Here is a 112515-nt window from a genome sequence, read left to right on the forward strand (position 1 = left end):
CGCGCGAACATCACCAAGCCACAAGGCGGCGGGATCGCGATCATGGTCGCGCTTTCGCTCGCAGTGTTGGTGGGCTTTGCCGGCCTGGTGCTGGATCTGGGGCGGCTGTATGTGAACCGGAGCGAGTTGCAGACTTCTGCCGATGCCTGCGCGCTGGCGGCGGCGGCCGAGCTGGTGTGCGATCCGGCCCTGGCTGGAGCTTGCACCGCGGGCATTCTGCTCGATGCCGAGAATGCCGGCGTGCTGGCTGCGGCGCGCAATAACCGGGACTTCCAGGCTACGGCTGCTGTGGTGACCACGGCCGACGTTCGATTTTCGATGAACTTCGTGCCCAACGGTGCCTATCTCACCCGGGCGACGGCAAATCCCGCATCGAAATTTGTGATGTGTATCGCCAGGGCGGATGGCATCGTGCCGCGCTTCATGCGGGCACTGAACGCGAATATCGGTCCTGCTTCACTGACGGCGACCGCTGTTGCCACGCAGTCTCCGTCCCAGAATTCCTGCGAAGTCATTCCATTGGGCGTGTGCAGCAAGTCCGGGGGCTACACGGTCGGAGCGTGGCTGCATTCAAATTTCACCTCTGCGGGTAATAACGATGATCTGGACGGCAGTTTCCGCTGGGTGGATTTCACGCCGAATGCCGGCGGCAATAGCGAAATCCGCGATCAGCTGGCCGGTGTCAATCAGGTCTGTGATCTGCAGATTGGCAGCCCGGTGCAGCAGCCGGGGCAGCAGCAAGGAGCCAAGAGTGCCTACAACACGCACTTCGGCATTTATCCGAATGGCGCGAACGCCTATTCGCCAGATCCTGCCTCCCCGAACTATGTGCAGCCGGCTGACACGGGTTATGCCTATCCGAACAAGTCGCCAGCCACGACGATCATTGCTATCGATACTTCGGCCTATGCCGATTTTGTGACACGGGCTGGAAGAAATGATCCATTTATTCCCGGTGAGTATGGCGTTAGCGGGCCGGGTGGCAATATTTCTGGTAACCCACAAGATAGTTCTGTACTCAGTCTGGGAAATAGATCCCGCCGTCTGGTGACGGTCCCGATGATTAATTGTGCTGGGGGCCGAGACGTGACGATCGATGCCTGGGCTTGCGTCTTGATGCTCAATCCGATGTCCAATGGCGCGAGCGGAACCTTGTATCTCGAGTACAGGGGGCTGGCGACTGATGCTGACAGCCCATGCACGACCTCAGGCACGCCTGGGGGTTTCGGCCCGCTGGTGCCGGTGCTGGTGCAGTAGGAGGCCATGATGAGCAGACGCGTTCAAGGTGGCGCCATGGTGGTCGAGTTCGCGATCCTGTTGCCGGTGATGGTGTTGCTGGCAGTCGGCATCATGGAGTATGGACGGGCGGTGTATCAGTACGACACCCTGACCAAATCGGCACGTAGTGCGGCGCGCTATCTGAGCCAGCATGCGGCAGGGAATGCCACGGCGATTGACATAGCTCGCAACCTGGCCGTCTGCGGGCAGCGCGACTGTTCCGGACAGCAGCCCCTGCTGCCGGGGCTGACGGTGGCCAATGTGGCGGTGTGCGACGCCAGCAACTGCGCCGGGACGCATCTTGGGCAGGCGACCGGGTCGGGCTCCCTCAATCTCGTGACGGTCACGATTACTGGCTATGTCTTCGATGCCATCGTGCCGGCCATGGTGCCGGATATCACTTTCGGCCCGATTCACGCCAGCATGAGGCAGGGATCATGAAACGCCATCTTTCTTCTTTCCAGACGGGCGCCGCTGCTGTCGAGATGGCGATCCTGTTCGGGGTGTTCGCTATGCTTTTGCTGGGGACCATGGAAATGGGCCGGGTGATGTTTTACTGGAACACGGCCACCGAGCTGACCCGCATGGGCGCCCGCATGGCCGCCGTGTGCAATGTCGGTGAGCCGGTCGTTGCCCAGCAGATTGCCGCGTTCTATCCCCTGATCCCTGCCAACAAGGTTCTGCTCGAATACACGCCGTCCGGCTGCACGGCCGCGAACTGCACCGAAGTGACGGTCAGGGTGGAAGCCGGCCTGACGATCAATACCTATATCCCCTTCGTACCACTGGGGCTGACCCTGCCTGAATTTCGTACCACTCTGCCGCGTGAGAGCCTGGCCAGTTCGCTGCCGGGCGTGCAGGGCGGTGCCAATCCGGTGTGCGCAGCCCCCTGAAACACAATCATGGATGCCCGCCATGCAAATCAAGGTGCTCTGCCGCGAAGCTGCCCGTTTCAATGAGATCCGCCGCGCCGCGATCGACAAGGATCCGGAAGCCGAGGTGTCGGGTGGGGTATGGCGCGTCGAGGATTTGCCCACCTTCATCGATGGCGTCGGCCCTGATGTGTTGATCGTGGATCCGGCTACGTCCGATTCCTTGCACCCGATCGAGACCCTGACCCAGCGCCGGCCCGATATCGAGATTCTGCTGGTGAGCCAGGATACGTCGGCGCAGTTCCTGATGCAGGCGATGCGTGCCGGTGTGCGCGAAGTGCTGCCGGCACCGGCCGATGATGCGGCACTGAAGAATGTGCTGGGGCGCATTCTGCTCAAGCGCAACCAGCTCGCCGGCCGGCGCGGTGATGGCAAGGTGCTGGCCTTCATCTCCTGCAAGGGGGGGGCTGGCGCGACTTTCCTGGCCTCGAATCTGGCTTATGCCCTGACTAGCGAACGTGGTAGCCGCGTGGCGCTGATCGATCTGAATCTGCAGTTCGGTGATGCGGTGATGTTCGTCAGCGATCAGCGGCCACCGAGCAATCTGGCCGAGGTGGCGCGCGAGATCCATCGCCTGGATGCATCGCTGCTGTCTGCGGCGATGCTCGAGGTGAGGCCGAATTTCCATGTTCTGGCCTCACCGGAGGATCCGGCTCATGCACCGGATGTGCGGCGCGAGCATGTCGAGGCGATCCTGCGCCTGGCCCGCCGCAACTACGATTTTGTGGTGGTGGATGTGGCGCGCAGCCTGGATGTGCTGACCCTGCAGGCACTGGACATGGCGGACCTGATTTTCCCGGTAGTGCAACTGACCCTGCCTTTCGTGAGGGACAGCAAGCGCCTGGCGGATGCCTTCCGCTCGCTCGACTATCCCGCCGAGCGCATTCGCATGATCGTGAATCGTTTCAGCAAGGGCGGTGAAATTACGGTGGCCGATGTGGAGCGGGCTGCCGGGCAGCGGGTGTATTGGAGCGTGCCGAACAGCTACATGGCTGCCGCGTCTTCGGTGAATCTTGGCGTGCCCATCGTGCAGGGGCAGCCCAGCGACGCGATCAGTCGTGAGCTGCGCGCGATGGCCGCCGATCTGGCGCCGGAGATGGGGCAGGCCGCGCATAGCACAGGCTGGTTGAGCAAGGTATTCGGCAATCGGAAGCATTGAGGGCGTCGCGCCGCAGGGCCGGGCGTGAGGCTGCGAGGAGAGAAACGTGTCGCTGAGAGAACGTCTTGAAGCAGTCAGCACGAGCACCGTCAGTGCCCTGCCTGCGGAGCAGGCTACGCCGCGCGGAACTTCCGGGCGCAGCAGCCAGGCCTACCAGGAGCTCAAGAGTCACCTCCACAAGGTGATGCTGGAGCGGCTTGATCTGGAGGCGATGGAGAGCCTGACGCCGGATCGCTTGCAGGTCGAGTTGCGCACCATGGTCGAAGGGCTTCTGCAGGAAGAGAACATCGTCATCAATGATCAGGAGCGTCGCAGCCTGGTGCGTGATGTTCAGTACGAGATGGTGGGGCTGGGGCCATTGGAGCCGCTGCTGGCAGACCCGACGATTTCCGACATCCTGGTCAATAACGCCAGCCAGGTGTACGTGGAGCGTAGCGGGCGTATCGAGCAGAGCGAGGTGAGCTTCGTCAATGACGCGCATCTGATGAAAATCATCGACAAGATCGTGTCACGCGTCGGGCGCCGTATCGATGAATCGAGCCCGATGGTGGATGCACGCCTGCCCGATGGCTCGCGCGTGAATGCCATCGTGCCGCCACTGTCGCTCGATGGGCCGGTGCTGTCGATCCGTCGTTTCGCAGCCATTCCGCTGACCATGGACAGGCTGATCAGCTTGCACACCCTGGTGCCGGAAATGGCCGAACTGCTCGCCGGCCTGATCCGTGCCAAGTTGAATGTGCTGATCTCGGGGGGTACCGGCAGCGGCAAGACGACGCTGCTGAACATCCTCTCCAGCTACATCCCGGGTGATGAACGCATCATCACCATCGAGGATGCGGCCGAGCTTCAGCTGCAGCAGCCACACGTGGTGCGCCTGGAAACCCGCCCGGCCAATATCGAGGGGCGCGGTGAAGTCACCCAGCGCGCGCTGGTACGCAATGCCTTGCGCATGCGCCCGGATCGAATCATCCTCGGTGAGGTACGCGGGGCCGAGGCCTTCGACATGTTGCAGGCCATGAACACCGGCCATGAAGGCTCGATGAGCACGGTGCATGCGAACTCACCGCGGGACGCTCTGATGCGTCTGGAGAACATGCTTGGCATGGCCGGCGTGAGTTCCCAGCCGCGCGTGATGCGCAGCCAGATTGCTTCGGCGATCAACGTGGTGGTGCAGGTGCAGCGCCTGCGCGATGGCAAACGCAAACTCATCAGCCTGCAGGAAGTGACCGGCATGGAAGGGGATGTCATCACCATGCAGGAGATCTTCAGCTTCCGCCAGACCGGCATGACGGAAGCTGGCGAAGTGCAGGGCTTTTTCTCGGCCAGTGGCGTGCGTCCCAAGTTCAGCGAGCGCTTGCGCGCCTACGGCATCACCTTGGCCGATTCGCTGTTTGATCCGGGCAAGCGCTTCGATTGAGGCGCGGGCAGAGGAAGGAAGAATCATGGACACCCTGTTTCTGTTCTTCGGCATCGCGGTATTCGTGGCTGTCGTGCTGGGTCTCGAAAGCGGCTTCATCTGGTGGAACACCACCCGTGGCCCTGAGGCCAAGCGCATCGAGCGCCGCTTGCGCGCAGCTTCGGCCGGTGCGCATAACCAGAGCCAGCTCACCATCCTGAAACAACGCGCCTTGAGCGAGTCCAGCGGGCTGGAGCGCATGCTGCTGTTGCTGCCGCGGGTGCACCAGCTGGACCGCACCTTGCTGCAATCGGGCGCCACGCTCTCGGTGGCCGATTTCGTGGGCCTTACCGCGCTGATGGCTGCGCTCGGTTTCTTCGGAACCCTGCTGCTGGCACGTAACTTCCCGCTGGCACTGCTGCTGGCCGTGGTATGTGCCGTATTGCCCTCCCTGCATGTGATCCAGTTGCGTGCCAAGCGCCTGGTAAAGATCGAGGCGCAACTGCCCGATGCCATCGATCTGATGGCCCGTGCGATGCGCGCCGGGCATGCCTTTCCGACTGCGCTGCAGATGGTGGGAGATGAGATGAGCGAACCGGTGGGGGCCGAATTCCGGGTGCTCTTCGATGAGATCAATTACGGCGTGGATCTGCGCGATGCGCTGCTCAATCTGCTCTCGCGGGTGCCCAGCACCGATCTGCGCTACTTCGTGGTGGCGGTGCTGATCCAGCGCGAAACCGGCGGTAATCTGGCCGAACTGCTCGACAGCATCAGCGCCATCGTACGCGAGCGTCTCAAGCTAATGGGCGAAGTCCGCACCCTCTCGGCCGAGGGACGCATGTCGGCATGGATTCTGGGCATGCTGCCGTTTGCCGTGGGGCTGGCGATCCAGATCTCGAACCCGAGTTTCCTGAGCGTGCTGTGGACCGATCCCTTCGGCCTCAAGCTTGTCTATGGTGCCGCATGCATGATGCTCTTCGGCGCCTGGTGGATGCGCCGGATCATCCGCATCCGGGTCTAGGAGGCACGATCATGACCCTCGTCCAGATAGCCTTTCTTGCCCTGATCTTCCTCGCCGTGAGTGGCCTGGTAGCCTTCATGCTCAGTGGCTTGCTGCCCAGTGCGGTGCGTGATCGCCTGCGGACCCTGGGCCCGGCCAGCGCCCCCAGTGAAGCCCGGGGCGGCGGGGCGGACTGGTTCTCGCGCATGGCGAGCCTGGTCCATCCGCTGGAGCGGCTTTCTCTGCCCGAAGAGGGTTGGGAAAAATCCGGCATTCGCACGCGTTTTCTCAACGCTGGTATCCGCTCCTCTTCTGCCCCCACGCTCTACTTCAGCGCCAAGACGCTGCTCGCCCTGAGCTTTCCGCTGATTGCCTATATCGGCCTCTCGCTCAGTTCCAGCCGCATGCAGCTCAATGGCGTGTTGCTGATCCTGCTGCTGACCGCGAGCTTCGGCTACTACCTGCCCAATCTGGTGCTGGCCCATCTGGTGGCGAAACGGAAGCTGGACATCTTCGAGAACTTCCCGGATGCGCTGGATCTCATGACGGTGTGCGTGGAAGCCGGGCTGGGCGTGGATGCCGCGCTGGGGCGCGTAGCGGCCGATATCGAAACCAAGAGCGAGGTGCTCAGCGAAGAGTTGCGCCTGGTAGGCCTGGAGTTGCGGGCCGGCAGCGATCGCGAGCGGGCCCTGCGCAATCTGGCCGCGCGCACCGGCGTGGAAGAGGTGGATGGCTGGGTTTCGATGCTGGTGCAGGCGGACCGCTTCGGTACCAGCATCGCCGCTACGCTGCGCATCCAGTCCGACATGCTGCGGGTGAAGCGCCGCCAGCGCGCCGAGGAAGCCGCGGCCAAGATCGCCCTGAAACTGCTCTTCCCGCTGATCTTCTGCATCTTCCCCTCGCTGATGCTGGTCCTGCTCGGGCCGGCCCTGATCCAGATCTACCGCGTGCTCCTGCCGACGCTGGGAGGTGGTCAATGAAAACCGATGCCCTGAAATGCGCAGCGCCAAAGCTGCTCCTGATCGCCCTGATGCTGGCGCTGCCAGGCTGTTTCACGCCGTCCCCCAAAACCAAGGCGTCCGGCCCGACCTGGAAGATCGAGCCGGTGATGCGGGCCGGCAACTCGCCCGACGCGCTGCGCTATGGCGAGAGTCTCTATCGCCTGGGTCGCTATCAGGATCTGCAGGCACGTGTGGCTGTCGCGGAGAGTTACTACCGCAAGGCGATTGCGGCGGATCCGCTGCATGCCGAGGCGCATGATGCGCTGGGGGTGCTGCTGGCTCGCAGCGAGCGCCTCGAAGAGGCCCTGATCCTGCTCGATCGTGCGGTGCAGCTGGCGCCCAACAAGGCCGGCCTGCGCAACAATCTGGGCTACGCGCAGTTTCTCGCCGGGCAGCTCGGGCCGGCGAATGCCCAGTTCCGTGAGGCCTTGCGTCTGGAGCCGGGTAATCCGCGGGCGGCCTACAATCTGCAGCTCGCGGCGCTGCCGGCACAGCCGCAAGTGGCGTCTGCGCAGCCGGTGGCGGATCTGCGCAGTGCGCCGAGTCTCGTGTTGAATGAGTCTGGTCCGCAGCGCATCGAGATGCGCTTTGCCAGTCAGCCGGCAGCCGCGGCAACGCCCTTGGCCGAGGCGATGGTGACGCCGGCCATATCACCCATCTCGCCTGCGCCAGCTCTTGCAATGGAGGCCTTCACTCTCGTCGCCGCGCCTGACAGCACGATAGCGGCGAATGATCTGGCTGATTGGCGCCTTGCCCTGTCACCGATGTTGTTCAGTGTGGCGGGTGTGGCGCACGCGCCTGCTTACCGGCTTGAGATATCCAATGCCATGGGCATGCGTGGGGCCGCGCGCCGGGTGAAGGCCTTGCTCATGCGTGAGGGGGTTCCCGTCGCCAGGCTCAATGACCAGCGTCCCTTTACCCAGCAACAGACCCTTGTGCACTATGCCCGCGGCTATCAGGCCGAGGCTGAGCAGCTGGCCCGGCGCATCGGTGCCGAGACCGCAGCGGGAGACGATTTGCTGAGCAAGCGTGCGGTGCATCTGCGCATCGTGCTCGGCAAGGATGTGCGTCCGCTGGTAGCGAGCCTGCCGGAGGACGATCAGCCGCCGCAATTGGCTGCCTGGGCGCCGCCCGCACAGGCGTCGAGCCGTGCGTCTTCCTGGCTGGCACTACTGGGGCTCTGAGCGGGAGCCGTATTGGGCAGGCTTGGTTTGGTCGGGCCGGCTTCAGCCGGCGGGGCTTGGGCTTGTTCAGGCGCTCTGCAACTGGCGATTGCCGGCTTCGGCCCGACGCAGTTCGGCCAGCCGGATCAGGCGCTGATTGGCCGAGCCGCGCCAGGGCAGGGTGGTGGGCTGGTCCTGCAGATAGGGTCCGTCGATCAGCACATCGACATCCTGCAGCAGTGCCAGATGCTGAATGTCTTCATACAGGTAGCCGGTCCACAGCCAGATGTCCTTGTGTGGATAGCGCTGCTTGAAGGCGCGGCACAGCGCAGCGATGGCTTCGCGGTTGGCCGGCAGCAGCGGGTCGCCGCCGGAGAGGCTCAGGCCATCGTGATCGGCGCACAACTCCAGAATCCGCTCGCGGACTTCAGCCGTGAAGGGCTGGCCTGAGAGCCGGTTCCAGGTGCTGCGGTTGTAGCAGCCGGGGCAGGCATGCGCGCAGCCGGTGACGAACAGGGTCAGGCGCAGGCCTTCACCATTGACCACGTCACAGGCGTAATAGCGCTCGTAATTCATGCCATCAGGGCTTCGCTCTGCGCGGCTTGAACCGGCATGGCTTCCGGTGTCTGGGTGGCCAGATGCTTGACGCGGCGCATCACCTCTTTCTGCTTGCCGGCATTGAAGGGGCGTGCGTTCGGGCTGCCGAGGTAGCCGCAGACGCGGCGCGTGACCGAGAGACTGGCGCCATCGTGGTTGCCGCATTCGGGGCAGGTGAAGCCCTCGGCGGTGGCCAGTGCTTCGCCCATGAAGCCGCACTTGCCGCAGGAGTCCACCGGGGTATTGGTGCCGAAGTAGGGCACGCTTTCCACCGCGTGATCCCAGATGCGCTCCAGGGCCTTCAGGTTGTGGCGCATGTTGGGCAACTCCACATAGGTGATGTGGCCGCCCGAGGCGGAGTCGGCGAAGCCCTTTTCGTACTGGATCTTCTCGAAGGGTGAGACCTTGCGCGCCACGTCGAGGTGGAAGGAGTTGGTGTAATAGCCCTTGTCAGTCACGCCAGGCAGCTCGCCGTAGCGCGCCACATCCAGCTTGCAGAAGCGGTGGCAGAGGGATTCGCTGGGCGTTGAGTAGAGCGAAAAGCCCCAGCCGGAATCGGCTTTCCAGCGTTGCACGGTGTCACCCAGATAGGCCACCACCCGGCGCAGGAAGGCTTGCAGGGCTTCATTGTCGAAGGGGTGTTCGCCGCCCGACATCAGTAGTGCAACTTCGTGCAGGCCGATGTAGCCCAGCGAGATCGAGGCACGGCCATTCTTGAACATCGGCAGGATTTCCTCATCCGGTTTCAGGCGCATGCCGAAAGCGCCTTCGGTGTAGAGGATCGGCGCAATGTTGGCCTTCACGCCTTCGAGGCGATCGATGCGTGTCATCAAGGCCTTGTGCGCCAGGGCCAGGCGTTCGTCGAGAATCTCGAAGAAGCGCGTCTGGTTCTGCTGCGCTTCGATGGCGATGCGCGGCAGATTGATGCTGACCACGCCGAGGTTGTTGCGACCGGCCAGAACCTCTTGCCCGTTCTCATTGCGCCACACAGACAGGAAGCTGCGGCAGCCCATCGGCGAAACCGGCACGCTGGAGCCGGTGAGCTCGCGATTGAGTCTGGCGGAAATGATGTCCGGGTACATGCGCTTGGAGGCGCACTCGAGGGCGAGCTGCTTGATGTCGTAGTTCGGATCTTGCGGCTTGAGGTTGAGCCCTTCCTCGATGAAGAACACCAGCTTGGGGAATACCGGCGTGATGCCTTCCTTGCCCATGCCCTTGATGCGTACCTGCAGGATGGCGCGTTGCACGGCGCGCTCCTGCCAGCCGCGGCCCATGCCGAAGGAGAAGGTCACAAAGGGCTGCTGGCCGTTGGAGGAAAACAGCGTGTTGATTTCGTACTCGCAGGCCTGGATGCCGTCGTAGGTTTCCTTCTCGGTGCGCTCGCGGGCATAGCGTTCCGGCTCGGCAATGGCGTACTGGCGCGCCACTTCCAGGTTCTTTTCGTAGCTCTTCTGGACGTAGGGTGCGAGGGTCTCGTCAATGTTCGGAATGGTCGTGCCGCCGTACTGATGGCTGGCGACCTGGGCAATGATCTGGGCGGTGACCGCGCAGGCTACGCCGACCGACTTGGGGCTCTCGATGCCGGCATTGCCAAGGTGAAAACCGTTGGCCAGCATGCCTTGCAGATCCACCAGGCAGCAGTTGGTGAAGGGCAGGAAGGGGGAGTAGTCGAGGTCGTGGTAATGCAGGTCGCCACTGTTGTGGGCCTGCATCACATCCTTGGCGAGAAAATTGCCGGCGAACTGCTTGGAGACGATGCCGGCCATCAGATCGCGCATCACCGGGAAGACGTTGGCATCCTTGTTGGCATTCTCGGTCACCGCATCCTGATCGGTTTTGTCCACCAGGCCCATCAGTTGCGCATGCAGCCGGGAGCCGCGCACGCGGATGCTGTCGCGATCATGGCGGTATTCGATGTAGAGGCGCGCAACTTCCGGATGCGACTGCATCAACGCGTCTTCCACATACTGCTGGATGGTCGGGATATCGAGCGAGCCGGCCGGGTGCTCGCGGCACTGGGCTTCCACCGCGGAAGCCACCGTCAGTGCCACCGCATTCGGGTTGGGCAATTCGGCTGCCATGGCGGCCTTCTGGCAGGCCACGGCAATCTTCATGATGTCGAAAGGCGCAGAGGTGCCGTCCCGCTTGAGAACTCGCAGCATGGAGATATCCAGGAAAGTAAGAGGTGGTGAGGCCCGGAGGATTGGCCGATGGACTACATATAGTGGCGCTGACGATATTACGCACTACCTATAGTTGGATTGATTCAGGTCAACTTCCGCCACCCCTCCCGCCTCGGCCCACCGGCGCCTGCCTCAATGGGCAGGCGCTCCGGTCTGCAACGCCGGTTTTCAGGTCTGCCCGGGCTTGATGGCGGGAGCCAGGATTGCCGCCGGGATGGCCAGCGCAGCCATGGCCAGTACGATCAGTGGCCCGCTGGGCAGATCGAACAAGGCCGAGAGGGTCAGGCCCAGCCCATAGGCCAGTGCGCCCATGCCCCAGGCCACGGCCAAGGCTCGCTGGCCCCAGTGGCGGGTGGCCAGTGCCGGGATGATCAGGCTGGCGAATACCAGATACACGCCGACCAGTTGCACTGAGGCCGTCACGGCCAGGGCGAAGAGCAGGTAGAAGCCGACGCGCCCGAGGTGCTCGCCACTGGCAAACCAGGCGCACAGCACGGCAAAGCTCAGTGCGCCGGTGATGACCAGCTGGGGGGTATCGACCCACAGGATCTGGCCGACCAGCATGTCCTTCAGATGCTCACCACCTTGCGGGTTGCCAGCTAGCAGTAGCAGCGCGATACAGGAGGCGAGCACGAAGAGCACGCCGATCAGGGCTTCCTGGATCTCCGGCCAGCGCGCTTCGCTCCAGGTCAGCAGCAGGGCGCCGAGGCCGGCCGCTACGAGGGCGGCAAACTGCACCGCGAGCGTCGAGTCGGCTAAGCCCAGGCTGCCGGCGATGATCACGCCGAGCCCGGCAATCTGCGCGATGGCCAGATCAATGAACACGATGCCGCGCGCCAGCACTCGCTGGCCGAGCGGCACATGGGTGGCGAGCACCAGCAGCCCGGCCACGAAGGCCGGGCCGAGGATGCTGAGTTCGAGCCCGGCGCTGTTCATCGTGCAGCTTTCAGGAGCTGCGCGAGGGTCTCGTCGAAGAGGCTGAAGAGATCCTTGGCGCGCTCATTGCCACCCACCGTGAAAGGCAGTACCACGACCGGAATTTTCGCGCGGCTGGCAAACCACTCGGCGGCCCGGCCATCGTTATAGGCCGCGCGCAGTACCATGCGGGCCGGGTTCTGCTGCTGGCGCTCCAGCAGGGTGGCGAGATGGCCGCTGCCCGGCTCGATCCCCGGCTTGGGCTCGAGTGTGGCGACTTCACGCAGGCCCAGCCAGTCCTGCAGGTAGGGGAAGGCCTTGTGCTGAACGACGATGGGCAGGCCGCGCAGCGGTGCGGCTGCGGCTTCCCAGCGCTGGATCGCGGCTTGCCAGCGGGCACTGAAGTCCGCCAGGCGACGGGCATAGTCCGGGCTGCCGGCCGGGTCCAGCTGGCTCAGGCGCTGGCTCAGCGCTGTGGCCACGCGGGCGATATTGCGCGGATCGGTCTGGATGTGCGGATTGCCGGCGGCATGCACATCGCCATCGGCACGGTCGGCCTTTGTCGGCACTTCGAGCATGCGCACCGCACTGGCGGCCTCGAAGTAGCCGGGCTGGCCCACCTGTACCGCGGCATTGCCGGACTGGCGCTGCAATACCGGCAGCCAGCCGGTTTCCAGCTCGGCACCGGTGCATACCAGCAGGTCTGCCGTACGCACGGCGGCAATCAGGCTCGGGCGGGCCTGGATGTGGTGTACGTCCTGCAGCGCGGTGGTGGCGGTGTAGAGGCTGGTGCGGGGGCCGGCCAGTTCCTGGACCAGTGCGCCCCATTCAGGTTCGCAGGCCACCACCTTGAGGCTGGCATGGGCCAGGTTGGCGGCCAGCAGGCCGGCTACGAGGGCAAGGAGTTTGAGTCGTTTCATGTGGGCCTCCTCAGTAGCTGTGGGCGCCGTGGGCGCCGAGGCTCATCTGGTACTGGAGGAAGAACTGATCGTCCTTCACGCCTTCGCGGGATTTGTCCAGCGCGTACTGCAAGCGGATGCGCGAGAACTCGGTGGGGGACCAGTCCAGCATGGTGCTGGTGCGCTTGGGCTTGTAATCGCTGTTGGCGAGGAAGGCATTGTTGCTGGCGTAATCGACTGTGCCCGAATCGAGCTGGTCGTAACGCAGGCCCACACGCCAGCGCGGCATGAACTGGAATACGCTTTGCGCATACCAGCCCGATTGTGCCGAGCGGTAGGCGTCGCTGAGATTCTGGTTGGCTGTGTCGTAAGCGAGCTCGCCCGTTTCGCGGCGACGGAAGTACTCGCCCTGCAGCTTCAGGTTCATGCGCTCGGCGTTGCCGGCCGGCGCCCACTTCCAGACGCCGTCCAGCACCCATAGCTGGCTGCGGCCGGAGAAGCTGTTGCTGACTTCGGTGCCGGTGAGATCGCTGCTGTCATAGCTGCGCTCGCGCGGGGCCGCCCGCAGCCAGCCCGCGCCGAGCTGCCAGCTGTGGCTGTCGCCCACATCGCCGCCCAGTTTGGCGAAGAGACTGGTGCTGCCGGCGCCATTCTGCTTGCGCTCTGCGCCGGGGAAGTTTTCGCCTGCGCCGAGTTCGCCGCCGAACTCGATGTAAGTGCTGGAGGGGGCCAGCCAGCGGAACTGCAGACCGTCCTGGCCATACTGGCCGCCGAGGAAGGCCTGGTAGGCCAGCGGCGCATCAACGAAATCCCAGGTGTGGGCATGCTGGCCGTTCAGGTAGCCGATGCCGGAGAAGAAGCGGCCGGCCTTGAGCTGGGTGCCGGCGGGCAGCGCGCGGGTCTGCACGAAGGCTTCCTCCACGCCGACTTCATTGTCTGCCGAGAGTGCCAGGGTGGCCTGGCCGTAGAAGTAGGGGTCGATGTTGGCGCGCAAACCCAGTTCGGTCTCGCCCAGGCTGAAGCCTTTCTTGCCCGGACCGGTCTCGTCACCGGAAGGCACGAAGTTGCTCATCTGCCAGCTGGCCGGATCGCGCGAGAGATTGGCGTAGGTGCCGGAGAGGATCAGCGAGATTTCCGGGTTGAAGGCATTGGCGGAGGCGGGTGTTGCGGGCGTCGCGGCTGCGGCGGCGACTTTTTCGGCGCTGGCCTGGGCACTCTGGCTGGCTTGCTCGGCGGTGCCCTGAACCTTCTGGAGGCGGGCTTCAAGCTCGCGGATGCGCGCTTCGTAGCCCTGGCGCAGGGCGTCGATCTCCTGGCGGATCTGGTTCAGATCGGTGGCGTTGGTGGGCGTGGCGGAATAGGCGGGGGCGGCGCTCAGGGCGAGCACGGCCAGGGCAATCGAGTTGCGGCGGAACATGGGGAATCCTCGTGAAATACGCTGTGGCGCCCGGTATCGGACGCGGGGGGCCGAACCGTGCAAAGGCGGGCTCGGCTGGCAAAGCGGATCAGGCGAGAAGGGCGGGGGGTGCGCGCGAGCGATAGTGCGGCAGCGTGCTGTGCGCGAGGTGCTGAGCGGGAGCGATGAAGCTGATGTGGGTAACGGGCTGGAGGAGCCCGAAGCTTGCCTGGCCGGGCGCAGCCGCGTCGAAAACGGCGAAGGCCAGGCAGAGGGTGCAGGCTTGTTCGCCAGCCGGGTGTTTCCCCCCTTGAGGCAGGTGCTGCACCGTGCTGAGTGCTTCTTCGGCATGCCCCAGTGCATGCAGCAGGCTGCCCTGCAGCGAGAGCAGGAGGGCGCAGGTGAGCAGCAGGGACAGGAGGGGCCGGAGCGGGCGACGCAGCATGGCCGGCAGGATACGGGGAAGCTGATTTACATGCAACGTTGTTGCATGTGTGGTTTTGCGGGGCCGAATGCGCCTGAAGTGCTGCTCAGCATGCCTGCCAGGCAGGTGAACGCTCGATCAGCGCATCGGCATAGTCGTTGCAGCGGCGCAGCGTTGAACTCTCCAGCTCGCGCAGCCAGCGCTCCGGCAGGCCGGCCTCGCCCACCAGTGCGCCCATCACCATGCCCGCTATCGCGCCGGTGGTGTCGGCATCGCCGCCGCAATTGACCACGTGCACCAGGGCGGACTCAAAGTTGTCGTTGAAGGCGATTCCGCGCAGCACCACGCGCATGCTGTCCACAATGTAGCCGCTGGGGTTCTCGGCGGGTTTGGTGCGGAACTGGAAGAGCGGGAATTCGCGTACTAGCAGATTGGCCTGGGCCATCACGGCGCGCAGGCCACCGCCGCCAGCCTTGCCGACGATGCCGGCCTGCACCATGTTGACCACTGCCAGGGTGGCAGCGTCGGTGAGGATGTTGTGATGGGTGACGCGGGCCTGGGCCAGGGTGGCACGGCCGACCGTATCGGCCGGCGCGCCGAGCAGCGCGATGGCCGTGGGGGCGCAGCGCATGGTGGCACCATTACCGGCGTCCTCCGAATACGGCGTGCAGGCCAGACCGGTGTTGCGGAAGCGGGCGATGCCGCGGCGCACGGTGTGGCCGATGTCCACCGGTTTGGCGCGCATCCAGGCATCGAAGGCGCGGGCGTAGTCCTCGGCAGACGGTGCGTGATGATGGGTGAGCCAGGCTTCAGCGAGGGCGAAGGCCATGGTGGTGTCATCCGTGACCTGGCCCGGTGCGAGGCGCAGCCAGCCGCCGCCGCGAATACGATCGTGGCGCCCATACTGGCTGCGGATCTCGCGTGGCGTCATGAACTCCACCGTGGCGCCGAGCGCATCACCCAGCGCCAGGCCCAGCATGGCGCCACGGGCGTGGCTGCGCAGGCGCAGGCGTTCCGGATGGCTGCTGATGCCACGCAGGCTCAGCGCGATGGACTGGAACAGGGGCAGGGTGGCGAGCATGGCGGCGTGGCTCAGCCGCCGCAGGTTGCTTCAACGGCGCTGCAGGATTCGCCCACAGCCTTTACGCCCAGGCCGATCAGGGCATCAAGGCGCTCGGTATCGAAACCGGCGACGCAGGTCGTGCCAATCTGAAGCAGCGGGCGGCGGATCAGCAGGGGCTCGGCGATCATTGCGCGCAGGGCCGAGCTGGTATCAAACATGCCCGGGATCACTTCGCCAGATTTCACGCGTGGGGCGTTGTGGTTGAACCAGTCGCGTACCGGCAGATCGATGAAGAAATCCAGCAGGCGCTGGGCACTCCAGGGTTCGCGCAGCAGGTCGTGGACGATGAGCTCATGGCCGGCGGCCAGCAGCGCGACCTTTTGCCGGGCATTGGTGCGGCAGCCCGGTTTCTCCCAGAAGTGAACGGTGGCCATCTCATGCTCCTTTCCGTATTTCGGGTGCTGCCAGCGCAGCGATGCAAGCCGTGAGCGAGCCGGGCGGATTCAGTGCGACCCCCAGCTCGTCGAGGATCACGCCTTCAACCGGACAGATTGCCGCGCACTGCGGTGTGGCATACGCCTCCACACATTCGGTGCATAAAGCGCCATCGATCAGGAAATGCGGACTGGCCTCAAGGATGGCCTCATTCGGGCACACGGGCAGGCAAGCCCAGCAATTGACGCAACCTTCAACGATTTCGAGTGCCATGCATGGACCTCTTGCTGGCTTGGCTCAAGCCATTCATTGCAGGTTTCATGCCCGCATCTGTTCCGCGAACGGAGCCCGCTCGAGCTTGCCCGCAGCCAGCATCTCCTGCCAGACACTCATCACCGCAGCCTCGATCCCTTCCATGGCGTGCTCGCCATTGGGCTGGATGCCTGCCGCTTCGAGCTTGCTCCAGGGCTCGAAGCCGATGCGCGAGCACAGCACCACTTCGCAGTCCGCCAGGGTGGCGATGGTGCGGGCCAAGGTGTTTTCGGCTTCGCCGCACTCGCTCTCGCCGCCGCAGTATTGCGCGGCGCGGCGCGAGCCCAGAAAGCGCACGCCGGCACTGCTGGCCTCGTAGATCAGGAATTCGCGCGCATGGCCGAAGTGCTGATTGACCAGATCCTGCCCGCTGCTGGCAACCGCCATCTGCACCGGGCGTCCGCGGCTCGGCGCCTTGATCTGCACCACCGGCGCAGCTTGGCGGGCGGCTCGTTTCGCTTCCAGCTCGGCATTGATCGAAGCGCGCAGGGCCACGCGGCGCGCCATTGCGGCCACTTCATCGATCTCCATGGCCTCGATCTTGTCGAGCGTGAATTCAGCGCCGCGATCCTCGCCGAGCATGCCTACCGCATCGGCGCGGCACTGGCGGCAGTGGCGCATCATGTTCATGTCGCCTGCGCAGGCGTCCTGCAGGGCCTGCAGCTCGGCCGGGGTCGGGCCGCGCTGGCCGCTGAGACCGAAGTGGGTGCCGTGCTCGGCCTCCGAGATCAGCGGCATCACGTTGTGCAGGAAAGCACCTTTGGCGCGCACCACACGCGAGACTTCCTTCAGATGCTCATCGTTGATGCCGGGGATCATCACCGAATTGACCTTCACCAGGATGCCGCGCGCCACCAGCATCTCGAGGCCCTTCTGCTGCTGGGCGATGAGGATCTCGGCGGCCTCGCGGCCGGTGACGCGGCGATGCTCCCAGAAGATCCACGGATAGATCTGTGCGCCCACGTCCGGATCGATGCAGTTGATCGTGATGGTGACGTGATCCACATTGGCGGCAGCGATCTGATCCACGTACTGCGGCAGCATCAGGCCGTTGGTGGAGAGGCAGAGCTTGATGTCCGGTGCGCGCTGCTGCAACTCGCGGAACACTTCAAAGGTTCTGGCCGGATTGGCCAGGGCGTCGCCCGGCCCGGCGATGCCCAGCACGCTCATCTGCGGGATCGCCGCGGCGACAGCCAGGGTTTTCTTGATTGCCTGAGCAGGGCTCAGCACTTCGGATACCACTCCCGGGCGCGATTCATTGCTGCAGTCGTACTTGCGATTGCAGTAGTTGCACTGGATGTTGCAGGCGGGTGCCACCGCCACATGCATGCGGGCAAAGTGATGATGGGCTTCCTCGGAGTAGCAGGGGTGATCCTGCACCTTCTTATGGATGTCGGCGGTGAGGCCGGCCATCTGGGAGGGCTTGCTGCCACAACTGCCGGCGCTGCAACCGGAATGGGCGGGCGGCGCGCTGAGCGGAGTGCCGAGAATCTGGGAAAGGCTGGGGGCGGACATGCTGGACTCCCGATGTGCTGTTTGCGAAGAGTTCAGCAAATGCCGTGCCCATGAGCAGAAGCCTTTACGGATCAACGGCTTGTCGGCGAGGTGGAGGCTTTGTGTCGGCTTGGTGACAGAGCTGTTTGTGGGGAAGGGCACAGCGGCCCGGCGCGCGCTTGCCTGCGCGGCAGACCATCCGGTCTGACAGGCTTGTCACGTATGATGCGTGCCCGCTGTCTTTGAGCCAGACCCCAACATGAGATTCGACCTGAAGGTTCCCTTTGCGGAAAAGGATGCTGCCAAGAAACTGGGCGCCCGCTGGGACGCGGCCAACAAACTCTGGTACGTGATGGACAAGGAAGACATGGCGCCCTTCGCGAAGTGGTCGCCCAGCCCGCGCGATGCAGCGAGTGCCACCGCCCCGCAAAGTCGTGCGCCGGCAAAATCCCAGATGGAAACCAGCGGCAAACTGCATGTGGGCAGCCAGTACGTGGAGCGGCCGCGTGTGTGCGAATGCCTGCCCTGGGAAGACTGTGCCACTTGCCGCGCGCTGAACTGATCGCGGCAGGCGGGGTTCAGTACCGCTCCGTCGGGCGTCTGGTGTCTACTGCCTGGGCGTCGAGGGGGAGTATGGAGGGTTTCAGATCCATCCCGAGCCGGCGCAGAAGAGCCTGGGTGAGCCAGACACATACGGCACCGAGGACCATGCCGCCAGCCCCGTCGAGAATGTAGTGCCAGCCCAGTACAACCGTCGATGACCAGACGAGGATTACCCAAGGAATCGTGATCCATGCCGTCCAGCGTGCGCCGCGGGCCAGCCACCAGGCGGTCACCGAGACCATAGCAACATGCAGGCTTGGCATGGCGGAAACCCCTCCGAGCAGGACTCCGCCGGCGTGCATGGCCTGCTCTGGCGGCAAGGCCATGATTCCCGAGACCAAGCGCATGGCTTCGGCGCTCACCGAGCCCGCAAGATAGCCGAAGAGTCCGGGCTTGAAGAAGGCCGGCCCCATCACCGGATTCAGGACCCCCAGCAAGCGTCCGATGTAGAACAGTGTGATCATCGTGACGCAGTAATGCAGCATGATGCGCGGCCCGCGCGCGATCACGATCAGCGCGAAAGCAGCAGTGATTTCGATGCCCCAGGCACTGTGGTAGAGCCGATCCCATGCAACAGGATTGATCTGCAGGGCCGTGATCCGTTCAAGTACACCACCTTCGAGCTGCCACAAAAAAGCATCGCGCCAGTGTGAGCTTTGCGCGAGCAACTCCATATTGAGCAGGGTGACGTTCGAGGTGCCCAGGATCGCAACCGCTGTTGCGAGCAGCAACCCGACAGGGATCAAGCCGCAATTGAAAAACCGCTTCGGGCGCACAGCTTCCACGCTGACGGGTGCGGCCCCGGGCCTGCCCGTGATTCGCCAGACAGCTTCCGCGAGCAGGCCGAGCGCGATCAGGGAACCATCCCATACGATGCCCAGGAGCAGCAGCATGACCAGTAGCAGGAACAGCAGTATGGGCGTGTCGGGGAACCAGAGCACGAATGGCGCGCCTGCTGTGCTGGCCAGCAGCAGCGTCAGAAGTGAAAAGACAGCATGCAACGCACCGATGACCGCAAAAGCCCGCAGGGGCACGGTGTCTGTCATATCTTCGGGCCTTTCCGGATGACGAGACGCGTGAGGGTCACCACGGTCATCGCAAGCAGGCTGCCGGCAAGAACGTCTGCCGGGTAATGCGCACCGACCCAGATGCGGGACACACATACCAGCAGGGCGAAGGTCACCAGGCTTGCCTGGGCTGCGCGCGTGATGCCGGGAATCAACGCAACTGCTAGCAGAACGGCGAAGGCCGCGTGTCCGGATGGAAAGGATTGCTGCGTGTCCGGTGTGCCCAGCAGATTCACCGCCGCATTCCCCAGGACCTGGGCGGGACGTGGGAAGTCGAAGCCGCTCTTCAGTGCCGGGACCAGAAGCATCGAGACCAGGACATAGCTGAGCGCGAATATCGCCACGTTTCTGAGCGGTAGTGAGGCAGGCCGCGCATGGCTCCAGACGAGAGCGACGGCGAGGTAGAAGGGGTAGAGGGCAGGGTGGCCCAGATTTGTGATCCCGAGCATCAGAGCGTCCAGTGCCGGTGCGTGGTATCCGTTGATGAGCAGGAAGCACTGGGTATTGAGGCCGGACCAGTCATACCAGATGTCGTGCGGAGACAAGGTGAGCTCGCGGTCGGGAAGTCAGGGTGATTTCAATATATTTGTTGCGGTGGGAAATGCACTGCGACCTGACCGCGAGTCAGGGGCTCTCTGCGCCTGCGACCTGCTGCCGAACCGCTGCGCTTGCAGCGCCTAACCCGGGTCAGACGGGGCATGCCTATGTGCTGGACAGCACTGGCGCGATGTGGCCCGCCTGGGCTGGCAGCTATTTTTCGAGAATGAAGGGCAGGGGCCTGAGTCGGGCGCTGCGATGTGCGTCGTGAACCGGCAGATACAGTTCGAAGCGGCTCTCCAGTACTGAAGGCAGGTACTGTGCATTCCGGCAACGGCGCAGCCACGCTCCGTCCGCCAGCATCCAGCCGGTCTCCTGTTCGATGCGTTGCTCTAGCGCCTGTCGGGTGGGCAGCGGAATGCCGGTCTGAAAACTGAATACGGCATATGTCGTTGCGCTCAGGTTCCCGCTGTCCAGCCCCGGGATGCGGGCTTCAAGCGGTTTGCTCAGCAGGCTTGCCTGGACATTTACCCGGTGGCTTTCGCGGGGGGCGTAGAGCTTGGCCTCGACATCGACCAGCCAGCCAAAGCGTTTGTGCCGGGCGATGCCTGTATGCATCGCCCGCGCGCGTAATTCGTTCGAGGCGTGCTGCAACTCGGCGGCTGCGCCGGCATAGGGAATGAACTGGATCGGCATGGCGGGCAGGGCCTCAATGCGCAGGGGAGCCCGGGTCGGGCGTTGAAGGTCGCGGCAGGTCGAAGGGGCTTGCCCGTGCACACGCTGGAAGGCCCGGCTAAAAGCCTGGGCCGATCCGTAGCCGGCATCCAGGGCGACGTCCAGCAAGGGGCGCTGGGCCTGCGCCATGATCTGCTGCTTTGCCCGCAACAGGCGCAGGCGCCAGACGCGACTCATCGGCGTTTCCTGCGCATAGGCCTGAAAGCTGCTGTCGAGCCGGTGCCGGCTCATGCAGGCGAGCTCTGCGAGTTCCGCAAGTGTCAGTGCATCATCCAGATGCATATCGATGTGACGGGCCAGCGCTCCGAAACGTGAGATCTGGCGTAGTTGCGGGCCTATGTCCATGCGTTTTTCATCCTGGGGGGAACTGGATCCGGGCAATTCCGGTTAAAGACGACTGGCGTAGTGATGATACTTTTTCGGCATGCCCATCGATACCCACCTGCCATCCATACCGAGCCGGAATCCCTTCCGCTTTGTCGCCGATTCGATGTTGTTTTTTCTTGCCGAGGATCGCCGGAGCTACTTGACTCACATGCCGCTGGTGCTGGTGACGGAAACGGGCGAGTTGCTGCAGCCCTTCCTAAATGGTGTACTGATCAGCTGGCTGATGGCCCATCAGCCGGGTGAGAGTCTTCTTCCCCTGAGCTTGCTGATTCTCGCGCTGGCCTCTTCTCGCGGCGTGATTGCCTGGTTCCGGCTGCGCAGCAAGCGCATCCTGGGGCAGCTCGCCCTCAACTGCCGTTACCGCGCGCGGGTCTGGGGTTTTGAGCGGCTGGTGGGCTTCTCGATGCACTGGCATCACCAGGAATCGTCTGGCAACAAGGTGCAGCGCTTGATCACCGGGGCTGACGCCGTACGTGACTGGGGAAACTTTCACAATGAAATCGCTGCGCCCCTCTCATCGATGCTGGGGGTGGTGGTGGCGTGTGCCTTCATCAGTCCGTATTTCATTCTCTTCGTCGCGTATTTCGTCGCCGGCATGTTTCTGATTGAGCATGTGTATGACAAAAAAATTGCCCGCCTCAGCCACCAGATCAACAGCGGGCATGAACATGCCTGTGCGGCCCTGGTGGAGGGGGCAAGCAGCATGCTGACCATCAAGGCGAGCGGCGCCGGCGATATGGTGAATCAGGTTCTGGCTGGCAAGGAGGCGCGCGCCAGAAGCCTGGGGCATCAGCGGGTGGCCTTGAATGCGAGCAAGGCCATGAGTTTTCACGTGCATACCGGCCTGGCCTTCGGGGTATTCCTTACCGCCCTGTCGTGGGCCGCGCTCAGGGAGGTGATCGCGATCGGGTTCATCGTGACCTACATCCAGTATTTCAACAGCCTGCGTGCTAGCACCAATGCCTTTACCGATCGCTTCCAGGCCATGCTGGAACGCTATGCCGAACTGACACGACTGATGCCCCTGTTCGCTTCTCAGCGCGCGGAGCCCGCCCGTCTGGCGCTTTTCCCGGCTGACTGGCAGCAACTTGAGGTGTGCCAGCTCAGCTATTGCTGGGGAGACAAGCCGGCGCTGCGCGATATCAGCTTCACCCTGGCGCGCGGAGAGCGCATCGGTATCACGGGCGCCTCTGGCAGCGGCAAGTCTTCGCTTATCAAGCTTATCCTCGGCTTGTACGAGCCGGCCTCGGGCAGCATCGAACTGGATGCATTGCCGCTGGCGGCAATCTGTCAGGATGAGCTGGAACAATACGTCGCCGTGGTGCTGCAGGATGTTGAACTCTTCAACGTTTCGCTGCGTGACAACATCACCCTGCTGCGCGAACCGGACCCAGCGTTGCTGGCACGGGTCTGCGCAGCGGCGGATCTCGGTGGCCTGCTCTCGCGCTTGCCGCAGGCCTGGGATACGCCGCTTGGTGAGCGGGGCCACACACTGTCTGGCGGCGAGCGTCAGCGCGTCGGGATAGCTCGGGCGCTTTATCGCCAACCCGCCATCCTGATCCTGGATGAGGCCACTTCTGCGCTGGATGACGCGACTGAAGACCGGGTGATGCGCGGCATCCTGGCCAGCCTGCCCGCCGAGGCCAGCCTGCTGGCCATTGCTCACCGCACGCGCTCGCTGCGCGGGATGGCGCGCATCCTTCACTTGGAACACGGTGCGCTGATGAGTGACGAACGTCGCCCGTTTGGCGCTGCAGTTTCCGAGGCGGGCTCGAAGCTCACTGCGCAGACTTTGCCGGGCTGAATCCGTCTCTGGCGGAGGTGTGCCGGGATCGGCGCGGCAGAGTGGTTTTTTCATCTTTTTTACACCTGCGGCGCTAAGCTGCGGACATGTCTGGTTTCACCCACATCCGCGCCTCGTTTGCCCATCCGTTTGCCGGCTATGCCGTAGCCAGCCTCGGGGTGATCCTGCTGACGGCCATCACCTTGCCGTTGAGCCAGGCCATCGAGCCGACCAATCTGGTCATGCTCTACCTCTTGCTGGTTGTTGGCATTGCCTTGCGTTTTTCGCAGGGGCCGGCGGCCTGGTGTGCGATCAGCGGCGTGCTGGCCTTCGATTTCTTCCATATCCCGCCGCGTCTGTCGCTCGCCGTCGGGGATGTGCAATACCTGCTGACCTTTGCCGTGATGCTGCTGGTGGGCCTGCTGCTGGCGCACCTCACGGCCCGTCTGCGCGAGCAGGCGGTGTTGGCGGAGGCCGGCGAGCGTAGCGCGCAGCGTCAGTACGCGCTGGCACGTGAGCTGGCCGGCTGCATCGATCAGGCCCAGGTGCCGCCGCTGGTGGCGGCCTTCATGGCGCGTGAGCTGCAGGCACGCGCCGAGTTGTGGTGGTTGCGCAGCGATGAACGCCTGGTGTGTCTGAATGCCGGTGCGAACTCGCCTGAGGTACTACGGGCGGTGGTGGAAACCGTGCTGCGCGACGGCCAGCTGCATGAGCAGGCCGACCTCTTCGATGCCGCGCGGCGCCTCGTGCTGCTGCCGCTGGATGCGCCGATGCGCCGGCGTGGCGTGCTGCTGGTGTCGCTGCCGCAGACGCGTCTGGCGCGCCCGCAGCGCCAGATGCTGGAAGCGGTGGCCGTGCTGGTGGCGATTGCGCTGGAGCGCCTGCACTACGTGAAAGTGGCCCAGGCCGCCACCCTCGACATGGAGCGTGAGCGTCTGCGCAGCACCATTCTTTCGGCACTTTCGCACGATGTACGCACGCCGCTCACGATCATGGTCGGGCAGGCGGATGCACTGTGCGAGGCCGAGGGGGCGCCTGCCCGTGCGCTGGCGCTGGCCTTGCGCGAGCAGGCCATGCGCATGAGCGAGCTGGTCAACAATCTGCTCGATATGGCGCGCCTGCAGTCCGGCGGCATGGTGATGCGGCGCGACTGGCAATCGCTGGAGGAAATCATCGGCGCAGCTACTGCGCATCTCGGTGATCGTCTGAGCACTCACAGACTGGAAATCGCGCTTCCGCCGCAACTGCCGCTGCTGGAGTTCGATGCCGTATTGATCGAGCGCGTGCTGTGCAATCTGCTTGAGAACGCAGCCAAGTTTAGTCCCGCGGGCTGCACCCTCCGGATGGCCGCGGAGTTGCAGGCCGATGCCGTGCGGGTCAGCGTGGAAGATGAAGGCCCCGGCTTGCCGGCGGGGCAGCTGGCACGCCTGTTTGAGCCCTTCGTGCGCGGCGAGGGCGTGGCGCATGTGGCCGGCCTGGGGCTGGGTCTGTCGATTTGCCGGGTCATCGTCGAGGCCCATGGTGGACGCCTGACGGCGGCCAATCGCGAGGCGGGAGGGGCTTGTTTCGCCTTCACCCTGCCGCGCAGTGAGCCGCCGCCGCTGGCGGAAGAAGTGGAGCTTCCGGATGCTTGAAACGCCGCTGGCCCTGGTGCTGGAGGATGAGCCGCAGATCCGCAGCCTGCTCTGCGATGCGCTCGCCAGCTTGCCGCTGCGCTGTGTGGCGGCAGGTTCGATGGAGGCTGCGCGCGAAGCGCTGGCGAGCGCAATGCCGCAGATCGTGGTGCTCGATCTGGGCCTGCCGGATGGCGATGGCAAGACCTTCATCGGTGAGCTGCGCGCCTGGAGCTCGATGCCGGTGCTGGTGCTCTCCGCGCGCAGTCAGGAGCGCGACAAAATTGAGGCGCTGGATGCCGGTGCCGATGATTACCTGATCAAGCCCTTCTCGCGCGGCGAGCTGCTGGCCCGGGTGCGTGCCCTGCTGCGCCGCGCCGGGCGCAGCGAGGCGCCGCGCCTGGCCTTCGGCGAGATCGAGGTGGATTTCGTTCTGCGCCAGGTACAGCGCGCAGGTGAGGCGGTACATCTCACGCCGATCGAATACCGCCTGCTGTGCGCGCTGATCGCCGGGCAGGGCAAGGTGCTGACCCACCGCCAGCTTTTGCGCGAGGTATGGGGGCCGAGCTTGGTCGACAGCGCCCACTACCTGCGCATCTATCTGGGCCACTTGCGCCACAAGCTGGAGGCCGACCCGGCCCGGCCGCGCCACTTTCTGACGGAGACCGGTACGGGTTACCGCTTCGTTCTCTGATCCTGTTTCCCCTGATTTTTTCCGTGGAGTTCTCTTCATGAGCAGTTCCCATGGCGCTTCGGCGCAATCAATGCCCAAGCTGATGCTGGCCGCGCTGGGCGTGGTCTACGGCGATATCGGCACCAGTCCCCTGTATGCCTTGAAGGAAGCTTTTCTGCCCGGCGGAGCGCACTCACTGCCGGTGACGCTGGAGAACGTGTATGGCGTGCTCTCACTGATCGTGTGGAGCCTGCTGGTGATCGTGACCTGCAAGTACGTGCTGATCGTGCTGCGTGCCGACAACCATGGTGAAGGGGGTGTCGTGGCGCTGATGGCGCGGGTGCTTTCCAAAGCGGCGGACACGCCGCGCAAGAAGACCATTGCGGTGTCTCTGGGGATCTTCGGGGCCGCCCTGTTTTATGGAGACGGCATCATCACGCCGGCCATCTCGGTGCTCTCGGCGGTGGAGGGGCTTGAGGTGGCGACGCCGGTGCTCAAACCCTTCGTCGTGCCGCTGACCCTGCTGATCCTGATCGTGCTGTTTCTTGTGCAGCACCATGGCACCGCCAGGGTCGGCACCTTCTTCGGCCCGATCGTGGTGCTGTGGTTCCTGAGCCTCGGGGCGATTGGCCTGCACAATGTGTTGGCCCATCCTGAGGTGCTGGCTTCGCTGTCACCGCACTACGCGCTGGAGTTCGCGCTGCACAGCCCGAAACTGGCCTTCTTCGCGATGGGTGCCGTGTTCCTGACCATGACCGGTGGTGAAGCACTCTATGCCGACATGGGGCACTTCGGCGCCAAGCCCATCCGCTATGGCTGGCTGTGCCTGGTGATGCCGGCACTGGTGCTGAACTACATGGGGCAGGGGGCGCTGTTGATCAATGATCCGGCCGCTGCGGCTAATCCTTTCTATCTGTCGGTGCCCGGCTGGGCACTGTATCCGATGGTGGGTCTGGCCATGCTGGCGACCGTGATTGCCTCGCAGGCCCTGATCACCGGGGCGTATTCGGTCACCCTGCAGCTGATTCAACTGGGCCTTGCTCCGCGCATGGCGGTAAAGCACACCTCCGGCGCCCAGATCGGGCAGATCTATCTGCCTTTCGTGAATTGGGCCTTGCTGCTGCTGGTGCTGGCTACCGTGCTGGGCTTTCGCTCCTCGGGCAATCTCGCGGCGGCCTATGGCATCGCGGTGACCCTGACCATGCTGGTGACTTCGGCACTGGCCATCACGGTGGCTTTGCGCGACTGGCGCTGGCCGCCGCTGCTTGTGCTGCTGGTGTTCGCTCCGCTGGTGGCGCTTGAACTGGTCTTCCTGGCCTCGAATGGCATGAAGATTCTCGATGGAGGCTGGTTCCCGCTGGTCTTCGGGGCCGGTGTGAGCCTGCTGCTGTTCACCTGGCGGCGCGGCCGGCAATTGCTGGCTGAAGTGCAGAAGGGTGATTCGGTGCCACTCGAAACCTTTGCCCGCATGCTGGATGCCGAGCCAATCCACCGTGTGCCGCACACCGCAGTGTTCCTCAATCCACGCTCGGAGCAGATGCCCGGCGCGCTGCTGCATAACCTCAAGCACAACCTGGTGCTGCATGAGCGCACCGTGTTCGTCAGCGTGATCATCGAGTCGGTGCCGCGGGTGCCGATCGAGGATCGTGTCGAAGTGCAGCGCCTTGGCAACACTTTCTCGCGTGTGCTGGTGCGTTTCGGGTTCATGGAGGAGCCGGATTTGCCCGAGGCACTTACGCGTTGTGCCGAGCAGGGTTTGCCACTCGAGCCGCAGCAGGTCTCTTATTTCCTGAACCGTGACACGATCTTGCCCTCATCGGAAGTGCGCGGCATGGCGCTGTGGCGTGAGCGCCTGTTCGAGTTCCTGTTCCGCAATGCTTCCAGTGCGGCCAACTTCTTCAAGCTGCCCACGGCACGGGTGGTGGAGATGGGCAGCCGGGTGACAATCTGAGCTTGCCTGCGAGCCTTTTCGGGGCCGGCGGAGGAGGGCTGCTCTTACTCCGGCCTGGTCGGTTTGGCCGGGCCCGTCGCTTCCAGCAGGGTGAGCATTTCCTGATAGCCGCGGGCACGCGCCAGCTCCAGCGGGGTGAAGCCCTGGCGGTCGGTGAGCTTTGTCGAGGCGCCGGCCGTGAGCAGGGCGCGCAGGGTTTCCTGATGACGCGGGCCGCCGTCGCCGAGCACGATGGCTTCGATCACGGCGGTCCAGTGCAGGTTGTTCACATGGTCCAGCGGCGCGCCGGCATCGATCAGCTGCTTCACGACGCCGGCATGGCCGAGGTGGGCGGCGGCGATCAGGGCGGTGCCGTCGTAACGGCTGGTGATCTGGCGGGCGCTGGCGCCGAGTGTGAGCAGCAGGCGCAGGCTGTCTTCGTCGTTGGCCACGGCGGCGATGGTCACCGCGTCGTAGCGCTCGTGGTCGAGCAGATCGAGCTTCGCTCCGGCGGCTGCCAGAATGCGGAGCGCTTCGCGCTGGCGGGCGAAGGTGGCCAGATGCAGGGCGGTGCGGCCCTGCGCATCACGCGCATCGGCGGCGGCGCCGTTCTGCAGCAGCTGCTTCAGGCTGGCGATGTCACCTTTGTAGGCAGCGGCATGCAGGCCGGTGTAGCGCGCGACCTCGGCCGGGGTCGGCTGTGTTTGTGCCTGGGTGGGGGCTGCGAGCAGCAGGCAGCCGAGCGCAAGCAGCAGCGCGTGGATGCGGGTGACGAGCGAAGACATGGCGATACTCCTTCCGGCCAGCAGCAGGCCCGCCCCTGGCGGGGCGGGTGGTGTTCTCAGAGGCTGTTCACGATCTCTGCGGAGCGGTGGGTAGGGCGGGCTTCAGCCCGCCAGGTGCGGTTAAAACCGCGGCTACCTCCTGCTCTGAGCAGCCTTAGTAGTCTCTTACTTGAGCTGGTCCTTGACCTTGTCCAGCGCGGCGAGGGCGCACTGCTCGTCGAGGTGGCCACCCGGCGCGCCGCCCACGCCGATGGCGCCGATCACTTCATTGCCGACCTTGACCGGCACGCCCCCGCCGAGCAGCAGGTAGCCGGGGATGTGCACCAGATTGGCGGCGGCGGGGTTCTTCTGCGCGCCTTCCATCATGGCGAGGGTGGTGTTCTTGGCCGAAGCGGAAGTCCAGGCTTTCTGCAGGCTGGCATCCAGCGTATGCGGGCCGGCGTTGTCGGCGCGCTGCACGGCGCGGGTGCTGCCGGCGCGATCCACCACGGTGGCGGTGACGGCATAGCCATTCGCGGCGCAGGCGGCGACGCTGGCGCCGGCGAGCTGGTTGGCGAGTTCCAGCGACATGTTCTTCTCGCTGCGCACGAGGCTGCTCTGGGCGCTGGCGAAGGATGAGGCGGTGAGCAGGGCGATCAGGCTCAGGGTGTGGATCCTGCGCATGGGGTTCTCCTCGGGTTGGGGCGCCGCCAGTGCGGCTGCCATGGAGGGAACTTTAGGGATCCGGCGGCGCGGCGCCCATTCGTAGGGCTACGCGCAACACTCCGTAGATCTACGGAGTGCCGCCCTCGGCCGCTTCCACGAGGCTCGCATACTGGCGGATCAGCTGGGCGAGGGATTCGGCCTGCAGCTTGGCGAAGAGGTTGGCGCGGTGGGTTTCCACGGTGCGCGGCGAGAGCGCCAGCGCGCGACCGATTTCCTTGTTGGTCAGGCCGGCCACGATCAGGCCCAGTACCTCGCGCTCGCGCTCCGATAGCTGAGCGTAGCGCTCCTGGGCCGCGCGATCGGCCGAGTTGCGCTGGCGTGACTGCACATGCTGGCGCACCGCGTTCTGCAGGGTCTCCAGCAGCTGATCGTCATCCACTGGTTTCTCGAGGAACTCGGCGGCGCCAGCTTTGAAGGCGCGCCGACACAGATCGACCGTGCCATGGCCGGTGAGCATGATCACCGGCTGGTCGACGCCCTCGGCGATCAGCTGGTCGAGCACGCTCAGGCCGCTGATGCCGGGCATGCGCACGTCGAGCAGGATGGCGCCAATGCCTTCGCGCGCAAAGCCGGCGAGAAAAGCCTGCGGCTCGGCCCAGGTCTCTACGCGCAGGCCCACGGTGGAGATCAGCAGCGCGAGGCTTTCACGCACGGCGGCATCGTCGTCGATCAGATGGATCAGGGGTGAGAGTGGGGTCGTCATGCAGCCTCGGCAGCGGGAAGCGTGAGGATGAAGCAGGCGCCTTGCGGTGGATTGGCCTCGGCCCGCAAGCTGCCGCCCATGCTGAGCGCAAGGGTCTCGCACAGGCTGAGCCCGAGGCCCAGCCCGCCGGCGCGGGTCGTGTAGAAGGGTTCAAAGAGGTGCTGCATCACCTCCTCGGGGATGCCCGGGCCGCTGTCGCGCAGCTGCAGTTCGATGAAGCCTTCCCTGCGCTTGATGTCGATGCGCAGGCTGCGTTGCCCGGCGGGCACCTGATCGAGCGCCTGGAAGGCATTCATGAGCAGGTTGTGCAGGATCTGCTCCAGCGCGACCGGTTCGGCGCGCGCCCAGCAGACACTTTCGGTCGGCAACTGCGGTGCGATGCCCCGGCGCAGGGTTTCCGGTTCGAGCAGGTGCAGCACGTTGCGCAGGCTGGCCAGCAGGTCGAGCGACACGATGCCGCTGCCGGCTTCCGGGCGCTCCACCACGCGGCGCAGGCGGCCCACCACCTCGCTGGCGCGGCGGGCCTGCTCCACCGCTTGCGTCATGGCCTGGCGGGCGGTGTCGAGTTCCGGCGGCTCGTCGGCCAGCAGGCGGCACGCGGCCTGGGTATTGGCGAGCACGGCAGTGAGCGGCTGGTTGAGTTCGTGGGCCATGCCGGCGGCCAGCTCACCCAGCGAATTGAGGCGCGCCACCTGACCCATGCGCAGCAATTCCTCGGCGCGCTGGCGGGCGATCTGCTGTTGCCGCACCCGCCAGGCGAGCGCCAGCCCCAGTGCGACCAGCAGCGTCCAGCCCAGCATGAGCCCCCAGGGCAGCTCGGGCCAGCCGATGCTGCGCCGGGCCACCACGTTGAAGGGCTGGCTGGCGGCCGCCAGATGCTTCTCGAACGCGAACTGCCAGCCGCCGGCATGCAGACGCCCCGGCTGGATCAGGAAGACTTCGCCGGCATGCTGCAGCTCGACGCGCATCGGACTTTGCTGCGGATCCCCCGGCCATTCCTCGCGCGGCAGCATCTCGCGCAGGCCGATGTCGAGCGCATGGCTGGCGGGCAGTCCGGCCAGCAGCAGGGTGTAGCGGCCGCGGGCAAAATCCTGCCCGGCCAGCGCCACTCTTTGAGTCTGGCGCGAGGCGGCCTCGGCGGCGCTCAGGCGGGCTTCCGGCCAGCTTGCTCCGTCGGCGCGACGGCGCACCGCGAGAATCTGGGAGTACACGGCTGAGAGGCGATCCTCGCCCTGCTCCGGCTGGAGCAGCGAGAGCGTGGCGAGAATCGCTTCGTGCTGCACCACGCGCTGGCTCAGCACGCGATGCACGATGCGCGCGTCGGTCTCGAAGGCGGCGCGCAAGGAATCCAGCGCTTGTTGCCCGATCAGCAGCGCGCCGCCCAGTGCCAAGGTGATGCCGGCCAGCAACCACCAGCGCAGCTGCAGGAGGGCACGGAAGATGCGAAGGCGATCCATGCCAGCATTGTGGCACGGGAAAAACCATCTGCCAGAGCTGGCAGTGATGGCTCGGGCCGGGCCTGCCGGATGCAGGGCCGGCCCGGTTTCAGACGGGCAGCGGACTGCCCGGGGTGGCGCTCAGTCCAGGCGGACCAGTACGCGGGCCCAGGATGTGATGCCTTCGGGCCGGTTGCGGACGCCAAACTCAGGCAGAACTTTGAACTCAAGGCCCAGCTCGCCATTCTCGTCCTGCCAGTTGATGGCCGGGCCAAGAGCAAAGGCGCGTGCCTTGTTGCCGGTGGAAGGTGCGCCGGGACCGCTGTCATTTGTGGTCTGGATGATGGCGTAGCCTTGCAGGCCCATGCGCCAGCTCTCGGCGAGCTTGTAGAGCACCGAGCCATCGGCATGGAAGTACTGGCCGGAGCGGTAGTCCGTGGCGGTGTTGCGGGTGTTGAAATTGTAGGTGCTGCGCAGGCCCAGCTCCCAGCCCGATTCGGTGACCAGGCCGGTGGTGACGACCGGGCGGAAGGTCCAGAACTTGCCTGCGCCCGGGTTGGCGATGCGGTTCTTGTCGTAGTCGCCGGTAGGCGCAACGATGCCAAAGGCCAGTGCTGTGCGGCTGCTCTCGCCTTGCCAGTCAATGAAGGGCGAGACTTCGATATCACCGAGACCGAACTTCTGGCCAGAGGATGCTTGCCCGGCGCTGGCCAGGGCGGCATTGACGCGCGCCTGCATGGCTGCTGGCACATCGTCAGCACTCAGTTCGGTCTCCACTTCGTAGTTCACCAGCGGCAGGGTGGCCGACACGCCCAGGCGACCTTCGCCGAGACGGGATTCAGTCAGCCAGGTGGCGCGCGTGGCCAGCACCTGGGCCCTCACGGAAGTGTCTTGCTTGATCTTCAGACCGGGCAGGGACGGATCGCTGACCTGTGGCGGCGAGTTGCCGTCGTTGTCGCGGTACTTGTCTGCGCTGTAGGACTGCAGCGAAGTCTGTAGATAGAAGCCGGGCATGAGGGGGGCCGTCATGTCCTGACCGGGCATGCCCAGCAATGCGCGCAGCTGGCCGCGCTCGGTGGCCGATGCCGGCAGACATGCCGCCGTCAGTGCAACTGCCGTGAATATATTCGTCGCCTTAATTAACTTCATATAGGAACCTGATTCTCGTTGGAAAATTTACTGCTACTACTTTAGTAATAATCTTTGATTTCTGTTTTGTTGGCAAAGTATTTATACTCGAGCGCTGAAGCGGAGGACAAAATCCGCTCGCCCTAATTAGAGAGACTTAAAATGAACAGCAAGCAGATTTTAAATATCCTTTTTGCGGGAGTGGTTTTTCTCGCGTCTTTTCCGGCGGGTGCCCAGCTTTCTGCTGCGGCACAGAGCGCCTCTGCCGCTGCGGTTCCCGTTTTCGATGTGGGCGGCACGCTGTTTGAAATGAGTGCCAATGTGGCAGGTGCTAACCTGATTCTGAACGGCGCCAGTGATTCCACCATGCTGTCGGCAAGGGCGACGGCAGTCGGCATGTATCTGACAGATCGGCGCAATACCCCTGAGGCGGCCATGGCCTTGAAGGGGGCGAAGCGCATGCGTCTGGTGGCGCTGCGCGATATTCAGTCAAAAGATCTGGCGAGCGTGCTGCTGGATCGCATTCGGAATAATTCGACACCGGAAGAAACTATTTCGAATATGTCGCAGATAGGCGCGCTGGGTCGGATATTTGGCACGCGGGCCAAACTGCTGAAAGGCGATGTCGTGACAATTGACTGGATTCCGCAAGGCCAGAATACGGTTTTCAAGATCAATGATCAGGAAATTGGGAATCCCATTCCTGGCGAGGGTTTTTATCCGCTGATGATGAAAGTCTGGCTGGGGCCGAAAGTGCGCGAAACCACCCGTAATAATCTGCTGGGCATTGGCGTAGCGAAATGATCGCTGCGGGGGACGCTGAACGCGTCCGCCGTCATGGCGTCCTGCGCTCTCCCTGCTGCGAGCGGCATCTACTGTGGTGGCTTCCGTCACGCGGGTTCTGAGAGGCTGTTCACGATCTGACTGCGAGGCCGCTCATTGATAACTGAGAGGGCTCATGCGCTGCTCGGAATCCTCATTTATCAACATAAACTCCGCTTCCTGTGCTGCGCTGCCCCATGCATTGCTTTGCACAGCAAACCGGCTGCGGCAGCGCAGGGCAGGCTCTGCTCAACCCTGCCTCGCCCCTGCTGACGGCCTCTCGCTACAGATCGTGAACAGCTTCTCAGAACTGCTTGACCTCGATGCCCAGGGTCAGGATGCGGTAGGCGATCTGGCGCGGCGTCATGTTGAGCAGGCGCGCAGCCTTGGCTTGTACCCAGCCGGCCTGTTCGAGCGCGGCGATGACCTTGCTGCGCTCGTCCACATTGGGGTCGTCGAAATCGATGCGCGGGGCAGTGCTGACCGCACTGCTGAGCGGGCTCTCGCGCTGGCGGTCGATGCGGATCAGATCGGCGTCGATGTGGCCGCTCTCCGACATCACGGCCGCGCGCTCAAGACAGTTTTCCATTTCGCGCACATTGCCCGGCCATGAATACTGGGTGAGGCGGGCGAGGGCTGCGTCGGAGAGTTCCAGCGGACGCCCCTGAGCCTGACCGATGCGTCCCACCAGAAAGCGGGCGATGGCGGGAACGTCTTCGAGGCGCTCGCGCAGGGCAGGCAGGCGGATCGGCATCACGTTGAGGCGGAAGTACAGATCCTCGCGGAACTTGCCGGCATCTACAGCGTCTTCGAGGTCGCGGTGCGTGGCGGCGATCACGCGCACATCCACCTTTACGGTGCGGCCACCGCCGACGCGCTCCAGTTCGCCTTCCTGCAAGACTCTCAATAGCTTGGCCTGGAAGGCGGGCGAGATTTCGCCGATCTCATCGAGGAAGATGCTGCCGCCATCGGCCATTTCGAAGCGCCCCTTGCGCGAGGCGATGGCGCCGGTGAAAGCGCCTTTCTCGTGGCCGAAGAGTTCGGACTCGAGCAGGTTCTCGGGTAGCGAGGCACAGTTCAGGCGCACATAGGGGCCGCGTGCACGCGGCGAGTTGTAGTGGATGGCATTGGCGATCAGTTCCTTGCCGGTGCCGGTCTCGCCGCGGATCAGCACGGTGGTATTCCACTTGGACACCATGCGGATCTGCTCGAATATCTTGCGCATGCCGGAGGAGTGACCCACGATGTTGTCGAACCCGTGCTGGGCGCGCACGGTGCGGCGCAGGGTGTCGCGCTCCTCTGCAATGGATTTCTTTTCCTCGGCTACATCCAGAGAGAGCTTCACGCTCTGGCCGATCAGGTTGGCCACCATCTCCACGAAGCGTGCGCGCACCGCGAGCAGTCCGTCATCCAGCCGATTGGGCTGCAGGGCGAGTACACCCTGCAAGGCTCCACCGACGTGGATGGGCGCGGCGATGAAAGGCAGGCGCCGCTCGTAGATGCCGAGCCGGTTCAGGAAGCGCGGATTGGCCGACACCTGCGGCAGGGCCACGGTCTTGCCTTCTTCGAGGATCAGGCCCAGCACGCCTTCGCCGCTCTGATAGCGCACCGGCTCGAACTCCTGCTCCTCTATGCCTTGCACGGCATTCACGACCAGCTCGCCGGAGCTGGCATCGAGCACACTGATCATGCCGCGGGTGAGGCCGGCATTCTCTTCAAGTGCGCGCAGCACCTCCTGCGGTGCCAGCTTTACATCGAGCGAGCGGGACAGGATCACGCTCACCTTGTAGAGCGTTTCCATCAGCGTATGTTTCAGTGCGCCTTCGGCGTCCATGGCCATATCGTTACCTTCAGCTGCTTGTTCAGTCGGCAGGTGCGAGAGCGTTCCGCGCCTGCAGTGTCGTGGCCGGATTGAGCCGGCCCCACTCAGTCCTCAGTACCCGCCACCTCTTTTGATCGGCAAGACCAGTTTGGCGACGCAACCGCCCTGCGGCCCGCTGCTCAGTTCGATACCGCCGCCGTGATCCACGGCGACCTGCTGTGCCGACGAGAGCCCGGTGCCGAGGTGCTTGCCATGAGCCTTCTTGGTGCTCCAGAAAGGCTCGAAGGCTTTCAGGCACAACTCGGGCGCGAGGCCGGGGCCGCTGTCGGCAACTGTGATCTCGATGCATTCGGCATCCGCATGGGAGGCGATGGAGAGTTCGCGCAGCTGCCAGCCCTTGCTGTTCATGGCTTCGATGGCATTGTCGATGAGCGCCTTGAGCAGGCTGCGCAGGCGCGCTGGCGAGCCCTGCAGGCTGGGGAGCACCAGCTGTGGTGCCCAGCTCACGCTGACGCCGGCGGCAAGGAATTTCTGTGCCGAAAGATCCAGTACATCGCGCACCGCTTCATTCAGATTGACGCGGCTGAGGGCCGCACTGGTAGGCGCCGGCGCCGCGCTGCGCAAGGCTTCAAGGGCGCTCTGGCCGGCCTTCAGGGCTTCCGACAGGGCAGCCTGGGTGGGATCACAACCGCGCCGGCCCATCAGGTTCACCACCGATTCGAGCACGTTCAGCGGCCCCTCCATCTGGTAAACCGCCGCCGTCATGCTCTCGCGCAGACTCTGCTCGCGTTCTTCATCGGCCATCAACGCGTGCAGGGCTGCTACGCGGGCCTTCTCCTGTTCCATCACCTGGCGGCTCACATCGGTGGCGACCAGCAGCAGGCAGGGCAGGGGTTTGGGATCGAAGAAGGCGTCGGCGCTGTCGGGAGTGGCGGTGAGCCAGGTGCCCGAGCAGTTGTACCAGCGCGGGTTGCGCCACTGCGGATGATCGAGGCGCACCTGCTGGTCCGTGAAGGCCATGGCGCCTGGCTTGAAGGGGCCAAAGCCGCTGCCGATCTCGTGGCGCACGGCCTCGAGCAGCACGCTGGCCGCTTCGGTCATGCCCAGATCGGCGGTGAGGGCCTTGTAGGCGTGATTGTCGAGCAGTACCCGGTCTTCCATGTTGAGCAGTGCCAGCACCATTGGCGCGGTGTCCACCACGGATTCGATCAGGGCTTTCTGGTTGCGTACCGCGCACTCGAGGCGATGCATCTCGGTGATGTCGCGATGCAGGCCGAGGAAATGCACGATGTTGCCGTTGTCATCAAGCAGCGGCGAGATCGTCAGATCGGCGATGTACTGGCTGCCATCCTTGCGGCGATTCACGAGGCGGCCGCGCCAGGGCTGGCGGCTGGCGATCTGCTCCCACAGCGCGGCATACACCGGGCGCGGCGTGGTGTGGCTGGCGAGAATGGACTGAGGCTCGCCTACCGCGTCCTCCAGCTCGAAGCCTGTGTGCCGGGTGAAAGCCGGGTTGACATACTGGATCGTGGCATGCGGATCGGTGATCGAGATGGCGATGTCCGCCTGCTCGACAGCGGCCTGCAACAGATCCGCCGGGATGCCGGCGGCAGGGGAGGGGGTGGGCGTTTTCCTGGAGCGGGGCATGGCGGGCCTTTGCGTTGCGTTCATGCCTCTTGATGCAGATTTCATGCCCTGCACGCGAGGCTGCTGCGTATTCCTTGAGCCTGCTCAAGTCGGGTGTTTGTGTAGAGGCTTTGTTGCATCCGTTTGTCGCCTTGTCGTATCCCCGACAGAGTCCGACCCCGGTTCTGAGCACCTGTAGAGAGACCTGAAAGCCCCTGCCAGAAGGGGGACGGGCACCGTTGCGGTGCTCCGCGCACCGGCCTGGCACAGCTCATGCACCACAGCGACCAGGGGCTGAACGCAAGCGTGTGTTTGCCAGCCTGACATTGATTCCGGGAGAAACAGCTCCATGAGCGAATACCTGATCCTGCTGGTAACGACCGCGCTGGTGAACAACGTGGTGATGATGAAGTTCCTCGGTTTGTGTCCCTTCATGGGCGTATCGAAGAGTCTCGACAGCGCGCTTGGCATGGGCATGGCGACCACCTTCGTGATTACCGTGGCCTCCGCCGCGGCCTGGGTGCTTGATCACTTCCTGCTCTCGCCCTTTGGCCTGCAGTACCTGCGCATCCTGACCTTCATTGTGGTGATCGCCGCCACCGTGCAGTTCATCGAAGCGGTGATCAAGAAGAGCATGCCGGCGCTGTATCGCGCGCTAGGCATTTATCTGCCGTTGATCACCACCAACTGTGCGGTGCTCGGACTGGCGCTGCTGAATGTGCAGGAGGGCAACAGCTTCGTGAAGACGCTGGTGTATGCCTTCGGCTCCTCGCTGGGCTTCGTGCTGGTGATGGTGATGTTTGCCGGTCTGCGTGAGCGCCTGGCGCTGGTGCGCGTGCCTGACACCTTTGATGGCGTGCCGATCACCTTCGTACTCGCTGGTTTGCTGGCCATGGCTTTCATGGGCTTTGCCGGTCTGAATTTCGCCTGAGGAGACAGACATGATCGGAATCCTGAGTCTTAGTTTTCTTGGCCTCTTTCTGGGCCTGTTGCTGGGCTACGCCGCCAAGGTGTTTGCGGTGGAAGCCGATAGCGTGGCGGTGGAGCTGGCCGAAATGATGCCCGGCACCAACTGCGGCCAGTGTGGTCTCGCCGGTTGCACCGCAGCCGCCGAAGCGCTGGTGCGCGGTGAGGCGCCGGCCACGGTCTGTCCTGGCGGCGGGGTGGCGCTGGCTCAGGCCATTGCCGCCAAGCTGGGCATCGCCCTGAGTCTTGACGGGCTGGAGGACCCAGGTCCGCAGGTGGCGACAGTGGCTGAAGAGATCTGCATCGGTTGCGGCAAGTGCCTGAAGGGCTGCGCGACCGATGCCATCGTGGGGGCGGCCAAGCAGATCCACGGCGTGCTCGACGAGGCTTGCACGGGCTGCGGCGGTTGCATGGATCTATGTCCGACTGGCGCCATCGTGCTGCGGCCGTTGCCGCAGCAGTTGAAAGATTGGAACTGGGCTAAGCCCGCCTTTGCCTGAACGGAGACCGAAACATGGGCTTTCTCGACAAGATCACCGGCGTGAGCTGGGGCGTGCATCCGCATGACGATCACAAGCGACCGGCCGCAGATGTGCCGCTGCGTGTGATGCCGATTCCTGCCACGCTATGCGTGCCCTTGCTGCAACACGTGGGGGCGCCGGCCAAGCCGGTTGTCGCGGTGGGAGACAAGGTGCTGCGCGGCCAGCTGCTTGCTTCCGCCCAAGGCAACGTATCGGCCCCGGTGCATGCGCCGACCTCCGGTGTGGTGACGGCCATCGGACCGGTGATTGCGCCGCATCCTTCCGGCCTGCCTTTCGATGCGATCACGATAGCCTGCGATGGCGAAGATCAGGCGCTGCCCGCGAGCGAGATGCCCGATCCGCTGAGCCTGGCGCCGGACGAAGTGACACGCCAGATCGCAGCGGCCGGTATTGTCGGCCTCGGCGGTGCCACCTTCCCGTCGGCGCCCAAGGCCCAGCTCGGGCGCAAGCATGCGGTTGAGACCCTGATCATCAATGGCGGCGAGTGCGAGCCCTATCTTTCCAGCGATGATTGCGTGATGCGGGCGCGGGCTGTGGAGGTTGTTGATGGCATTCGCATTTTGATGCATGCCACCGGAGCGGCCAGCGCGCTGGTGGGTATTGAAGATAACAAGCCCGAAGCGATTGCCGCGATGCGCGCTGCCGCTAAGTCATTCGATGCCATCCGCATCTGTCCGGTGCCAGCGCGCTACCCGATGGGGTCGGACCGCCAACTGGTGGAAGTGCTCACCGGCAAGCAGGTGCCGGCCGGCGCGCGTACCGCCACGGTGGGTGTGTTGGTCAATAACGTCAGCACCTGTGCGGCGATCCACCGGGCCTTGCGCCACGGCGAGTCCTTGTATCGGCGCATCGTCACCGTCAACGGTGGCGCGGTGATGGATCCGGGCAATGTGCTCGCGCCGATCGGTGTGATGGTTGAGGACCTGCTGGCTTTCGTTGGCCTGAAAGAAACGCCGGCCCGCCTGGTGATGGGCGGACCCATGATGGGGGCCGCTCTGCCGCATGCTCTGGTGCCGACCGTGAAGGGCTGTGGCGGCATTCTTGCCCTCAGCGCTGCCGAGATCGCCAAGCCGGAGCCTTCGCCCTGCATTCGTTGCGGCAGCTGTGTATCGGCCTGCCCGATGGGGCTTTTGCCGCTGGAAATTGCGGCCCGGGTGAAGGCCGGGGATTACGACGGGGCCGATGCACAGAAGCTCGACGATTGCCTCGCGTGCGGCTGCTGCGCCTACGTATGCCCATCGCATCTTCCTCTGGTGCATGCCTTTTATCACGCCAAGGGCGAGCTATGGAAACGAGCCCAGCAGAAAAAGCGCAACGAGTTTACCAAGGGCCTGGCCCAGGCCCGCACTGCACGCCTTGAACGCGAGGCGCGCGAGCGTGCCGAAGCGGCTGCCCGACGCAAGGCCGAGCGTGCTGCCCAGCAAGCTGCGCAAGCCGCTGCTGCAGCGGAATGACACAAGGAGAAGTCCATGAATAGTCCGATTTCCACCGCCCTGCCATCCGTTGCCGCCTCGCCGCATGCCAAGGAGTTCTCCAGCGTTAGTACCGTGATGCTGAAGGTCATGCTGGCGCTGGCGCCTGCCACGCTGTGTGGCTTCTGGTACTTTGGCTGGCCCGCAATCAGTCTGTGGCTGCTCACCGTAGCCTCGGCCCTGGCCGGCGAAGCGGCTTGCCTTGTGCTGATGAAGAAGCTGGTGCGCCCCGCGCTGCTCGATGGCTCCGCGCTGCTTACCGGTTGGCTGTTGGCGATGTCCCTGCCACCTTGGGCGCCCTGGTGGATCGGCGTGGTCGGCGGCCTGTTCGCGACGGTGGTCGGCAAGCAGGCATTTGGGGGCCTCGGCTGCAACCTGTTCAACCCGGCCATGGTGGCGCGGGTGGCGCTGCTGGTGTCCTTCCCGGTGGTGATGACGGCCTGGGTCGGCCCGAGTGGTCAAAGTGCTTCGCCGGGGTTGGTCGAAAGTTTGTCGATTACTTTCGGTGGCAGCATCCCCGATGCTTATACCAGCGCCACCTTGCTGGGCCAGGCCAAGACGGAGCTCTCGCGCGGTGTCACGCTGCTGCAGACCTTCGCCCAGGGATTGCCGGTGAGCTTCTCCGGGCAGCGTCCCGGCAGCATGGGCGAGACCGGCATCGTGCTGCTCGCGGCTGGCGGCCTCGCCTTGCTGGCGATGCGCATCATCAGCTGGCATATCCCGCTGGCCATGTTGCTGGGCATCGCGATTCCGGCGTTGATCGGCCATGCCGTGAATCCGGCGCGCTATCTTGATGCAGGCGCTCACTTGCTCTCCGGCGCGGCGGTGCTCGGGGCTTTCTTCATTGCCACCGATTACGTGACTTCGCCTTCCTCGCGTGCAGGGCAACTGGTTTTCGGTGCTGGCTGTGGCTTCCTCACCTGGGTGATCCGCAGTTATGGCGGCTATCCGGAAGGCGTGGCCTTTGCCGTGCTGCTGATGAATGCCCTGGCGCCGGCGATCGACCGTCTGTGTCAGCCGCGCATCTATGGGCGTGACTGGCGTGGTAATCCCATCAAGCTGAACAAGGAGAAATGAGCATGCAGCTCACCCTGGAAAACCTCCGCGAGCGGATTCCCTATCACGGTGCCTTGCTCGGCTTCTTTACCTTGATGACGAGTGCCGCACTGATCGGAGCCAACCTCGTGACGCTGCCTGCCATCGAGCAGGCTGCGCGTGACGACCTCAAGGTTTCGCTGCTGCAGGTGCTGCCGGAAGGGCTGGCCGATAACGACTTGCTCGCCGATACGCTGAGTGTGGTGGATCAGGGCGTGAGCCGTACGGTCTATCGCGGTCGCAAGGCAGGGGCTTTTTCGGCGGCGGTGTTCGACTACAGCGCGCGTGGCTACGCTGGCGAAATCAAAGTGCTGATTGGCGTGGATGCGGCCGGCACGGTGATGGGCGTGCGGGTGCTCAAGCACGCCGAAACGCCGGGCCTGGGCGACAAGATCGAGGTTGCCAAGGCCGACTGGATTCGCAGCTTCGAGAAGAAGTCGCTGGAAAACCTGTCGCTGCCACGCTGGGCGGTGAAGAAGGATGGCGGTGAGTTCGATCAGTTCGCCGGCGCCACCATTACCCCGCGTGCGGTGGTGAAGGCGGTCAAGGAAGGTCTGCAGTTCTACGCCGCGCACCGCGCGGAAATTTCGGGAGAAGCCAAATGAGTGGTCAGATACAGAGTTTCTCGAAGCTGTTTCGTGACGGGCTGTGGGACCAGAACGTGGTCTTCGCCCAACTTCTCGCGATGTGCCCGACCATGGCGGTGACCACGTCCGGTACCAATGGGCTGGGCATGGGGCTGGCCACCACGGCGGTGCTGGTGGTGTCGAACATGCTGATTTCCGCGATCCGCGATTTTGTGTCGGATCAGGTACGCATCCCGGTCTTCGTGGTGGTGATTGCGACCCTGGTGACCTTGGTCGATATGTCGCTGAACGCTTGGCTGCACGAGCTTTACAAGGTGCTGGGCCTGTTCATCGCACTGATTGTGGTGAACTGCGCGATTCTCGGCCGCGCCGAAGCTTTTGCTTTCAAGAATGGCGTGATTGCTTCTGCGGTGGATGGGCTGGCGATGGGCCTGGGTTTCACCCTGGCACTGACAACAATGGGCCTTGTGCGTGAGCTGATTGGCAGCGGCACGCTTTTCGCCCAGGCCAGCCTGCTGCTCGGGCCGGCTTTCTCCTTCCTCGAAGTGAAGGTGATCCCGGACTATGGTGGCGTGCTGATGATGATCCTGCCGCCGGGCGGCTTCCTGGTGCTCGGGGGGCTGCTGGCTGTGAAGCGCCTGATCGACCAGCGCGTGGCCAAACCCGCATGCCCGGCGCCCGCAGCGCATTGCGCCTGAGTGTGTTTCTTAGAAGCTGTTCACGTTCTGTAGCGAGAGGCTGTCAGCAGGGTGAGAAGTAGCGCTGGAACCAGAGTTTATGTTGATCAATGAGGATTCCGAGCAGCGCATGAGCCCTGATCACGGCCTCGCAGCAAGATCGGAAACAGCTTCTTGGTCCTGAGCCTGCTTCCTGGACGGATGCGGGATGCTTCAAGAAGTCGCGCTGCGACTTTCACGCCAAAAGGAGAGAGTCATGAAAGTAGCCGTTGCCTACCATGAGCCGGGTGTGCAGTCCTGGCAGCATATCGAGTTGCCGGAGGGCGCGAAGGTACAGGAAGCCATTGATGTGTCGGGCGTTCTGCAGAAGTATCCGCAGATTGATCTTGCCCGCCAGCGCGTGGGTGTGTTCGGCAAGGCGGTGAAGCTGGATGCGCCGCTGCGTGCCGGTGACCGGGTCGAGATTTATCGCCCGATCGTGTGCGATCCGCTGACGGTGCCGCGCCGGCCTGGCTTTGAACTGGATACAGAGGAGTGACAAGGCAGTGACGCTCATCGCGGATCGGCGGAAAGTCACCCATTGTTGCCAAATAGTTACGCTGCGTCTGCGCCGCTCTGGCTTATCCTCCGCGCCTTGCAGTTCAACATCCTCCGTTTCATGAGCCTCAAGTTCCGCCCCGCCCAACTTTCAGACCTGCCTGAGCTCGCCGCCCTGCTGGCGCAGCTGTTTGCCATCGAGAAGGATTTCGCTGCCGATGCCAGCCGCCAGCTGGCTGCCCTCAAGCTGATGCTGCCGCGTGAGGACATTCTTCTGTGGGTGGCCGAGGAGAGCATTGCTGATGAAAGCCAAGTCGTCGGCTTCTGTTCTGTGCAGAGCCTGATTTCTACTGCCGAGGGCGGGCCGGCCGGATTGGTCGAGGATCTGGTGGTACGCGAAGGCTGGCGCGGTGCCGGCATCGGCCGCCGCCTGCTTGATGGGGCTGAAGCCTGGGCGCGCCGGCGTGGCATGAGCCGGCTGCAACTGCTGGCTGACGAAGACAATGCCCCGGCGCTGGAGTTCTACCGCCATCTTGGTTGGACGCGTAGCAATATGCGTAATCTGCGCAAGATCCTGCGCGACTGATTTCCGGCTTCCGGGTGTCAGCCCGGAAGCCGTGTAAGACCGCTTCCTACAAGGCTTTGCGCCCTGGCAGAAATTGCCGATTCACCCCGCCGAATTGCCGCGTTTTTACCGTTTTGTTCCGTTTCTTGCCGGCCTCCCGCAGGGCGAATAATCCAGCCGTGGAAACCGCGTTCATGCGTTTCCCGGATGGATCTGGCAAGCGGAGGTGGCGTCATGGTGAAGGTCAAACGGTATGTGGGGAAAACGGCGCGTGAGGCGCTGGCGGCACTGAAGGCGGATCTGGGACCGGATGCCGTGGTGTTGTCCAATCGTGCGGTGGAAGGCGGGGTGGAAATTGTTGCCCTGCCGGCCGAGCAGATGGGTGAACTCTCCGCCACCGTGCAGCAGGCTCGCGCTCCGCAGCCCGTCGCTCCGGCTCCGCGCCCGGTGGCTGCGCCAGCAGCGCGATCGCCCGCTAGAGCAGCGACGCAGCGTGTTGAAGCCGATGAAGAGGACGATTTCACGGTCACCCTCGGTCAGCATATTGCCCGTCTCTCGCGTGAGAACGCCGCCCAGAGCCTTCCTCCGCGCAGCCGTCCGCAAGCGAGCTTTGAAGCCGATCTTGGCGCCCGGCGCGCCGATGAGCCGGTCGGGCGTCAGCTTGATGTGCGTCCTTTTACGCCGCCTCGTGTGCAGCCTAATGGTGAGCCCTGGAGCGAGCCGGCCGCTGCGGCCCCTGCCCGCGAAGAGCCCCGTTCCCAGCCAGCAGTCAGGCCTGCCAATCCCCGCTTGGGCGCATCGATCGGGCAGATAGAGCGTGATGCTCATATCGATGCGCTGGAGGCTTCCAACGCCCGCATGGCCGAGGAGCTTGGCTCGATCAAGGGCATGCTGGAGCGCCAGTTGGCCGGCTTTGCCTGGAGTGAGCTGTCGCGTCAGGCGCCGGCACGCACCCAGATGATGAGCGAGCTGCTCGAGTCCGGTTTTTCGGCCAAGCTGGCCCGCAACCTGACCGAGGGGGTCAATGGCGAGCTCGGCACGAGCGAGGTTCGCAACGAGATCCGCAATCGCCTTGCGCGCCGTCTCAAGCTGGTCGATAGCGATGCCGACCTGATCGAGCGCGGTGGCGTGTATGCCCTGGTTGGCCCGACCGGGGTGGGCAAGACCACCACCGCCGCCAAGCTCGCCGCACGCTGCGTGGTGCGCCACGGCGCCGACAAGCTGGCCTTGATCACCACCGATGGCTACCGGATCGGCGCTCATGAGCAGCTCCGCATCTACGGCCGCATCCTTGGCGTGGCCGTGCACGTGGTGCGCGATGCGGCCGATCTGCGCCAGACCCTGCAGGATCTGCGCAACAAGCACATGGTGCTGATCGACACCATTGGTATGAGCCAGCGCGACAAGATGGTCGTCGAGCAGGCGGCCATGCTGACCTCTGCCGGTGTCGTGCGACGCCTGCTGGTGCTGAATGCCACTTCACGCGGCGACACACTGGATGACGTGGTGGCCGCCTATGATGGCCCGGATCTTGCGGGATGCATCCTGAGCAAGGTCGATGAAGCTGCTTCGCTGGCGCCGGTGCTGGATGTGGCGATGCGCCGCGAACTGCAGGTGTATTACGTGGCCAATGGTCAGCGGGTGCCCGAGGATCTGCATCTGCCCAACCGGGGTTATCTTGTGCACCGTGCCTTGCGTGAGTTGAAGGCTGATTCGCCTTACAAGCTCGAGTCGCTCGACGCCTGCATGCTGATGGCCGCCACGCCGGAAAGCAGCAGCCATCAGCGGGCCAACGCAGGAGGAGGCTTTCGATGAATGACATCATGCAGCGTGCTGCCAGGGTGAGTCGCCAGGTCGATCAGGCCGACGGCCTGCGCCGCCTGCTGCATGCGGCGCCGCCCGAGGTGCTGGCGGTGCTGCCCTGTGGTGGTGGTGCCAGCCGCTGGCTGGCTGCGCAGTTGCGGGTGAGGGCTGAGAGTGGCTTGCGTCTGTTGGTGCTCGAAGAGCGCTTGGCCGCCGGCAACATGGGGGACTGCCTGGGGCGTAATCCACGCTTCGATCTGCGCATGGCGGTGGAAGGCTTGATGCCGGCTTCCAGCTGCCTGGTTGAAGCCCAGCCCGGGCTGGAGATCGCGCAGGTGGCGGCGCTGGTCGAGCAGCTTGGCAGTGAGCGCATCTTCAATCAGCGGGCTATCGAACAGCTGCGCGGTCTGCGTGCCGGGCACGATGAGTGGGTGATCGTGGCCCAGCCGGCCGAGTTGCGCAGCCTCTCGGCGCTGGCTTTTGCCGCGCCGCGCCTGCTTTTGCTGCTGGATGCCCAGCCGATGTCCATCACCACTGCTTATGCCAGTCTCAAGCGCCTGTGTCAGGCTGGTGGCGAGCGACATGTGTCGGTGTGTTTCACGCAGCCCCCGGGGCCTCGTGAGCAAGGGCTTCTGACGAGCTTCTGCGAGACGGCGCTGAACAGGCTGGAGCTGCCCTTGCAGCCGGTTTCGAGTCTCGGTGAGGCTTTGCGCGAGCGTGCCCGAGAGACTGGGGAAAGTGCCGATGCTTTCATCGAGCGGCTGGTCCAGACTACAAGCGGTGCCACCCGCTTGCATGGCAGGGGGCCGGGGCGCGTGTGAGTCTTAGAAACCGCGCCGGCGAAGATGGAATAAGGCGGAACACACCGGGCTTTTCCAGCCGTCACGGCGTGCAGAAGTCTGCACAATGGTGACAAAGAGCTTTCAGGCGCCGCAATCTCCGGGAGCGGCACAGAGCCTGGATCGAACCGAAGGAAAGAGGTCGCCATGTACAACGCAGCTGGAACACTGGACAAGAACCAGCTCATTACGCGCTATGCGCCGCTGGTCAAGCGGATTGCCTACCATCTGATGGCCAAACTGCCGGCCAGCGTGCAGGTGGAAGACATCATCCAGAACGGCATGATGGGCTTGCTGGATGCCATTACGCGCTATGAGGAAGGGCTCGGCGCGCAATTTGAGACTTATGCCGTGCAGCGCATCCGGGGTGCCATGCTCGATGGCCTGCGTGAAAACGACTGGTTGCCACGCAGCCTGCGCCGCGAGATGCGCCGCATCGAGGGTGCGGTGCATACCCTGGAACAGCAGCATGGCCGTCAGCCCACCGAGGGCGAACTCGCCGCACTGCTCGACATGCAGCTGCCCGAGTACCAGAAGATGCTGCAGGAAGCGCGTGGCTACCAGTTGGTCTATTTCGAGGACTTCGGCGACGACGATGAGGATGATTTCCTCGAGCGCCATATCGTTGGCGAAGGGGCTGATCCTCTTAACCTGCTTGAGGACGCCAACATGCGCAAGATTCTCATCCAGGCCATCGAGGATCTACCTGATCGCGAAAAGATGGTTATGGGCCTCTACTACGAGGAAGACATGAACCTGCGTGAAATCGGCGAGGTGCTGGGCGTCTCCGAATCCCGTGTGTGTCAGCTTCACAGCCAGGCTATTGCCCGTCTGCGTTCGCGTATCTCGGGTGGGCGCGAAACCTCCCGTGGGCGTCAGCGCCGCGCGGCTGCGGCCTGAGCGGAGGCTGAGCGAGCATGGATCTGGTCAGCATTGCCGGTCTCCTGCTGGGCGTGCTGGCCATCGTTCTGGGCCAGATCTTCGAGGGCGGGCATATCGGCTCACTGGTGCAGCCTACCGCCTTCCTGATCGTGATCGGCGGCACCCTTGGTGCCGTGATGCTGCAGAGCCCCTGGAAAACCTTCCGCACTGGCTTGCGGATGGTCAAATGGGTTTTCAGACCGCCGCTGCCGCATTTACCGGACATTATCGCCCAGGTCGTGAGCTGGAGCGGGGTGGCGCGCAAGGAAGGCCTGCTGGCACTTGAGTCCCGCATCGATCCACACCCGGATCCCTTCGTACGCAAAGGCCTGCAATTGTTGGTCGACGGCGTCGAGCCCGAGCGCATCCGTGCAGTGCTGGAGGTGGATATTTCTGCCTGGGAAGCGGATCTGAAGCGCTCCACCAAGATCTGGGAAGCCGCTGGTGGCTATGCCCCCACCATTGGAATTCTCGGTGCGGTGATGGGCTTGATCCATGTGATGGAGAACCTCTCAGATCCTTCCAAACTCGGCGCTGGGATTGCCGTGGCTTTCGTCGCAACGATCTACGGCGTGGGTTCGGCCAACCTGATCTTCCTGCCGGTGGCCAAGAAGTTGCAGGCCACCGTGGCTGATCTGGTGGCTGTGCGCGAGATGATCATCGACGGCCTGATCGGCATTGCGCATGGGGACAACCCCCGCCTGATCGAGGCGCGCCTGCAGGGTTACATCGTCTGAGGCTAGCCTACAGGGCCCAGAACACGAATACGCCGAGGGTTTCCTGGCTGTCGTTTTCCAATCCGTGGCTCTGGCCGATCTTGGTCAGGATTACGTCTCCAGCCTTCACGCGGCGCGTTTCACCATCGATGCGCAAGAGGCCTTCACCGTACTGGATTGCATACACTTCCTCGCGTGCATCATGGTGATCGTGTTCGCCGATTGAACTGCCGGGCGGCAATTCAGTAAAGGCGATGTAGCGCAGGCCTGAGGCGAAATCCTCTGTCCCGAAGAGCTTGCGGCTGAGCGCCTTGCCTTTGCCTTCATGGATGGGTTTCTCGATGGCGGGCGTGCTGTGAAGGTTGCGGATCTGCATGGTGCTTGGGCGTGAAACTGAAATTTATAGTGAAGGAGAAGAGCAATGAAAACCGCGCTGGCTCTTGTGCTGACTTCAATGATGATAGTGGCTTTGCCGGCTGCGGCCAAAAAGGAAGGTCACGGCAATCCTCATGCGCAGGATGATGCTTACAGTCAGGGCGGAAAACCAGCCAAGGAGGGCAAATCCAAGGATGGCGGTGGTGATGCTGTCTCCATCAGCATCTCGGCTGGCATCTCGGTGGGAGGTGCACGTGATATCGCCCGCGATGTCGGCATCCGACCGGGTACCTATCAGTCGCTGCCCCCGGGCATGCACAACCGGCTCGCCAAGGGCAAACCCTTGCCGCCCGGGATTGCCAAGAAACAGGTCAATCCGCAGATGCTGGCGCGCCTGCCGGCGCACCCCGGCCATGAATGGCTGGTGATCGGTATCGATCTGGTGCTGGTGAATATCCAGACAAAGATTCCGGTGGATATTCTGCCCGGCGTGTTCTGAGCGTATCTGGCATACCCCTTGGTACGGCTGCGTTGGAGCAGGTCGCTGTTTAGACTCGAGCCGGCGTGCACAAGGTGCATATCAACAAGGGGAAATGCATGAAACAGGTCATGGCTGCTGTACTGCTGACTATGCTGGCGCTGCCGGCTTTTGCAGCGAAAGATTGTGCAGAACTCAAGGGCGAGATCGAAGCCAGGATTCAGAGCCACGGTGTGAAGAGCTTTACGCTGGAAATCGTGGAAAAGGGCAAGGGTGGCGAGGCTAAGGTCGTAGGCGCTTGCGAGGGCGGCACGAAGGAAATCACCTACGTGCGTCAGTGAGGCAGCAGCGTCTGGACAAAGAAAAAGGGCCGCAAGGCCCTTTTTCTTTGTCCGTTATCCGGCTGCTATTTGTAGCCGCGAAAGCCTTCGAGCAGCAGCACACTGGCTTCGCGTTTGAGTCCTGGCTCTACTTCCACCACGATGCGCGCAATCTGTTCGCTGCGCGCAAAGCGGCTGGCCACCGACGAGTTGTCGTTGCGTGTGACCAGCAGCATCGGGCGGCTGCTCGGCTCGTCGCGTAGCGGCACGCTCAGCTGGTAGTGGTCCGCCGGGTGCGGCAGCGGCGCCCAGGCCGCGTGCTCGGGTTTCAGGTCGCGCAGTTCATACAGCATGTGCGCCATCATCGTGCGGTCTTCCGCCAGCAGCAGCGCGCCGGGGTGGGCGGCGAGCAGCGGGCGGACTTCAGTCGCCAGCTGGTCCCAGCCCTTGGCGCGTTTGAGCGGATCGAGCTTTGCGGGCTGAGCCTCGCCGCGCAGCGCGAAGTAGTCCCCCAGATGGTAGGCACCGAGCATCAGGACGACGTTCAGCGCCATGGCCCCCACCCACCAGCGGTTCTTCAGGCGCGCGAGCCACTTCACGCCGAGCAGCAGGGCCGTCAGCAAGGCCGGGGCGGCCCAGTTGCCGTTGGCTTCCGAGCGCATGGCCTGCAGGAAAACGATGCCCAGCAGCGGCAGCGAAAAGGCCAGCACGAACTGGTAGCGCGCATCGCGCCACTTGCGCAGGGCCAGCAGCAGGCCGCCGATGAAGGCGAAGGCAAAACCGGGGCCGAGCGAGCCGACCTGGGCCAGCAGGAATTCGCCCAGATTGCCGCTCTTGTCGTTGCCTGCCACGTGGGTGATGTCGGCCGTATGGCGAAGGGTGGGGAAGTCGTTGGCCCAGTTCCAAACGATGTTGGGCAGCACGATCAGGCTGGCCAGCACGATCGCTGCCCACAGGCCGGGGTGTGCGAACACGCGGCGCCGCTTGGCGTCGCCCAAGAGATACAGCGTGGCTGAGGCCGCAAAGGCTGCCATGGTGTATTTGGCCATGATCCCGATGCCGACTACGGCGCCCAGCAGCAACCAGTCGCGTAGGCGGTCGCGCTCGATGGCGTGCAGCAGGCACAGCATGGCGGCTGCCCAGCAGAACAGCAGTGGCGCATCGGTGGAGACCGCCAGCCCCAGCGCCGAGACGATCGGGATCAGCGCGAAGGCCAGACCGGTGCGAAAACCGATGCGCGCGTCGAAGAGGCGCTCGCCGAGACGGAACATCAACCAGGCGGTGGCGGGGTAGAGCAGCAGCGAGGGCAGTTTCACCGCCAGCAGGCCATCGCCGAACACGGCGGTGCTGGCCGCGATCAGCCAGGCCACCACAGGCGGCTTGGAGAAGTAGCCCCAGTCCAGGTTCTGGGCCCAGGTCCAGTACTGTGCTTCGTCGATGTAGAGCGTCACGCCCAGACGCGGGATGATCCACAAGCGATAGGCCGTCAGCAGCGCCAGCAGGAGCAGCAGCAGCCAGGCCTGGGCCAGACGCGTGCTGGGCTTGGCCTCTTCGCTGGCGAAGCGGATGCGGGTCCAGTCTTCCATTACTTCACCCGCACCAGCACCACGCCACCTTCGCGATACAACTCGTCGACCGGGGTGCCTGCCGGCAGGCGGTCCGTGCGGGTCAGCGCGATCTGGCCCGGCCGGGCCTGCACCGTAGGCGTTACGCGCTGGCTGTAGACCGAGAAACTCGGCGCATGGAAATTCCACAGCACGGTCGGTTCGTCGTACTGGCGCGCGGCGAGCCCTGCGCGCTTCACCGGCCCCTGCAGCACGTCTCCCATGAAGGGAGCGATGGCCAGCGCCAGCAGCAAGGTGTTGAGGCAGGCTATGGCCAGCACGCGCCGGGCCGGGTCGAAGGGCAGGCGCAATGCGGCTGCGCTGCCCAGCAGGGCCAGGGCCGTGAGCGGGTAGTAAGCGGCGGGGATCGCTTCGGCGATGCGTGATACCTGAGCCAGGTAGTAGCTGTCGCGCACCCAGCCGGCCTGGGCGCTCAGGGCAAGCAGGCTGGGCAGGGCGATGAAGAACAGCATCAGGCCGAACAGGGGCAGGGCGCCGAGGAAGACCGATTTCACCCGTTCGCGATGCAGGGCCAGCAGCACGAAGAGCGGCGTGCAGCCATACAGCGCGTAGTGCGGCAGTTTTGTGCCGGAGAGCGAGAAGAAAGCAGTGACGAAAATGAACCAGACCCACAAGAAGCGCGGCAGCGGTTCTTTCCAGTCTTCGGGCAGGCGGCGCACCGAGGCGATCAGCCAGCTCAGCCAGGGCAGCAGCAGCACCGGAATCATCAGCACGTAGTAGAACAGGCTGCCGGAGTGGCCTTCCATGGAGCCGGAGAAACGCTCCACGTTGTGCTTGAGGATGAAGCCGTTGATGAAATCCTGACCGTGGATGGCGAGCGCGGCGGCATACCAGGGCACGGTCACGGCGAGCAGGATTGCCCAGCCGGCCGGGTTGAACACGCTGCGCAGCCAGTCACGGAAGCGCCCGGTGCTGAGACAGTAGAGCAGGGTGGTGGCGCCCGGCACCAGCAGCGCGATCGGGCCCTTGGTGAGCACGCCCAGCCCGATCCACAGGTAGCTGCGCAGGAGCGGCGCACGCTGGCCGGATTCGAGGTGACGCCAGCCATCCAGCAAGGCCAGTGCAAGCAGCATGTTCAGCAGCGCATCCGCAGTGGCGGCACGGCCGATCACGTGCACACCAAGGCTGGTCGCGGCGATGCCGCAGGCCAGCACGCCGGCGGCGCGACCAAAGCGCTGCCAGGCGAAGAGGCCCACCGCATAGCACCAGGCCGAGGCGGCCAGCGCCGAGGGCAGACGGAAGCTCCACTCATTCGGACCGAACAGCCATACGAAGACGGCCTGACACCAGTAGATCAGGATCGGCTTGTCAAAGCGCGGCGCGCCATTGAGCCAGGTCGACAGGAAATCGTGGCGCACGAACATCTCGCGCGTGGCTTCCGAGAAGGCGCCTTCGTCCACGTCGAAGAGCGGCGCGCCGCCCAGGTTCATCAGGAACAGGACGGCGGGCAGCAGGAACAGAAGCCAGCGTGCCGAGCCCGCAGGGGTATTGCCGGAAACTTGCATCGCGTGGTTCAGCCCTTGTGCCAGGCTTCGTCGGCCGTCAGATTGTCCGGGTTGCGCACCTGATAGAGCTTGCCGGCGCCGGACTCGAAGTAGATGCGCGCGAGCGTTTCACCGAGGATGCCGGAGAGGATGAACTGCACGGCCATGATGATCGAGAAGAAGCCGACCATCAGCAGCGGGCGGGTGCCGATGTTTTCGTGGCCGACGAACTTGAGGAAAGCCATGTAGGCGAGGATCAGGCTGCCGATGCCGCCGAGGATCAGACCGGCGCCGCCGAAGAAGTGGCCGGGGCGGGCGCGGAAACGCATGAAGAAGTAGACCGAGATCAGGTCGAGGATCACGCGGAAGGTGCGCGAGATGCCGTACTTGGATTCGCCGTGGATACGGGCGTGGTGATTGACGACTTCCTCGGCGATGCGGCGCGGCGTGGTGACGGTGGCCAGCCAGGCCGGGATGAAACGGTGCATTTCGCCGTAGAGGCGCACATGCTTCAGCACCTCGGCGCGGAAGGCCTTGAGGCTGCAGCCGTAGTCATTCAGCGTGACGCCGGTGATGCGGGCGATCAGGCGGTTGGCAATGCGCGAGGGGATCTTGCGCAGGAAGAGGCCGTCCTTGCGGTTCTTGCGCCAGCCGGCAACCATGTCCAGATCTTCGTTCAGGAGGCGGCCGACCATGCGCGGGATATCCGCCGGATCGTTCTGCAGGTCGCCATCGAGGGTGACGATCACCGAGCCGCGCGCGGCGTCGATGCCGGCCTGCATGGCAGCGGTCTGGCGGAAATTGCGCATCAGTTCGACGGTGCGCACATGCGGGCCGAACTTGGCGCCGACGCGGCGCAGTTCGTTGGGGGTGGCGTCCGAGCTGCCGTCATCCACCAGGATCAGCTCCCAGGGATGGGCATAGCCGGCAAGGCCTTCATGCACGCGGGTGATCATCGGCTCGACGTTGTCGGCCTCGTTGTACATCGGGATCACGATGGACAGGGTGTGGGCCGGGATGGAAATCGGTTCGCTCATGGTGCGGAGGTCTCGGGTTTTGAATCGGTTTGAGGATCGGCGGCTGTTGTTGCAGCGGGCAGGAAGGCCAGAGCCAGTGCGCCGGCTGCCAGCGAGCAGGCGATCACGAAAAGGTGCAGAACCAGCGCGGCATTGAGGCCGGCGGCGAAGGGAATGCCATGCGGGGCGAGCAGGGCTGCACCACCGGCTTCGTAGGTGCCGAAGCCGGCTACGCCCTGGATCGGCAGGATGGCGGCGAGCTCCACGCCCAGCGCGCCGGCCAGCCCGGTGAGCAGGCCGGCCTGCACCAGCGCGGCGAGCAGCCAGGCTTGCGCGGCCAGCTTTACGGACCAGTTGGCCAGGGTCCACAGCCAGCCGCGGCCGTGATGGCGCGTGGACTCGGCCAGTGCTGTGCGCACGCGATGCACGGTGCTGGCGAGCTTGCCTGCCTTGGCCTCGATTTCGGGGTGGCGTGCGGCCCAGGCCGGGATCAGCCAAGCGGCGAAGATGACGGCGGCGATCCACAGTGCGCGTAGCGCCGGGTGCAGGTCCGGCCAGATGAAGGCGGCCAGTGCCAGCACCACGAAGGCGTCCTGGATGCGTAGCCACAGCAGCGCTACGACGGCACGGGTGGTCGGCACGCCGAACCAGCGGGACAGCAGGATCGGGAAGGTGGCCTCACCGCTGCGGAAGGGCAGGATGTTGATGGAGGCGTTATGCAGGAGTGTGAGGCGCAGGATAGCGGCGAAACGTGCGCCGGTTTCTTCCGCAAACTCGTCATGCACGCGGGCTGCACGTAATAGATAGCTGGCTGCGAAAGCGACAACGGCCAAAGCAATGTCCAGCCCCCTGATCTGCGCCAGTGCGGTGCCCAGATCCTGCCAGCGCGCACCCGCCAGCACCCAGGCCAGCAAGGCGAGGCTAATGGTCAGACCCAGTATGCGTTTGATCCAGGTCTTCAAGAGCGTAGCTCCGCGTGCCGATTGATACAAAACACGGGTAGCATCGGGCCGCGACTGGCTGGGTGGCGCATCTGGAATCAGGCTTGCGGCCCGGAGATTGCTTGAAGGAGTGCGGATTTTAGCATCGGGCCGCGTTGGCCGCCCCATTTCAATCCGCCAGCTTCTTTCTGCTTGAAGTACCCCCCAAAAACATCGAAAACAATGAGCGACTCTTTCATTACCCCTGCTTCTGAAGCAGCGGCCAAACCTGGCCTGGAATCGGACGAACTGCGCTTCATCCAGCGTGTGGCGCGTCTGCTGCTGCAATACAACATGCGCACCGCTTCCCTGCGTGAGCGTATCGAGGAAATCGGCATGGCCCTGTGGCTGCCGCTGCAAGTGCATATTGGCTACCGCACGGTAACGGTGTTTGCGCCTGATGGGGTGACCGTACATGCGCAGGCACCGGAGTTCCGCATCAACGTAGCGGTGAGTGCCCAGGTGAATCTCACCATCGATAAAGTGTGTGCCGGCAAGCTGAGTTTGCCCGAAGCGATCCGCATTCTTGATGAGGTGGAGAAGAGCGCCGGGCGGCATGATCGCTGGACACTGTCCGTGATGTTCGGCCTTGCCGCCGGCGCGCTGGCCTGGCTGCTGTCGGCGGACTGGGGCGGAATGGCGGTGATTGCACTGTCTTCTGCGGTGGGCATGCTGGTGCGCCAGGAAATGCATAAGCACCATCCGGTGCTCTTTGCGTTGCCGTTCGTGGCGGCGCTGATCGGCTCCTTGATGGGAGGGCTGGTGATTCAGCTGGGCTGGACCGAGACCCCCGGCATCTGCCTGATCGTGCCGGCACTGATGTTGGTGCCGGGGCCGCATCTGATCAATGGCCTCTACGACATGATCGAGAACAATATGCAGACCGGCATTCCGCGCCTCGGCCTGGCGGCCGGCATTCTGGTGGCTGCGGCGATGGGTATTTTCCTCGGCGGCTGGATCACCCTGGGAATGACCACCGTGCCAATCTATAAAGGCATCGTGCTGGCGCCCATTCCGCTGTGGCAGGACGTGCTGCTTGCCGGTGTGGCCGCTTGCGGCTTCGGCGCTTTCTACAATGCCCCCTGGCGCGTGTTGTGGACTTCCATCCTGTGCGGCATGGTGGGGCATGGGGTGCGCTTCCTGTGCCTCAAGCAGGGCATGCAGATCGAGATTGCGACCCTGTTTGCCTGTCTGGCCATTGGCTTCATGGCGATCCGCTGGGTCTCGTCGATGCGCATTCCGTTTGCGGCCGTGGCCTTTGCCGGTGCTGTGCCGATGATGCCAGGGGTGCTGATGTTCCAGACCATTGGTGGGGCGATGGATATTTCATTTGCCGGTGCGAATGCGCCGGTGACACTGGTATCGACGACACTGGCCAGTGGTTTCAAGGCAGCTTTCGTGGTGGGGGGCATGGGCATGGGCTTGCTGGCGGGAGCCTGGGTCGGTGCGCACTGTTTCCGTTTGCTGGAGGGCTTGCGCAAATGACGCAGAGAATTGTCCTGATCGGAGCGCCGACCGATATCGGTGCGGGAGCCCGTGGTGCCTCGATGGGGCCAGAAGCCCTGCGTGTGGCGGACATCAAGCCGATCCTGGAAAGCCATGGATTGAGCGTTGAAGATCACGGCAATTTAGCCGGGCCGACCAATCCTTGGCTACCGCCGGTGGCAGGCTACCGGCATTTGGCTGAGGTGATTGAGTGGAATCGTGCTGTACACGACGCGATGCTGGCGGCGCTGCAGGCTGGGCAATTGCCTATCCTGCTGGGCGGTGACCATTCGCTGGCGGTCGGCTCGATCAGCGCAGTGGCGCGCCACTGCCGGGCGGTTGGCAAGAAGCTGCGGGTGCTGTGGCTGGATGCGCATGCCGATTTCAACACCTCCACCATCACTCCGAGCGGCAATCTGCACGGCATGCCGGTGGCCTGCCTGTGCGGCCACGGCCCGGCTGAACTGGTTTCGATGTCGGATCAGGTGCCGGCCATCGAGCCCTGGAATATCTACCAGATCGGTATCCGTTCGGTGGATCAGGGGGAGAAGCGCTTCGTGCACGAGATGGGGCTGGATGTGTTCGACATGCGCTTCATTGACGAGAACGGCATGCGCCACACCATGGAACAGGCGCTGCTGGGCCTGGACGACAATACCCATCTGCATGTGAGTTTCGATGTGGACTTCCTTGACCCGGAAATTGCGCCGGGTGTGGGGACCTTGGTGCCGGGCGGGCCGACTTACCGCGAAGCTCAGTTGTGCATGGAAATGATCGCAGATACCGGGCGGCTCGCTTCACTGGACGTGGTGGAGCTGAACCCGGCGCTGGATGTGCGCAACAAGACGGCGGATCTGGCGGTGGATCTGATCGAAAGCCTGTTCGGCAAATCCACCCTGATGCGCAGGAGCTGAGATAGCGCCAGCCGGAGCCGCGTCTCAGTGATGTGGGGCTGCGTCCTGTGCCTGGTCGCCTCGCTCATGGGCAGAAAGCGCCCACATGATTTCCAGATCAAACTGGCGTAGCGGGCGTTGCTCCTGCGTGACCACGGCGTGCCAGGCGCGCGCAAGTTCTGAAGCCTCTTCGACTTGATGAACCTCTTCAAGCAGAAGGGGGGCGTCAGTGTTGATACTGCGCAGGAAAAAACCACGTGAATCGGCGATGGCAATGCCGACCCCTGCTAGCAGCATGGCACCTGCGGTGAATTCCCAGAGGGTTTCAACCAGGGCCGAGTTGGTCTGGATCAGCGAGCCAGCGATCACTGCCAGCAACAGGATCGGCGCGATGGCGGCGAGCGTGGTGGAGATGCGACGCCAGCGCAGGGCCTGGGCATCAATGCTGGTGGCTTTGCCAAGATACTGGCGGGCAAGGCGCACCGAGCGGGCTGCGTGCGGCGCAGCAAGATCGAGAAGTTGTTGAGCGGAGTGAGACATTGCAGATGAAGCAGAAAGGAAAATCGGTCAGCTCGGACAGTTGAGTCCGTAGGCGCGGAAGATAGCCTTGGCGGCTTCGGTTTCTTCGGGCTTGGGCGTTGGTGTATCGGTCAGCTCGTACTTCATGCCGAGCTGCTCCCACTTGAAGCGGCCCAACTGATGGAAGGGCAGTACGTCCACGCGCTCCACATTGCCCAGCGACGCGGCAAATGCGGCCACGCCCTTGATGTTGTCCGGCGCATCGGTGTGGCCCGGCACGAGGACGAAGCGCACCCACATCGGGCGGCCGCGTGCAGCGAGGCGGCGGGCAAAATTGAGTACCGGCTCGACTTGCTTGGCGGTGACCTTGAGGTGAGTCTCCGGATCCCAGCTCTTGAGGTCCAGCAGGAAGAGATCAATCTGGGAAAGGTCGGCATCGCTGAGGCGATCACCGAGGTAGCCGTTGGTGTCCAAGCAGGTGTGGATGCCCATTTCGCGAGCACCGCGGATGATGTTCATCACGAAGGGCGCTTGGACCAGAGGTTCGCCGCCGGAGATGGTGAGGCCGCCGCCCGAGAAGCGCAGGTAGTCCTTGTACTTCTTCAACTCGTCGAGAATGTCATCAGCGCAGACGACCTGGCCGTGCTTCAGTTTCCAGGTGTCCGGGTTGTGGCAGTAGGTGCAGCGAAATTCGCAGCCAGTGGTCCAGAACACTACGCGCATGCCAGGGCCGTCCACGGCCGAACCGGTTTCTTCTGAATGCAGGAAGCCCCAGCGCCCCTCCTGGGCAAGGCGCTCGGCATCGGCGTCGTCCATGTTGCTGTCGAGGGCGCGCAACTCGAAACGGCTGCCTTTGAGCGGGCGTTCGATCTTGTGTTCAGTACTCATCAGTCGGGAGTCCGGAAAAAAAAGTCCCGACACCGCTTCCGCAGTGCCGAGACTTGATTGTGACGGAAGTTTGATACTCCGCCTACGGGGTTCGATCAAACCCCGCTGTCATGTGCTGATCAAACTTCGCCGTGGAAGGTACGGTTGATCACGTCGAGCTGCTGTTCCTTGGTGAGCTTGATGAAGTTCACCGCGTAACCCGAAACCCGGATGGTCAGCTGCGGATACTGTTCCGGATGTTCCATGGCGTCGACCAGCATGTCGCGGTTGAGCACGTTGATATTGACGTGGAAACCAGTGACACCGAAGAAGCCATCCAGCGAACGGGCCAGGTTGGCAACCTGATCGGCACGGGTGGAGCCCAGACCGCTCGGCACGATCGAGGAGGTCATCGAGATGCCGTCCTGACAGTGTTCGTACGGGATCTTGGCAACCGACATGGCCGAGGCCACGAAGCCCAGCTTGTCGCGGCCGTGCATCGGGTTTGCGCCCGGTGCGAACGGTTCACCAAGGCGGCGGCCATCCGGCGTATTGCCCGTGCTCTTGCCATACACCACGTTGGAGGTGATGGTCAGAACCGACTGGGTGTGCAGCGCATCACGGTAGGTGCTGTGCTTGCGCAGCTTGTTCATGAAGGTCTCGGCCAGCCAGGTTGCGTACTGGTCGACTGCGTCGTCGTTGTTGCCGAACTTCGGGAAGTCGCCTTCGGTGATGTAGTCGGTCACCAGACCGGTTTCATCACGCACCACCTTGACCTTGGCGTTCTTGATGGCGGACAGCGAGTCAGCCACCACCGACAGGCCGGCAATGCCGAACGCCATGGTACGCAGCGGGTTGTAATCATGCAGCGCCATCTCGATACGCTCGTAGGCGTACTTGTCGTGCATGTAGTGGATGCAGTTCATCGCATTCACATAGGTTTTGGCCAGCCATTCCATCGCGATGTCGTAGTTCTTCATCACGGCGTCGAAGTCCAGCACATCACCCTTGACCGGTTCGAAAGCCGGCATGACCTGATCACCCGTCATTTCGTCACGGCCACCGTTGATGGCGTAGAGCATGCACTTGGCGAGGTTCACACGAGCGCCGAAGAGCTGCATCTGCTTGCCCACGCGCATGGCGGACACACAGCAGGCGATGGCGGTGTCGTCACCCCAGGCCGGACGCATCAGCTCGTCCGATTCGTACTGGATCGAGGAAGTGTCGATCGAAACCTTGGCACAGAACTTCTTGAAGCCTTCTGGCAGTTTCGGCGTCCAGAACACGGTCATGTTGGGTTCCGGTGCCGGGCCCAGGGTGTAGAGCGTGTTCAGGTAGCGGAAAGAGGTCTTGGTGACCAGCGGACGGCCATCTTCAGAGACGCCGCCAAGGGACTCGGTCACCCAGGTCGGGTCGCCGGAGAACAGGGCGTCGTATTCCGGGGTGCGCAGGAAGCGGACGATACGCAGCTTGATCACGAAGTCGTCGATGATTTCCTGCGACTGGGATTCGGTCAGGGTGCCTTCGGCCAGATCACGCTCGAAGTAAGCGTCGAGGAAGGTGGAGGTGCGGCCCAGCGACATGGCGGCACCGTTCTGCTCCTTCACCGCAGCGAGGTAACCGAAGTACAGCCACTGTACGGCTTCCTTGGCGGTTGCGGCGGGTTTGGAGAGGTCAAAACCGTACTTGGCAGCCATGACCTTCAGTTCGGTCAGGGCCTTGAGCTGTTCGGAGAGTTCTTCACGGTCGCGGATGATCGCGTCGGTGGAGTGGGCGCCGTCGATGGAACGCTTTTCCGCCTTCTTGGCTTCGATCAGCTTGTCCACACCATACAGGGCCACGCGGCGATAGTCGCCGATGATGCGGCCACGGCCGTAGGCGTCGGGCAGGCCGGTCACGATGTGCGAGCGACGGGCCTTCAGCACGTCAGCTGGGTAGGCATCGAACACGCCTTCGTTGTGGGTCTTGCGGTACTTGGTGAAGATCTCGGCAACTTTCGGGTCGACCGGGAAGTTGTAGGCCTTCAGGCTGTTCTCAACCATGCGCCAGCCGCCATTCGGGAAAATGGCGCGCTTGAGCGGGGCTTCGGTTTGCAGACCAACGATGACTTCGTTGTCTTTGTCGATGTAGCCAGCGTCGTGAGCGGTGATCGAGGACGGGATCTGGGAGACATCCAGCACGCCCTTTTCACGTTCCTGCACGAAGAGTTCGGAAAGCTTGGCCCAGATCGCGGTGGTACGCGGGGTGGCACCGGCCAGGAAGCTGTCATCACCTTCATAGGATTTGACGTTCTTCTGGATGAAGTCGCGGACTTCGATTTGTTTTTGCCATTCGCCGCCCTTGAAACCGCGCCAGGCGTGCGCTACTGCTGAGTCGAGATTGATAGTGTCGCGTTCAGACATGATGCCTCCGAGTTGAATTGAAACCGTTGAGGCCCTTTTCAGGGCTTGGCGCACGTATCCGCTCTCAGAGGATTCGCTCGCCGCAATTCTTTGCTGTCGGGAATGGGCTTTTTGTTCTGTTTGACTTCTTTGACCGTAATGCTAGTGGGTGTTCTGTCATAAGCCGAATCGAATGTTCGGATTCCGGCATAAAGGATTATGAAGGTGCGCTGCAACAATAATTATGGGCTCGCAATTCATTGATTTATAGGGTGAAAATACCCTATCAAAGCTCTCGGGAATTAAGCCGTCAAGTCGATTCATGGAAGGAATCCGACAAATTAGGGGTATACCCAGAGCGGATTCCGCCTGTCACACTCTTGGGCTGGCTCCGTGCCGGTTGCCAGCCCGCGTTTGCAGGAGGGATCGATTACATCGCGACGAGGCTCTGGCGACCCCACCAGCCTTCTCCAGCGGGCAGTTCGACCGGGCTTTCGATGGCACCGGCTTCCACGCACAGGAAGCGCCGGAAAGCACTGGGTGGCAGGTCCGCGATCGTGGCGCAGGTGGCTTCCCAGGGGTTCCACACGACGGTGTCGGGCATGTTTTCGGCATTGATGCCGAGTGCGCGGCGATCGTCGCGCAGCAGCAGCGGATTTTCGGTGGCGAGATATTGGCGCGTGGTTTCGCGATCAATGGCCACGAAGGTGCCGCTGTCAGAATGCATCTGGCCGGTCAGCAGATCACGGTATTGCTGGCCGCGCAGCCCTTCGAGGTGGGCCTCTTCGGCTTCTTTCACGCGGATGTAGGTGTGCAGTGCGGCGGTAAAGCGCAGCGGTGCCTCGCCGGTATTTTCGACTTCAAGCTCCATGTCGAGCCGGCTGGCCGTGATTGCCACGCTGAATTCGATCTTGAAGGCGTGCGGCCACAAGGCGCGGGTGGCTTCCGAATCGGTGAGGCGCAGCACGGCCATGGCGAAGTCGTCGCCGGCGCGGGCGGAAACCTTTTCCCAGGAGCGATCACGCACGAAGCCGTGCTGGGGCAGGGGGCCGGTTTTGCCGAACTGCGGAAAGCAGATTGGCACGCCACCGCGTACCGGCTTGCCATCTTCGAAGAGGGCTTTTTCCGACATGTACAGGCGCTCTTCGCCGCCGGCCGGTTTCCACGATACGAGATGTGCACCGTGCAGCAGGATGATGGCTTCGGCGCCATCGGGGGCGCGCAGGTGGATGGCGGGCAGGCCGTGATAATCGATGTCCTGGGCAAGAGGTGCGGGCATGGGCAGGTCTTTCGTAAGGGAAACAGGTCAGCCAGGACGAGCCTGGTCGGGATGGCAGAAGCAGGTCGTGGTGTGGTCATTGACCATGCCGGTGGCCTGCATGAAGGCGTAGCAAATGGTGCTGCCAACGAATTTGAAGCCGGCTTTGAGCAGCGCTTTTGACAAAGCATCGGATTCAGGCGTGCGAGCTGGAATTTCGCTCATGCCTGACCAGTGATTGACGCGCGGCTGATCACCGACAAAGCGCCACAGCCAGGCCACTACATCGCCTTCGCGCTCGCGCAGCGCCAGCCAGGCGCGTGCATTGCCGATGGTGGCGGTGATCTTGGCGCGGTTGCGGACGATGCGGGCGTCCTGCATCAGGGCTTCGATGTCGGCCTCGGTCATGGCAGCAATCCGAGCGATGTCGAAGCCGTGAAAGGCGTGGCGGTAGCCCTCGCGTTTTTTGAGGATGGTGATCCAGGCGAGGCCTGCCTGCGCGCCTTCGAGGCAGAGCATTTCGAAGAGATGGCGCTCGTCGCGGCAGGGGATGCCCCATTCCTGATCGTGGTAGTCACGATAGAGTGGATCGGCTGCGCCAGCCCAGGTGCCAAGCCAGGCGCAGCGGGCGCGGCCATCCTGCCAGTCGGCAGCGCTCACTCGTCCAGCTCGCTGATGGCGCGTAGCACGCGGATATCGGGCAATCCGCGCATCTTGCCAAGCAGGCTCAGGACGCCGCGCGCGACATGGGCCGAGTCCAGATGGCGCTGGTGCGCATCGAGGCTCTCCCAGGTTTCGATGGTGTTGAGGGCAAACGGACGCTTGCTGTCGGCATATACGTCAAAGCGCAGGCAGCCTTCTTCCTGACGGCACAGATCGGCCATTCCGGAGAGGGTGCGGGCAACTTCCGGGAAATGCTCGGGCAGGGCTTCGGCGAGGGTAATGACGTGAATGGCGCTGGCAGGCATGAGGCTTGAGTCCATGAAACTGGGGTGATTGTCAGGCGGCCTTATTGGCTTTGGCAAGGTCCAGCGTGCCGTGCTTGATGGTTTTGTCTTCCGGGTCGTTGCGCAGCACGAAACCGATGCGTTCCACAAAGCGCAGCATGCGTTCATTGCTGGCGAGGAATTCGCCCTTCATGGTTTGCAGGCCACGCTGCCAGGCAGTGGTAACGAGCACCTCCATGAGCTTGCGGCCCAGGCCGCTGTGCTGGTAGGCGTCGTCCACCACGATGGCGAATTCGCAGCTGAAGCCATCCGGGTTGGTGGTGTAGCGGCATACGCCGATCTGGATTTCGTTGCCCTCGGTGAGGTGGGTGGCAATGAAGGCCAGCTCGCGGTCGTAGTCAATCTGGGTGAGCTTGGCGAGCAGGGACGGGGAGAGTTCGCGCAGGGCGCTCATGAACCGGAAGTACTTGGTTTCGGGCGAGAGCTTTCGCACGAAAGCCTGGTTCATCTCCGCGTCTTCCGGTTTGATCGGGCGGATGGTGATTGGTGCGCCGTCCTTGAGTTGCCATGGATAGATCAGATTGCTCGGGTAGGGGTGAATCGCCATGTGGTCGTAACGGCCGGCGCTGCGCGGGATCTCGCCGATCTCGATGCGCGCGTCGGCAACCTGCAGGCCACGATCGTCCACGCACAGCGGGTTGATCTCCAGCGAACGGATCCAGGGCATTTCGCAGATGATGTCGGAGACTCGCAGCAGGGTGTGTTCGAGCGCATCGAGATCGGCTGCAGGCATGCCGTCGAGTGCGCCGAGCATGCGTTCGGCGTGAGTGCTGCGCAGGAGATCGCGTACGAGGAAGGCGTTCAGTGGCGGCAGGCCAACCGCACGGTCCGGCCAATAGTTCGGATCCAGGCTGCGCTCGCCAATCCCGATGACGGGCCCGAAGACTGGATCGCGCCACACGCGCAGCATCAGTTCGCGGGTGTAAGGGCTCTGCCAGCTTGGCTCAATGCACATGCCGGCGGCGAGTTCTGTGGGGAGTTGCTGCTTGAGCTGGCTGGTGAGTTCTTCGTAGGCCAGATGCAGGGCGACGGTACTGGCCAGGTTGTGGCGTCCGGCCAAGTGCTGCAGGCGGGTGCCCGCGAGCGCGGCATCCGGTTTGATATCCACCGGGAAGCCGAAATGCATTGCCGCTTCGATGCCTTCAGCAGGGCTGTGCACCACGCGCAACTCGGTAACCGGGATGTGGAAGGCTGCAAGCAGGGCGATGGCTTCGTGGCGGCGCAGTACAGTGCGGTGGGCCTTGAGTGCACTCTCGATCATGCTGCGGGCAAGTTCGCGAAGCGGTGCTTTTTCGTATTCGAGGGGGGCCGGCACTTGGGTCAGCAATTGCTGGTTGCGGTAGTAGGAGCTGATGTGGGAGAACAGGTCGACAGCGCTCTCTGGCGTGCGCAGCGAGGGGATGCGTGCCTGACGGAAGATCTCGCGGGCTTCAAGGCAGGCATCATCTCCAAGCCAGCAAGTGAGGATGGGCTTGTCCGAGCCCTTGGCGAGTTCCACCACGCGGCGCGCCACTTCACTGGGCTGACTCATGGCGAGTGGTGAGAGCAGGCACAGCACACCGTCGACATGCTCGTCCTGCAGCAAGGTCTGGAGTGCGCTGGCATAGCGCTCGGGGCTGGAGTCTCCGATCAGGTCGATCGGGTTGTCGACGCGCGAATGCGAAGGCAGCAGCTCTTCCAGATGGGCGATGGTATCGGGTGCCAGGCGCGCCAGTTCGATGCCGAGGTCACCGGCGCGGTCGGCGGCCATCACGCCCGGGCCGCCGCCATTGGTAATGATGGCGAGACGGTTGCCGCGCGGCCGGAAATGCACGAAGAGCCCTTTGAGGCTGGAAAAAAGCTGGGTCAGGGTGTTCAGGCGGATCACCCCGGAGCGGCGCAGAGCGGCGTCGAATACGGCATCGTCGCCCGTGACCGCGCCGGTGTGCGCCTGAGCTGCGCGTGAGCCGACCGGATGGCGACCCACTTTGAGCACCATCACTGGTTTGGCCCGGGCGGCGGCGCGGATCGCGCTAAGAAAGCGGCGTGCATCGCGAATGCCTTCGATGTAGACCAGGATGGCTTCGGTGCGGAAATCCCACACCAGATAATCGAGGATCTCGCCGAAATCCAGTTCGGCCGAAACCCCTAGTGAAATTACATTCGAGAAGCCAACCTGGTTCGGCCGGGCGTAATCGAGCACTGCCGCGCACAGGGCGCCGGATTGAGAAACGAAGCCGATCGAGCCGGCAATCGGCTGGCTGCCGGCAAAGGTGGCGTTGAGGCCTAGCAGCGGGCGTGCTACGCCGAGGCTGTTCGGCCCCAGTACGCGCATGCCGTACTGACGGGCGATGTGTACCGTGTCTTCCTCCAGCTGAGCGCCCAGGGTACCGCTCTCGCCGAAGCCAGCGGAGAGTACCGCGGCGATCTTGACGCCAGCACGCCCGCATTCATCGATCAGTCCTGGCACGCTGCCGGCCGGCGTCGCGATGACGGCCAGGTCCACCTTGCCCGGTACGTCACCGATATGCGCGAAGCAGGGCACTCCCTGAACGCTGTCGTATTTCGGGTTGACCGCATGCAGGGCACCCTTGAAGCCCGCCCCTAGCATGTTGCGCACGAGAATCGCACCGAGTGCGTTGTCGCGCTCGGTGGCGCCGATGATGGCCACACTGCGCGGCTCGAACAGCGGCGAGAGGTAGTGTTTTTCGTCCACGGGGCTTCCTGCGTGCAGGCTCCGGCGGATGGCCGGGCAGTGACTTGAGTATGCCGCATGGACAGGGCGCCTGACGCCCGGGATAACCCTTTCGGGAGTGTTACATCTCCATCTCGGTGACGGGTTCGTTCGTCAGTACGGCGATGTAGCCCTCATTGACGAGGGTTTCGATGGCGGCGTGTGCTTCATTGCCCAGCATCAGGCGCTGCTGCAGCTCAAGCCAAGGGGTGTGGCCATCGATGAGGATCAGGGTGCTGCGCAGACGCGCGGGCAGGTGGTGGCTGCGGTGGGCGATTTCTTCAATGCCCTTGCGGGTCTTGCAGTAAATGGCGGTGTCGGGCATGGCACATCTCCGGCTGTAGATGCCTTGACGCTAGCTGCAGGCGCCGGATGCCGCAATGCGGGATCTTCCGCAGAAGGGTGAAAACAAATGTTACAGACGTGCGTTGCAGGCGTAAAAAAGGCGCCGCTGCACGGGGCAGGGGCGCCTTCTTGCGGGAGCGGAGTCGCTCAGGCCGCTTTCTTCAGCGCTACGGCCTTGGCCTTGGGCTTGCCCATCGGCAGCACGTCGCGGCCGTAGATTTCATTGATGATCTGGGCGGCCGCGTCGTAGATCGCGAAGGCGCCGCAAAGAATGCCTTCCCAGCCGGCCAGATGCTTGATGGCTTCGTTGCCGGTGGCGTCACCGATGGCGAGCAGGGCGAAGAGCACGACCAGCGAGCCGAACACCAGCTGGGTGATGCGCGAGAGCTTCAGGGTGCCGACGAACAGGACCGCGGTAAAGATGCCCCACATCACGAGGAAGGCAACCAGACCGCCGGTGGAGGTGGCGTCCATCAGGCCGGTCTTCGGGAAGGTGACCAGACCGACCAGGGTCAGCCAGAAGAAGCCATAGGAGGTGAAGGCCACGGTACCGAAGGTGTTGCCCTTCTTCCATTCCATCAGGCCGGCGATGACCTGGGCGATACCGCCGTAGAAGATACCCATGGCGAGGATCATCGAGTTCATCTCGAAGAGACCAGCGTTGTGCAGGTTCAGCAGCACAGTCGTCATGCCGAAGCCGAGCAGGCCCAGCGGGGCGGGATTGGCGGTGGTGTCGTGAAGCTTAGCGTCGGCCATGAGGGAGGCTCCGGAGTAATCAGGGAATGAAAGACGGCGCATCTTGCCAGCGAAGCTGGTCAAAACATTTCGTCTGGATCAAAAGTGTTAGGGGTTTGTCCTTATCGGGCGCGCAGATTACCGGGCTGGGACAGGCTTCGGGAAGCTTTTTGAGCGGCCGGGCCAAAAACGCAAACAAATGTAAAAGCCTATAAAGAAAGCAGGGTTTTTGGTCTGGGAGGCAGGATGACACAGCAAGCGCCGCGCGCTGAAGCGTGGCATGCCCGAGCGGCAAGCGAGGTGCTGGCCGTCCTGAATACCGACGGGGCGGGCTTGTCGGCTAGCGAAGCCGAGCTCCGTCTGCAGCGTTATGGCCCCAATCTTCTGCCCGTAGCTCAGGTGCGGCCGGCCTGGCTGCGTTTTCTGGATCAGTTCAATAACCTTCTGGTGCTGGTTCTACTGGCTGCCGGCGTGCTCACCTTGTTGTTGGGGCATGTGCTGGATGCCGCTGTGATCATCGGCGTGACGATCGTCAATGCCCTGATCGGCTTTGTTCAGGAAGGGCGAGCCGAAGCGGCATTGGCCGCAATCGGCAAGATGCTGACTCCCACGGCGAGGGTGCTGAGAGGCGGCCAGCAACTCGCCGTGGACGCTGCTCGACTGGTGCCGGGAGATATCGTGCTGCTGGCTGAAGGCGACAAAGTGCCGGCGGATCTGCGCCTTTTTGAGGTCAAAGCCTTGCGCGTCGAGGAAGCTGCGCTGACAGGGGAGGCGGAGCCGGTTGAGAAGAGCGTAGCACCGGTTGACAGTGAGGCTGTGCCCGGTGACCGGCTATGCATGGCCTTTTCCGGCACGCTGGTGGTGCACGGCCAAGGGCGTGGGGTGGTTGTGGCGACGGGCGCGGCGAGCGAGATCGGCCAAATCAGCGCCATGCTGGCTGCCGTGGAGCGTATTGATACGCCTTTGCTGACGCGTATGGCGAGTTTTAGCCGGCAACTTACCCTGGCGATCGGCGTGCTGGCGGTGGTGGTGTTTGCGCTGGGGGTGTGGGGCGCGGGCTATGCGTGGAGCGAGATGTTCATGGTGGCCGTGGGGATTGCGGTGGCGGCGATCCCGGAGGGCCTGCCGGCCATCGTGACGATCACTCTGGCTATCGGCGTGCAGCGCATGGCCAAGCGTAATGCCATTGTGAGGCGCTTGCCTGCAGTGGAAACGCTCGGTTCGGTCAGTGTGATCTGTACCGACAAAACCGGCACCCTGACCCGCAACGAGATGACGGTGCTGCGCGTGGCGACCGGCGAGCAGGTGTTTGAACTGGACGGCACCGGCTATGGCCCGGAGGGGGGCATCCATGTGGGTGGTCGGCGTATCGAGCCACGTGACTACGCCGTGCTGGGGGAACTGGCACTGGCGGGCTTGCTATGCAATGACGCGCAGGTTCGTCAGGGCGTGGATGGCTGGCAGCTACAGGGCGATCCGACCGAAGGCGCACTGTGTACTCTGGCGCTCAAGCTCGGGCTGGAACATGCTGAGGAGGCTGCGCGGGCGCCGCGTCACGATGTGATTCCGTTTGCGGCCGAGCATCGTTACATGGCTACTCTGCATGAGGCCGCCATTTACCTGAAGGGCGCGCCGGAGGCCGTGCTGGCGCGCTGTGACCGCCAGCGGGGCGATTCTGGTGATATACCGCTTGACCAGGCTTACTGGCTGGCGCAGGAAACAGCCCTTGCTTCCGAGGGCTTACGGGTGCTGGCGCTCGCTCAGCGGGTGCCGGATGCCGAGCAGGCCGAGTTGAGCCTCGACGCGCTCGGAGGCCACTTCGTGCTGCTCGGGTTAGTGGGCATCATCGATCCGCCGCGCGAGGAAGTGCGTGCCTCGCTGGCGCGCTGCCATGGCGCAGGCATTCGCGTGAAGATGATTACCGGGGATCACGCCATTACGGCGCGGGCCATTGCCAGCCAGCTCGGGATTGGCGGTGATGCGGGACGCACGCTCACCGGCAGCCAGATCGAGGCCATGAGCGATGCCGATCTCAGGGCGGTGGTGCATGAGGTGGATGTCTTCGCGCGGGCCAGCCCCGCGCACAAGCTGCGTCTGGTCGAAGCTTTGCAGGCGGGCGGTGCAGTGGTGGCGATGACGGGAGATGGCGTGAATGATGCGCCGGCCCTCAAGCGTGCCAGCGTGGGGGTGGCGATGGGGCAGAAGGGCACCGAGGTGGCGCGCGAAGCAGCGGGCATGGTGCTTACCGATGACAACTTCGCTTCGATCGGTCATGCCGTGGAGGAGGGCCGCACGGTCTATGAAAACATCCGCAAGGCCATCCTCTACATCCTGCCTACCAACGGTGGTGAGGTCGGGGGCATCGTGCTGGCAATGCTGCTGGGCTGGCAAATGCCGATCACGCCGGTGCAGATCCTGTGGGTGAACATGTTCACCGAGATCACCCTGTCGATCTCACTGGCCTTTCTGCCCGCCGCTGCGGCCTGCATGCAGCGCCCGCCACGGGATCCGGCCGAGTCCCTGATCTCGGGCTTCCTGCTTTGGCGTCTCCTGCTGGTCTCCCTTCTGATGGCCGGTGCAAGCCTGCTGGTGTTCCAGCTTGAGCTCACCACAGGGGCGAGTATTGCCCAGGCACGCACGGCGGCCGTGAACATGATCGTGGTGGGTGAGGCGGCCTATCTTCTCAATTGTGGCGATCTGGAGCATTGCGTGCTGGGCAGTCTGTTGCGCAATCGTCCGGCGTGGCTAGCAATTGCGGTCGTGATGAGCCTGCAACTGGCTTTCACCTATCTGCCCACGCTGCAGCTGCTGTTTGGCACGGCTGCCCTGCCGGTGGCCAGCTGGGGCTACATCCTGCTGCTTGGCTTGACGCTCCTGTTGCTGGTAGAGGGTGAGAAAGGGCTCCGGATGTGGCTGGAGCGGCGTACGTGAAAGCCCCTACTGAATACCTTCGGGCATCAGGGCTTTTGATAATTATCAATTGCTTGACATGGTCATAGCATGTCGGCTCCCACCGCAGGAGAGAGACAGAAATGAGCACAATCAATTCAGTAATGCAGGAAACCCGGGTTTTTCCGCCTTCTGCCGAGACGGTGGCGCGCGCCACGATCTCCGGCATGGCCGCCTACGAGGCCTTGTGCAAGGAAGCCGAAGCTGATTACAGCGGCTACTGGGCGCGTCTGGCGCGCGAGCACGTCAGCTGGAAAAAGCCCTTCACGCAGAGCCTGGATGAGTCTGAAGCGCCTTTCTATCACTGGTTTGCGGATGGCACGCTGAACGTCTCCTACAACTGCCTGGACCGTAACCTCGAGAACGGCAATGCCGACAAGGTGGCGATCATCTTTGAGGCGGATGATGGCAAGGCCAGCAAGACTACCTATCGCGAGCTGCATGCGATGGTCTGCAAATTTGCCAACGGCCTCAAGGCACGCGGCATTGGCAAGGGTGACCGGGTGGTGATCTATATGCCGATGTCGGTCGAAGGGGTGGCCGCCATGCAGGCCTGCGCGCGCATCGGCGCAACCCACTCGGTGGTGTTCGGTGGCTTCTCGGCCAAGAGCCTGCAGGAGCGTATCTCGGATGCCGGCGCGGTGGCGGTGATCACGGCTGACGAGCAGTGCCGTGGCGGCAAGAGTCTGGGCCTCAAGAGCGTGGTGGATGAGGCGCTGGGCATGGGGGGCTGCGAGAGCATCCATACCATGGTTGTGTATCGCCGTACCGGCGCCGCGATTGCCATGCAGGAGGGGCGTGACATCTATCTGGACGAACTGATTGCCAAACAGCCCGCTGAATGCGAGCCGGAGTGGGTGGGGGCCGAGCATCCGCTGTTCCTGCTCTACACCTCCGGCTCCACCGGCAAGCCGAAAGGCGTGCAGCACTCCAGTGGCGGCTATCTGCTGCATGCCATCCTGACCATGAAGTGGACTTTCGACATCCAGCCGCAGGATACCTTCTGGTGCACCGCCGACATTGGCTGGGTCACCGGCCACACCTATATCGCTTACGGGCCGCTGGCCTGCGGGGCAACCCAGATCGTGTTCGAAGGCGTGCCGACTTATCCGGATGCCGGGCGCTTCTGGCAGACCATCGAGGCGCACAAGGTCAGCGTTTTCTACACTGCGCCGACGGCGATCCGCGCGCTGATCAAGGCCTCCGAAGTCGATCCGAAGGTTGCGCCGCGCAACTACAAGCTCGATTCGCTGCGTCTTCTGGGCTCGGTGGGGGAGCCGATCAACCCGGAAGCCTGGATGTGGTACTACGAGCAGATCGGCGGTTCGCGTTGTCCGATCATGGATACCTTCTGGCAGACCGAAACCGGTGGCCACATGATCACCCCCTTGCCGGGTGTGACGCCGCTGGTGCCCGGTTCCTGCACCTTGCCCTTCCCGGGCATCCAGGCCGCCATCGTGGATGAGACCGGGCATGACGTGGAGTGGGGCAAGGGTGGTTTTCTGGTCGTCAAGAAACCCTGGCCGTCGATGATCCGCAACATTTACGGTGATCCGGAGCGTTTCAAGAAGAGCTACTACCCGGATGATCTGGGCGGGCGCCTGTATCTCGCAGGCGACGGTGCGATGCGTGATGCCAAGACTGGCAATTTCACCATCATGGGCCGCATCGACGATGTGCTGAACGTTTCCGGCCACCGGATGGGAACCATGGAAATCGAGTCGGCGCTGGTGGCCAACCCGCTGGTGGCCGAAGCTGCTGTGGTCGGGCGCCCGGATGAGCTCACCGGCGAAGCCATCTGTGCCTTTGTAGTTCTAAAGCAGGCGCGGCCCAGTGGCGATGCGGCGAAGGCCATGACCAAGGCTTTGCAGGACTGGGTGGCCAAGGAAATCGGGCCGATCGCCAAGCCGAAAGACATTCGTTTCGGTGACAACCTGCCCAAGACCCGCTCCGGCAAGATCATGCGGCGCCTGCTCAGGGCTCTCGCCAAGGGTGAGGAAATTACCCAGGATGTGTCGACCCTGGAAAACCCCGCCATTCTGGAACAACTCAGGCACTCGGCCTGAGTCGTTTCAGCAGCAGACTTGGGGGGCTGTGGCTTCAGACGCCACAGCCCTTTTTCTTGCGCGGACGTTGGAGGGCTGGGGCGCGGTTCAGTCGGCCGTGAGGGTCAGCAGGATATCGGCGTACCAGGCGCAGTTAAGACCCAGCGCTTCATCCAGCTTCAGATCACGGCTGCCCACATCGAGGCGGGCCGAATGGATGCCCAGCAGGACCCACGGCAGCTGCCCCTGCGTGCAAAGCGTTGCGGCCCGGCGTTTGACGACCGGTGCGCCGCTGCCGCCGCGATGGGTGCGGGCATCAGTGAGAAAGTAGCCTTCGCCCTGAAAGCGCATGCCGAAAGAAGAGGCGATGCCCGCCTGGCGCACGACCGGCAGGTGATGGAAGTCGTCGTGAAAACCCAGCGGAAAACCCAGGATCAGAATCGATTCTCCGGCTTCGATCTGGTCTGCCGGGGTGACCAGATTCTCCGGCCCGAAGGTGGCAATGACGCTGCCCGCAGGTAAGGCGGTGCGTTCGATTTCGATAATGGCGACATCGATTTCACCGGAGCCGTCGCTGCCTTGGCGCCACAGACTCTTGCCGTGACGGTAGAGCGGAATCGAGAAACCTGTGGAACTGGCCATGTTGTGCGGATCGGTATGCAACTCGATCACCAGCCGATCCGGGCTGTGCTTGCTGGGTTCGTCGAACATCACATGGCGGCTGGTGACCAGGAACAGGCGCTCGCCGCGAGCGAAGAAGAAGCCGCTGGCGTTGGTCAGGGATTGCTCGCCGTAGTAAGTGACGATGCGGGTGGTTGTGAGCAGGAGGGCTTCGATCATGGCAGGAGTGACTTGCACTCGCGGCTTCGGAGGAGGGACGACCAGCATACGCCGGCTCGCGCCGCTTGCCAGAACGAATCGTCGCAATGGACGCCTTGCACATACGGAAAACTCAGAAAGGCAGGCGCCGTCGGCCTTTGGCAGGAGAGATGGGGGCATCGGGAGCGGGGCCGAGCTCGGCGCGTTGTGGCTTACGCAGGGCATTCAGCTCCGGATTGGCGAAGCGTACCTTGCCTTCGAGTTCGCAGCCGCGCATGCCTGGCGAACAGATGGCGCCCTGAACGCGCTGACAGAGGCCGTTCGCGTCGTGCGGGCAGCCCCACGCGCTGCTCATGGCGTGATTTCCTTGTGTGCATGCGCTTCGGAGGCCTGCGCAAGGCGTGCATCGCGTCGCATGCGCCAGATCGTGTGGCTGTTCACGGCCAGGATCACTATTTCCAGCGCAGTGCCGCCAATCGAACCGGAGATGATGTTGTTGGCCACCCATAGCAGTGTGCCCAGCAGCATCACTACGCGCATGCGCACGCCGTGAAGCAGGAACAGGGCAAGAGTGCCGACGCAGGACGCGATCAGCGGAAACCAATTCCACCAGTGCTGGACCAGGGTGATGCCCAGTGCCAGATTCACGATCACCACCGTGATCGCTACCCAGATCGAACGGGTGTAGAGCGAGAGCGCTGAACGGATCGCCGAGATGCTTGAGCTAGCCATGGCGGTGGGATTGCCGAGCAGCCAGAAATGGATCACGTAGGCGATGCACTCTCCGAACATGTAGAGCTTGAAGTGGCGATCACTTTTCTGCAGGAAGGATGCAACGCCGAGGATGAAAGCTACATAGCCGACGAGCTGGGCAGGGGAAAGGACTTCGGTAAGCATGGAGGCGGACTGTGCTGCGCGGGTTGCTACTGTACGCCGGCACAGGCGGGCTGGTCGAGGCGCTGCCGGGTTATCTTGCAGTCAACTGGTTGACTGGAATACTGCAGACATCCATCCTGAATTTTATTTTCTGATGAGCTTGATCAGAATTCTGAATCTTGATCTGGATTCATGCGGCTGAGCTTGAGAAAAATCATCGCAGCGAGCACCGCATCGTTGAGTGGATCGTGGCGTGGCAGATCCGGCAGATCCAGATCCTGCAGGATGCTGGAGAGACGCAGGTCCACTTCAGGGCGGTAAGCGGTGACCTTGCGGTCGTAATAAAGGCCGGAGACTTCGATGGCCGGGTTGGGCAAGTGGATGCCCAGGCGCGGCTGGATCTGACGGTTGAGCACGGCCAGATCGAATTCAAGGTAATACCCCAGCAGGGGGCGGGCACCGATGAAATCGAGTAGAAGGGGTAATGCCTGGTCCACGCTGAGGCCGTTTGCCACATCCTGCGCACGCAACTGGTGGATCGGAATGCTGCCAGGCGCGATGCTGCCCTCCGGTTTGAGCATCAGGCGCAGGGCTTCGGAGCGGTAGATGCGGTTGGCACGCACCGGCACTGCGGCAATGCTCAGGATCTCGGCCTGCTGCGGATCGAGGCTGCTGGTCTCGCAGTCGATGCTGATCCATTCATTGGCTGGCGGCCTGGCGAAGAGGAAGGCGTAAGCCGGATCGCGCAGAGCGCGGCGGGCGCGCCAGCGGCTGAGGCGATTGAGCAGGTTCATCCGAGGCGGGCCAACTGGAAGTGGTGCTCGATAAGCTGGCGGAAACGCTTGACTACCCCCAGCGCGTCCTTGAGCAGATCGCGTTCTAGGGTGGAGAGTGCTGCGGGCTCGATAAGATTGTCCGGCGCGCGGCCCTGGGCGATGGCGTTGAGACCGTGCTGCAAGCGTAGTCCATGCAGAAAGCTGAGCGTTTCGCGCAGATCCTGCGCCAGCTCGGTGGGCAACTGACCGCAGGCCAGCAAGGCATCGATGCGCTGATAGCTGTTGGCTGCTTCGATGCTGGCTTCGAGGGCGAGGCTGCGCAGGCCGTGCACCAGAGGAAAAATGCCGCCCTTCTTGATGTCCAGCCGGTCGCGTTCACTGCCGGCATCGAGTACCAGGCGTGAGAAGAGGGACAGCGGCACGTCGAACTGCAACACCGGCAGGGCGAAGCGGGCGAGGAAAGGGGCGTCCAGCTCGGGCAGCGCCTGCAGGCGTACCGGTCCCAGCAGGCTGGCCTTGCCGGCGATCGGACGGGCATCGGCCCAGATGGCCAGACGCATCACATTCTCGGCGCTGGCGCTGCGAATCCAGCCGAGTAGGCGGCTGCGCATCTCGCTGACCCCGCAGCACCAGTCCGGCTGGTTCAGCATGATGCCGCCAGGGCAAGGTGGGTAGCCGAAGGCCAGCAGGGTCTGGGTGAAGCGCTCGCAGATGGCGGCAAGATCGGGGTGCTCGAAGCCGTCCTCGATGAGCAGTGCGTTGTCCTGATCGGTCTTGAGTATCTGCTCGCCGCGCCCTTCCGAGCCCAGTACCAGCAGACAGGTGTGTGCCAGCATTTCAGGCGGCGCCAGCAGTGTGAATACACGGCCGAGCAGGTGGCGGCGCAACTCGCTCAGAAGATCGGCGATCTGGCTGACTTTCACGCCGTTGCGATGAAGCAGCGCAACCAGCTCTTCCATGCCGCGATTAGCCGCCATCAGCTCGACGATGGATTCGGCGCGCTCGATCTGGGCCAGCACGATGTGGGACTGATTGGAGAGGAAGGATAGCAACTCGACCTGCTCAAGGATGCCGATGATCTCGCCCTTGCGGGTGACGACCAGGCGCTGGATGGTGTGCGTAGCCATCAGCAACTGAGCGTGATACAGATAGGCCTCAGCTTCGATGGTGAGCAGCGGGCTGCGCGCCAGCGGGCCGACCGGGGTACTGGCAGCAGGGGCTTCGCTGATCACGAAATCACGCAGATCCGAGCGTGTGAAGATGCCCGCCTCTTTCTCGCCCTGCACCAGTACGCAGGTGGCGTGGTGCTTCTGCATCAGTTTGGCTGCGGCCAGCACCGGCTCTTGAGCCTCTACCCACAGGGCTTTGGAGAGGTAGGCTGCGTCCACCCGGCTCATCAGCATGGACTGTAGCTGTCCTTGTAGAGGGCGATTGGCCAGTACTGCGAAGCGTGCCGCCACGTCCTGGTAGAAAAAGGCTCCAAAAACCGGGTTGCGCTGAGTGAGATCGAGCACCTGCTCGCGTGGCAGGCAGAACACCAAGGTGTCTTCCACCGCTATCAAGCGGTGCTGGGCGCGGCCGCTGAGCATGGCGCGGGCATCGAAGATGTCCTGTGGACCGTAGTAGCCGAGGATCTCACCCTCGCCATGTTCGGAAATCAGGCCCTTGATCACCACATAGAGTGTGTCGACCGGGCTGTTGGCTTCGTGCAGACAGACATTTTTCGGGAAATAGGCGACATCGACACACTCGCCGAGGCGCTGGCGCTCAGCGGGGCTGAGGCAGTCAAACGGAGCGTGGTTGAAGTCGAATGGGGTGGTCACTCAGGTTCGCCTTCGGATGTTGTGCGGCACAATGAAAAACCCCGGGCCGAGGCCCGGGGCAAGTTGCTGCGGGAGGAAATCAGTGCTTGCTGGTCGCGCCTTCGGCCCCCACGCCGGTCATTGAACGGATGAACTGGGGCAGAAAGGCTGCGCGCTCCTTGTTGGCCGATTCGCTGTTATCCAGCACCGAGAACAGCCAGGTGAAGAAGAAGGCGGCTGTCATCGAGAACAGGGCCGGATTTTTGTAGGCGAAGATGGCTTCCTTGTTCTTGAGTACATCCACCCATACCGTCGGGCCGAGCACGATCAGGGTGACGGCCGAAACCAAGCCGATCACACCGCCGAGCACTGCGCCACGTGTGGTGAGTCCTTTCCAGAACATGGACATGAATAGCACCGGGAAGTTGGCCGAAGCGGCAATCGAGAAAGCCAGACCGACCATGTAGGCGATGTTCTGTTTCTCGAAGGCGATGCCCAGGAGGATCGCGACGATGCCCAGGAATACGGTGGCGATCTTGGATACGCGGATTTCCTGCGCTTCGCTGCTGCGGCCATGGCGCCACACGCTGGCATACAGATCGTGCGATACGGCCGAGGCGCCGGAGAGCGTCAGGCCCGATACCACGGCGAGGATGGTGGCAAAAGCCACGGCCGAGATGAAGCCGAGGAAGAGGTCGCCCCCCACGGCATTGGCCAGATGGATGGCCGCCATGTTGTTGCCGCCGATCAGACCCTTGGCATCGGTGTATTGCGGTTGGTTCAGCACCAGCATGATGGCGCCGAAGCCGATGATGAAGGTCAGGATGTAGAAGTAGCCGATGAAGCCGGTGGCGAAGAACACCGACTTGCGTGCTTCCTTGGCGTCCGCCACGGTGAAGAAGCGCATCAGGATGTGCGGCAGGCCAGCGGTGCCGAACATCAGGCCAATGCCCAGCGAGATCGCATCAATCGGGTTGGACACGAGCCCCCCCGGCGACATGATTGCGGTGCCTTTGGGATGTACTTCGATGGCCTTGCTGAACATGGTTTCAATGCTGAAGCCGGAGATCTTCAGCACCATGAAAGCCATGAAGGATGCGCCCGAGAGCAGCAGCACGGCCTTGATGATCTGCACCCAGGTGGTGGCGAGCATGCCGCCGAACATCACGTACATCACCATCAGGATGCCGACCAGAATGACTGCCGAGCTGTAATCCATGCCGAACAGCAACTGGATCAGCTTGCCCGCTCCCACCATCTGGGCGATCAGGTAAAGCGCTACAGTGACCAGGGTGCCCACTGCCGAGAAGGAGCGCACGGGGCCTTGTTGCAGTCGGTAGGAGGCCACATCGGCAAAGGTGTACTTGCCCAGGTTGCGCAGGCGCTCGGCCACCAGAAAGGTGATTACTGGCCAGCCGACCAGGAAGCCGATCGAGTAGATCAGCCCGTCATAGCCGGAGCCGTATACCAGTGCCGAAATCCCGAGGAAGGAAGCGGCTGACATGTAATCGCCCGCAATCGCCAGACCGTTCTGGAAGCCGGTAATGCCGCCGCCAGCGGCGTAGAAGTCCTTCGCCGAGCGGGTGCGCTTGGCGGCCCAGTAGGTGATGTAGAGCGTGGCGCCGACGAAGATGAAAAACATCACGATGGCCGAGACGTTCAGCGAGCGCTTTTCAACCGCGCCACCGATGGCATCGGCCGCCCATACCGGCAGGCTTGAGAGCAGGCTCATGAGGAAGATGGAAAGACGCTTCATTGCTGTGCCTCCTCGACCACTTCGCGGGTCAGCTGGTCAAACTCGGTATTGGCTCGGCGCACGTAGATCCCGGTCAGCACAAACGCCGACAGGATCACGCCGACGCCGACCGGGATGCCCCAGGTGATGACGGTGTCCGGGCCAAGTGGCGTGCCGAAGAGTTCCTTCTTGAAACCGATGATCAGGATGAAGGCGCAGTAGATGGCCAGCATGATGATGGACAGGGACCACGAGAACACACGCTTGGTGTGAACCATGGCAATGAACTTCGGATTATTTTGTATCCGTTCGATCGTGGGTGAAGTCATGTCTCTCCTCCGAGGATGGGCCCGGCTAACAGTCGGGTTGCTCAGACTCTATTCAAGTCATGGTCTTCGTGGCTAATGACTATTCCTGATAGGCGATATCATTCACAGCGATGCACAATCTGAAAAGCTTGCAGAGCAAGGATTTTCAGGAGGCTCCGACCATTCGGGCAAAAGTCCCGGCTAGGTGTTAACCATTATCGGAATGTCATGGAACTTTATCAGCTGCGCAGCTTCCAGGTCGTTGCCCGCCAGGGGCATCTGACCCAGGCTGCCGAACTGCTGCATCTCTCGCAGCCAGCCGTCACGGCACAGATCAAGGCGCTGGAGGAAGAGCTTGGGGTGAGCCTGTTCGACCGGGTGGCCGGCGGTGTGCAACTCACCGACGCCGGCAGCCGCTTGCTGGTCGATGCCGAGCGTGTGTTGAGCGATGCGCGCGCCCTGATTGACCACGCGAAAAGCATGGAAGGCGAGCTGCGCGGAAGGGTCCGAATCGGTACCCTGATCGTGCCGGCGCGCCTGCGTCTTGGCCAGTGGCTACGAGATGTACAGCGGCGCCATCCTTTGCTGGAAGTGCATACGCGCCTTGGGCTGTCGCGCGATCTGCTTGGCGAGATCCGCCGCAATAACCTTGATTGCGGATTCTTTCTGGGCCGGGACAGTTTTTCCGGCATGTCTGCGATCACCCTGGCCGAACTGGGCTTCTGCGTGGCGATTCCCTCTGAGTTGGCCGATGCCCTGGCTCATGCTGACTGGCAGCAAATGAACAATACGCCTTGGTTGGGTGTCTCGCCACGCTCGACGATCGCCACCATGACCGCCGAACTCTGGCGTCAGCACAACATCCATCCAAGGGTGGTGGGGGAGTTCGATGATGAGGCGACGCTGGCCGAACTCATCAAGAACGGGCTGGGCCTCGCATTGCTGGCCGAGCGCACTGCCAGGCGCTTTGCGGCGGATGGTGCGTTTGTATTGTGGCGTGGCGGTGAAGTCGTCAGCCGCGCGCCTTTGCAGTTCATCTACCCCTCCGAGCGCGAGGGGGATCCACTGCTAATGGGCTTGCGCGATTCGCTCAAGACGATCTGGGATTTGCCATGAGTGCGGGCATAAGCGAAACCGGCAAGACCCGGCCGCGCCTGTGGGTGGATGCCGATGCCTGCCCGGTGGTGATCAAGGAAATCATCTTCCGCGCCGCCACCCGCAAACAGCTCGAAACCATTCTGGTCGCCAACCAGATGTTGCGCACGCCGCCATCACTGCATATCCGTGCCGTGCAGGTGCCTTCAGGCTTTGATGTAGCCGACAACTACATCGCCGCCCAGGTGCTGCCGGGCGATCTGGTGGTGACGGCGGATATCCCGCTGGCGGCGCAGGTGATCGAGCGCGGCGCGAGTGCCATCAACCCGCGTGGCGAGCTATACACCGCCGCCAATATCCGCGAGAGCCTGTCGATGCGCGATTTTATGGAAAGCCTGCGCAGCAGTGGCGTGCAAACCGGCGGCCCCGCCGCCTTCAGCCAGGCAGACCGGCAGGCTTTTGCCAATCAGCTGGATCGTTTGCTGGCGAGGATTGTGTAGATGAAGTAGGTGCGGCTTTAGCCGCATGGTGGCCGACGGAAGTCGGCCCTACAAAATGGAAGCTGGTCACGCTCTGATTCAGCCGTGCTTGCGCTGGTGGTTCTGAACCACTTCCAGAAACTGCATGCCGTAAGCATCAAGCTTGCGATCGCCCACGCCGGAGAGCTCGTACATGGCTTCCAGACTCATCGGGCGGTGCTCCAGCATCTGCTTGAGCGTGGCGTCGCCGAAGATCATGTAAGCGGGCACGTTCTGCTCTTCGGCGAGATCGCGTCGGCACTGTCTCAATGCGGCCCACAGGGTGCGTGCTTCGTCCGATTCGAACTCCATTTCGCGGCGCACGCTGGCAGCTGCCTTGGGCGCGGCGGCGCGCACGCGTTTGGCCATGAAGGTGGCTTCGCCACGTAATACCGGGCGGCAGGCGTCCAGCAGCATCAGGCCACCGAACTCGTTCACGCCGAGCAGGCCCTGGGCGACGAACTGGCGGAGCAGCGAGTTCCATTGCGCCTCGGGTAGTGCCTTGCCGATGCCGAAGGTGCTGAGCTTGTCGTGGCCGCGCTCGGTGATCTTGGCGACAGACTTGCCCATCAGGATGTCGATGATGTGCGCTGCGCCGTAGCGCTGGCCGCTGCGGTAGATGGTGGACAAGGCTTGCTGCGCGGGCAGGGATGCATCGAAAGTCTCGGGCGGCGTGATGCACATGTCGCAGTTGCCGCAGGGCGTGGATTCTTCGCCGAAGTAACGCAGCAACACTTCACGGCGGCAGGCCGGGGCTTCCGAGTAGCCGAGCAGGGCTTCGAGTTTGCGGCGCTCAACACGCTTCACTTCGTCCGGCGCTTGTGACTGCTCGATCATCTCGCGCTGCAGCACCATGTCCTGCAGGCCATAGGCCATCCACGCGTTCGAGGGCAGGCCGTCGCGGCCCGCCCGGCCGGTTTCCTGATAGTAGGCTTCAAGCGACTTGGGCAAATCCAGATGCGCGACGAAGCGCACATCGGGCTTGTCGATGCCCATGCCGAAGGCCACGGTGGCCACCATGACGATGCCGTCGCCGCGCACGAAGCGGGTCTGGTGATCGGCGCGCACGGCGGCGTCCAGCCCGGCGTGATAGGGCAGGGCCGAGATGCCTTCGGTGCGCAGCCAGGTGGCAGTTTCCTCCACCTTCTTGCGCGAGAGGCAATACACGATGCCGGCGTCGCCCTCGTGGTGGGTGCGGATGAATTTCAGTAGTTGCTTGCGTGGGTTGTCCTTCTCCACCACGGTGTAGCGGATGTTGGGCCGGTCGAAGCTGGAGACGAAGACGCGCGCCTCTTCCAGCGCCAGGCGCTCGATGATCTCGGCGCGGGTGGCGGCGTCCGCCGTGGCGGTCAGCGCAATGCGCGGAATGTTCGGGAAGCGCTCGTGCAGGATGGTGAGCTGGCGATACTCGGGGCGGAAATCGTGGCCCCATTGCGAGACGCAGTGCGCCTCGTCAATCGCAAACAAGGCGATGCGCGAGGATTCGATGAGGCCCTGGCAGCGCGGATTGAGCAGGCGCTCGGGGGCGACGTAGAGGAGATCGAGTTCGCCGGCCAGCAGTCGGCGCTCGATGGCGCTGGCTTCGGCAGCTTCCAGCGTGGAGTTCAGGAAGGCGGCGCGCACGCCCAGCTGGCACAAGGCCTGAACCTGGTCCTGCATCAGCGCGATCAGCGGCGAGACGACGATGCCGCAGCCCTCACGGAGCAGCGAGGGAATCTGGTAACACAGCGACTTGCCGCCGCCGGTGGGCATCAGCACCAGCGCGTCGCCTCCGCCTTGCACATGGCCGACGATGGCCGCTTGCTCGCCGCGGAATGCAGGGTAGCCGAAGGTGTGGCGCAGGGTGTGGAGCGCGGGGTCTAGAATTTCGGGCGAGTTCATCATGCGGCCTTGGCCAGACGCCACAGCGAAGTCACTTCCCGCGAGCGTGCCGCATGCAGCGGATCATTGGCATCCGTGGCTTTTGGGTGTTGCGGGCGGGTATCGAGACGATTGATCACGTGCAGGCCAGCAGCGTCGATCCAGCCGAGCAGCTCCTCGCGCGAGCGCAATTCGAGCAACTCGGCAATGTCCGAAATGATCAGCCAGGCCTCGCCGCCGGGCGCAAGATGCGCGGGCAGGTCGGCGAGGAAACCGCGCAGCATGCGGCTGTCGGGGTCGTACACGGCCGCTTCCACCGGCGAGGTCGGCGTTTCCGGCAGCCAGGGTGGGTTGCACACGATCAGTTTGGCCTGGCCGGGCGGAAATAGGTCGGCCTGCAGCAGCTCCACCTGATTCGTCAGCCCGAGGCGTTGCAGATTGTCCGCTGCGCAGGCCAGCGCGCGCGGGGCCATGTCGGTGGCAACGATCTGCGCGACACCCCGTTTGGCGAGCAGGGCGGCGATCACGCCGCTGCCGGTGCCGATGTCGAAGGCGGTGCTTTTGCCGGGCAGGGGCGCCTTGGCGATCAGATCCAGATACTCGCCGCGCAGGGGCGAGAACACGCCGTAGTGGGCGTGAATCGTGTCGCCCAGTGCCGCTACCTGCACGCCTTTCTTGCGCCACTCATGGGCACTGACCACCCCGAGCAATTCGCGCAGCGACACCACATAGCCGGTGTCGACCGGGCCGTAGGCCTCCAGGCAGGCTTGGGTCACATCCTGCGCACGGCGGGCCTGAATAGAGTGAGTTGCGTCGACTTCGATCAGCAGGCGCGCCAGAGTTTGTGCACGCGTAGCCTGCTGTTGGCGGTGCTGGCGAAAGGCCTGGAGGGCTGTGGCGGGCGCTTTGCCGGGGCGGCTTTGCTGTTTGTCCGCGCGGCGGCTCATGGCCTGCAGCAGATGGCGCGCGTTCTGCCAGTCGCCTCGCCACAACAGACTCACGCCGGCCTGCGCGAGGCGCCAGGCTTCGGCTGCGGGCAGGGTGTCGTCAATCAGGCGCAGTTCCGTGGGAAGCGGTGCGGCGGCTTCCGATTGCCAGCGAGAGGTGCGGGGCTGGCCAAGTTCGGACCAGTGCAGCAGGGGAGTCAAGCAGTGCCTTTCGAGTGAGGGCCGCTGCGGTGCGGTGGCAGCGGAGGGCGGATTTTAGCCTGTCCTCAAGCTGCCAGCCGGAACAACCGTTAATTGTGCTGCCGCTCGCTGTCATGTGTTCAGGGGAGAATCTTGCAACTGTCGTCCCAGCGTCGCAACCGCCTTCGCTTCCTTCTGGCTTTCGGGCTGGTGGTGGCGCTCGGCCTGCTTCTGGCGGCCTGGCAAGGGATGCGGGGGCAGGCCTTGCAGCACTGGCAGAGCCTGCTGCAGGCGCGCGTTGAGAATCACTCCGAGGGCTTACTGGGCAGTCTGGAGCGAGCCTGGCTGCAGCTCAAGCCGATTGAAGTGCTGTACGCAGGTTCGGAGCTGGTTACTCGCGCTGAGTTGGAAGAAGCTCTGCGGCGGATTACCGATAGCCCGGAAGCCGCCCTGCAAAACCCCTATGTGGCCCTCGTGCTGCCGCGAAGTGGCGGGGCGTGGCTGATTGAGGATGGCAACGCCTGGGCAGGGAGTTACATGCGAGTCGGACGTCGTTTCGATGCAGACTCCGCGATGGCGCGCAGCCTCACAGAGGTGCTGCGCAGCGGTCGGCCGCAGGTTGTGCTTGAAGCAGGCGTCGGCAACGACTGGCTGCTCTACTTTGCCTCCCGCATCGATGAGCGGGGAGGAGGGCGAGCCTTGCTGTACGAAATTCCGCTGGGCAATGTGCTGCGCCACCGCATTCTGGATGCCGAGGATGAAGGCTTGCGCATGCGTCTTCAGGTGCAACCGGCCGTGCAGCCAGATGGCTATCAGGACAAGGACTTTCCTGTCATCGCCACGCCGGGCGTGGGGCTCGCGCCTGCATTGAAGATCGAACAGCGTCTGCAGGCCTATCAGGCTGAGTGGATATTTGAATGGGATGCCCTGCCCCTTGCTCTGGGTGGGCCACAATACGCGCTGGCCGACCTGACGTTGGGCGGGGGCGTTCTGAGTCTGATACTGCTGGGGCTTTTGCTGGTGATGTCTTTGCGCTGGGGTGAGCGCAATTCGCGCTTGGCGGCGGAACGGGCGCTGACCCTGTCCGAACTGTCGCGCAGCGAAGCCCGCTACCGCACGCTGCTGGCCCAGTTGCCATGTCTGGTGCTGCGTTGCGCGAATGATCCGCAATGGACCATGGAGTTCATGAGTGCGCGTTGCCTCTCGATCACCGGCTATCCACCCGAGGCCCTGATCGGCAATCGCGATCAGGCCTATGCAGACCTGATTGTTGCGGAAGATGTTGAGCGGGTGGCCAGCGAGGTGGCCCGGGCGCTGGATCTGCATCTGGACTACGAACTCAAATATCGTATCCGTCGGGCTGATGGCGTGGTGCGCTGGGTGCATGAGCGCGGTGCGGCGAGCTATGACGAAAATGGACAGGTGCAATGGATTGATGCACTGGTGTTTGATGTCACGGATGCCCAGCAGATCAGCGAGGAGCTGGCTCGCAGCGAGGAAGCCCTGCGTGCGCTGAATCTTGAGCTGGAGTTGCGGGTGCAGCGCCGCACGGGTGAGCTCGAGCAGTCCAATCGTGATCTGCAGCGGGCCATGGAGCAGTTGGTGCAGGCCGAGAAAATGGCTTCGCTGGGAAGTCTGGTGGCTGGCGTGGCGCACGAGCTGAATACACCGATCGGCAGTGCGCTGGTGGTGGCTTCGACCTTGAAGGAAAAGTCCGTGCTTCTTGATGGAGCCATCAATGCGGGCGAGTTGCGCAAATCCCAGCTGGCCGATTATGTGGAGACCGTGCGTGAAGCCTCGGCCATGCTGGAGGGCCTGCTGGTCAAGAGCGGAGAGCTGATCTCCAGCTTCAAGGAAGTGGCGATTGACCAGCAGAGCATGCGCCGGCGCAAGTTCCGCCTGGCTGAGGTAGCACGCGAAATACTGGCCACCCTGCACTCCCAGCTTCGGCACAGCCCGGTGCGGGTGGAACTGAACGTACCGGAGGATATAAGCCTGGACAGCTATCCGGGGCCGCTCGGCCAGGTGCTCAGCAATCTGGTGGGTAATGCGGTCTTGCACGGCTTTACCGGCCGAAAAGAAGGCGGCGTGCGGGTAGAAGCGTGCCTGCTGGATGCCGATACAGTGGAGCTTAAGGTCAGTGACGATGGCTGCGGCATGACTGAGCATGTGCAGCATCATGCCTTCGATCCCTTCTTTACCACTCGGCTGGGGCAGGGCGGCAACGGGTTGGGCCTGTATATCTGCTACGGCATCGTGAGCGGAGTACTGGGCGGCAGCATCACGCTCGAATCCCGGCCCGGAGCAGGGACGACTTTCATCATCCGCCTGCCTCGGGTAGGGCCACTGCGTACCGAAGAGGCGCTTCAGGCCTTGCCGACGATATCCAGCGCCACGGCCTCGGCCAGCTCGATGCCATCTACCGCGGCAGACATGATGCCGCCGGCGTAACCGGCGCCTTCGCCGCCCGGATAGAGGCCGCGGGTGTTGATGCTCTGGTAGTCCGGCCCGCGCTTGATGCGGATCGGCGAGGAGGTGCGCGTTTCCACCCCGGTAAGCACCGCGTCGGGCAAATCGTAGCCACGGATCTGGCGAGCCATGGCCGGGATCGCTTCGCGCATGGCTTCGATGACGTAATCCGGCAGGGCGGTGGAAAGATCGGTCGGCGTGACGCCCGGCTTGTAAGAAGGCTCCACACTGCCGAGTTGCGTAGACGGGCGGCGAGCCAGGAAATCGCCGACCCGCTGCGCGGGTGCGAAGTAATTGCGTCCGCCCAGCTCAAAGGCGCGCGATTCCCAGTGGCGCTGGAAGTCCATGCCGGCGAGCGGGTTCTCAGGGGTGGCGCCAAAGTCTTCCGGATTCACGTTCACTACGAGGCCGGCATTGGCATTGCGCTCGTTGCGAGAGTACTGGCTCATGCCGTTGGTAACCACACGCCCTTCTTCCGAGGTGGCGGCCACCACGGTGCCGCCCGGACACATGCAGAAGGAATATACGGCGCGGCCGTTCTTTGCGTGATGCACCAGTTTGTAATCGGCTGCGCCAAGCAGTTCGTGGCCGGCGAAGCTGCCGTAACGGCAGGCGTCGATCAGGCTTTGCGGATGCTCGATGCGGAAACCGATGGCGAAGGGCTTGGCTTCGACATAGATGCCGCGCTGATGCACCATCTGGAAGGTGTCGCGGGCGCTGTGGCCCACTGCCAGCACCACATGGCGCGAGGGGATGAACTCGCCGTTTACGGTCACACCTGTGACCTGTCCATTGTCGACGGCGATGTCTTCAACCTTGCTCTCGAAACGGATCTCACCGCCCAGCGCGATGATTTCGGCGCGCATCTTCTCGACCATGCCGACGAGGCGGAAGGTGCCGATGTGCGGGCGGTTGATCCACTGGATTTCTTCGGGCGCGCCGGCCTTCACGAATTCGTCCAGCACCTTGCGGGTCAGGAAACGCGGGTCCTTGATCTGGCTGTAGAGCTTGCCGTCGGAGAAAGTACCGGCGCCGCCTTCGCCAAATTGCACATTGGATTCCGGATTGAGCTTCTGCTTGCGCCACAGGCCCCAGGTGTCCTGGGTGCGCTCGCGCACCGCTTTGCCGCGCTCCAGCACGATGGGGCGAAAACCCATTTGTGCCAGCACCAGCGCGGCGAGGATGCCGCAGGGGCCGAAGCCGATGATGACCGGGCGCTCCGTGAGGTTTTCCGGCGCACGGGCCACGAATCTGTAGGCCATGTCCGGCGTTGGTCCGATGTGGGATTTGCCGGCAAAACGTGCGAGGACAGCGGCGTCATCGCGCAGCTCGACGTCCACCGCATAGCTCAGCAGGATGGCGCTCTTCTTGCGCGCATCCGGGCTGCGTTTGTAGACCTTGAAGGAGAGCAGATCGCTGGCAGGGATGCCCAGGCGTTCAAGGATGGCGGCGGGCAGGGCGGCCTCAGTGTGATCGAGGGGCAGCCTGATTTCGTGCAGACGGAGCATGGCAGGGGCCTGATGACTATTCAGGAGGGTAAAACGGAGACCGCCATTTTACCTGCTCGCGCCGCTCTCTCCCCACATGTTTGCCGACACGGCGGCCAGTTCCGGCAGCAGATGGCTGACCAGAGCCAGCTGGCGGATGATGCGCCGCTCCTGCGGCGGAGTGTCCGACGGGATTTCGTCCAGCGCCGTCAGGGAAGGGAGTGGCAGCGCTTCTGCCGTCACGACCTGGCGTTGCTCAAAGGCTGTCGCCAGCTTTGCCAGGCAATCGCAAGCCTGGCGACCGGCTTCTGCCACGAGTTGGCCGTGTTGCCATTGACTGATCTTCTCGCGGTGAGCCCCAAGCGCCGAGATGTAAGCGAGCAGGGTGTGGCTGGCGGTGAGGAAATGGAAAGCCTGCTCCGGGGTGAGACGGTGCTGGTCGGGCTCGCCGAGCATGGCTGAGAGGGTCAGCGAGAGTTCGGCATCGGCGTTGTGGGCATCGCGCCGGGCGATGCGGTAGCCGAGGTGATCGTCCTTGCCGTTGTTGTACTGGGCGAGGACTTCATTCAGATAAGTACTGGAGCGTGAGAGGGTCTTGCTCATCGCCAGATGAAGGCGCCGGCCTTGCCAGTCCGGCAGGATCAGGGCGACTGCGCCACCGGCCAGTAGCGCGCCGAGCACGGTGTCGAGCAGGCGCGGCCAGATCAGCGCATAGCTGCTGCCCAGCTGGTTGAAGCACAGCAGCACCAGTACCGTGATGCTGGCGGTGGCCAGCATGTAGCGGTCTGCACGCCAGAAGAAGAAGGCCACGCCGGAGGCGACGGCCAGCCCGAGCTGGGCTTCATCCTGCGGGAACAGATGCAGAAAGGCCCAGCCGCCGAGCAGGCCCAGCAGGGTGCCGCTCACACGCTGGCCGAGGCGCTTCCAGGTGTCGCTGTAAGTCGGCTGCAGCACGAAAACCGTGGTCAGCATCACCCAGTAACCCTGGGGCAGGTTCAAGAGATGCAGCAGGCCGTAACCGGCGGCCAGCGCCAGGCTCAGGCGCAAGCCATGGCGGAAACGGCCGGACTTCGGGGTGAACTGCATTCGGATGCGCTGTAGCGCTTCGCGCAGGCTGGCCGGATTGCTGTCGCGCAGGGTGGTGTCGTCCGTCTGCAGCAGAGCGTCGGGATTGCCTGCGTTGGAGAGCTGGCGGTCGATGGTGGTCAGATTGCGGGTGAGATCGGCCACCGGATCGGCGTTGCGGCGCCAGTCGGTCTCGGTGCTGGCTTGTACATGGCTCAGGGCGGCGCCGAGCTCATCGAGGGCTGGCAGGCTGTCGCGGCCGTAGTTGAAGTACTTGTCCAGCGCGATGGCGCGGGCCAGCTTGGCGCAGGCTTCGCCCTGCAGGCTCATCAGGTGGGCACAGCGGAAGAGGATGTCGCTGCGTGCAAATACCCGGGAAAGTTCGGTGTAGCTCTGGTGAGAGGAGCTGGCGCGCTCGTGGATGTCTTGCGCCAGGAAATACCACTTCAGAAATCGCGCACTGCGCGGACGCGGCTGGCCATCCTTCATCCAGCCCAATAGCACCTGACGGGCCCGGTTCATGCGCTGCACCAACAGGCTGTTGTGTTCGGCCAGCGCCAAGCGCAGGGCGTCCGGGTGACGGCCTGGAATTGGCTCCAGCAGTTTGGCTTTCAAGGCCAGGTAACTGGCCAGCCCCAGATAGACTGAGGCGAGGATCTGGCGGGCTGGGCGCGCCGCGAAAGCCAGTACCCATACCAGGGAAATCCCTTCATACCAGGCTGCACCGGCAAGCAGTTGCAGCGGCTCATGCCAGATCGGCGCCAGCTCCTGTCCGGGCCGGCTGGCGCTGAGCATGGCGTAAATGCCCAAAATCAGTGAAGCGCTGGCAACCCGCGCGTAGCGCTCGCTGATCGCGCCCAGCATCACGAAGCCGAAAGTAGAGAGCAGCAGCCCGCACACGAAGAACCAGGGCCAGGCAAACAGCAAGCGCACCGAAAAAGCCGTGGCGGCGAAGCAGGAGAGGGTGACGAGTACCGCCAGCAGGCGGCCCAGCGGGCGATCTTCGGTCTCGGCCAGTGCCGCAGCAATCACGCCTAGGATCGGGCCGATCAGCCATTCCGGCCGGTCAAGTGTCAGGCACAGCCAGACCACGCCGCCCAGGGCCAGCGCTACCTTCACACTGTCGCTGGTCTTGTCATGCGCCCAGAACTGGCGCCAGAGTTCGAAAAATGAGGTTTGCATGGAGGGCAGCAAAAGAGGTGGCTTCCTGTTTCTACGCGACAGCCTAAGGGCAGGCGTGGGACAATTCCACCCTTTGCATCAAATAAGCGGCATATGGCTATCCAGTGGTTTCCCGGACACATGACCTCGGCGCGCAAGAAAGCGGCCGACGCCATGGAGAACATCGATGTGGTCATCGAGGTGCTCGACGCACGCCTGCCGCAGGCCAGTTGCAACCCCATGATCACGCAGTTGCGCCAGCATCGTCAGCGCCCCTGCCTGAAGATCCTGAACAAGGCGGATCTGGCGGATCCTGTTGTGACGGCGGCCTGGCTGGAGTATTTCAACCAGCAAGCGGGCGTCAAGGCGGTCGCTTTGTCCTGCAAGAAGGCCTCCGACGTGGCGCGTGTGCCCGGCTTGTGCCGGCCGCTGGCACCACACCGCAACGACAACGTGAAGCCGCTGCGCATGATGATCATGGGGATTCCGAACGTCGGAAAATCCACCCTGATGAACGCGCTGCTCGGGCGCAAGCTTTCGGCCGTGGGCGACGAGCCGGCAGTGACCAAGAATCAGGTACGTGCCGATATCGATATCCGTCACACCCTGGTTGATACGCCCGGCATGATGTGGCCCAAGATCGAGTTCGACAGTGATGGCTACATGCTTGCTGCCAGCCACGCGATCGGCCGCAATGCGGTGATCGATGAGGAGGTGGCAAGTTTCCTGGCGGACGTGCTTCTGGCGCGCTATTCACAGAACCTTGTCGAGCGCTATGGTTTTGACGTGAAGGGCATGGACGGCGTGGCGGTGGTGGAAGCCATCGGCAAGCGGCGTGGGTTTCGCATCAAGGGCGGTGGGCTGGATCTGGAAAAAGCCGCACTGACCCTGCTGCAGGATTACCGCGACGGGCGTCTCGGGCGTATCACGCTGGAAACGCCGGAAACCCGACTGGCGATGATCGCTGAGCATCAGCGTCTCAAAGCGTTGGCGCTGCCAGATGACCGGGCCAAGCCGGATGCGGCTGAGGAAGAGCTCGAGGATTGAGTTGCAGGGCTGACTTCAGTCGGCCAAGCAGGTCTGCTGTGCGACAGAAGTCGGCCCTATGGTAGAGCTGCAGCTCCTACAGCAATGAACTTGTCCGCGAAGCCTTGAGCAACACGATCAGGGCGCCGGCGCCGCCATCCGGCAGGCGTGCCTGGCAGTAAGCCATCACGTCTGCGTAGTTCATCAGCCAGCCCGCCACGAGTTTCTTCAGCACCGGTTCGCGGCCGGGGGAGCCTCGCCCTTTGCCGTGCACCACGCGCACGCAGCGGATGCCTTCCTTCTTCCAGCGCCCCATGCAGGCCGCCAGCAGATCGCGTGCCTCATCGCGGTTGCAGCCATGCAGGTCGACCTGATCGTGAACAACCCAGCGGCCTCGGCGCAGGTCGCGGATGATCGCGCGCGGCACGCCGTTGGCGAGATAAAACAGCTCGTCGCCGCCTTCCAGGTGCAGATCCAGGGAGGTGGGTGCGTAGATGGATTCGGCCAGTGCCGCCGCCTCATCGCGCTCCAGTTGGAGCGGTAGCGGCTTGGGTTTGGGCGCTTCGATCTCCACGCGTGTGTTCTGGATGGGTTTTACCCCGCGCAGAGCAGCAGCCAGATCGCTGGTTTCGCCCGCCAGCGGTTTGGCATCTTCGGCCAGCCAAGCTGCGGGAATCCACTCGTCCTGATTCGTCTGTACGACGGTGGGTGGCGCCAGCTCTTCGGCACTGCGCGTGCGCGGAATGGGCGCCGGCTTGGGGCGCTCGATCTCGGCATGGTTGCCGGGCGGCAAGGCCTTTACACCGGACAAGGCTTCGCGCAGCAGGCTGGCTTCATCCTGCGCGTCAACGGCAACAACCCGCCGTGGGGCGGGTTGTGCTTTGAGCTTGCGCTTGAGTTCGGCCAGCGCAGGCAAGCGGGTCTTGCTCATGCAGCTTAGAGTCCGCCGAGGTAGCGCTCTGCATCCAGTGCGGCCATGCAGCCGGTGGCCGCCGAGGTGATGGCCTGACGGTAGTTGTGGTCGGCCACATCTCCAGCAGCAAACACGCCCTTGATGGTGGTCTGGGTGGCGTTGCCATGCTGGCCAGTCTGCACTGTCAGGTAACCAGCTTCGTTCATGTCCAGTTGGCCCTTGAAGATATCGGTGTTCGGTGCGTGCCCGATGGCAATGAACACACCTAGCAGCGCGATGTCCTTGGCGGCACCGGTCTTGAGGTTCTTGATGCGCATGCCGTTCACGCCCTTGGCGTCGCCGAGGACTTCATCCAGCGTCGAATCCAGCTCCAGTACGATCTTGCCTTCCTGGACACGCTCCATGAGCTTGTCGACCATGATGGCTTCAGCGCGGAATTTGTCGCGGCGATGCACCAGCGTCACCTTGCTGGCAATGTTGGCCAGATACAGCGCCTCTTCCACAGCGGTGTTGCCGCCGCCGATCACGGCAACTTCCTGATTCTTGTAGAAAAAACCGTCACAGGTTGCACAGGCCGACACGCCGCGACCGGAGAACTTCTCTTCCGAGGGCAGGCCCAGATACTTAGCCGTGGCGCCGGTGGCGATGATCAGCGCATCGCAAGTGTAAGTGCCGGCGTCCCCCACCAGCGTGAAGGGGCGCTCGGTCAGCTTAGTCGTGTGGATGTGATCAAAAATGATCTCGGTGTTGAAGCGGCGCGCGTGTTTTTCGAAGCGGGCCATCAGATCGGGGCCTTGCACACCGTCGGCGTCAGCCGGCCAGTTATCGACTTCGGTCGTCGTCATCAGCTGGCCGCCCTGGGCCATGCCGGTGATCAGCACCGGCTTGAGATTGGCACGCGCAGCGTAAACGGCCGCGGTATAGCCGGCAGGGCCGGAGCCAAGGATGATCAGGGGATGATGCTGGGTCGTTCCACTCATGATGGGCTCCTTCGGGAAAATTTCTTGTGCCAGATTATAGCCGAGCGCTTGGCTCCCTCCCTGATTGTCCCTGCCAATCGGAGGCATTGGTGGGCACTACTTGTCAGCTATCGGTGATTGTGAATGCAGGATGTTTCCAAGCGTGATGCTTGTCACATATACTCGTGGCACAAGTTGGCATTTCAATCAGGATTTCCCGCGCACAGGCTGCGGCCGGCACGGAGGGTTAATGGCAATCAAGCACACGATTTCTGCAACTGCGCTGCGAACGGTGCCGATCTTTCAGGGACTGGACGCCGAGCGTCTCGAAGAAGTAGCCCGCTGCGCAACCCTGCGCCGGGTAGCACGTGGGACTACGGTGGTTCAGGCCGGAGAGCTGACCGATAACGTCTATTTCGTACTGAATGGCAGTCTCAAAGTACTTGTCAGCGATGAAGATGGCCGTGAGGTGATCCTGACTATCATCGGTCAGGGCGATGTCTTTGGCGAAATGGGGGTGCTGGATGAGGAGCCCCGTTCCGCTACGGTGACCGCAGTGGCGGCTTCCGATCTGATCGTGATCCCGCAAGCCGATTTCCGCCAGATCATGGCGCACAACTTCGAGGTTTGCCTGCGCGTGATGTGCAACATGGCGCGTCGGCTGCGTGCAGCTGATCGCAAGATTGAAAGTCTTGCCTTGATGGATGTGTATGGGCGCGTGGCCCGTCTGTTGCTGGATATGGCCGAGACGGTCGACGGTCGTAGCGTCGTGCGCAAGAAAATTTCCAAGCAGGACATTGCCCGCATGATCGGCGCTTCGCGTGAGATGGTTTCGCGCGTTATGAAGGATCTGCAAGCACGCGGCTTGCTTGAAGAAACGCCGGATGGTCTGGTGATCATCGAACAGGTGGCCGACGCCTGATGCGGGCGGCCGCGAGAGCAGCCAGCCCGCGCGGTATAATCGGCCGCATCCTGTCTGCCCCCGGCAACCTCATGTTGTTCAGAGCCTCTTCGCGTCCCGCAAGTCAGCCCCTGCCAGAAAAGATCGGCCTCCTGTTGCGCGAGGCCGGCTGGCTGCTTCTGGGGGCTGCGGGCGCTTATCTGACGATGATCCTCGCGGGCTACAGCAAGGCCGACCCGAGCTGGTCCCATGCCGTTGAGGTTGGCCAGATTGCCAATCCTGGCGGGCGCTTCGGCGCCTGGTTTGCCGATATGCTGCTCCAGCTCTTCGGTAGCTCGGCCTGGTTGCTGGTGGTGCTGATGTTCTGGGGGCTCTTCCTCGGCGGGCGTCGTTTCCGCAACGAGCTTGAATCCGACCGCCGCTCGTTGTTCATCGTGCTGGCAGGTTTTGTAATCCTGTTGCTGACCAGTTGCGGCATTGAAGCGGTGCGCTTTCATACCAGCCATGCCCTGTTGCCGGGCCAGCCCGGTGGCGTGATCGGTACCGAGTTTGGCCGACTGGTGGTGCGCTATCTCGGTTTTACTGGCGGCACGCTGCTCATGCTGGCAGCGTGGGCGGGTGGCTTGAGCCTGTTTGGCGGTTTCTCGCTGGTCGAAGCAGTGGAGAAGCTTGGGCTGGGCTTGGAGCTTTCGTGGGCCTTCATCCTGCGCAAGCTGCATTCCTGGCGTGATCGTCAGGCGGGCAAGGAAATTGCTGTCAAACGCGAAGAAAAGGTCAAGCGCGAGCGCAAGAAACGTGAGGATGCGCCGCCGGTGGCGATCCATATCGAACCGGTCATGAAGGCCGAGCCGCTCAAGATCGTTGAGGCCCCGAAAGCGGACAAGGAGCGCCAGGTTGGCCTGTTTGGCGAAACGCCTGCGGGCGCCGGCCTGCCCGGTTTGACCCTGCTGGATGCGCCGAGCAACGACGTGGAGCCGCCGTCTGTCGAAACCCTTGAATACACTTCGCGCCTGATTGAACGGAAGCTGGCGGACTTCGGTGTCGAGGTGAAGGTGCTGGCGGCTTATCCCGGCCCAGTAATCACGCGCTACGAAATCGAGCCAGCCATCGGTGTGAAGGGTGCCCAGATCATGAATCTGGTCAAGGATCTAGCGCGCGCCTTGTCGGTGATGAGCATCCGGGTGGTCGAAACGATCCCAGGCAAGGCCTGCATGGGCCTCGAAATTCCGAACGTGAAGCGCCAGACCGTGCGTCTCTCGGAAATCATCGGCTCCAAGGTCTATCACGACATGCATTCGCCGCTGACCGTGGCGCTGGGCAAGGATATCGGCGGCAACCCGGTGGTGGCGGATCTTGCAAAGATGCCGCACCTGCTGGTGGCGGGCACGACCGGTTCGGGCAAGTCGGTGGGCATCAACGCGATGATCCTGTCGCTGCTCTACAAGGCCGAGGCGGACAAGGTGCGTCTGATTCTGGTAGACCCGAAAATGCTGGAACTGTCTGTTTACGAAGGCATTCCGCATCTGCTGGCGCCGGTTGTGACCGACATGAAGCACGCGGCGCATGCGCTCAACTGGTGTGTGGGTGAGATGGAGCGCCGCTACAAACTGATGTCCGCCATGGGCGTGCGTAACCTGGCTGGCTTCAACAAACAGATCGCTGATGGGGTGAAGGCCGGCTCACCGATCAAGAATCCTTTCTCGCTGACTCCCGAAAATCCCGAGCCACTGGAACACATGCCGCTGATTGTGGTGGTGATCGACGAGCTGGCCGACTTGATGATGGTGGTCGGCAAGAAGATCGAGGAGCTGATTGCGCGTCTGGCGCAGAAAGCGCGCGCGGCGGGTATTCACCTTGTGCTCGCCACCCAGCGCCCATCAGTGGATGTGATTACCGGCCTGATTAAGGCCAATATCCCGACGCGCATGGCCTTCCAGGTCTCCAGCAAGATTGATTCGCGCACCATCCTCGATCAGATGGGGGCTGAGTCCCTGCTGGGCATGGGGGACATGCTCTATCTCGCCCCTGGTACCGGTTTTCCGACGCGGGTGCACGGCGCTTTCGTGGACGACAAGGAAGTCCACAAGGTGGTCGAGTATCTCAAAAGCACTGGTCAGCCCAATTACATCGAAGGCATGCTGTCGGGCGCCACGGAAGAGGGCGGCGAGCTCAGCTCTGACATCTTCGGCGAATCCGGCAACGGCGGTGGCGAAGCCGATGAGCTTTACGACAAGGCCGTGGCGGTGGTGCTGCAGACCCGTCGCCCGTCGATTTCGCTGGTGCAACGCCATCTGCGCATTGGCTACAACCGCGCGGCGCGCCTCATCGAACAGATGGAGCAGGCTGGCTTGGTGTCGTCGGCCAATGCCACGGGTAACCGCGAAGTGTTGGCACCTGCCCGCGAGCAATAACTCTTTTCCGGAATTTCCTGTATGAAAAAACTGCTTCTTTCGCTGCTGTGTCTGGCGGCGCCGACACTTGCTTCTGCCGCCGCTATCGAACAGTTGCAGCAGTTTTTGGACGGTAGCAAGACGGCGCGCGCCAGCTTTACCCAGAAAGTCATCTCGAAAACTGGCCGAGCCGGGCAGAACGCCTCCGGCACGATGAGCTTCCTGCGCCCCGGCAAGTTTCGCTGGGAGTACACCAAGCCTTACAACCAGCTGATCGTTGCTGATGGCAGCAAGCTGTGGAGTTACGACAAAGAGCTCAATCAGGTCGTGATCAAGCCGATGAGCCAGGCGCTCGGCGCCACCCCGGCAGCCTTGCTGGCGGGAAGTAATGATTTCCAGAAGAACTTCTCCCTGCGCGAGGATGGTGTTGCTGACGGACTGGAATGGGTGGAAGCCACGCCGCGCAGCAACGAAGCTGGCTTCGAACGGGTGCGTATCGGCATGAAAGGCAATCTGCCGCAGGCCATGGAAGTGCGCGACAACTTCGGCCAGCTCACCGTGCTGCAGTTTTCCGCTTTTGAACGCAATCCGGCGCTGCCGGCCGATGCTTTCCGCTTCACGCCGCCCAAGGGGGCGGATGTGGTGGGCGAGTAGGCCAGACTGAATGGCCGATCTTTTCTCAAGCCCGCCAGCGCCTGACAAGGTTCCACTTGCTGAACGTTTGCGGCCGCAGACGCTTGACGATGTGGTTGGCCAGATCCATCTGCTCGGGCCGGGCAAACCCTTGAGGTTGGCGGTGGAGTCTGGCAAGCCACACTCGATGATTCTGTGGGGGCCGCCAGGGGTGGGCAAGACGACGCTGGCACGCCTGATGGCACGACATTTCGATGCCGAGTTCATGGCCTTGTCGGCGGTGTTCGCAGGCGTCAAGGATATTCGCGAGGCGGTGGCTCAGGCCGAAATGCTGCAGGGCACCACCGGCCGCCGCACCATCCTGTTCGTGGATGAAGTGCACCGCTTCAACAAGAGTCAGCAGGACGCGTTCCTGCCTTACGTTGAATCCGGTTTGCTGACTTTCATTGGCGCGACCACTGAAAACCCGTCGTTTGAAGTCAATTCGGCGCTGCTTTCACGCGCCGCCGTGTATGTGCTGGATAGCCTCAAACCAGAGGATATGCAGCAACTTTTTGCCCGCGCCAGCCGTGAAGCTCTGCCGACACTCCGATTTACTGACGAAGCGCGCGATCGCCTGATCGGCTGGGCCGATGGGGATGCACGGCGTTTTCTGAACGTGCTGGAAACCCTGGAAACTGCATCCAGTGCTGCCGGGGTGAAGGAAATCACCGGGGAGTTCGCCGAATCGACGCTGGCCCAGAATCTGCGCCGCTTCGACAAGGGCGGCGAAGCTTTTTACGACCAGATTTCTGCGCTGCATAAATCAGTGCGTGGATCGAACCCTGATGCAGCACTCTACTGGTTCGTGCGCATGCTTGATGGTGGTGCGGATCCGCTGTATCTGGGACGGCGCATCGTGCGTATGGCTGTAGAGGATATCGGCTTGGCCGATCCACGCGCGCTGACGATGTCGCTTGAAGCCTGCCAGACTTACGAGCGCCTCGGCTCACCCGAGGGCGAACTGGCACTGGCTCAGGCGGTGCTGTATCTGGCGGTGGCCGCCAAATCGAATGCGGCCTACATGGCCTACAACGAGGCACGCCGCTTCGTGAAACAGGACGTTAGCCGTCCGGTACCGATTCATTTGCGTAATGCGCCGACCAAGCTCATGAAGGAGCTGGGCTACGGCAAGGAATACCGCTACGCACACGATGAACCTGGCGCTTATGCTGCGGGTGAGGATTATCTGCCAGAGGGGATGCCTGCGATCAGCTGGTATGAGCCAACCGATCGTGGCCTGGAGGGCAAGATTGCCCAGAAGCTCGCCCACCTTAAGGGGCTGGATCGCGCGGCGCGAGACGCAGAGGATCGCTAGACCGGATGTGCCGAACGGAATTCGGCATACACATGAAGCACGTGTTCGGCTTTGTCGATAGCACCTTGCGTCATGGCGTCAGATACGAGGTCTGACAGGCAACTGCAGATCATCTTCACGCCTTCGTCGGTCTGCACCAGACTACAGGCCATCGGGCCGGCGATTTCCTGCGGGATGTGTTCGTGTTCGGCAAACAGTTCAACTTCTTCATCGGTCAGGTCACAGTAGTCCAGGCAGTCTTGCATCGTTAACATCTCGGGCTCCTCTGCTGCTTGTTCGCCTCGCCAAGCGCGGCTTTTTGAATTCGCTACACATTCCAAGCTAGAGCACAGTGATTTGATAGCCAGTTGCAATTGGCTATGCGGCTCCCTATGTGCAATTGCATTTGCCAATGTCAGCCCGAAAGCCTTGCTGGAAGGGCGCAATACGGGCAGGTATGCGACAAAACTTTGCGCTGCACAAAGGGCTGAACGGACGCCTCGTGTAAACTGCGTGCTTCCAAGAAATCCGCCATCCAGATCACCATGCTCGATATCCAGCTTCTCCGCTCCCAGCTCGACGCCGTTGCCCTGCGCCTGGCCAAGCGTAATTTTGTGCTCGACGTAGCCGCCTTCCAATCCATGGAAGACGAGCGCAAGACTCTGCAGACCCGCACTCAGGAACTGCAGTCCAGGCGCAACAGTCTTTCCAAGCAGATTGGTATGTTGAAGGGCAAGGGCGAAGATGCTTCGGCTGTGATGGCTGAAGTGGGTGGTCTGGGTGATGAGCTGAAAGCCTGCGAAGAGCAGTTGGGTGCTTTGCAGAGCCGCCTGAACGATTTTCTTGCGCGCATCCCGAACCTGCCGAATGAAGATGTGCCGGTCGGCAAGGATGAGTCGGGCAACGTAGAGGTGCGCCGCTGGGGCAGTCCGCGCGCTTTTGATTTCGAGGTCAAGGACCACGCTGACCTCGGCGAACCGCTGGGGCTGGACTTCGACACTGGCGCCAAGCTTTCAGGCGCGCGTTTTTCCTTCCTTAAGGGCGGCATGGCGCGCCTGCACCGTGCGATTGCTCAGCTGATGCTGGATACCCAGACCGGCGAACATGGCTACACCGAGTGCTACACGCCGTACATCGTGAATCCGGACGTGTTGTTCGGCACCGGCCAGCTGCCCAAGTTTGCGGATGACATGTTCCGCGTGGAGCGTGGCGGTGAAGATGGTCAGACCCAGTACCTGATCTCGACTTCCGAAATTTCGCTGACCAATATCGTCAAGGACACAATCCTCAAGGCTGAAGATCTGCCACTCAAGCTTACCGCGCATACGCCGTGCTTCCGTTCGGAAGCCGGCAGCTATGGCCGTGACACCAAGGGCATGATCCGCCAGCACCAGTTCGACAAGGTCGAGATGGTTCGCGTCACCCGTCCGGAAGAGAGCGCAGCAGCGCTGGAGGAAATGGTGGGCAATGCGGAGGCGGTGCTGCAGAAACTGAAGCTGCCGTATCGGGTGGTGGCTTTGTGTACTGGTGACATGGGCTTCTCGGCTGCGCGTACTTACGATCTTGAAGTGTGGCTGCCGGCGCAAGGCACTTATCGCGAGATTTCTTCGGTGTCCAACTGCGAAGCCTTCCAGGCCCGCCGCATGCAAGCTCGCTACAAGGCTGAAACTGGCAAGAACGAGCTGGTGCACACCCTGAACGGTTCCGGCCTGGCTGTGGGTCGTACGCTGGTGGCTGTTCTGGAGAACTACCAGCAGGCGGATGGCTCCGTAGTCATCCCTGAGGCACTCAAGCCCTACATGGGTGGCCTCGAAGTGTTGAAGCCTCAGGCCTGATTCCTCCTGTTGCTCGCACGACAAAGGCTCCCTTGGGAGCCTTTGTCGTTTCCGGGTCAGAGTACGCGGGCTAGCCAGGGCGCCAGCAGCACCATCAGGATGCCAGCGATGATCATGGTCAGGCTTGAGATTACGCCCTCTTCGGTATCGCGCTTGTGGGCTGTGACCGTACCGACGGCATGTGCCCCCGCCCCGAACAGTGCACCTTTGGCCAGCGCTGAACGTACGGGGAGCCAACTCAGCAACCACTCACCCAACACCATGCCGATCAGCCCTGTGATGACCACGAACACGGCCGCCAATTCGGCCTGACCACCCACGGTCGGAGCCGCGGCGATGGCGAAAGGGGTGCTGATCGAGCGGACCGACAGGCTGCGCTCGATCATCTCCGGCAGGCCGACGAGGCGGCTCAACCAGATCGTGCTCAGGACCGCGACACTCATCCCGACCAAGACGCCGACGACCAGTGGGAACCAGTGACGACGGATGACCGCACGGTATTCAAAGATGGGCACGGCAAAAGCCACAGTGGCTGGGCCCAGCATGGCCGAGAGCCAGTGGCTCTGGGCGTTGTAGACAGCATAGGGCACGCGCGCCAGAAGCAGGATGGCGATCAGGATGGCGGGCACCGCAATGATGGGAGAGAGCAGGGTGTGCGTATAGCGGCGATGCAGCCCTCGGATGATGCTGTAGAGCAGCACGGTTAGCGCGAGCCAGAATAGGCCGGAAAGCAGTGTCATGGCTTGTCCTCAGGCACAGTCGATAGTCCTTCGCGGCGCCAGCGCGCCTCAAGTCGCCAGGCTAGATCCACTGCCAGTGCTGTCGCCACCATTACGCAGGCGGTGCTGCCGACAATCACCAACAAGATCGTCAGCAACTTGCCATCCAGCGCATCGCGGTATTGCAAGACGGCAATCACGACAGGAATGAAGAACAGCAGCATCTCGCGCAGCAGCCAGCCTGCACCATCGGCCAACCATTCGCGACGCAAGAGGCCCAGTCCGAGCAGGACCAGGGCCAGTGCGATGCCGGTAACGGTAGGTGGCAGGCCGTGTAGCCAGGTGCTTGAGAGTTCGATGGCGGCGAGCCAGATCAGGATCAGCAGGCCGATCTGCAGCAGGGTGCGGCAGAACTGGTGGAGGTGTGGGGGCAGGGCAGGCATTTGTGCGGCAATGAAACGAAGCCTTGTAATGATACGGCGCTGCACAAGAAAAAACCCGCCGGAGCGGGTTCTTTCTGAGTTTGCAGCCTTCTTCAGTCGGCAAAGAAGTCCTTGACCTTGTCCATCCAGGATTTGGCACGCGGATTGTGGCTGTCTCCGCCATCTTTGCAGATGGACTCGAACTCGCGCAGCAGTTCTTTTTGACGTTCGTTGAGCTTGACCGGCGTCTCGATCACCACATGGCAGTGCAAGTCACCATGGTAGCCACTGCGCACATTCTTGATGCCCTTGCCGCGCAGGCGAAAGACTTTGCCGGTCTGGGTCTCGGCCGGGATCTTGATCGCGGCAGCGCCATCGAGGGTCGGGATTTCTATTTCGCCACCAATCGCAGCGGTCACGAAGCTGATCGGCATCTCGCAGTGCAGATCATCCCCGTCACGCTCGAAGACTGCGTGCTGCTTGATATGGATCTCGACGAACAGATCGCCCGGAGGTCCCCCGTTTACGCCGGGTTCGCCGAAGCCTGCGTGGCGCAGACGCATGCCGGAGTCTATGCCGGCCGGGATCTTCACTTCCAGGGTCTTCTGTTTCTTCACGCGACCCGCGCCGTGGCAGTCGCCGCACGGGTCGGTGATGACGCGGCCGGAGCCGTGACATTTCGGACAGGTCTGCTGGATCGAGAAGAAGCCTTGCTGCATGCGGACCTGACCTGCGCCGCCACAGGTGCCGCAGGTCTTGGGCTGGGTGCCGGGCTTGGCGCCGGAGCCCTTGCAGGTGCCACATTCTTCCTGAACCGGAATGCGGATTGTCTTTTCGACACCGCGTGCAGCTTCTTCGAGCGATACCTCAAGGTTGTAGCGCAGGTCACCGCCGCGATAGACGCGTGCGCCGCCACCGCCACCGCCGCGGCCACCCCCGAAAATCTCGTCGAAGATTCCACCGAAGGCATCGCCAAAGTCCTGCCCAGCGCCGCCGAAGCCGCCATGGCCGGCAGACTGATCCACGCCGGCATGGCCGTAACGATCGTAAGCGCCGCGTTTCTGGCTGTCCGAGAGCATCTCGTAGGCTTCTTTGGCCTCCTTGAATTTCTCTTCAGCGCCCTTGTCATCCGGATTGCGGTCCGGATGGTGTTTCATGGCCAGCTTGCGATAGGCCTTCTTGATGTCGTCGTCCGAAGCGTCGCGGGCAACGCCCAGCACTTCGTAATAATCTCTTTTTGCCATGGGTCTTCCTCAAGGCAAGAGCGCAAAGAGCGTCTGCACTGCGGCGTGGCTCTTTGCGCTCCAGGCGCCTCTGCGGTGAGTGGAATTACTTCTTGTCTTTGACTTCAGTGAATTCCGCATCCACTACGTTGTCGTCTGCCGGCTTGGCTTCAGCCTGAGCGCCGCCTGCGGCCGCACCTTCAGCGGCTTGCTGCTGGGCGTACATGGCTTCGCCGAGCTTCTGGCTGACCGTTGCCAGGGCTTGTGCCTTGGCTTCGATTTCGGCCTTGTCGTCGCTCTTGATGGCGTCTTCCGCGTCCTTCAGAGCCGCTTCGATCTTGCCCTTCTCTTCAGCAGAAACCTTGTCGCCGTGCTCGCTGAGCGCCTTCTTGGTTGTGTGGATCAGGCCGTCGCACTGGTTGCGAGCCTCGACCAGTTCGTGCTGACGCTTGTCTTCTTCAGCGTGGGCTGCGGCATCGTTCACCATCTTCTGGATTTCGTCTTCCGACAGGCCAGAGTTGGCCTTGATGGTGATCTTGTTTTCCTTGCCGGTGGCCTTGTCAGCAGCCTTCACATGCAGGATGCCGTTGGCGTCGATGTCGAAGGTTACTTCGATCTGCGGCATGCCGCGCGGGGCGGGGGCAATGCCTTCAAGGTTGAACTCTCCCAGCAGCTTGTTGCCGGCGGCCATTTCGCGCTCACCTTGATAGACCTTGATGGTCACGGCCGGCTGGTTGTCGTCAGCGGTCGAGAAGACCTGTGCGTGCTTGGTCGGAATGGTGGTGTTGCGCTTGATCATGGCGGTCATCACGCCACCCAGGGTTTCGATACCCAGGGACAGTGGCGACACGTCCAGCAGCAGCACGTCCTTCACGTCACCCTTCAACACGCCACCCTGGATCGCGGCACCTACAGCCACGGCTTCGTCCGGGTTTACGTCCTTGCGGGCTTCCTTGCCGAAGAACTCCTTGACCTTCTCCTGCACCTTGGGCATGCGGGTCTGACCGCCGACGAGGATCACGTCATCGATGTCGGAGATCGACAGGCCGGCATCCTTGAGTGCCTTGCGGCAGGGCTCGATCGTGTTGTTCACCAGCTCTTCGACCAGCGATTCGAACTTGGCGCGCGTGATCTTCATGGTCAGGTGGGCCGGAGCGCCGTTGGCCATGGTGATGTAGGGCTCGTTGATTTCGGTCTGCTGGCTCGACGACAGCTCGATCTTGGCGCGCTCGGCCGCGGCCTTGATGCGTTGCAGGGCGATGGCGTCCTTCGAGAGGTCGATGCCGTTGATGGTCTTGAACTCGGCCACGATGAAATCGATCAGGCGCTGGTCAAAGTCTTCACCACCAAGGAAGGTGTCGCCGTTGGTGGCGAGCACTTCGAATTGCTTATCGCCATCCACGTCGGCGATTTCGATGATCGAGATGTCAAACGTACCGCCGCCCAAGTCGAACACGGCGATCTTCTGGTCCTTCTTGCCAACCTTGTCGAGGCCGAAGGCGAGGGCAGCAGCGGTCGGCTCGTTGATGATGCGCTTCACATCCAGACCGGCGATGCGGCCGGCGTCCTTGGTGGCCTGACGCTGGCTGTCGTTGAAGTAAGCCGGAACGGTGATCACGGCTTCGGTCACTTCTTCGCCGAGGTAGTCTTCGGCGGTCTTTTTCATCTTGCGAAGAACGTCTGCGGAGATTTGCGGCGGGGCCATCTTCTTGCCGCGCACTTCCACCCAGGCGTCGCCGTTGTCAGCCTTGACGATGGCGTAGGGCATCATATTGATGTCCTTCTGCACTTCCTTCTCTTCGAAGCGGCGGCCGATCAGGCGCTTGACGGCATAGAGCGTGTTCTTGGCGTTGGTCACGGCCTGACGCTTGGCGGGTGCGCCGCACAGAACTTCGCCTTCTTCCATGTAAGCCACGATGGACGGCGTGGTGCGCGCACCTTCCGAGTTTTCGATCACCTTGGGCTGGCCGCCTTCCATGATGGCCACGCAGCTGTTGGTGGTGCCGAGGTCAATACCGATGATTTTTGCCATGTTCAAAGCTCCTTGATGTCTTTCCGGGAAGCGCGGGTGCGCGCTTCGCATTCATTCCTGTTACTGAAGTGGGGGCATGCCCCTCGATTTCAAGCCGATTGGGCGACAGCGACCAGCGCCGGGCGCAGCACACGGCCTTCCAGTGCGTACCCCTTCTGGAATACTTGCACGACGGTGTTCGCCGGCTGATCCGAGGGGACGGCGGAGATGGCCTGATGTTTGTGCGGATCGAACTTCTCGCCGAGCGGATTGATGTCCTGCAGGCCGCTCTTCTCGAAGGCCTTGGCGAGGTTCTTGAGGGTCAGATCGGCGCCTTCGCGGATGGCTTCCAGGCTGGCACCTTCGACGGCGAGCGTCTGCTCCAGGCTGTCTTTCACCACCAGCAGTTCATTGGCGAACTTCTCGATAGCGAACTTTGCGGCTTTGCTGATGTCTTCCTGAGCACGGCGGCGCACGTTTTCGGTTTCGGCCTTGGCGCGCAGCCAGGCATCATGGTGTTCAGCAGCCAGCAATTCGGTCTGGCGCAACTGCTCTTCGATACTCGGCAAGGTGTCAATGTTTGCCTGGACCTGACCGTTGTCAGCGTTTTTGGGGTCTTGAGGGCTGCTTGCCGGTTCCAGATCCTGCTCGAGACTATCCTGATTTTGCGACATCAAACGTGCTCCTGAATTGAATCCAGAGGCTCAGATGGGGCATTGACGCTGTTTTTCAAGCGCTTTCCTTCTTTTTTTTTATGATCTTTGTCACACTCCCATCTGGGCCGGAGTGTGACCGGCAGGGGGCAGGGTAAGTCATGGCGGATATGCCGGAACGCGTCGGGAAATACAAGATCATCCGCGAGATCGGGCGGGGGGCGACGGCCGTCGTTTACCTCGCCGAAAATCCGTATTACCCGGAGCCCGTGGCCCTCAAATACATCTCCTTCCGCGACAAGGCCAAGGATGAAGCCAAGTGGAACCGGCGCCTGCTCAAGCTCTTGCGTGCCGAGGGCTCGGTGGCGCGGCGCCTGGATCATCCGAACATCATCAAGATCTACGAAGCGGTGATCGAGAAGGATGAAGCCTACGTTGTGATGGAGTATTTCCCCGGCGGTTCGCTGGAGGATTTCTGCAGCTACGAAAAGATGCTGCCGGTGCATCGCACCACCAGCATCATTTTCAAGGTGGCCATGGCGCTCGATTACGCCTACCGCCAGGGTATCGTGCACCGCGACATCAAGCCGGCAAACATCTTGGTCGATAGCACGGATAACGTGAAGATCACCGATTTCGGTCTGGCGATGAACGTGAACAAGAAGAGTGCCGAGGATTCGACCTTCATCATGGGGGTGGGCTCGCCGGCCTACATGTCACCCGAGCAGATCAAGAACTACCCGCTCAATCAGAAGACCGACCTTTACTCGCTGGGCGTGGTGCTCTTCCACATGCTCACCGGGCGCTTGCCATTCCGGGCCAAGAACCCGGCGCAACTGGTCTACAAGATCATCAATACCGATCCACCCTCGGCCAGCGCGCTCAACCCGGATGTGCCGGAAGCCATGGATACGGTGATCCGCAAGTCACTGGAGAAGGATCTGTACTCGCGCTACAAGAATGGTGCGGAGTTCGCCAAGGATCTCTCCGGGATCCAGTTCAAGATTTACGATGAAAGCGATGTCGTTCCGGATGGCTCGCGTTTCGCCCAGATTCGTCGGCTGGCGTTCTTTACCGAGTTTGACGACATAGAGATTTGGGAAATCGTGCGGTTTTCGGCCTGGCGTGTGGCGGAGCCGATGACCCAGATTGTGCGCGAAGGCACTACCGATCAGCGTTTTGGCATTCTGCTCGAGGGTGAGGTGGAGCTTTCGATTAATGGCAGGGTGGTGTCCGTTATCGGCCCGGGCGATTGCTTTGGTGAAACGGCGTATCTGGACAGTATCAACCACCGCCAGGTGTGCTCAGTGGTGAGCAAGAATTTCGTGCGCTATCTCGAAATCACTCCGGCCGCACTGGCCTTGACCTCCGAAGAGTGTCTTGAGCACTTCCGTGAGCGTCTCATGACCACTGTCGTGCAGCGTATGGCACGGGCCGATGCGCGCCTGGCAGAGCAGGGCGCTCCGGCCCTGCGCGCTGTTAATGTCACCAGTTCCAGCATGGAGCTGACACTGGTGGATGACTGATCCCGCAGTGGATCTGCATCCGGTTCAGGGGGCGCGCGAGAGTCGTTCAGTGCTTGCTGAGCTGCCGCGCGAGGGCCGATAGCCCTCTCAGACCACCAGATCTACTTGCTGGATCCCGCGCGCTTCACCTGCTTCGGTGAGGAAGATGCCGCTGCTGCGCACCATTCCCAGTGTTTCTCCCTGATCCTTGATACTGAAGGGCGTTTGGCGGTGTTCCAGTGCTATAGCGCCGACGCCTGCTTTTGCCAGACTTTGTGAGCCGGTATCGGGGCGCCATACGCTGAGGGCTGCGAAGCTTGAGTCTGCTTCGTCGATCCAGCCATTGCCATCCTCATCCAGTTCGGCCAGTTCGCTGAAGCCATTGCCTGAACTTGGGCCGAAGAGCTCGCTGCCGTCATCGATCTTCCCGTTGCCGTTGCGGTCCAGCGCGAGCCAAGCGCTCCCAGCACCGAGTCCGGCCAGCTTTTCCTTTTCCCCATCCATATTGAGATCGAAGGACCAGGCGCCAGCTTGCAGGCGTACCTGGTCTGTAGCCAGATTCAGGACCAGCGGATCGGTCGCTTTGGGCGTGTTGCCGGCTTCGATCAGCAGGGTGCTTTCCTGGCGCTCATAGCGCTGCATCGCGAGGTCGAGCGAAAAGTTGATGCGGCGGCCGTCCGCCGTGCTCACTTCTCCACTGGCGCTGAAGGCCGCGAATTCAAACTCTTCATGGACCTGGCGGGCTTCGATGCGTACAGACCACTGTGGTTCTGTGGCTGATGTTGCAGCGGGGGCTGGCGTGCCTGGCGAGCTCGAGGCGTCGCTGCTCGTTGCGTCCAGGCTGCCCGGGTCGAAGAGTTCGATCTTGCGCCCGGTGATGGCTTCAATGACCGCGATGAGCAGCTTGAGGCGGCTATCCATGGACGGCTCGCCCTCCTCGGAGGCCGCTTCGGCTTGTTGCGCAGCCAGTCCTTGCGACGAGAGCTCTGCCTGGGTCTGAGGCGGGCGGCTAGAGAGGCTCTCGAGCTTGAATGTGAAGCTGCTCTCCTGGCGGGTGCGCTGCCAGACGAGTGCTGTTCCTTCCGTCTGGAAGTCGCTGTGTGTGATTTTCATGCGTTTCTCCTGTGGCCCTTGTTGATGCGGCCATCTGTAGGAGGATTACCGGCGCAGCAGGGAGATGCTTGAATTCCTGATGGGGGGACGCCCCCTTCAAGGGCAGGTGGCGATGCCATTGTGGCAGCGCGTTATGATGGCCTCTTTATCGTGGGTAGGAGCTGAGCATGGAAGGCTTGTTTGTTGTTGTAGCCCTGCTGGTGTTCGTGATTGTGACGATCGCCAAGGGTGTGCGCATCGTGCCGCAAGGCGATGAATGGATCGTCGAGCGCTTGGGCAAGTATCTGACCACCATCAAGCCCGGCCTCAGCATCCTGATTCCTTATCTGGATGCGGTGGCCTACAAGGTCACTACCAAGGACATCATTCTCGATGTGCAGGAGCAGGAGGTGATCACGCGTGACAATGCGGTGATCCTTACCAATGCGATTGCTTTCATCAAGGTCACCGATCCGGTGCGTGCCGTGTATGGGGTGTCGAACTTCTCGGAAGCGATCCGCAATCTGGTGATGACGACCCTGCGCTCGATCATCGGCGAGATGGAGCTGGATGAGGCGCTGTCCTCTCGCGACAAGATCAAGGCTCGTCTGCGCGAGAGCATCGCGGATGAGGCCCTGGACTGGGGGATCAGCATCAAGACGGTGGAGATTCAGGACATCAAACCCTCTGAGTCCATGCAGCGTGCGATGGAGTTGCAGGCTGCCGCCGAGCGTGAGCGCAAGGCGGTGGTGACGCGTGCCGAGGGGAGCAAGCAGGCCGCGATCCTGGAAGCTGAGGCGCGCCTTGAGTCGTCCAAGCGCGATGCCAATGCGCAGGTGGCGTTGGCGACCTCCTCGGCTGAGGCTATCCGCCGGGTGACCGAGGCAATCGGCACGCACAGTACGCCGATGATGTTCATCCTCGGCGAGAAGTACATCAGCGCCATCGAAAAGCTGGCTGCGTCTGACAACGCCAAGATGGTCGTGTTGCCGGCCGATCTGCAGGAAGTTGTGAAGCGCTTCGTGTCGCCGCGCAGTTAGTGGCGTTTTGGCCTGTGTGGTGGAGCAATGAAAACGCCCCGGATAGGGGCGTTTTCATGGGTAGCGCTGACTGCGGGCCATCAGGTGCGGAGTTTTCGCACGCGCTCCGATGGTGTGATGATGTCGGTGAGACGAATGCCGAATTTGTCATTCACGACCACCACTTCGCCTTGGGCGATGAGGGTGCCATTGACCAGCACATCCATTGGCTCGCCGGCCAGCGCATCCAGCTCTACCACCGAGCCGTGGGCCAGTTGGAGGAGATTGCGGATCGAGATGCGGGTACGGCCGAGTTCGACGGTGAGCTGCACCGGAATGTCCAGGATCAGCTCGTAGTCGTTCATGCTGCCGGGCTTGGCGCCGCCATCGAAGTTCTGAAAGGCGACCGGCTGAGCCAGCGCTGCGGCCTCCTTGGAGGCAGCTACGGCGTCGACATCGGCCTGCTCCTGCATGGCCGCAGCCCAGTCGTCTTCACTGATCTGCTCTTCGGCGGTATTGGTATCTTCTTCAGCCATGGCTGTCTTCTCCTTGCACGCCCAGCTTTGTGGCGATCAGGTTGATTTCGGTGTCTTCCGGGCGGATGAATTTCTCCACCCGCAGGGCGTAGTGGCCACCCTGCACGCCATATTTGCATTCGAGTACCTTGACGCCATCGACGTGGGCCTCGATGTTTTCCGGGATCTCCAGCGGAACAATATCGCCCACCTTGAAATTGACGAGATCGCGCAGGCTCACTTTGGTGGTGCCCAGATCGGCGACGAGCTTCACATCCACCCCGTTGATCTGCTTGGACATGAGGCTGACCCAGCGCTTGTCCTGGGTGATGTGATCGGACTGCATCGAGCTGTAGAGGATGTCGCGGATCGGCTCGATCATCGAATACGGGAAGCAGATGTGCATGTCTGCCTGAGCGCCGCCGAACTCCAGTGTGAACGTGGTGGCCACGACGATTTCGCTGGGCGTGGCGATGTTGGCGAACTGCGAATTCATTTCGCTGCGGATGTATTCGAACTGGATCTGGAATACTGGTGACCAGGCACGCTCGTACTCGGCAAATACCACGCGCAGCAAGCCCTGGATGATGCGCTGTTCGGTGGCGGTGAAATCACGCCCTTCGACCCGGGAGTGAAAGCGGCCGTCGCCGCCGAACATGTTGTCGACGACGAGGAACACCAGGTTCGGATCGAAAACCACCAGGCCGGTGCCGCGCAGTGGCTTGGCCATCACGAGGTTCAGATTGGTGGGGACGACAAGGTTGCGGACGAACTCGCTGTACTTCTGCACCCGGATCGGACCTACCGAGACTTCCGCATTGCGGTGCATGTAATTGAAGATGCCGATGCGCAGGTAGCGCGCGTAGCGTTCATGGATCAGCTCGAGCGTGGGCATGCGCCCGCGCACGATGCGCTCCTGGGTGGCGAGGTTGTACGAGCGTATGCCGGTGCCGTCTTCGCCGCCGTGCTCCGGCTCGTCAACTTCACCGGTGACGCCCTTGAGTAGCGCGTCAACCTCTTCCTGAGAGAGAAAGTCCTGGCCCATCTGGCGCCTCTATGCTTTCTGCGGGATCTTTACTGCACGATGAATTGGGTGAAGAACACGGATACGACCGGGCCAACCTCTTCCTCTTCGGCCCCCTTCTTCTTTTTGCCCTTCTTTTTCGGCGGCGGCTCCCAGCCGAGCACTTCGTTCATGATGTCCTTCATCTCCAGCGCCAGCTCTTCGCGTCCATCCGGAGTGGTGATTTCGGAGGCTTTCTTGCCCGAGAGCAGCGAGAGGATTTCGTGGCGGATCTGCGGCATGAAGGATTTGACCGTATCACCCACATGCGCATCGATGACTCGCACAGAGGCAACGACCTGCAGGAACTGCTCGCCGTTCTCGGGCTGCAGATTCACCGTAAAGGGCTCCAGCGGCATGAAGACCGGGGGCTTCTTGGGGTCGTAAGCGGGCCACTGGTGTTCGGCATGGGAGCTCTCTGCGGTGGTTTCTTCCTCGCCGTCAGCCGCCGCCTTTTTCTTGCCCAGCAACATGAATGCGCCGCCGCCAATCAACCCGAGCACCAGTACGGCCACCACGATCAGGATGAGCAGTTTCTTGCTCTTCTTGGGGGGCGCAGCCTCACCGTCTGCGGCATCGTCTTTCTTCGGGGCTTCCTTGCTGGTTGCCATGATTGCTTGTCCTCGTCCTGTTCTGAGATTGTGCTGCCTGGTGTCAGGCCCTCAAGCCTTGAATAACGGACGTTGGCGGCCCTTTATGAAGGGTATTGCCAGAAAACTCATGATTCCCTCAGGCGAAGGTGTCGATCATTCCGCTGCCACTGCGGGCCCAGTTCGCGTGGCTGGCAGCCACAAGCGGCTCCAGACTGGCGGCATCGCGCTGGCCGTAGCTTCCGCCAGCGCTGCGCTGGCTGGGTGTGTCGCCCTGAGTCTGCTGGCCGCTGTTGCCGGCATTCACGTTGGCCTGGCCGAGCTGGATACCGGCATCGGCGAGCACTTCGCGCAGGCGGGGCAGGGCATCCTGAAGGGCTTCGCGTGCGATAGGGCTGGCGGCTACGAAGCTGGCACTGGCCTGATCGCCATTGAGATTGATCGAAACCTCGATACGCCCCATCTGCGGCGGGTTCAGCACGAGCTCAGCGCGGCCCTTGTCCTGGGTAGCGACCCAGCTGATCTTCTGGCCCACTTCATCAGCCCAGCCGCGCGTCGCGACCGGGGTGCTAACTTCGTGGCGCGGCACTACCTCGTTCGGGCGTGCTGCTTGCAGGCCTGGATGGGTCTGGCTTGACTGGCTGGCTTGAGAGGCCTGGTTCTGAGCCAGCGTCAGCTCGCTGGCGAAACTGTTGCTACGGTCGCTGCCCTGGTCGGAAGCGCGGGTAGCCGTTGCCGCAGGATTGAACTCCACGTTATCTGCGCTGGCTCGTTCGCTGATGCCGGCGCCTGCGGGCAGGTCCTTACCTTCCGCACCCCGCCGCGTGTCAGTAACACCAGTAGTGTCTGCGAGCCCTTTTCTGCTCTCTTCTGAGCCAAGCGTCGAGCCATTTGAGCCGCTTTGGGCGGCGCCTTGGCCGGCAAGGTTTGCCGCTGCCGCAGCAAGGGCTGCCGCTGCACTTGCCGGATCCTGCAAGGGGATGGCCGCTGCAGGCTGATCGCTAAGCAGGGCCAGGGACGGATCGGTGGCCAGGGTTTCGTCCTCCGTACCGATCTCGTCCGAGTCGGACTCGGCCTGCGTTGCATGAGCGTCTCCTAGCAGCAGCGCCAGCTTGGCTGCATCGCCGGGCAGGGGGCTGGTGCTGTCGTCAGCGGTCTCCTCCTGCTTGCCCGGAGCCTGGGCGGAAGCCTTGTCCGGCAAGCCTTCTGCTTTGCTGGAGGGTTTGCTTTCGGTGGGCTTGGGGGCCTTCTCGGCAGCCTGGGTGCGTGACTTGAGAACCTGGGAAAAGCTCGGTTGGTCCGGCTGCCCGGTTTGTGCCGAACTGCCCTGTGGGGCGCCATTGCGCGGAGCGACCGGGGCGATTGCGGCAAGTGCGGAAACGGTGTTGGCGGCCATGGCCTGTTACCTCGATGTGCGGTGCTGTGCGCTCATCTTTGCAAGGGCTGTGCCAAGTGTCGATTAAGGGCCTTGGCGGCAGGCATGGCGCTCTTCAGCTACCGCCTTCGTCCTGCTGGCGACGGTAGTGCTTGATCGCGTGCTCGTCGCTGAGGCGTTGTTCCTGCTTGTTCTGGCGCTGCATTTCCTGCAGGTGCTGGCGCTGGCTGAGGGTGTCGAAAGCTTTCGCGCGGGAGTGCTCGGAGGCCCACTTTTCCTGCCCTTTGACGGTGGCATCGCGGGAGTTGTCGACCATCGCCTGCTGGGCGCGGATGGCGTCGTCGAGTTTGCCAAGGAAGGCGCTGAAGTTGCGCAGGGCGGAGAGATCCAGGCCGTTGCGCGACATCTGGGCGAACTTGGCGTAGTACTCGCTGCGGTACTGCAGCAGCATGCCCAGCTTGGCTTCACAGGCTTGCTCACTGGAAATCAGCTCGCCGAGCCGGCGGGTGGCTTCGTCAACCCGGGTGTGGGCCAGATCCTGCAAGGTCTTGAGCGGGCTTTTGTGCGTCATGGGTACAGCCTTACATCGTCAAACCAAAGAGTCTGTGCAGTTGTTCGAGGCTGACCTCGTAATCGGCGCGCTCTTCAATTGCCTGCTGCAGAAAGCGTTCGAGCTCCGGGTACATGCGTACGGCTTCGTCCAGCAGCGGGTCGCCGCCGGGTTGATAGGCGCCAACCGCGATCAGATCGCGTGAGCGCTGGTATCTTGAGAATAGCTGCTTGAAACGCCGCACGAGATCGAAGTGGCTGGGCCGGATCAGGCCATGCATGGCGCGTGAGATGGATTGCTCGATATCCAGTGCTGGGTAGTGGCCCTGATCGGCGAGGTTGCGCGAGAGCACAAAGTGGCCGTCCAGAATGGCGCGTGCCGAGTCGGCGATCGGATCTTGCTGGTCGTCGCCTTCGGCCAGTACGGTGTAGAAGGCAGTGATCGAGCCGCCGCCATCGGGCCCGTTGCCGGCACGCTCGACCAGTGCCGGCAGGCGTGCGAAGACCGAGGGTGGATAGCCACGCGTAACCGGCGGCTCGCCGATGGCCAGGGCAATTTCGCGCTGGGCCATGGCGTAGCGGGTGAGTGAATCCATGATCAGCAGCACTTGCTTGCCCTGATCGCGGAAGTGCTCGGCAATGGTGGTGGCGTAGGCGGCGCCCTGCAGGCGCATCAGCGGACTGGTGTCGGCGGGCGCTGCGACCACCACCGAACGCGCCAGGCCGTAGGCGCCGAGGTTCTGCTCGATGAACTCTTTCACCTCGCGGCCGCGCTCGCCGATCAGGCCGACCACGACTACGTCGGCCGAGGTGTAGCGCGCCATCATCCCGATCAGCACTGACTTGCCTACGCCCGAGCCGGCGAAGAGCCCCACGCGTTGGCCGCGGCCGACCGTCATGAGCGCATTGATGGCGCGAATGCCGACATCCAGGCTGTTGGTGATGGAGGCGCGCGCCAGCGGGTTGATCGGGCGGCTTTGCAGCGAGCGGGTCTGGGTGGTCAGCAAGGGGCCCAGTGAATCGAGTGGCCGGCCGGCGCCATCCACCACCCGGCCGAGCATTTCGTCTCCCACCGGCAGGTGTTTTGCGCGGTCTGAGGCGCGGCGGCGCGGCTCTACCCGCTCGCTGGCCGTCGGCGTGGGCTGTACGGGTTCGTTGGGCATGACCGGTGCGCCAGGCGCGAGGCCGATCACATCGTCGGTGGGCATCATGTAGAGCTTGTCACCGTTGAAGCCGACGACCTCTGCCTCCACCGTGCCACCACCCGGCACCATCACGCGGCAGCCCGAACCCAGGGGCAGTTTGAGGCCAGCGGCTTCCATCACCATGCCGTTGATGCGGGTGAGCCGCCCGAGGACCTGGAAGGGCGGGGTGGCGCGGGTGAGCTTGCGGCAGTCGCCGAGAAAGCCTTTCCAGACCGGAGCGAAATGCTCACGCGAACTCATGCGGCCTTACTCCTCGTCCAACGCTGCGGCATTGCGGCTGAAGTTCTCGACGATGCGGCGCCAGCGGGTCTGCAACTGGGCATCGATCTGGCCGCCGGATGATTCGATGATGCAGCCGCCGCGTGCGACTGAATCGTCCTCGGCGACGCGGTGGGCCAGGTCTTCGTAATGCTCGCCGACGTAGCGGCGCATCAGTTGCACGTCTTCCGGATTGACGCGGATCGTGGCGCTTTGCTGGGGCAGGTTCTGCATCGCTTCGCGTACCACTTCGAGCACGCTCTCGGGCTTGGCGGCAATGCTGTCACGCACCACCTGGCGGGCGATCTCAATGGCCAGCGCCTGGAGCTCTTCGGCGACCTCCTGGTCCACCTGGCCCAGCGCTTCGTCGAAAGACTGCACCAGCTGATGCAGTTCGGCCGCCTCCATGCGCCCGCGTGCACTGCCTTCTTCATAACCGGCAGCGTAGCCCTCGCGCTGGGCTTCCTGCACGATGCGCTCGATGTCTTCCAGCGTGGGCAGCTGCACACCCGGAGCAATTTCCAGGGGGCCACCGGGCGCAGCCGCTTCCAAGACAGGGGGCGGCTCTGGTGCGGGCGGTGGCGCGTCGAACTGATCGAAGGCCAGGCGCTGATAGGCGCTGGAAGCCTGGCTGCGCGGGATGACTTCAGCCATCTATCGCGCCCCCTGTGGGAGGCATTTGCTTGAGGGCTCAGACGAAGGCATCGTCGCCTCCCTTGCCGCCGAGCATGATCTGGCCTTCTTCGGACAGGCGTCTGGCGGTCTTGAGGATTTCCTTCTGCGCCGTTTCCACTTCCGACAGGCGCACCGGCCCGCGCGATTCCAGATCTTCGCGAAGCATTTCGGCAGCGCGGCTGGACATGTTCTTGAATATCTTCTCGCGCATTTCGGGGTTGGCGCCCTTGAGCGCGATGACCAGTTGGTCGCCCTGCACTTCGCGCAGGATGGTCTGGATGCCGCGGTCGTCGCAATCCATCAGGTTTTCGAATACGAACATTTCGTCGAGGATGCGCTGGGCGAGATCCGGG

Annotated in this window: 106 protein-coding genes (2 of these 106 only partly in view); 43 read left to right on the plus strand and 63 right to left on the minus strand. The window is 62.9% G+C overall.

The genetic code is table 11. The annotated features are described in order from the left end of the window. The 8 genes in view from HJ583_RS06820 to HJ583_RS06855 are tightly spaced (at most 46 nt apart) and all read left to right on the plus strand, a layout consistent with a single transcriptional unit that may run on beyond the window. Window positions 1-1257, plus strand: partial view of a pilus assembly protein TadG-related protein gene (locus HJ583_RS06820; RefSeq protein WP_170021181.1) — the 3' portion only. Its footprint begins 3 nt before the window's first position; only the last 1257 of its 1260 coding nucleotides appear in the window; its start codon lies off the left edge, out of view; the stop codon is at window positions 1255-1257. Window positions 1258-1266: 9 nt separating this feature from the next. After that, the gene (locus HJ583_RS06825; RefSeq protein ID WP_235943705.1) at window positions 1267-1719 is read left to right on the plus strand and encodes a TadE/TadG family type IV pilus assembly protein; all 453 of its coding nucleotides are present in this window, start codon (window positions 1267-1269) and stop codon (window positions 1717-1719) included. Continuing rightward, window positions 1716-2171, plus strand: coding sequence for a TadE/TadG family type IV pilus assembly protein (locus HJ583_RS06830; protein WP_170021183.1), 456 nt, complete (start codon window positions 1716-1718; stop codon window positions 2169-2171). Before HJ583_RS06825 ends, HJ583_RS06830 begins: the two co-directional genes overlap by 4 nt. Window positions 2172-2193: 22 nt before the next feature. Continuing rightward, window positions 2194-3369: an AAA family ATPase gene (locus HJ583_RS06835; RefSeq protein ID WP_170021184.1), complete on the plus strand. Its 1176-nt coding sequence runs from the start codon at window positions 2194-2196 to the stop codon at window positions 3367-3369. A gap of 46 nt (window positions 3370-3415) precedes the next feature. Continuing rightward, the gene (locus tag HJ583_RS06840; protein ID WP_170021185.1) at window positions 3416-4786 is read left to right on the plus strand and encodes a CpaF family protein; all 1371 of its coding nucleotides are present in this window, start codon (window positions 3416-3418) and stop codon (window positions 4784-4786) included. Window positions 4787-4811: 25 nt separating this feature from the next. After that, a complete protein-coding gene (locus HJ583_RS06845; RefSeq protein WP_170021186.1) occupies window positions 4812-5786 on the plus strand; it encodes a type II secretion system F family protein in 975 nt (324 codons plus the stop codon). Window positions 5787-5797: 11 nt separating this feature from the next. Next, the gene (locus HJ583_RS06850) at window positions 5798-6745 is read left to right on the plus strand and encodes a type II secretion system F family protein (RefSeq protein ID WP_170021187.1); all 948 of its coding nucleotides are present in this window, start codon (window positions 5798-5800) and stop codon (window positions 6743-6745) included. Next, window positions 6742-7950, plus strand: coding sequence for a LytR C-terminal domain-containing protein (locus tag HJ583_RS06855; protein WP_170021188.1), 1209 nt, complete (start codon window positions 6742-6744; stop codon window positions 7948-7950). Before HJ583_RS06850 ends, HJ583_RS06855 begins: the two co-directional genes overlap by 4 nt. A gap of 66 nt (window positions 7951-8016) precedes the next feature. Here HJ583_RS06855 and nrdG read toward each other — a convergent pair whose 3' ends face one another. From nrdG to nifB, 10 genes are all read right to left on the minus strand, one after another. Further along, window positions 8017-8505, minus strand: a complete 489-nt coding sequence (nrdG, locus tag HJ583_RS06860) for an anaerobic ribonucleoside-triphosphate reductase activating protein (protein WP_170021189.1) — start codon at window positions 8503-8505, stop codon at window positions 8017-8019. After that, on the minus strand, window positions 8502-10688 hold the full coding sequence (gene nrdD / locus HJ583_RS06865; protein WP_170021190.1) for an anaerobic ribonucleoside-triphosphate reductase: 2187 nt from the start codon (window positions 10686-10688) through the stop codon (window positions 8502-8504). Before nrdD ends, nrdG begins: the two co-directional genes overlap by 4 nt. 189 nt (window positions 10689-10877) lie before the next feature. Continuing rightward, complete coding sequence (locus tag HJ583_RS06870; RefSeq protein ID WP_170021191.1) at window positions 10878-11645, minus strand: metal ABC transporter permease; 768 nt, start codon at window positions 11643-11645, stop codon at window positions 10878-10880. Further along, a complete protein-coding gene (locus tag HJ583_RS06875; RefSeq protein WP_170021192.1) occupies window positions 11642-12544 on the minus strand; it encodes a metal ABC transporter substrate-binding protein in 903 nt (300 codons plus the stop codon). Before HJ583_RS06875 ends, HJ583_RS06870 begins: the two co-directional genes overlap by 4 nt. Window positions 12545-12554: 10 nt before the next feature. Further along, a complete protein-coding gene (locus tag HJ583_RS06880) occupies window positions 12555-13940 on the minus strand; it encodes a TonB-dependent receptor (protein WP_170021193.1) in 1386 nt (461 codons plus the stop codon). A gap of 88 nt (window positions 13941-14028) precedes the next feature. Beyond that, window positions 14029-14364 carry a hypothetical protein gene (locus HJ583_RS06885; protein ID WP_170021194.1) on the minus strand — a complete coding sequence of 112 codons (336 nt, stop codon included), beginning with the start codon at window positions 14362-14364 and terminating at the stop codon, window positions 14029-14031. A gap of 85 nt (window positions 14365-14449) precedes the next feature. Beyond that, window positions 14450-15424, minus strand: coding sequence for an ADP-ribosylglycohydrolase family protein (locus tag HJ583_RS06890; protein ID WP_170021195.1), 975 nt, complete (start codon window positions 15422-15424; stop codon window positions 14450-14452). A gap of 11 nt (window positions 15425-15435) precedes the next feature. Further along, window positions 15436-15840, minus strand: a complete 405-nt coding sequence (locus tag HJ583_RS06895; protein WP_101942982.1) for a thioredoxin domain-containing protein — start codon at window positions 15838-15840, stop codon at window positions 15436-15438. Window position 15841: 1 nt separating this feature from the next. Further along, the gene (locus HJ583_RS06900) at window positions 15842-16114 is read right to left on the minus strand and encodes a 4Fe-4S dicluster domain-containing protein (protein WP_101942980.1); all 273 of its coding nucleotides are present in this window, start codon (window positions 16112-16114) and stop codon (window positions 15842-15844) included. Between the two features lie 45 nt (window positions 16115-16159). Beyond that, the gene (nifB, locus tag HJ583_RS06905; protein ID WP_170021196.1) at window positions 16160-17668 is read right to left on the minus strand and encodes a nitrogenase cofactor biosynthesis protein NifB; all 1509 of its coding nucleotides are present in this window, start codon (window positions 17666-17668) and stop codon (window positions 16160-16162) included. A 238-nt stretch (window positions 17669-17906) separates the two neighbouring features. On the opposite strand from nifB, the gene HJ583_RS06910 reads away from it, so the two are divergent. Continuing rightward, window positions 17907-18209, plus strand: coding sequence for a DUF5710 domain-containing protein (locus HJ583_RS06910; RefSeq protein ID WP_170021197.1), 303 nt, complete (start codon window positions 17907-17909; stop codon window positions 18207-18209). Between the two features lie 16 nt (window positions 18210-18225). On the opposite strand, the gene HJ583_RS06915 is transcribed toward HJ583_RS06910, so the two are convergent. The 3 genes from HJ583_RS06915 to HJ583_RS06925 all read right to left on the minus strand — a co-directional run bounded on the left by HJ583_RS06915 (window position 18226) and on the right by HJ583_RS06925 (window position 20934). Beyond that, on the minus strand, window positions 18226-19296 hold the full coding sequence (locus HJ583_RS06915; protein ID WP_170021198.1) for a phosphatase PAP2 family protein: 1071 nt from the start codon (window positions 19294-19296) through the stop codon (window positions 18226-18228). Then, the gene (locus tag HJ583_RS06920; protein ID WP_170021199.1) at window positions 19293-19862 is read right to left on the minus strand and encodes a phosphatase PAP2 family protein; all 570 of its coding nucleotides are present in this window, start codon (window positions 19860-19862) and stop codon (window positions 19293-19295) included. Before HJ583_RS06920 ends, HJ583_RS06915 begins: the two co-directional genes overlap by 4 nt. Before the next feature lie 205 nt (window positions 19863-20067). After that, window positions 20068-20934: a helix-turn-helix domain-containing protein gene (locus HJ583_RS06925; RefSeq protein WP_170021200.1), complete on the minus strand. Its 867-nt coding sequence runs from the start codon at window positions 20932-20934 to the stop codon at window positions 20068-20070. A 79-nt stretch (window positions 20935-21013) separates the two neighbouring features. Here HJ583_RS06925 and HJ583_RS06930 point away from each other — a divergent pair, with 79 nt between their 5' ends. The 4 genes from HJ583_RS06930 (at window position 21014) to HJ583_RS06945 (ending at window position 26996) form a co-directional block, all read left to right on the plus strand. After that, complete coding sequence (locus HJ583_RS06930; protein ID WP_170021201.1) at window positions 21014-22780, plus strand: ABC transporter ATP-binding protein; 1767 nt, start codon at window positions 21014-21016, stop codon at window positions 22778-22780. Window positions 22781-22866: 86 nt separating this feature from the next. Continuing rightward, on the plus strand, window positions 22867-24393 hold the full coding sequence (locus tag HJ583_RS06935; protein ID WP_170021202.1) for a DUF4118 domain-containing protein: 1527 nt from the start codon (window positions 22867-22869) through the stop codon (window positions 24391-24393). Next, on the plus strand, window positions 24386-25066 hold the full coding sequence (locus HJ583_RS06940) for a response regulator (protein WP_170021203.1): 681 nt from the start codon (window positions 24386-24388) through the stop codon (window positions 25064-25066). Before HJ583_RS06935 ends, HJ583_RS06940 begins: the two co-directional genes overlap by 8 nt. Window positions 25067-25103: 37 nt before the next feature. After that, the gene (locus HJ583_RS06945) at window positions 25104-26996 is read left to right on the plus strand and encodes a potassium transporter Kup (RefSeq protein ID WP_235943706.1); all 1893 of its coding nucleotides are present in this window, start codon (window positions 25104-25106) and stop codon (window positions 26994-26996) included. Between the two features lie 44 nt (window positions 26997-27040). On the opposite strand, the gene HJ583_RS06950 is transcribed toward HJ583_RS06945, so the two are convergent. The 5 genes from HJ583_RS06950 to HJ583_RS06970 form a co-directional block, all read right to left on the minus strand. Continuing rightward, the gene (locus HJ583_RS06950) at window positions 27041-27760 is read right to left on the minus strand and encodes an ankyrin repeat domain-containing protein (RefSeq protein ID WP_170021204.1); all 720 of its coding nucleotides are present in this window, start codon (window positions 27758-27760) and stop codon (window positions 27041-27043) included. A gap of 165 nt (window positions 27761-27925) precedes the next feature. Continuing rightward, entirely contained in the window at window positions 27926-28423 is a 498-nt protein-coding gene (locus tag HJ583_RS06955) for a GlcG/HbpS family heme-binding protein (RefSeq protein ID WP_170021205.1), read from the minus strand. A gap of 109 nt (window positions 28424-28532) precedes the next feature. Beyond that, window positions 28533-29168, minus strand: a complete 636-nt coding sequence (locus HJ583_RS06960; protein ID WP_170021206.1) for a response regulator transcription factor — start codon at window positions 29166-29168, stop codon at window positions 28533-28535. After that, window positions 29165-30625, minus strand: coding sequence for a sensor histidine kinase (locus HJ583_RS06965; RefSeq protein WP_170021207.1), 1461 nt, complete (start codon window positions 30623-30625; stop codon window positions 29165-29167). Before HJ583_RS06965 ends, HJ583_RS06960 begins: the two co-directional genes overlap by 4 nt. A gap of 120 nt (window positions 30626-30745) precedes the next feature. Then, the gene (locus tag HJ583_RS06970) at window positions 30746-31753 is read right to left on the minus strand and encodes a SphA family protein (protein ID WP_170021208.1); all 1008 of its coding nucleotides are present in this window, start codon (window positions 31751-31753) and stop codon (window positions 30746-30748) included. A gap of 141 nt (window positions 31754-31894) precedes the next feature. Between HJ583_RS06970 and HJ583_RS06975 the strand changes: the two genes are divergently transcribed. After that, window positions 31895-32536, plus strand: coding sequence for a chalcone isomerase family protein (locus tag HJ583_RS06975; protein ID WP_170021209.1), 642 nt, complete (start codon window positions 31895-31897; stop codon window positions 32534-32536). A gap of 322 nt (window positions 32537-32858) precedes the next feature. Here the strand turns inward: HJ583_RS06975 and nifA are convergent, their stop codons facing one another. Together nifA and nifL are read right to left on the minus strand one after the other, a co-directional pair. Continuing rightward, window positions 32859-34388, minus strand: a complete 1530-nt coding sequence (nifA, locus tag HJ583_RS06980) for a nif-specific transcriptional activator NifA (protein WP_170021210.1) — start codon at window positions 34386-34388, stop codon at window positions 32859-32861. Window positions 34389-34487: 99 nt separating this feature from the next. Further along, the gene (gene nifL, locus HJ583_RS06985; RefSeq protein WP_170021211.1) at window positions 34488-36023 is read right to left on the minus strand and encodes a nitrogen fixation negative regulator NifL; all 1536 of its coding nucleotides are present in this window, start codon (window positions 36021-36023) and stop codon (window positions 34488-34490) included. Window positions 36024-36351: 328 nt separating this feature from the next. Here nifL and rsxA point away from each other — a divergent pair, with 328 nt between their 5' ends. The 12 genes from rsxA (at window position 36352) to HJ583_RS07045 (ending at window position 46743) form a co-directional block, all read left to right on the plus strand. Further along, complete coding sequence (gene rsxA, locus HJ583_RS06990) at window positions 36352-36933, plus strand: electron transport complex subunit RsxA (RefSeq protein ID WP_170021212.1); 582 nt, start codon at window positions 36352-36354, stop codon at window positions 36931-36933. 10 nt (window positions 36934-36943) lie between these two features. Then, complete coding sequence (locus tag HJ583_RS06995; protein ID WP_170021213.1) at window positions 36944-37468, plus strand: RnfABCDGE type electron transport complex subunit B; 525 nt, start codon at window positions 36944-36946, stop codon at window positions 37466-37468. Window positions 37469-37482: 14 nt separating this feature from the next. Continuing rightward, complete coding sequence (rsxC, locus tag HJ583_RS07000; RefSeq protein WP_170021214.1) at window positions 37483-38964, plus strand: electron transport complex subunit RsxC; 1482 nt, start codon at window positions 37483-37485, stop codon at window positions 38962-38964. Window positions 38965-38979: 15 nt separating this feature from the next. Then, window positions 38980-40059: an RnfABCDGE type electron transport complex subunit D gene (locus tag HJ583_RS07005; RefSeq protein ID WP_170021215.1), complete on the plus strand. Its 1080-nt coding sequence runs from the start codon at window positions 38980-38982 to the stop codon at window positions 40057-40059. A 2-nt stretch (window positions 40060-40061) separates the two neighbouring features. Then, window positions 40062-40682 carry an electron transport complex subunit RsxG gene (gene rsxG / locus HJ583_RS07010; protein WP_170021216.1) on the plus strand — a complete coding sequence of 207 codons (621 nt, stop codon included), beginning with the start codon at window positions 40062-40064 and terminating at the stop codon, window positions 40680-40682. Beyond that, on the plus strand, window positions 40679-41362 hold the full coding sequence (locus HJ583_RS07015) for an electron transport complex subunit E (protein WP_170021217.1): 684 nt from the start codon (window positions 40679-40681) through the stop codon (window positions 41360-41362). Before rsxG ends, HJ583_RS07015 begins: the two co-directional genes overlap by 4 nt. A 235-nt stretch (window positions 41363-41597) precedes the next feature. Beyond that, the gene (locus HJ583_RS07020) at window positions 41598-41879 is read left to right on the plus strand and encodes an RnfH family protein (RefSeq protein ID WP_101942955.1); all 282 of its coding nucleotides are present in this window, start codon (window positions 41598-41600) and stop codon (window positions 41877-41879) included. 120 nt (window positions 41880-41999) lie between these two features. Further along, entirely contained in the window at window positions 42000-42464 is a 465-nt protein-coding gene (locus HJ583_RS07025; protein WP_170021218.1) for a GNAT family N-acetyltransferase, read from the plus strand. A 213-nt stretch (window positions 42465-42677) separates the two neighbouring features. Further along, window positions 42678-44258, plus strand: a complete 1581-nt coding sequence (gene flhF, locus HJ583_RS07030) for a flagellar biosynthesis protein FlhF (RefSeq protein WP_217423281.1) — start codon at window positions 42678-42680, stop codon at window positions 44256-44258. Next, a complete protein-coding gene (locus tag HJ583_RS07035) occupies window positions 44255-45067 on the plus strand; it encodes a MinD/ParA family ATP-binding protein (RefSeq protein WP_170021219.1) in 813 nt (270 codons plus the stop codon). The genes flhF and HJ583_RS07035 overlap by 4 nt, the downstream gene beginning before the upstream one ends. 165 nt (window positions 45068-45232) lie before the next feature. Continuing rightward, a complete protein-coding gene (locus HJ583_RS07040; protein ID WP_170021220.1) occupies window positions 45233-45985 on the plus strand; it encodes an RNA polymerase sigma factor FliA in 753 nt (250 codons plus the stop codon). Window positions 45986-46002: 17 nt separating this feature from the next. After that, entirely contained in the window at window positions 46003-46743 is a 741-nt protein-coding gene (locus HJ583_RS07045; protein WP_170021221.1) for a flagellar motor protein, read from the plus strand. A 7-nt stretch (window positions 46744-46750) separates the two neighbouring features. On the opposite strand, the gene HJ583_RS07050 is transcribed toward HJ583_RS07045, so the two are convergent. Further along, on the minus strand, window positions 46751-47098 hold the full coding sequence (locus HJ583_RS07050; RefSeq protein WP_170021222.1) for a cupin domain-containing protein: 348 nt from the start codon (window positions 47096-47098) through the stop codon (window positions 46751-46753). A 45-nt stretch (window positions 47099-47143) separates the two neighbouring features. On the opposite strand from HJ583_RS07050, the gene HJ583_RS07055 reads away from it, so the two are divergent. Together HJ583_RS07055 and HJ583_RS07060 are read left to right on the plus strand one after the other, a co-directional pair. Beyond that, window positions 47144-47596: an anti-virulence regulator CigR family protein gene (locus HJ583_RS07055; RefSeq protein WP_170021223.1), complete on the plus strand. Its 453-nt coding sequence runs from the start codon at window positions 47144-47146 to the stop codon at window positions 47594-47596. Window positions 47597-47694: 98 nt separating this feature from the next. Further along, the gene (locus HJ583_RS07060) at window positions 47695-47916 is read left to right on the plus strand and encodes a DUF1161 domain-containing protein (RefSeq protein WP_101942946.1); all 222 of its coding nucleotides are present in this window, start codon (window positions 47695-47697) and stop codon (window positions 47914-47916) included. Between the two features lie 65 nt (window positions 47917-47981). Here HJ583_RS07060 and HJ583_RS07065 read toward each other — a convergent pair whose 3' ends face one another. From HJ583_RS07065 to HJ583_RS07085, 5 genes are all read right to left on the minus strand, one after another. Further along, on the minus strand, window positions 47982-49481 hold the full coding sequence (locus HJ583_RS07065) for a glycosyltransferase family 39 protein (protein WP_170021224.1): 1500 nt from the start codon (window positions 49479-49481) through the stop codon (window positions 47982-47984). Then, on the minus strand, window positions 49481-51025 hold the full coding sequence (locus HJ583_RS07070) for an ArnT family glycosyltransferase (protein ID WP_170021225.1): 1545 nt from the start codon (window positions 51023-51025) through the stop codon (window positions 49481-49483). The genes HJ583_RS07065 and HJ583_RS07070 overlap by 1 nt, the downstream gene beginning before the upstream one ends. A gap of 8 nt (window positions 51026-51033) precedes the next feature. After that, the gene (locus tag HJ583_RS07075; protein ID WP_170021226.1) at window positions 51034-52041 is read right to left on the minus strand and encodes a glycosyltransferase family 2 protein; all 1008 of its coding nucleotides are present in this window, start codon (window positions 52039-52041) and stop codon (window positions 51034-51036) included. After that, on the minus strand, window positions 52038-52982 hold the full coding sequence (locus HJ583_RS07080) for a lysylphosphatidylglycerol synthase transmembrane domain-containing protein (RefSeq protein ID WP_170021227.1): 945 nt from the start codon (window positions 52980-52982) through the stop codon (window positions 52038-52040). The genes HJ583_RS07075 and HJ583_RS07080 overlap by 4 nt, the downstream gene beginning before the upstream one ends. 77 nt (window positions 52983-53059) lie before the next feature. Then, complete coding sequence (locus HJ583_RS07085) at window positions 53060-53200, minus strand: hypothetical protein (RefSeq protein WP_170021228.1); 141 nt, start codon at window positions 53198-53200, stop codon at window positions 53060-53062. On the opposite strand from HJ583_RS07085, the gene HJ583_RS07090 reads away from it, so the two are divergent. Both HJ583_RS07090 and rocF read left to right on the plus strand, forming a co-directional pair. Further along, window positions 53184-54485 (plus strand): threonine/serine exporter family protein, encoded by a 1302-nt coding sequence (locus tag HJ583_RS07090; RefSeq protein ID WP_170021229.1) that lies wholly within the window; start codon window positions 53184-53186, stop codon window positions 54483-54485. The two genes, HJ583_RS07085 and HJ583_RS07090, sit on opposite strands and share 17 nt — an antisense overlap. Beyond that, window positions 54482-55399 carry an arginase gene (rocF, locus tag HJ583_RS07095; protein WP_170021230.1) on the plus strand — a complete coding sequence of 306 codons (918 nt, stop codon included), beginning with the start codon at window positions 54482-54484 and terminating at the stop codon, window positions 55397-55399. The genes HJ583_RS07090 and rocF overlap by 4 nt, the downstream gene beginning before the upstream one ends. Before the next feature lie 24 nt (window positions 55400-55423). On the opposite strand, the gene HJ583_RS07100 is transcribed toward rocF, so the two are convergent. The 9 genes from HJ583_RS07100 to HJ583_RS07140 all read right to left on the minus strand — a co-directional run bounded on the left by HJ583_RS07100 (window position 55424) and on the right by HJ583_RS07140 (window position 65224). Further along, window positions 55424-55918: a hypothetical protein gene (locus tag HJ583_RS07100; protein WP_170021231.1), complete on the minus strand. Its 495-nt coding sequence runs from the start codon at window positions 55916-55918 to the stop codon at window positions 55424-55426. Between the two features lie 27 nt (window positions 55919-55945). Next, window positions 55946-56785: a pyruvate formate-lyase-activating protein gene (gene pflA, locus HJ583_RS07105; protein WP_170021232.1), complete on the minus strand. Its 840-nt coding sequence runs from the start codon at window positions 56783-56785 to the stop codon at window positions 55946-55948. Window positions 56786-56904: 119 nt separating this feature from the next. Continuing rightward, window positions 56905-59166, minus strand: coding sequence for a formate C-acetyltransferase (pflB, locus tag HJ583_RS07110; protein ID WP_101942934.1), 2262 nt, complete (start codon window positions 59164-59166; stop codon window positions 56905-56907). 409 nt (window positions 59167-59575) lie between these two features. Then, entirely contained in the window at window positions 59576-60424 is an 849-nt protein-coding gene (locus tag HJ583_RS07115) for a D-hexose-6-phosphate mutarotase (protein WP_170021233.1), read from the minus strand. A gap of 27 nt (window positions 60425-60451) precedes the next feature. Next, a complete protein-coding gene (locus HJ583_RS07120) occupies window positions 60452-61063 on the minus strand; it encodes a DNA-3-methyladenine glycosylase I (RefSeq protein WP_170021234.1) in 612 nt (203 codons plus the stop codon). After that, entirely contained in the window at window positions 61060-61371 is a 312-nt protein-coding gene (locus tag HJ583_RS19065; protein ID WP_170021235.1) for a putative quinol monooxygenase, read from the minus strand. The genes HJ583_RS07120 and HJ583_RS19065 overlap by 4 nt, the downstream gene beginning before the upstream one ends. Window positions 61372-61402: 31 nt before the next feature. Continuing rightward, entirely contained in the window at window positions 61403-64105 is a 2703-nt protein-coding gene (locus tag HJ583_RS07130; RefSeq protein ID WP_170021236.1) for a bifunctional acetate--CoA ligase family protein/GNAT family N-acetyltransferase, read from the minus strand. Between the two features lie 100 nt (window positions 64106-64205). Further along, window positions 64206-64448, minus strand: a complete 243-nt coding sequence (locus HJ583_RS07135) for a hypothetical protein (RefSeq protein ID WP_170021237.1) — start codon at window positions 64446-64448, stop codon at window positions 64206-64208. Window positions 64449-64615: 167 nt separating this feature from the next. Then, window positions 64616-65224 (minus strand): acetate uptake transporter, encoded by a 609-nt coding sequence (locus HJ583_RS07140; protein ID WP_101942923.1) that lies wholly within the window; start codon window positions 65222-65224, stop codon window positions 64616-64618. Between the two features lie 225 nt (window positions 65225-65449). Between HJ583_RS07140 and HJ583_RS07145 the strand changes: the two genes are divergently transcribed. Next, window positions 65450-68134, plus strand: a complete 2685-nt coding sequence (locus tag HJ583_RS07145; protein WP_170021238.1) for a cation-translocating P-type ATPase — start codon at window positions 65450-65452, stop codon at window positions 68132-68134. 101 nt (window positions 68135-68235) lie between these two features. Next, window positions 68236-70218 carry an acetate--CoA ligase gene (gene acs, locus HJ583_RS07150; protein ID WP_170021239.1) on the plus strand — a complete coding sequence of 661 codons (1983 nt, stop codon included), beginning with the start codon at window positions 68236-68238 and terminating at the stop codon, window positions 70216-70218. An 87-nt stretch (window positions 70219-70305) separates the two neighbouring features. On the opposite strand, the gene HJ583_RS07155 is transcribed toward acs, so the two are convergent. The 7 genes from HJ583_RS07155 to HJ583_RS07185 all read right to left on the minus strand — a co-directional run bounded on the left by HJ583_RS07155 (window position 70306) and on the right by HJ583_RS07185 (window position 76534). After that, the gene (locus tag HJ583_RS07155; RefSeq protein ID WP_328824848.1) at window positions 70306-71055 is read right to left on the minus strand and encodes a trypsin-like peptidase domain-containing protein; all 750 of its coding nucleotides are present in this window, start codon (window positions 71053-71055) and stop codon (window positions 70306-70308) included. 94 nt (window positions 71056-71149) lie between these two features. Then, window positions 71150-71371 carry a hypothetical protein gene (locus HJ583_RS07160; protein WP_170021240.1) on the minus strand — a complete coding sequence of 74 codons (222 nt, stop codon included), beginning with the start codon at window positions 71369-71371 and terminating at the stop codon, window positions 71150-71152. Further along, complete coding sequence (locus HJ583_RS07165; protein WP_101942916.1) at window positions 71368-71913, minus strand: YgjV family protein; 546 nt, start codon at window positions 71911-71913, stop codon at window positions 71368-71370. The genes HJ583_RS07160 and HJ583_RS07165 overlap by 4 nt, the downstream gene beginning before the upstream one ends. Before the next feature lie 143 nt (window positions 71914-72056). Then, complete coding sequence (locus tag HJ583_RS07170; RefSeq protein WP_170021241.1) at window positions 72057-72686, minus strand: 3'-5' exonuclease; 630 nt, start codon at window positions 72684-72686, stop codon at window positions 72057-72059. Then, window positions 72683-74491, minus strand: a complete 1809-nt coding sequence (locus HJ583_RS07175) for a putative nucleotidyltransferase substrate binding domain-containing protein (protein WP_170021242.1) — start codon at window positions 74489-74491, stop codon at window positions 72683-72685. Before HJ583_RS07175 ends, HJ583_RS07170 begins: the two co-directional genes overlap by 4 nt. A gap of 79 nt (window positions 74492-74570) precedes the next feature. Further along, complete coding sequence (locus tag HJ583_RS07180; protein ID WP_170021243.1) at window positions 74571-76226, minus strand: cation acetate symporter; 1656 nt, start codon at window positions 76224-76226, stop codon at window positions 74571-74573. Further along, window positions 76223-76534, minus strand: coding sequence for a DUF485 domain-containing protein (locus tag HJ583_RS07185; protein WP_101942910.1), 312 nt, complete (start codon window positions 76532-76534; stop codon window positions 76223-76225). The genes HJ583_RS07180 and HJ583_RS07185 overlap by 4 nt, the downstream gene beginning before the upstream one ends. 207 nt (window positions 76535-76741) lie before the next feature. Between HJ583_RS07185 and HJ583_RS07190 the strand changes: the two genes are divergently transcribed. Together HJ583_RS07190 and HJ583_RS07195 are read left to right on the plus strand one after the other, a co-directional pair. Next, window positions 76742-77629 (plus strand): LysR family transcriptional regulator, encoded by an 888-nt coding sequence (locus HJ583_RS07190; RefSeq protein WP_170021244.1) that lies wholly within the window; start codon window positions 76742-76744, stop codon window positions 77627-77629. Further along, window positions 77626-78108 (plus strand): YaiI/YqxD family protein, encoded by a 483-nt coding sequence (locus HJ583_RS07195; RefSeq protein WP_170021245.1) that lies wholly within the window; start codon window positions 77626-77628, stop codon window positions 78106-78108. Before HJ583_RS07190 ends, HJ583_RS07195 begins: the two co-directional genes overlap by 4 nt. A 78-nt stretch (window positions 78109-78186) precedes the next feature. On the opposite strand, the gene recQ is transcribed toward HJ583_RS07195, so the two are convergent. Both recQ and HJ583_RS07205 read right to left on the minus strand, forming a co-directional pair. Beyond that, window positions 78187-80007, minus strand: a complete 1821-nt coding sequence (gene recQ, locus HJ583_RS07200; RefSeq protein WP_170021362.1) for a DNA helicase RecQ — start codon at window positions 80005-80007, stop codon at window positions 78187-78189. Next, on the minus strand, window positions 80007-81134 hold the full coding sequence (locus tag HJ583_RS07205; protein ID WP_235943707.1) for a methyltransferase: 1128 nt from the start codon (window positions 81132-81134) through the stop codon (window positions 80007-80009). The genes recQ and HJ583_RS07205 overlap by 1 nt, the downstream gene beginning before the upstream one ends. A gap of 132 nt (window positions 81135-81266) precedes the next feature. Between HJ583_RS07205 and HJ583_RS07210 the strand changes: the two genes are divergently transcribed. After that, complete coding sequence (locus tag HJ583_RS07210) at window positions 81267-83564, plus strand: PAS domain-containing sensor histidine kinase (RefSeq protein ID WP_170021246.1); 2298 nt, start codon at window positions 81267-81269, stop codon at window positions 83562-83564. Here HJ583_RS07210 and HJ583_RS07215 read toward each other — a convergent pair. Both HJ583_RS07215 and yccS read right to left on the minus strand, forming a co-directional pair. After that, on the minus strand, window positions 83480-85090 hold the full coding sequence (locus HJ583_RS07215; RefSeq protein WP_170021247.1) for an NAD(P)/FAD-dependent oxidoreductase: 1611 nt from the start codon (window positions 85088-85090) through the stop codon (window positions 83480-83482). The genes HJ583_RS07210 and HJ583_RS07215 overlap by 85 nt on opposite strands. A 48-nt stretch (window positions 85091-85138) precedes the next feature. After that, window positions 85139-87316, minus strand: a complete 2178-nt coding sequence (gene yccS / locus HJ583_RS07220; RefSeq protein ID WP_170021248.1) for a YccS family putative transporter — start codon at window positions 87314-87316, stop codon at window positions 85139-85141. A 93-nt stretch (window positions 87317-87409) separates the two neighbouring features. Between yccS and ylqF the strand changes: the two genes are divergently transcribed. Then, on the plus strand, window positions 87410-88342 hold the full coding sequence (gene ylqF / locus HJ583_RS07225) for a ribosome biogenesis GTPase YlqF (protein ID WP_170021249.1): 933 nt from the start codon (window positions 87410-87412) through the stop codon (window positions 88340-88342). Between the two features lie 76 nt (window positions 88343-88418). Here the strand turns inward: ylqF and HJ583_RS07230 are convergent, their stop codons facing one another. Together HJ583_RS07230 and trxB are read right to left on the minus strand one after the other, a co-directional pair. After that, the gene (locus tag HJ583_RS07230) at window positions 88419-89252 is read right to left on the minus strand and encodes a Smr/MutS family protein (protein WP_170021250.1); all 834 of its coding nucleotides are present in this window, start codon (window positions 89250-89252) and stop codon (window positions 88419-88421) included. 5 nt (window positions 89253-89257) lie between these two features. Beyond that, entirely contained in the window at window positions 89258-90214 is a 957-nt protein-coding gene (gene trxB, locus HJ583_RS07235) for a thioredoxin-disulfide reductase (RefSeq protein ID WP_170021251.1), read from the minus strand. Window positions 90215-90443: 229 nt separating this feature from the next. On the opposite strand from trxB, the gene HJ583_RS07240 reads away from it, so the two are divergent. The 4 genes from HJ583_RS07240 to HJ583_RS07255 all read left to right on the plus strand — a co-directional run bounded on the left by HJ583_RS07240 (window position 90444) and on the right by HJ583_RS07255 (window position 95474). Next, window positions 90444-91115 carry a Crp/Fnr family transcriptional regulator gene (locus tag HJ583_RS07240; protein WP_101942896.1) on the plus strand — a complete coding sequence of 224 codons (672 nt, stop codon included), beginning with the start codon at window positions 90444-90446 and terminating at the stop codon, window positions 91113-91115. Between the two features lie 71 nt (window positions 91116-91186). After that, window positions 91187-93505 carry a DNA translocase FtsK gene (locus tag HJ583_RS07245; protein ID WP_101942895.1) on the plus strand — a complete coding sequence of 773 codons (2319 nt, stop codon included), beginning with the start codon at window positions 91187-91189 and terminating at the stop codon, window positions 93503-93505. A 21-nt stretch (window positions 93506-93526) separates the two neighbouring features. Further along, window positions 93527-94138: an outer membrane lipoprotein chaperone LolA gene (lolA, locus tag HJ583_RS07250; protein ID WP_170021252.1), complete on the plus strand. Its 612-nt coding sequence runs from the start codon at window positions 93527-93529 to the stop codon at window positions 94136-94138. A gap of 10 nt (window positions 94139-94148) precedes the next feature. Further along, the gene (locus tag HJ583_RS07255) at window positions 94149-95474 is read left to right on the plus strand and encodes a replication-associated recombination protein A (protein ID WP_170021253.1); all 1326 of its coding nucleotides are present in this window, start codon (window positions 94149-94151) and stop codon (window positions 95472-95474) included. Here HJ583_RS07255 and HJ583_RS07260 read toward each other — a convergent pair. Continuing rightward, entirely contained in the window at window positions 95471-95728 is a 258-nt protein-coding gene (locus tag HJ583_RS07260) for a hypothetical protein (RefSeq protein WP_235943708.1), read from the minus strand. The genes HJ583_RS07255 and HJ583_RS07260 overlap by 4 nt on opposite strands. 270 nt (window positions 95729-95998) lie before the next feature. Between HJ583_RS07260 and serS the strand changes: the two genes are divergently transcribed. Beyond that, a complete protein-coding gene (gene serS / locus HJ583_RS07265; RefSeq protein WP_170021254.1) occupies window positions 95999-97288 on the plus strand; it encodes a serine--tRNA ligase in 1290 nt (429 codons plus the stop codon). A gap of 56 nt (window positions 97289-97344) precedes the next feature. Here serS and HJ583_RS07270 read toward each other — a convergent pair whose 3' ends face one another. The 5 genes from HJ583_RS07270 to grpE form a co-directional block, all read right to left on the minus strand. Continuing rightward, window positions 97345-98028, minus strand: coding sequence for an LrgB family protein (locus tag HJ583_RS07270; RefSeq protein WP_170021255.1), 684 nt, complete (start codon window positions 98026-98028; stop codon window positions 97345-97347). Continuing rightward, the gene (locus HJ583_RS07275) at window positions 98025-98450 is read right to left on the minus strand and encodes a CidA/LrgA family protein (protein ID WP_170021256.1); all 426 of its coding nucleotides are present in this window, start codon (window positions 98448-98450) and stop codon (window positions 98025-98027) included. Before HJ583_RS07275 ends, HJ583_RS07270 begins: the two co-directional genes overlap by 4 nt. A 92-nt stretch (window positions 98451-98542) precedes the next feature. Beyond that, entirely contained in the window at window positions 98543-99673 is a 1131-nt protein-coding gene (gene dnaJ / locus HJ583_RS07280) for a molecular chaperone DnaJ (protein WP_170021257.1), read from the minus strand. A gap of 85 nt (window positions 99674-99758) precedes the next feature. Next, window positions 99759-101684, minus strand: a complete 1926-nt coding sequence (dnaK, locus tag HJ583_RS07285) for a molecular chaperone DnaK (protein ID WP_170021258.1) — start codon at window positions 101682-101684, stop codon at window positions 99759-99761. A gap of 89 nt (window positions 101685-101773) precedes the next feature. Further along, window positions 101774-102337: a nucleotide exchange factor GrpE gene (gene grpE, locus HJ583_RS07290; protein WP_170021259.1), complete on the minus strand. Its 564-nt coding sequence runs from the start codon at window positions 102335-102337 to the stop codon at window positions 101774-101776. A 140-nt stretch (window positions 102338-102477) separates the two neighbouring features. On the opposite strand from grpE, the gene HJ583_RS07295 reads away from it, so the two are divergent. After that, on the plus strand, window positions 102478-103842 hold the full coding sequence (locus HJ583_RS07295; RefSeq protein WP_170021260.1) for a serine/threonine-protein kinase: 1365 nt from the start codon (window positions 102478-102480) through the stop codon (window positions 103840-103842). Between the two features lie 87 nt (window positions 103843-103929). Here HJ583_RS07295 and HJ583_RS07300 read toward each other — a convergent pair whose 3' ends face one another. After that, window positions 103930-104934: a hypothetical protein gene (locus HJ583_RS07300; protein WP_170021261.1), complete on the minus strand. Its 1005-nt coding sequence runs from the start codon at window positions 104932-104934 to the stop codon at window positions 103930-103932. Between the two features lie 167 nt (window positions 104935-105101). Between HJ583_RS07300 and HJ583_RS07305 the strand changes: the two genes are divergently transcribed. Beyond that, window positions 105102-105953 carry an SPFH domain-containing protein gene (locus HJ583_RS07305; protein ID WP_101942876.1) on the plus strand — a complete coding sequence of 284 codons (852 nt, stop codon included), beginning with the start codon at window positions 105102-105104 and terminating at the stop codon, window positions 105951-105953. Window positions 105954-106033: 80 nt separating this feature from the next. On the opposite strand, the gene fliN is transcribed toward HJ583_RS07305, so the two are convergent. The 8 genes from fliN to fliG form a co-directional block, all read right to left on the minus strand. After that, window positions 106034-106468 (minus strand): flagellar motor switch protein FliN, encoded by a 435-nt coding sequence (fliN, locus tag HJ583_RS07310; RefSeq protein WP_170021262.1) that lies wholly within the window; start codon window positions 106466-106468, stop codon window positions 106034-106036. After that, a complete protein-coding gene (gene fliM, locus HJ583_RS07315) occupies window positions 106461-107492 on the minus strand; it encodes a flagellar motor switch protein FliM (RefSeq protein WP_170021263.1) in 1032 nt (343 codons plus the stop codon). Before fliM ends, fliN begins: the two co-directional genes overlap by 8 nt. A gap of 29 nt (window positions 107493-107521) precedes the next feature. Further along, entirely contained in the window at window positions 107522-108121 is a 600-nt protein-coding gene (locus HJ583_RS07320) for a flagellar basal body-associated FliL family protein (protein ID WP_170021264.1), read from the minus strand. Between the two features lie 118 nt (window positions 108122-108239). After that, window positions 108240-109496, minus strand: a complete 1257-nt coding sequence (locus tag HJ583_RS07325) for a flagellar hook-length control protein FliK (RefSeq protein ID WP_170021265.1) — start codon at window positions 109494-109496, stop codon at window positions 108240-108242. Between the two features lie 94 nt (window positions 109497-109590). Next, entirely contained in the window at window positions 109591-110046 is a 456-nt protein-coding gene (gene fliJ / locus HJ583_RS07330; protein ID WP_170021266.1) for a flagellar export protein FliJ, read from the minus strand. A 10-nt stretch (window positions 110047-110056) separates the two neighbouring features. Continuing rightward, window positions 110057-111469 carry a flagellar protein export ATPase FliI gene (gene fliI, locus HJ583_RS07335; RefSeq protein ID WP_170021267.1) on the minus strand — a complete coding sequence of 471 codons (1413 nt, stop codon included), beginning with the start codon at window positions 111467-111469 and terminating at the stop codon, window positions 110057-110059. A 6-nt stretch (window positions 111470-111475) separates the two neighbouring features. Next, entirely contained in the window at window positions 111476-112141 is a 666-nt protein-coding gene (locus HJ583_RS07340) for a FliH/SctL family protein (RefSeq protein WP_170021268.1), read from the minus strand. A 37-nt stretch (window positions 112142-112178) separates the two neighbouring features. Further along, a protein-coding gene (gene fliG, locus HJ583_RS07345; RefSeq protein ID WP_170021269.1) for a flagellar motor switch protein FliG crosses the window boundary here: on the minus strand, window positions 112179-112515 show its 3' portion. The gene runs 671 nt beyond the window's last position; the window shows 337 of its 1008 coding nt (coding positions 672-1008); the start codon falls outside the window, past its right edge — the gene reads right to left on this strand; the stop codon is at window positions 112179-112181.

Source organism: Uliginosibacterium aquaticum, assembly GCF_012972705.2.
GTDB classification, from domain to species: Bacteria; Pseudomonadota; Gammaproteobacteria; order Burkholderiales; family Rhodocyclaceae; genus Uliginosibacterium; species Uliginosibacterium aquaticum.

What these genes read in the sequence shown, in the direction of transcription:
- HJ583_RS06825 (WP_235943705.1), top strand. Translation starts at nt 1,267, where the DNA reads ATGAGCAGACGCGTTCAAGGTGGCGCCATGGTGGTCGAGTTCGCGATC.
- HJ583_RS06830 (WP_170021183.1), top strand. Translation starts at nt 1,716, where the DNA reads ATGAAACGCCATCTTTCTTCTTTCCAGACGGGCGCCGCTGCTGTCGAG.
- HJ583_RS06835 (WP_170021184.1), top strand. Translation starts at nt 2,194, where the DNA reads ATGCAAATCAAGGTGCTCTGCCGCGAAGCTGCCCGTTTCAATGAGATC.
- HJ583_RS06845 (WP_170021186.1), top strand. Translation starts at nt 4,812, where the DNA reads ATGGACACCCTGTTTCTGTTCTTCGGCATCGCGGTATTCGTGGCTGTC.
- HJ583_RS06850 (WP_170021187.1), top strand. Translation starts at nt 5,798, where the DNA reads ATGACCCTCGTCCAGATAGCCTTTCTTGCCCTGATCTTCCTCGCCGTG.
- HJ583_RS06855 (WP_170021188.1), top strand. Translation starts at nt 6,742, where the DNA reads ATGAAAACCGATGCCCTGAAATGCGCAGCGCCAAAGCTGCTCCTGATC.
- nrdG (WP_170021189.1), bottom strand. Translation starts at nt 8,505, where the DNA reads ATGAATTACGAGCGCTATTACGCCTGTGACGTGGTCAATGGTGAAGGC.
- nrdD (WP_170021190.1), bottom strand. Translation starts at nt 10,688, where the DNA reads ATGCTGCGAGTTCTCAAGCGGGACGGCACCTCTGCGCCTTTCGACATC.
- HJ583_RS06870 (WP_170021191.1), bottom strand. Translation starts at nt 11,645, where the DNA reads ATGAACAGCGCCGGGCTCGAACTCAGCATCCTCGGCCCGGCCTTCGTG.
- HJ583_RS06875 (WP_170021192.1), bottom strand. Translation starts at nt 12,544, where the DNA reads ATGAAACGACTCAAACTCCTTGCCCTCGTAGCCGGCCTGCTGGCCGCC.
- HJ583_RS06880 (WP_170021193.1), bottom strand. Translation starts at nt 13,940, where the DNA reads ATGTTCCGCCGCAACTCGATTGCCCTGGCCGTGCTCGCCCTGAGCGCC.
- HJ583_RS06885 (WP_170021194.1), bottom strand. Translation starts at nt 14,364, where the DNA reads ATGCTGCGTCGCCCGCTCCGGCCCCTCCTGTCCCTGCTGCTCACCTGC.
- HJ583_RS06890 (WP_170021195.1), bottom strand. Translation starts at nt 15,424, where the DNA reads ATGCTCGCCACCCTGCCCCTGTTCCAGTCCATCGCGCTGAGCCTGCGT.
- HJ583_RS06895 (WP_101942982.1), bottom strand. Translation starts at nt 15,840, where the DNA reads ATGGCCACCGTTCACTTCTGGGAGAAACCGGGCTGCCGCACCAATGCC.
- HJ583_RS06900 (WP_101942980.1), bottom strand. Translation starts at nt 16,114, where the DNA reads ATGGCACTCGAAATCGTTGAAGGTTGCGTCAATTGCTGGGCTTGCCTG.
- nifB (WP_170021196.1), bottom strand. Translation starts at nt 17,668, where the DNA reads ATGTCCGCCCCCAGCCTTTCCCAGATTCTCGGCACTCCGCTCAGCGCG.
- HJ583_RS06910 (WP_170021197.1), top strand. Translation starts at nt 17,907, where the DNA reads ATGAGATTCGACCTGAAGGTTCCCTTTGCGGAAAAGGATGCTGCCAAG.
- HJ583_RS06915 (WP_170021198.1), bottom strand. Translation starts at nt 19,296, where the DNA reads ATGACAGACACCGTGCCCCTGCGGGCTTTTGCGGTCATCGGTGCGTTG.
- HJ583_RS06925 (WP_170021200.1), bottom strand. Translation starts at nt 20,934, where the DNA reads ATGGACATAGGCCCGCAACTACGCCAGATCTCACGTTTCGGAGCGCTG.
- HJ583_RS06930 (WP_170021201.1), top strand. Translation starts at nt 21,014, where the DNA reads ATGCCCATCGATACCCACCTGCCATCCATACCGAGCCGGAATCCCTTC.
- HJ583_RS06935 (WP_170021202.1), top strand. Translation starts at nt 22,867, where the DNA reads ATGTCTGGTTTCACCCACATCCGCGCCTCGTTTGCCCATCCGTTTGCC.
- HJ583_RS06940 (WP_170021203.1), top strand. Translation starts at nt 24,386, where the DNA reads ATGCTTGAAACGCCGCTGGCCCTGGTGCTGGAGGATGAGCCGCAGATC.
- HJ583_RS06945 (WP_235943706.1), top strand. Translation starts at nt 25,104, where the DNA reads ATGAGCAGTTCCCATGGCGCTTCGGCGCAATCAATGCCCAAGCTGATG.
- HJ583_RS06950 (WP_170021204.1), bottom strand. Translation starts at nt 27,760, where the DNA reads ATGTCTTCGCTCGTCACCCGCATCCACGCGCTGCTGCTTGCGCTCGGC.
- HJ583_RS06955 (WP_170021205.1), bottom strand. Translation starts at nt 28,423, where the DNA reads ATGCGCAGGATCCACACCCTGAGCCTGATCGCCCTGCTCACCGCCTCA.
- HJ583_RS06960 (WP_170021206.1), bottom strand. Translation starts at nt 29,168, where the DNA reads ATGACGACCCCACTCTCACCCCTGATCCATCTGATCGACGACGATGCC.
- HJ583_RS06965 (WP_170021207.1), bottom strand. Translation starts at nt 30,625, where the DNA reads ATGGATCGCCTTCGCATCTTCCGTGCCCTCCTGCAGCTGCGCTGGTGG.
- HJ583_RS06970 (WP_170021208.1), bottom strand. Translation starts at nt 31,753, where the DNA reads ATGAAGTTAATTAAGGCGACGAATATATTCACGGCAGTTGCACTGACG.
- HJ583_RS06975 (WP_170021209.1), top strand. Translation starts at nt 31,895, where the DNA reads ATGAACAGCAAGCAGATTTTAAATATCCTTTTTGCGGGAGTGGTTTTT.
- nifA (WP_170021210.1), bottom strand. Translation starts at nt 34,388, where the DNA reads ATGGACGCCGAAGGCGCACTGAAACATACGCTGATGGAAACGCTCTAC.
- nifL (WP_170021211.1), bottom strand. Translation starts at nt 36,023, where the DNA reads ATGCCCCGCTCCAGGAAAACGCCCACCCCCTCCCCTGCCGCCGGCATC.
- rsxA (WP_170021212.1), top strand. Translation starts at nt 36,352, where the DNA reads ATGAGCGAATACCTGATCCTGCTGGTAACGACCGCGCTGGTGAACAAC.
- HJ583_RS06995 (WP_170021213.1), top strand. Translation starts at nt 36,944, where the DNA reads ATGATCGGAATCCTGAGTCTTAGTTTTCTTGGCCTCTTTCTGGGCCTG.
- rsxC (WP_170021214.1), top strand. Translation starts at nt 37,483, where the DNA reads ATGGGCTTTCTCGACAAGATCACCGGCGTGAGCTGGGGCGTGCATCCG.
- HJ583_RS07005 (WP_170021215.1), top strand. Translation starts at nt 38,980, where the DNA reads ATGAATAGTCCGATTTCCACCGCCCTGCCATCCGTTGCCGCCTCGCCG.
- rsxG (WP_170021216.1), top strand. Translation starts at nt 40,062, where the DNA reads ATGCAGCTCACCCTGGAAAACCTCCGCGAGCGGATTCCCTATCACGGT.
- HJ583_RS07015 (WP_170021217.1), top strand. Translation starts at nt 40,679, where the DNA reads ATGAGTGGTCAGATACAGAGTTTCTCGAAGCTGTTTCGTGACGGGCTG.
- HJ583_RS07020 (WP_101942955.1), top strand. Translation starts at nt 41,598, where the DNA reads ATGAAAGTAGCCGTTGCCTACCATGAGCCGGGTGTGCAGTCCTGGCAG.
- HJ583_RS07025 (WP_170021218.1), top strand. Translation starts at nt 42,000, where the DNA reads ATGAGCCTCAAGTTCCGCCCCGCCCAACTTTCAGACCTGCCTGAGCTC.
- flhF (WP_217423281.1), top strand. Translation starts at nt 42,678, where the DNA reads ATGGTGAAGGTCAAACGGTATGTGGGGAAAACGGCGCGTGAGGCGCTG.
- HJ583_RS07035 (WP_170021219.1), top strand. Translation starts at nt 44,255, where the DNA reads ATGAATGACATCATGCAGCGTGCTGCCAGGGTGAGTCGCCAGGTCGAT.
- HJ583_RS07040 (WP_170021220.1), top strand. Translation starts at nt 45,233, where the DNA reads ATGTACAACGCAGCTGGAACACTGGACAAGAACCAGCTCATTACGCGC.
- HJ583_RS07045 (WP_170021221.1), top strand. Translation starts at nt 46,003, where the DNA reads ATGGATCTGGTCAGCATTGCCGGTCTCCTGCTGGGCGTGCTGGCCATC.
- HJ583_RS07050 (WP_170021222.1), bottom strand. Translation starts at nt 47,098, where the DNA reads ATGCAGATCCGCAACCTTCACAGCACGCCCGCCATCGAGAAACCCATC.
- HJ583_RS07055 (WP_170021223.1), top strand. Translation starts at nt 47,144, where the DNA reads ATGAAAACCGCGCTGGCTCTTGTGCTGACTTCAATGATGATAGTGGCT.
- HJ583_RS07060 (WP_101942946.1), top strand. Translation starts at nt 47,695, where the DNA reads ATGAAACAGGTCATGGCTGCTGTACTGCTGACTATGCTGGCGCTGCCG.
- HJ583_RS07065 (WP_170021224.1), bottom strand. Translation starts at nt 49,481, where the DNA reads ATGGAAGACTGGACCCGCATCCGCTTCGCCAGCGAAGAGGCCAAGCCC.
- HJ583_RS07070 (WP_170021225.1), bottom strand. Translation starts at nt 51,025, where the DNA reads ATGCAAGTTTCCGGCAATACCCCTGCGGGCTCGGCACGCTGGCTTCTG.
- HJ583_RS07075 (WP_170021226.1), bottom strand. Translation starts at nt 52,041, where the DNA reads ATGAGCGAACCGATTTCCATCCCGGCCCACACCCTGTCCATCGTGATC.
- HJ583_RS07090 (WP_170021229.1), top strand. Translation starts at nt 53,184, where the DNA reads ATGAGCGACTCTTTCATTACCCCTGCTTCTGAAGCAGCGGCCAAACCT.
- HJ583_RS07085 (WP_170021228.1), bottom strand. Translation starts at nt 53,200, where the DNA reads ATGAAAGAGTCGCTCATTGTTTTCGATGTTTTTGGGGGGTACTTCAAG.
- rocF (WP_170021230.1), top strand. Translation starts at nt 54,482, where the DNA reads ATGACGCAGAGAATTGTCCTGATCGGAGCGCCGACCGATATCGGTGCG.
- HJ583_RS07100 (WP_170021231.1), bottom strand. Translation starts at nt 55,918, where the DNA reads ATGTCTCACTCCGCTCAACAACTTCTCGATCTTGCTGCGCCGCACGCA.
- pflA (WP_170021232.1), bottom strand. Translation starts at nt 56,785, where the DNA reads ATGAGTACTGAACACAAGATCGAACGCCCGCTCAAAGGCAGCCGTTTC.
- pflB (WP_101942934.1), bottom strand. Translation starts at nt 59,166, where the DNA reads ATGTCTGAACGCGACACTATCAATCTCGACTCAGCAGTAGCGCACGCC.
- HJ583_RS07115 (WP_170021233.1), bottom strand. Translation starts at nt 60,424, where the DNA reads ATGCCCGCACCTCTTGCCCAGGACATCGATTATCACGGCCTGCCCGCC.
- HJ583_RS19065 (WP_170021235.1), bottom strand. Translation starts at nt 61,371, where the DNA reads ATGCCTGCCAGCGCCATTCACGTCATTACCCTCGCCGAAGCCCTGCCC.
- HJ583_RS07135 (WP_170021237.1), bottom strand. Translation starts at nt 64,448, where the DNA reads ATGCCCGACACCGCCATTTACTGCAAGACCCGCAAGGGCATTGAAGAA.
- HJ583_RS07140 (WP_101942923.1), bottom strand. Translation starts at nt 65,224, where the DNA reads ATGGCCGACGCTAAGCTTCACGACACCACCGCCAATCCCGCCCCGCTG.
- HJ583_RS07145 (WP_170021238.1), top strand. Translation starts at nt 65,450, where the DNA reads ATGACACAGCAAGCGCCGCGCGCTGAAGCGTGGCATGCCCGAGCGGCA.
- acs (WP_170021239.1), top strand. Translation starts at nt 68,236, where the DNA reads ATGAGCACAATCAATTCAGTAATGCAGGAAACCCGGGTTTTTCCGCCT.
- HJ583_RS07160 (WP_170021240.1), bottom strand. Translation starts at nt 71,371, where the DNA reads ATGAGCAGCGCGTGGGGCTGCCCGCACGACGCGAACGGCCTCTGTCAG.
- HJ583_RS07165 (WP_101942916.1), bottom strand. Translation starts at nt 71,913, where the DNA reads ATGCTTACCGAAGTCCTTTCCCCTGCCCAGCTCGTCGGCTATGTAGCT.
- HJ583_RS07170 (WP_170021241.1), bottom strand. Translation starts at nt 72,686, where the DNA reads ATGAACCTGCTCAATCGCCTCAGCCGCTGGCGCGCCCGCCGCGCTCTG.
- HJ583_RS07180 (WP_170021243.1), bottom strand. Translation starts at nt 76,226, where the DNA reads ATGAAGCGTCTTTCCATCTTCCTCATGAGCCTGCTCTCAAGCCTGCCG.
- HJ583_RS07185 (WP_101942910.1), bottom strand. Translation starts at nt 76,534, where the DNA reads ATGACTTCACCCACGATCGAACGGATACAAAATAATCCGAAGTTCATT.
- HJ583_RS07190 (WP_170021244.1), top strand. Translation starts at nt 76,742, where the DNA reads ATGGAACTTTATCAGCTGCGCAGCTTCCAGGTCGTTGCCCGCCAGGGG.
- HJ583_RS07195 (WP_170021245.1), top strand. Translation starts at nt 77,626, where the DNA reads ATGAGTGCGGGCATAAGCGAAACCGGCAAGACCCGGCCGCGCCTGTGG.
- recQ (WP_170021362.1), bottom strand. Translation starts at nt 80,007, where the DNA reads ATGAACTCGCCCGAAATTCTAGACCCCGCGCTCCACACCCTGCGCCAC.
- HJ583_RS07215 (WP_170021247.1), bottom strand. Translation starts at nt 85,090, where the DNA reads ATGCTCCGTCTGCACGAAATCAGGCTGCCCCTCGATCACACTGAGGCC.
- yccS (WP_170021248.1), bottom strand. Translation starts at nt 87,316, where the DNA reads ATGCAAACCTCATTTTTCGAACTCTGGCGCCAGTTCTGGGCGCATGAC.
- ylqF (WP_170021249.1), top strand. Translation starts at nt 87,410, where the DNA reads ATGGCTATCCAGTGGTTTCCCGGACACATGACCTCGGCGCGCAAGAAA.
- HJ583_RS07230 (WP_170021250.1), bottom strand. Translation starts at nt 89,252, where the DNA reads ATGAGCAAGACCCGCTTGCCTGCGCTGGCCGAACTCAAGCGCAAGCTC.
- trxB (WP_170021251.1), bottom strand. Translation starts at nt 90,214, where the DNA reads ATGAGTGGAACGACCCAGCATCATCCCCTGATCATCCTTGGCTCCGGC.
- HJ583_RS07240 (WP_101942896.1), top strand. Translation starts at nt 90,444, where the DNA reads ATGGCAATCAAGCACACGATTTCTGCAACTGCGCTGCGAACGGTGCCG.
- HJ583_RS07245 (WP_101942895.1), top strand. Translation starts at nt 91,187, where the DNA reads ATGTTGTTCAGAGCCTCTTCGCGTCCCGCAAGTCAGCCCCTGCCAGAA.
- lolA (WP_170021252.1), top strand. Translation starts at nt 93,527, where the DNA reads ATGAAAAAACTGCTTCTTTCGCTGCTGTGTCTGGCGGCGCCGACACTT.
- HJ583_RS07255 (WP_170021253.1), top strand. Translation starts at nt 94,149, where the DNA reads ATGGCCGATCTTTTCTCAAGCCCGCCAGCGCCTGACAAGGTTCCACTT.
- HJ583_RS07260 (WP_235943708.1), bottom strand. Translation starts at nt 95,728, where the DNA reads ATGTTAACGATGCAAGACTGCCTGGACTACTGTGACCTGACCGATGAA.
- serS (WP_170021254.1), top strand. Translation starts at nt 95,999, where the DNA reads ATGCTCGATATCCAGCTTCTCCGCTCCCAGCTCGACGCCGTTGCCCTG.
- HJ583_RS07270 (WP_170021255.1), bottom strand. Translation starts at nt 98,028, where the DNA reads ATGACACTGCTTTCCGGCCTATTCTGGCTCGCGCTAACCGTGCTGCTC.
- HJ583_RS07275 (WP_170021256.1), bottom strand. Translation starts at nt 98,450, where the DNA reads ATGCCTGCCCTGCCCCCACACCTCCACCAGTTCTGCCGCACCCTGCTG.
- dnaJ (WP_170021257.1), bottom strand. Translation starts at nt 99,673, where the DNA reads ATGGCAAAAAGAGATTATTACGAAGTGCTGGGCGTTGCCCGCGACGCT.
- dnaK (WP_170021258.1), bottom strand. Translation starts at nt 101,684, where the DNA reads ATGGCAAAAATCATCGGTATTGACCTCGGCACCACCAACAGCTGCGTG.
- grpE (WP_170021259.1), bottom strand. Translation starts at nt 102,337, where the DNA reads ATGTCGCAAAATCAGGATAGTCTCGAGCAGGATCTGGAACCGGCAAGC.
- HJ583_RS07295 (WP_170021260.1), top strand. Translation starts at nt 102,478, where the DNA reads ATGGCGGATATGCCGGAACGCGTCGGGAAATACAAGATCATCCGCGAG.
- HJ583_RS07300 (WP_170021261.1), bottom strand. Translation starts at nt 104,934, where the DNA reads ATGAAAATCACACACAGCGACTTCCAGACGGAAGGAACAGCACTCGTC.
- HJ583_RS07305 (WP_101942876.1), top strand. Translation starts at nt 105,102, where the DNA reads ATGGAAGGCTTGTTTGTTGTTGTAGCCCTGCTGGTGTTCGTGATTGTG.
- fliN (WP_170021262.1), bottom strand. Translation starts at nt 106,468, where the DNA reads ATGGCTGAAGAAGATACCAATACCGCCGAAGAGCAGATCAGTGAAGAC.
- fliM (WP_170021263.1), bottom strand. Translation starts at nt 107,492, where the DNA reads ATGGGCCAGGACTTTCTCTCTCAGGAAGAGGTTGACGCGCTACTCAAG.
- HJ583_RS07320 (WP_170021264.1), bottom strand. Translation starts at nt 108,121, where the DNA reads ATGGCAACCAGCAAGGAAGCCCCGAAGAAAGACGATGCCGCAGACGGT.
- HJ583_RS07325 (WP_170021265.1), bottom strand. Translation starts at nt 109,496, where the DNA reads ATGGCCGCCAACACCGTTTCCGCACTTGCCGCAATCGCCCCGGTCGCT.
- fliJ (WP_170021266.1), bottom strand. Translation starts at nt 110,046, where the DNA reads ATGACGCACAAAAGCCCGCTCAAGACCTTGCAGGATCTGGCCCACACC.
- fliI (WP_170021267.1), bottom strand. Translation starts at nt 111,469, where the DNA reads ATGAGTTCGCGTGAGCATTTCGCTCCGGTCTGGAAAGGCTTTCTCGGC.
- HJ583_RS07340 (WP_170021268.1), bottom strand. Translation starts at nt 112,141, where the DNA reads ATGGCTGAAGTCATCCCGCGCAGCCAGGCTTCCAGCGCCTATCAGCGC.